The sequence below is a fragment of the Caballeronia sp. J97 genome (assembly GCF_905220305.1).
Lineage (GTDB): Bacteria > Pseudomonadota > Gammaproteobacteria > Burkholderiales > Burkholderiaceae > Caballeronia.
Genome location: NZ_CAJMZL010000032.1, coordinates 1 through 88495, shown reverse-complemented (window position 1 = coordinate 88495; position 88495 = coordinate 1). Strand labels below are relative to the sequence as shown.

The 88495-nt window shown below is 66.5% G+C and carries 67 protein-coding genes; 38 read left to right on the top strand and 29 right to left on the bottom strand.

Annotated features, from left to right (window positions below; all coding sequences use genetic code 11):
• Positions 1 to 40 precede the first annotated feature (40 nt).
• From U4Y90_RS29835 to U4Y90_RS29810, 6 genes are read right to left on the bottom strand one after another with little or no spacing between them, the layout of a single operon-like run.
• Positions 41 to 1000 (bottom strand): ABC transporter permease, encoded by a 960-nt coding sequence (locus U4Y90_RS29835; RefSeq protein WP_321800027.1) that lies wholly within the window; start codon positions 998 to 1000, stop codon positions 41 to 43.
• 7 nt (positions 1001 to 1007) lie between these two features.
• Complete coding sequence (locus U4Y90_RS29830; RefSeq protein ID WP_321800026.1) at positions 1008 to 2507, bottom strand: sugar ABC transporter ATP-binding protein; 1500 nt, start codon at positions 2505 to 2507, stop codon at positions 1008 to 1010.
• 17 nt (positions 2508 to 2524) lie between these two features.
• Positions 2525 to 3544: an ABC transporter permease gene (locus U4Y90_RS29825; protein ID WP_321800024.1), complete on the bottom strand. Its 1020-nt coding sequence runs from the start codon at positions 3542 to 3544 to the stop codon at positions 2525 to 2527.
• Positions 3541 to 4620, bottom strand: a complete 1080-nt coding sequence (locus U4Y90_RS29820; RefSeq protein ID WP_321800023.1) for a sugar ABC transporter substrate-binding protein — start codon at positions 4618 to 4620, stop codon at positions 3541 to 3543. The genes U4Y90_RS29825 and U4Y90_RS29820 overlap by 4 nt, the downstream gene beginning before the upstream one ends.
• 41 nt (positions 4621 to 4661) lie before the next feature.
• Complete coding sequence (locus tag U4Y90_RS29815; protein WP_321800021.1) at positions 4662 to 6332, bottom strand: GMC family oxidoreductase; 1671 nt, start codon at positions 6330 to 6332, stop codon at positions 4662 to 4664.
• Between the two features lie 27 nt (positions 6333 to 6359).
• Positions 6360 to 7868 (bottom strand): aldehyde dehydrogenase family protein, encoded by a 1509-nt coding sequence (locus U4Y90_RS29810; RefSeq protein WP_321800020.1) that lies wholly within the window; start codon positions 7866 to 7868, stop codon positions 6360 to 6362.
• Between the two features lie 53 nt (positions 7869 to 7921).
• Here U4Y90_RS29810 and U4Y90_RS29805 point away from each other — a divergent pair, with 53 nt between their 5' ends.
• Positions 7922 to 8710: a TetR/AcrR family transcriptional regulator gene (locus U4Y90_RS29805; protein ID WP_321800019.1), complete on the top strand. Its 789-nt coding sequence runs from the start codon at positions 7922 to 7924 to the stop codon at positions 8708 to 8710.
• Positions 8711 to 8736: 26 nt separating this feature from the next.
• On the opposite strand, the gene U4Y90_RS29800 is transcribed toward U4Y90_RS29805, so the two are convergent.
• Complete coding sequence (locus tag U4Y90_RS29800; RefSeq protein WP_321800036.1) at positions 8737 to 10266, bottom strand: acyl CoA:acetate/3-ketoacid CoA transferase; 1530 nt, start codon at positions 10264 to 10266, stop codon at positions 8737 to 8739.
• Positions 10267 to 10479: 213 nt separating this feature from the next.
• Between U4Y90_RS29800 and U4Y90_RS29795 the strand changes: the two genes are divergently transcribed.
• Genes U4Y90_RS29795 through U4Y90_RS29775 form a run of 5 tightly spaced genes read left to right on the top strand, consistent with a single transcriptional unit; the run spans position 10480 to position 14789 of the window.
• Entirely contained in the window at positions 10480 to 11625 is a 1146-nt protein-coding gene (locus U4Y90_RS29795) for an acyl-CoA dehydrogenase family protein (RefSeq protein ID WP_321800018.1), read from the top strand.
• Complete coding sequence (locus U4Y90_RS29790) at positions 11622 to 12401, top strand: 3-ketoacyl-ACP reductase (RefSeq protein ID WP_321800017.1); 780 nt, start codon at positions 11622 to 11624, stop codon at positions 12399 to 12401. The genes U4Y90_RS29795 and U4Y90_RS29790 overlap by 4 nt, the downstream gene beginning before the upstream one ends.
• Before the next feature lie 6 nt (positions 12402 to 12407).
• Positions 12408 to 13577: a dihydrodipicolinate synthase family protein gene (locus tag U4Y90_RS29785; RefSeq protein ID WP_321800016.1), complete on the top strand. Its 1170-nt coding sequence runs from the start codon at positions 12408 to 12410 to the stop codon at positions 13575 to 13577.
• 13 nt (positions 13578 to 13590) lie between these two features.
• Complete coding sequence (locus U4Y90_RS29780; RefSeq protein WP_321800015.1) at positions 13591 to 14565, top strand: Gfo/Idh/MocA family oxidoreductase; 975 nt, start codon at positions 13591 to 13593, stop codon at positions 14563 to 14565.
• Positions 14565 to 14789: a hypothetical protein gene (locus U4Y90_RS29775; RefSeq protein WP_321800013.1), complete on the top strand. Its 225-nt coding sequence runs from the start codon at positions 14565 to 14567 to the stop codon at positions 14787 to 14789. Before U4Y90_RS29780 ends, U4Y90_RS29775 begins: the two co-directional genes overlap by 1 nt.
• Before the next feature lie 26 nt (positions 14790 to 14815).
• Here U4Y90_RS29775 and U4Y90_RS29770 read toward each other — a convergent pair whose 3' ends face one another.
• From U4Y90_RS29770 to hisD, 4 genes are all read right to left on the bottom strand, one after another.
• Positions 14816 to 15826: an alcohol dehydrogenase catalytic domain-containing protein gene (locus tag U4Y90_RS29770; protein ID WP_321800012.1), complete on the bottom strand. Its 1011-nt coding sequence runs from the start codon at positions 15824 to 15826 to the stop codon at positions 14816 to 14818.
• A gap of 18 nt (positions 15827 to 15844) precedes the next feature.
• The gene (locus U4Y90_RS29765) at positions 15845 to 17164 is read right to left on the bottom strand and encodes an MFS transporter (protein ID WP_321800034.1); all 1320 of its coding nucleotides are present in this window, start codon (positions 17162 to 17164) and stop codon (positions 15845 to 15847) included.
• Positions 17165 to 17269: 105 nt separating this feature from the next.
• A complete protein-coding gene (locus tag U4Y90_RS29760; protein ID WP_321800010.1) occupies positions 17270 to 18037 on the bottom strand; it encodes an SDR family NAD(P)-dependent oxidoreductase in 768 nt (255 codons plus the stop codon).
• A gap of 29 nt (positions 18038 to 18066) precedes the next feature.
• Positions 18067 to 19380, bottom strand: a complete 1314-nt coding sequence (gene hisD / locus U4Y90_RS29755; RefSeq protein WP_321800008.1) for a histidinol dehydrogenase — start codon at positions 19378 to 19380, stop codon at positions 18067 to 18069.
• A 241-nt stretch (positions 19381 to 19621) separates the two neighbouring features.
• On the opposite strand from hisD, the gene U4Y90_RS29750 reads away from it, so the two are divergent.
• A complete protein-coding gene (locus U4Y90_RS29750; protein WP_321800007.1) occupies positions 19622 to 20677 on the top strand; it encodes a LacI family DNA-binding transcriptional regulator in 1056 nt (351 codons plus the stop codon).
• Positions 20678 to 20685: 8 nt separating this feature from the next.
• On the opposite strand, the gene U4Y90_RS29745 is transcribed toward U4Y90_RS29750, so the two are convergent.
• The 5 genes from U4Y90_RS29745 to U4Y90_RS29725 all read right to left on the bottom strand — a co-directional run bounded on the left by U4Y90_RS29745 (position 20686) and on the right by U4Y90_RS29725 (position 26063).
• Positions 20686 to 21957 (bottom strand): cation:dicarboxylate symporter family transporter, encoded by a 1272-nt coding sequence (locus U4Y90_RS29745; protein ID WP_321800006.1) that lies wholly within the window; start codon positions 21955 to 21957, stop codon positions 20686 to 20688.
• A gap of 114 nt (positions 21958 to 22071) precedes the next feature.
• Positions 22072 to 23106 carry an Ldh family oxidoreductase gene (locus U4Y90_RS29740; protein WP_321800004.1) on the bottom strand — a complete coding sequence of 345 codons (1035 nt, stop codon included), beginning with the start codon at positions 23104 to 23106 and terminating at the stop codon, positions 22072 to 22074.
• Entirely contained in the window at positions 23103 to 24410 is a 1308-nt protein-coding gene (dctA, locus tag U4Y90_RS29735; RefSeq protein ID WP_415749427.1) for a C4-dicarboxylate transporter DctA, read from the bottom strand. The genes U4Y90_RS29740 and dctA overlap by 4 nt, the downstream gene beginning before the upstream one ends.
• A gap of 155 nt (positions 24411 to 24565) precedes the next feature.
• Positions 24566 to 25741, bottom strand: a complete 1176-nt coding sequence (locus U4Y90_RS29730; RefSeq protein ID WP_321800003.1) for a UxaA family hydrolase — start codon at positions 25739 to 25741, stop codon at positions 24566 to 24568.
• Between the two features lie 52 nt (positions 25742 to 25793).
• Positions 25794 to 26063, bottom strand: coding sequence for a UxaA family hydrolase (locus U4Y90_RS29725; protein WP_050451961.1), 270 nt, complete (start codon positions 26061 to 26063; stop codon positions 25794 to 25796).
• 249 nt (positions 26064 to 26312) lie between these two features.
• Here U4Y90_RS29725 and U4Y90_RS29720 point away from each other — a divergent pair, with 249 nt between their 5' ends.
• Together U4Y90_RS29720 and U4Y90_RS29715 are read left to right on the top strand one after the other, a co-directional pair.
• Entirely contained in the window at positions 26313 to 27068 is a 756-nt protein-coding gene (locus tag U4Y90_RS29720) for a GntR family transcriptional regulator (RefSeq protein WP_321800001.1), read from the top strand.
• Positions 27069 to 27106: 38 nt separating this feature from the next.
• The gene (locus U4Y90_RS29715) at positions 27107 to 27811 is read left to right on the top strand and encodes a hypothetical protein (RefSeq protein WP_321800000.1); all 705 of its coding nucleotides are present in this window, start codon (positions 27107 to 27109) and stop codon (positions 27809 to 27811) included.
• Positions 27812 to 27845: 34 nt separating this feature from the next.
• On the opposite strand, the gene U4Y90_RS29710 is transcribed toward U4Y90_RS29715, so the two are convergent.
• On the bottom strand, positions 27846 to 30200 hold the full coding sequence (locus U4Y90_RS29710; RefSeq protein ID WP_321799998.1) for a type VI secretion system Vgr family protein: 2355 nt from the start codon (positions 30198 to 30200) through the stop codon (positions 27846 to 27848).
• 34 nt (positions 30201 to 30234) lie between these two features.
• Complete coding sequence (locus U4Y90_RS29705) at positions 30235 to 30717, bottom strand: type VI secretion system tube protein Hcp (RefSeq protein WP_321799997.1); 483 nt, start codon at positions 30715 to 30717, stop codon at positions 30235 to 30237.
• 157 nt (positions 30718 to 30874) lie between these two features.
• Here U4Y90_RS29705 and U4Y90_RS29700 point away from each other — a divergent pair, with 157 nt between their 5' ends.
• The 7 genes from U4Y90_RS29700 (at position 30875) to U4Y90_RS29670 (ending at position 39858) form a co-directional block, all read left to right on the top strand.
• A complete protein-coding gene (locus tag U4Y90_RS29700; protein WP_321799996.1) occupies positions 30875 to 31474 on the top strand; it encodes a type VI secretion system tube protein Hcp in 600 nt (199 codons plus the stop codon).
• 16 nt (positions 31475 to 31490) lie between these two features.
• Complete coding sequence (gene tssE / locus U4Y90_RS29695) at positions 31491 to 31997, top strand: type VI secretion system baseplate subunit TssE (RefSeq protein ID WP_321799994.1); 507 nt, start codon at positions 31491 to 31493, stop codon at positions 31995 to 31997.
• Between the two features lie 17 nt (positions 31998 to 32014).
• Positions 32015 to 33901: a type VI secretion system baseplate subunit TssF gene (gene tssF, locus U4Y90_RS29690; protein WP_321799993.1), complete on the top strand. Its 1887-nt coding sequence runs from the start codon at positions 32015 to 32017 to the stop codon at positions 33899 to 33901.
• Positions 33877 to 34980, top strand: a complete 1104-nt coding sequence (gene tssG / locus U4Y90_RS29685) for a type VI secretion system baseplate subunit TssG (RefSeq protein WP_321799992.1) — start codon at positions 33877 to 33879, stop codon at positions 34978 to 34980. The genes tssF and tssG overlap by 25 nt, the downstream gene beginning before the upstream one ends.
• A gap of 86 nt (positions 34981 to 35066) precedes the next feature.
• Complete coding sequence (gene tssH / locus U4Y90_RS29680) at positions 35067 to 37691, top strand: type VI secretion system ATPase TssH (RefSeq protein WP_321799991.1); 2625 nt, start codon at positions 35067 to 35069, stop codon at positions 37689 to 37691.
• Between the two features lie 3 nt (positions 37692 to 37694).
• A complete protein-coding gene (tagH, locus tag U4Y90_RS29675) occupies positions 37695 to 39059 on the top strand; it encodes a type VI secretion system-associated FHA domain protein TagH (protein ID WP_321799990.1) in 1365 nt (454 codons plus the stop codon).
• 13 nt (positions 39060 to 39072) lie between these two features.
• Entirely contained in the window at positions 39073 to 39858 is a 786-nt protein-coding gene (locus U4Y90_RS29670) for a PP2C family protein-serine/threonine phosphatase (RefSeq protein WP_321799988.1), read from the top strand.
• 27 nt (positions 39859 to 39885) lie between these two features.
• Here U4Y90_RS29670 and tssC read toward each other — a convergent pair whose 3' ends face one another.
• The 6 genes from tssC to U4Y90_RS29640 form a co-directional block, all read right to left on the bottom strand.
• Positions 39886 to 41397: a type VI secretion system contractile sheath large subunit gene (tssC, locus tag U4Y90_RS29665; RefSeq protein ID WP_321799986.1), complete on the bottom strand. Its 1512-nt coding sequence runs from the start codon at positions 41395 to 41397 to the stop codon at positions 39886 to 39888.
• 20 nt (positions 41398 to 41417) lie between these two features.
• Entirely contained in the window at positions 41418 to 41945 is a 528-nt protein-coding gene (tssB, locus tag U4Y90_RS29660) for a type VI secretion system contractile sheath small subunit (RefSeq protein WP_321799985.1), read from the bottom strand.
• Positions 41946 to 42054: 109 nt separating this feature from the next.
• On the bottom strand, positions 42055 to 43080 hold the full coding sequence (gene tssA, locus U4Y90_RS29655; RefSeq protein WP_321799984.1) for a type VI secretion system protein TssA: 1026 nt from the start codon (positions 43078 to 43080) through the stop codon (positions 42055 to 42057).
• Positions 43081 to 43091: 11 nt separating this feature from the next.
• Complete coding sequence (locus U4Y90_RS29650) at positions 43092 to 49313, bottom strand: filamentous hemagglutinin N-terminal domain-containing protein (RefSeq protein ID WP_321799982.1); 6222 nt, start codon at positions 49311 to 49313, stop codon at positions 43092 to 43094.
• Between the two features lie 32 nt (positions 49314 to 49345).
• A complete protein-coding gene (locus U4Y90_RS29645; protein ID WP_321799981.1) occupies positions 49346 to 51097 on the bottom strand; it encodes a ShlB/FhaC/HecB family hemolysin secretion/activation protein in 1752 nt (583 codons plus the stop codon).
• A gap of 58 nt (positions 51098 to 51155) precedes the next feature.
• Positions 51156 to 53414, bottom strand: a complete 2259-nt coding sequence (locus U4Y90_RS29640; RefSeq protein ID WP_321799979.1) for a CHAT domain-containing tetratricopeptide repeat protein — start codon at positions 53412 to 53414, stop codon at positions 51156 to 51158.
• 149 nt (positions 53415 to 53563) lie between these two features.
• Between U4Y90_RS29640 and tssJ the strand changes: the two genes are divergently transcribed.
• The 8 genes from tssJ (at position 53564) to U4Y90_RS29600 (ending at position 65748) form a co-directional block, all read left to right on the top strand.
• A complete protein-coding gene (gene tssJ, locus U4Y90_RS29635) occupies positions 53564 to 54088 on the top strand; it encodes a type VI secretion system lipoprotein TssJ (RefSeq protein WP_321799977.1) in 525 nt (174 codons plus the stop codon).
• 128 nt (positions 54089 to 54216) lie between these two features.
• Positions 54217 to 55557, top strand: a complete 1341-nt coding sequence (gene tssK / locus U4Y90_RS29630; protein ID WP_321799976.1) for a type VI secretion system baseplate subunit TssK — start codon at positions 54217 to 54219, stop codon at positions 55555 to 55557.
• Positions 55558 to 55578: 21 nt separating this feature from the next.
• Positions 55579 to 56904: a DotU family type VI secretion system protein gene (locus U4Y90_RS29625; RefSeq protein ID WP_321799974.1), complete on the top strand. Its 1326-nt coding sequence runs from the start codon at positions 55579 to 55581 to the stop codon at positions 56902 to 56904.
• 1 nt (position 56905) lies between these two features.
• Positions 56906 to 60535, top strand: coding sequence for a type VI secretion system membrane subunit TssM (tssM, locus tag U4Y90_RS29620; protein WP_321799973.1), 3630 nt, complete (start codon positions 56906 to 56908; stop codon positions 60533 to 60535).
• Positions 60532 to 61296, top strand: a complete 765-nt coding sequence (gene tagF, locus U4Y90_RS29615) for a type VI secretion system-associated protein TagF (protein WP_321799972.1) — start codon at positions 60532 to 60534, stop codon at positions 61294 to 61296. Before tssM ends, tagF begins: the two co-directional genes overlap by 4 nt.
• Positions 61293 to 63152, top strand: coding sequence for a serine/threonine-protein kinase (locus U4Y90_RS29610; RefSeq protein WP_321799971.1), 1860 nt, complete (start codon positions 61293 to 61295; stop codon positions 63150 to 63152). The genes tagF and U4Y90_RS29610 overlap by 4 nt, the downstream gene beginning before the upstream one ends.
• Before the next feature lie 54 nt (positions 63153 to 63206).
• Positions 63207 to 65018, top strand: a complete 1812-nt coding sequence (locus U4Y90_RS29605; protein ID WP_321799969.1) for a murein transglycosylase A — start codon at positions 63207 to 63209, stop codon at positions 65016 to 65018.
• Between the two features lie 25 nt (positions 65019 to 65043).
• On the top strand, positions 65044 to 65748 hold the full coding sequence (locus U4Y90_RS29600; protein ID WP_321799968.1) for a response regulator transcription factor: 705 nt from the start codon (positions 65044 to 65046) through the stop codon (positions 65746 to 65748).
• A 15-nt stretch (positions 65749 to 65763) separates the two neighbouring features.
• Here U4Y90_RS29600 and U4Y90_RS29595 read toward each other — a convergent pair whose 3' ends face one another.
• Positions 65764 to 67539, bottom strand: coding sequence for a hybrid sensor histidine kinase/response regulator (locus U4Y90_RS29595; RefSeq protein WP_321799966.1), 1776 nt, complete (start codon positions 67537 to 67539; stop codon positions 65764 to 65766).
• A gap of 232 nt (positions 67540 to 67771) precedes the next feature.
• Here U4Y90_RS29595 and U4Y90_RS29590 point away from each other — a divergent pair, with 232 nt between their 5' ends.
• On the top strand, positions 67772 to 68536 hold the full coding sequence (locus U4Y90_RS29590) for a hypothetical protein (RefSeq protein WP_321799964.1): 765 nt from the start codon (positions 67772 to 67774) through the stop codon (positions 68534 to 68536).
• Between the two features lie 37 nt (positions 68537 to 68573).
• On the opposite strand, the gene gcvA is transcribed toward U4Y90_RS29590, so the two are convergent.
• Positions 68574 to 69461 carry a transcriptional regulator GcvA gene (gene gcvA, locus U4Y90_RS29585; protein ID WP_321799962.1) on the bottom strand — a complete coding sequence of 296 codons (888 nt, stop codon included), beginning with the start codon at positions 69459 to 69461 and terminating at the stop codon, positions 68574 to 68576.
• 215 nt (positions 69462 to 69676) lie between these two features.
• Here gcvA and U4Y90_RS29580 point away from each other — a divergent pair, with 215 nt between their 5' ends.
• The 7 genes from U4Y90_RS29580 (at position 69677) to U4Y90_RS29550 (ending at position 78219) form a co-directional block, all read left to right on the top strand.
• A complete protein-coding gene (locus tag U4Y90_RS29580; RefSeq protein ID WP_321800029.1) occupies positions 69677 to 70447 on the top strand; it encodes a transketolase in 771 nt (256 codons plus the stop codon).
• Positions 70444 to 71442 carry a transketolase family protein gene (locus tag U4Y90_RS29575; protein ID WP_321799961.1) on the top strand — a complete coding sequence of 333 codons (999 nt, stop codon included), beginning with the start codon at positions 70444 to 70446 and terminating at the stop codon, positions 71440 to 71442. Before U4Y90_RS29580 ends, U4Y90_RS29575 begins: the two co-directional genes overlap by 4 nt.
• 36 nt (positions 71443 to 71478) lie before the next feature.
• Positions 71479 to 72243, top strand: coding sequence for an SDR family NAD(P)-dependent oxidoreductase (locus tag U4Y90_RS29570; RefSeq protein ID WP_321799959.1), 765 nt, complete (start codon positions 71479 to 71481; stop codon positions 72241 to 72243).
• A gap of 61 nt (positions 72244 to 72304) precedes the next feature.
• Positions 72305 to 73345, top strand: coding sequence for a TRAP transporter substrate-binding protein (locus tag U4Y90_RS29565; RefSeq protein WP_321799958.1), 1041 nt, complete (start codon positions 72305 to 72307; stop codon positions 73343 to 73345).
• 5 nt (positions 73346 to 73350) lie between these two features.
• Positions 73351 to 75210 carry a TRAP transporter large permease subunit gene (locus U4Y90_RS29560; protein WP_415749428.1) on the top strand — a complete coding sequence of 620 codons (1860 nt, stop codon included), beginning with the start codon at positions 73351 to 73353 and terminating at the stop codon, positions 75208 to 75210.
• A 60-nt stretch (positions 75211 to 75270) separates the two neighbouring features.
• On the top strand, positions 75271 to 77241 hold the full coding sequence (gene tkt, locus U4Y90_RS29555; protein ID WP_321799957.1) for a transketolase: 1971 nt from the start codon (positions 75271 to 75273) through the stop codon (positions 77239 to 77241).
• Positions 77242 to 77262: 21 nt separating this feature from the next.
• Positions 77263 to 78219 (top strand): D-2-hydroxyacid dehydrogenase, encoded by a 957-nt coding sequence (locus tag U4Y90_RS29550; RefSeq protein ID WP_321799956.1) that lies wholly within the window; start codon positions 77263 to 77265, stop codon positions 78217 to 78219.
• A 38-nt stretch (positions 78220 to 78257) separates the two neighbouring features.
• Here the strand turns inward: U4Y90_RS29550 and U4Y90_RS29545 are convergent, their stop codons facing one another.
• A complete protein-coding gene (locus tag U4Y90_RS29545) occupies positions 78258 to 79295 on the bottom strand; it encodes a LacI family DNA-binding transcriptional regulator (RefSeq protein WP_321799955.1) in 1038 nt (345 codons plus the stop codon).
• A gap of 267 nt (positions 79296 to 79562) precedes the next feature.
• Here U4Y90_RS29545 and U4Y90_RS29540 point away from each other — a divergent pair, with 267 nt between their 5' ends.
• The 4 genes from U4Y90_RS29540 (at position 79563) to U4Y90_RS29525 (ending at position 84245) form a co-directional block, all read left to right on the top strand.
• Positions 79563 to 80939 (top strand): uracil-xanthine permease family protein, encoded by a 1377-nt coding sequence (locus U4Y90_RS29540; RefSeq protein ID WP_321799953.1) that lies wholly within the window; start codon positions 79563 to 79565, stop codon positions 80937 to 80939.
• Positions 80940 to 80948: 9 nt separating this feature from the next.
• Entirely contained in the window at positions 80949 to 82367 is a 1419-nt protein-coding gene (locus tag U4Y90_RS29535; RefSeq protein ID WP_321799951.1) for an amidohydrolase family protein, read from the top strand.
• Positions 82368 to 82374: 7 nt separating this feature from the next.
• Positions 82375 to 83094: a sulfite exporter TauE/SafE family protein gene (locus tag U4Y90_RS29530; RefSeq protein ID WP_321799949.1), complete on the top strand. Its 720-nt coding sequence runs from the start codon at positions 82375 to 82377 to the stop codon at positions 83092 to 83094.
• A 62-nt stretch (positions 83095 to 83156) separates the two neighbouring features.
• A complete protein-coding gene (locus U4Y90_RS29525; protein WP_321799947.1) occupies positions 83157 to 84245 on the top strand; it encodes a porin in 1089 nt (362 codons plus the stop codon).
• 10 nt (positions 84246 to 84255) lie between these two features.
• On the opposite strand, the gene U4Y90_RS29520 is transcribed toward U4Y90_RS29525, so the two are convergent.
• Both U4Y90_RS29520 and U4Y90_RS29515 read right to left on the bottom strand, forming a co-directional pair.
• Complete coding sequence (locus U4Y90_RS29520; RefSeq protein ID WP_321799945.1) at positions 84256 to 84600, bottom strand: cupin domain-containing protein; 345 nt, start codon at positions 84598 to 84600, stop codon at positions 84256 to 84258.
• Between the two features lie 77 nt (positions 84601 to 84677).
• The gene (locus U4Y90_RS29515) at positions 84678 to 85412 is read right to left on the bottom strand and encodes a GntR family transcriptional regulator (RefSeq protein WP_321799943.1); all 735 of its coding nucleotides are present in this window, start codon (positions 85410 to 85412) and stop codon (positions 84678 to 84680) included.
• A 151-nt stretch (positions 85413 to 85563) separates the two neighbouring features.
• Here U4Y90_RS29515 and U4Y90_RS29510 point away from each other — a divergent pair, with 151 nt between their 5' ends.
• Together U4Y90_RS29510 and U4Y90_RS29505 are read left to right on the top strand one after the other, a co-directional pair.
• Positions 85564 to 86934, top strand: a complete 1371-nt coding sequence (locus tag U4Y90_RS29510) for an adenylosuccinate lyase family protein (protein WP_321799941.1) — start codon at positions 85564 to 85566, stop codon at positions 86932 to 86934.
• Between the two features lie 27 nt (positions 86935 to 86961).
• The gene (locus U4Y90_RS29505) at positions 86962 to 88377 is read left to right on the top strand and encodes a cation:dicarboxylate symporter family transporter (protein WP_321799939.1); all 1416 of its coding nucleotides are present in this window, start codon (positions 86962 to 86964) and stop codon (positions 88375 to 88377) included.
• The last annotated feature ends 118 nt before the right edge of the window (positions 88378 to 88495 follow it).

Genomic DNA, 88495 nt, shown 5'->3' with positions numbered 1-88495 from the left:
AACAAGAACCTTCATGCCCACCTACTCCTTCGATAAACACTCATTTGATGATCAGCACTTTCGACCTGTCGAACGCCACCGTCACCGCAACGATCAGAATCAGCCCGAACACGATCTGTTGCGCGAACACGCTGATGCCGACGAACGTCATCCCCACACGCGCCACCGACACGAGCAGCGCTCCGACGAGCGTGCGCGCAATGCCGCCCGAGCCGCCCGTCAACGCGGTGCCGCCGACGATCACCGCGGCGATGGCGGGCAGCAGAAACTGATCCGCCAGTGTCGGCGAACCGCTGCCCAGCCGCCCTGCCATCACGACGCCCGCCAGTCCCGCGAAACACGACGATGTGGCGAACACGAGGCACTTCGTCACCGGCACGCGCAATCCCGAAGCGATCGCGGCCGGCTCGCCCGCGCCGATCGCATCGACACGCCGTCCGAAAACCGTCGCGCGATGCAGGAACACGCACAGCGCGAAGACCGCCGCGCCGAGCAGAATCTCGTGCGGAACGCCGAAGGACGCGCCGGTCGTCCAGCCGAGCGATGCATTGCGCATCTCGTCGCTGATGCCGATGGAGCGCGTACCCGACAAGGTCAGCGCGCAAGCCGACGCCATGCCGCCGACCGCGAGCGTCGCGATGAACGACGGAATGCGCAGCACCGTCTGCAACACGCCGCTCAGCAAGCCGATGCCGAACGATGCCGCGAGCGCGACCACCGCGGCCATCGGGCCGAGCCGCGGCAGCAGCATCGCGACGATGACGCTCGCGAGCGACGCCACCGCCTGCAACGACAGATCGATACTGCCGAGCAGCACGACGAAGGTCGTTCCGGCGGCCATGATGAAAAGCGTCGAGCTATCCGCGAGCAAGCCGAACTGCGTGGACAGCGTGAAGAAGCTCGGCTGCGCCAGTTCGATTGCAAGGTATAGCGCGATGAGCGCGGCGAAAGGCGCTTGATCGCCGAGCCGGGCCTTGATTGATGCATTGATGTTCGGCATGTTGACCTCAAACCATATGTTCGACGACATCGACCTGCGAAGGCTTGCTGCCGACTTCGCACGGCAGGATGACTTCGGCGCGGCCGTCGCGCATGACCATCACGCGATGACTCAGCCCGAGAATCTCTTCGAGCGTGTCGCCGGTGAGCACGACCGCGACGCCATCGGCCGTAAGTTCGCGAATGAGCTGATAGACCTCCTCCTTCGCGCCGACATCGAGACCGCGCGTCGGATGATCGAGCACGAGAATCGTGCTGCCCGCGAAGCGCCACTTCGCGAGCACGACCTTCTGCTGATTGCCGCCCGACAGATTCCGGCACGATGCATCGGGACCCGGCGCCTTGATATGCAGACGTCGAATCCACTCGTCGGCGAGCGCGCGTTCCTCCGACTTGCGCACCACGCCCGCGTGACTCACCGCAGAGAGACGCGGCAGCGTGAGGTTCTGCGCGACGCTCATTTGCGTGACGAGCCCTTCGATCTTGCGCTCGCGCGGCACATAGCCGATGCCCAGCGCGACCGCGTGATTCGCCTGTGGCTTCAGCCGCGTGTCGCCGACGAACACCTCGCCCGAATCGAGCTTCTCCAGTCCCGCGATCACGCGACACAACTCCTCGCGTCCCGAGCCGACGACGCCCGCCACGCCGAACACTTCGCCGCGATGCACGTCGAACGAAACGTCCTTCAGCGCGGACCCGAGCGACGCATGACTGACCCTCAACGCGGCATCGGCCGTATAGGGCTTCTGCAGATGCTCGCGGTAGTACTCGCCGTTCATCGACCGTCCGACCATCAGCTCGTGCAGCTTGCTCACCGATGCCGATTCGCTCGCCATCTCGGAGACGACCTTGCCGTCCTTCATCACGTAGACGCGATCGCTCAACGAGAGCAGTTCATCGAGCCGATGCGAAACGAACACGAAGGAAGCGCGCGCCTTCAACTCGCGCACGAGGCGAAACAGAATGTCGATCTCCGCGGCTTCGAGCACGGATGTCGGCTCGTCGAGCAGCACGACCGGCATGCCGTTCGCGCGGCTGGCGAGCGACAGCGCACGCGCCAGCTCGACCATCTGCCGCTGGCCGAACGAAAGCGCTTCGCACGGCATCAGCGGATCGACGTCGAGATGCACGCTCGCAAGCTCCCGCTCCGCAGCGTGTTTGAGTCTGGTCCAGTTGAGGCGGCCGAACGAGACGAAGTCCTCCTCGCGGCCCAGAAACAGGTTCTCGGCCACCGTGAGATTCGGCAGGATCGACTGCTCCTGATACACCATCGCGATGCCTTTCGCGGTGGCGTCGCGCGGGTTGCGAATCGCCATCGGCTTGCCGTCGAGCGCGATCTCGCCCGAATCCTGGCGGTACGCGCCGGTCAGCAGTTTCATCAGCGTCGATTTGCCCGCGCCGTTCTCGCCGATCAGCCCGACGATTTCATTCGGCCTGATCTCGATGCTCACGTCATCCAGCGCGAGCACGCCGGGAAAACGCTTGGTGACGTTCTTGAGTGTCAGCATGTCGTGTCTCCCGTCGATTACTTCACGATGCGCCGGCGCGAGCGGTTCAGCGCGAGCGTCACCGCCGCGATGATCAGCACGCCCTGAATGCCCTGCTGCACATACGGCGGCACACCGAGCAGCACCATGCCGTTGCCGAGCACGACGACAATCAGCGTGCCGATCAGCGTATTGAGCGGACTGCCGTTGCCGCCCGCGAGCGATGTTCCGCCCACGACGATCGCCGTGATCGCAATGAACAACTGGCCGCTCGCGATCATCGCGTGCCCCTGGCCGTACTGCGCGACCGCGAGAACGCCCGCGAGGCCGTAGAACGCGCCGGCCAGCGCGAAGATCGCAATGCGCACCTGACGCACCTTCACGCCGGAGAGCCGCGCGAGGTCCTCGCCGCCGCCGATGGCGAGCGTATGCCGTCCGATCAACGTATGCCGATGCACGCCCCACGCGATTGCAAGCGCGCAGAGCGCGATCCACACCGAAAGCGGCAATCCGGCATAGCGCGCGATCGAGATCGAGCGCAGCGCCGTGTCGCTCACGCGGATCGTATTGCCGGACAGCCACGCCGTGCCGATGCCCGACGCCACGAAGCCGACCGCGAGCGTCGTGATGAACGACGGAATGCGCAGGAACACGTGCAACACGCCGTTGGCGAGACCCAGCGCGACACCCGCCGCGATCGCCACGGCCAGCACCCACAAGCCGAAGTGGTTGTCGTTGTACGAGTTCTCGACCAGCATCGAAATGGCGATGGCCGCCACGGCCACGATGCCTTCCGCCGACAGATCGATGCTGCCGAGCTGGATCACGAAGGTGCCGCCGAGCGCGATGGTGAGCGGGATCGCCGCCGAAATCGCGATACGCGACAGGTTCATCGGATCGAAGAAATCGTGGTTGAGCGCGCCGATGCACAGGCCCAGCGCGACCAGCACGAGAAGCGGGGAAAAGCGCCGCAACGCCGTTCGCGCGGCGGCGCCCCTGAATCCGGAAAGGCCCGGAGCAATGGCCTGACGGGCAGGCGCCACGGAGAGCTTGTTCATCGATACACCACCGGGCCCGACACGCGGGCATAGACGTTGTTCCAGTCAGCCGCGGGTTTGGACGCGCGCGCCATGACCTCCTGCACGTTCGCCTTGGTGACGAAGGTCGCCTTGCAGAACGACTCGCGCTTGTCCTTGGGCAAGCCGGCGACATCGAGCTTCTTCTCTTTCGCCTGCAAACCCATCGACAAGCCGATGCCGCCGAGCCAATAGGGATCCCAGTCCACCGACGCGATCAGTTCGCCGACCTTGATCGCCGCGAGTCCCGGCTGCGTGCCGTCCATGCCGGTGACGGGAATCTGACCGGCCAGTCCCTCCGCGCGCAATGCTTCGAGCGCGCCGAGCGCCATGTCGTCGTTGGCGGCCCATACGCCCTTGATCTTCGAATTGAAGCGCGTCATCCATGCCTGCATGATCGGAAACGCCTTTTGCGAATTCCAGTCCGCCACCTGAAAGTCGAGCAGCTGGATGCCGGGATACTTCTTCAGCGCGGCGTCGAGTCCGGCCTTGCGCTCGATCGCCGGCACGTTGCTGAAGATGCCGCCGAGCGCGACGACGCCGCCCTTGCCGCCCATCGACTCGAAGAGCTTCGTCGCGCATTGCTCGCCATACGCGACGCCGTCGTATGAGAGATGCGCCACGTAATTCGGATTCGCGTCCCAAGGATGCAGGTCCTTCGGCTTGTTCCAGATTGTCGTGACGAAGGCGCCCGCCTTCGAGCAGGCTTCGACGATCACGCGGGCATCGGCGGAATCGTTCGGATCGACATTGAGCACGAGGTTGCCATTGGTCTTTTGCAGCAGCGCGCGTATGTCGGCGATACCTTTCTCCGAGCTGCCCTCGGTCGTGAGCGGCACATACGGCAGGCCGACGCTCTTCGCGAAGTTCTCGGCGCCCTTGTTGAACGCGCTGTAGTACGGATTGGTGAGCGAGCGGAACGAACAGGCGAGCGTGGTCTGCCCCGCGCCGAACGAAAGGCCCGAGAGGCCGCCGCCGGCCACGGCGAATGCCGCGCCGGCGCCGAGCTTCATGAAATCGCGGCGCGAGAAGGTCGAGTGTGAATCGTGTCGTGACATGATGTCTCCTCCGGGAGGACAATAAATATCTGGATATTTACTTACTGATCGCACTGCAATGGCTGGCCGGCGATCACCGGCATGTCGCGCTTCTTTTCGGTCGCCGCCTCCACCTGCGGCGCATGTCCGCGAATCAGGTCGGCGGCCTTCTCCGCGATCATCAGCGTCGGCGCGTTGGTGTTGGAACTGACGATGCGCGGCATGACCGACGAATCGGCGACACGCAGCCCTTCGATGCCGCGCACGCGCAACTGCGGATCGACGACCGACATCTCGTCGACGCCCATCTTGCATGTGCCGACCGGGTGATATCCGGTGCGGCCGTACTGCTGCGCATACGTTTCGTAATCGGATTGAGTGCGCACGCTGTCGCCGGGAAAATGCTCGCGGCGGATGTACTTGCGCAGCGCGTTCTGGTTCATGATCTCGCGGCTCTGCCGGATGCCTTCGACCGCTACCTTGAGATCGTAAGGATCGCGAATATAAGCCGGGTCGATGATCGGCGCGTCGGCGGGATCGGCGCTGTGCAGCGTCACGCTGCCACGGCTTCTCGGGCGCAGGAAATAGGAATTCAGCGTGCATCCCGAACCCGACGGCACCGGCGGCACACCCGCTTCCACGCCCGCGCCCGGCAGGAAATGGAATTGCAGATCGGGCGTCGCGACCGTGCGGTCCGAATACCAGAACGCCCCGCCCTCCGCGATGTTCGACGTGACCGGCCCCTTGTTGAACAACTTGTATTCGAGTCCGGCGAGCAACATCATGTGTTTCTTCGCGTACTTGTCGAGACTGTACGGACCGTTCAGCTCGTAGACGATATCGATATCGAAATGGTCCTGCAGGTTCTCGCCCACGCCCGCGAGCGCATGCAGCGGCTTCACGCCCGCGCGCTCCAGTCCGGCCGGATTGCCGATGCCCGAGAGCATCAGCAGCTTGGGCGAGCCGATCGCCCCGGCGGTGACGATCACTTCGCGTTCCGCCCGCGCGATGATCGCATCGCCGCGCGCGCCCCGATCCGCGTACTCGACGCCCACCGCACGCCCGCGCTCGATCACGATGCGCGCAACGACGCAGTTCGTCTTGATCGTGAGGTTCTTTCTCGCGCGCGCGTCGCGCAGATAGCCGACAGCGGCGCTGCACCGCCTGCCATTGCGTTGCGTCACCTGATAGACGCCGACGCCTTCCTGGCGTTCGCCGTTGAAGTCGCTGTTATACGGCATGCCGGCTTCCTGTCCGGCGCGCACGAACGCCTTCGTCAACTCGTTCACGCTGATCAGGTCCGACACGCCGAGCGGCCCGCCCGTGCCGTGATACTCGTTGGACAGACGCTCGTTGTCCTCCATGCGGCGGAAGTACGGCAGCACGCCGTCGCGATAGCTCCAGCCGGCGCAGCCATCGTTCGCCCAGCCGTCGTAGTCGGCGGCCTGGCCGCGCGTGAAGACCATCGCGTTGATGGAGCCGCCGCCGCCGAGCACGCGGCCTTGCGCGAACGGAATCTGCCGGCCTTGCGTTTCGGTCGCCGCGGCCGTGCGATAACCCCACGTCAGCGGGCCGCCCGTCATCTTGAAGAAGCCGACCGGCATGTGGATGTACGGGTCCGTATCGGGCGGGCCGGCTTCGAGCAGCAGCACCCGGTTGCCCGCGTCTTCGCTCAGGCGCGCGGCCAGCGCGCAACCCGCCGCGCCGCCGCCCACGATCACATAGTCATACATGGTTGTCTCCGATGCTTTTTCGCTGCTTCAGCCGATCCAGCGCGGCCGGTTGCCCAGTTGCACGTGGGCCGATTTCAGTTCCGTGTATTCGTCGACGCCATGGCGCCCCGTCTCGCGCCCGATGCCCGACTGCTTGAATCCGCCGATGGGCAGTTCCGGCCCGCCGGTGATCGTGCAGTTGATCCACACGCGCCCTGCCTGCACTGCGCGCATGCTCTTCATCGCGCCTTGCAGATCGCGCGTCCAGATGCTCGCGGCAAGCCCGTACGGCACGCCGTTGGCGAGTTCGATGGCTTCATCGAAGGTGTCGAACGCGCTGACCGCCAGCACCGGCCCGAAGATTTCCTCCTGCGCGAGCGTGCTGCCCGGATCGACGCCGCGAAACACCGTCGGCTCGATGAAAAAGCGCTCGCCCTCATCGATCGCGCGGCCGCCGCGCACGAGTTGCACGCCGTCGCGCCTGCCTGCTTCGATGAAGCCGCGAATCTTCTCGAACTGCCGTGCCTCGACGATCGCGCCGACATGATTCGACGCATCCAGCGGATCGCCGACGCGCACCTTTTCGAGCACCGCGCACACGCGCTCGACCAGCTCGCCTTCGATCGACCGATGCACGATCAGCCTGCTTCCCGACACGCAGCACTGCCCCGCATTGAAGCTGATGCCGAACGCGATGGCATCGGCGGCGTCGTCGAGGTCCGCATCGGCGAACACGATCTGCGGATTCTTGCCGCCCAGCTCCAGCCCGACCTTCTTCATGTTTCCACCCGCCGCGGTCATCACGGCGCGGCCCACCGGCGTCGAACCGGTGAACGAAATCATGTCGACGTCCATGTGCTCGGCAAGCGCCTGCCCCACGACCGAACCGAGCCCCGTCACCACGTTGACGACGCCATCGGGCAGGCCCGCCTCGGTGAGCAGCGCGGCCAGCTTGAGCGTCGTAGTCGAGGTCAGTTCGGCAGGCTTCACGACGACCGTGCAACCCGCCGCCAGCGCGAACGGCAGGCGCTCCGAGAGAATGAAGAACGGAAAATTCCAAGGCGTGACGATGCCCACCACGCCGACCGGCTGCCGCATCACGAGGCCGAGCATGTCGGGGCCGAGCGTGTCGTGGGTATCGCCGTGCACGACGCGCGCGAGACCCGCCGCGTATTCCCAGATGCCCGCCGCCGCGTTGATCTCGCCGCGCGACTGCGCGATCGGCTTGCCGCTTTCCAGCGTCTCGAACCACGCGAGCGTTTCGCAGTTCGCGCGGATGAGCCGCGCCGCTTCGAGCAGGACCGTCGCGCGCTCTTCGCCCGAGATGCGCGACCAGCGTCCGTCATCGAAGGCGCGGCGCGCGGCCGCGACAGCCATGTCGAGGTCCTTGCGGGTGCCGCGCGCCGTCGCCGTCACCGGCACGCCATGACCCGGGCTCTTGCGTTCGATGAACTCATGCTCCGCGCTCGCGTGATGCCTGCCGTCGACATACATCGCGGTGCGTATCGCCTCGCGTGGAAGATTCAGGGCTGCTTTCGATTCACTCGTCGTCACCATGTCTGCCTCTTTCGAAAACCATGTTGCCGAAGCGCCGTGCGATTCGGCCGTGTATGTACTACCCGGTTACTCTCTTTAGACGACCGTTTTGGTTTATAGTCGTCGCCAGAACGCCGGCATCGGCCGGCTCCCGGACTCTTGCGGATGAGAACCCCATGACCATTGCGACTACTCCAGAAAAAGCGGCCGCCAAATCCGCGAAAACCACCGCTACGCGCCAGCCCAGACAGCGCGACCCCGAAGTGACGCGCGCCCGAATCCTCGATGCCGCGAAGAAGGAGTTCGCGAAGCTCGGTCTCGATGGCGCCCGCGTCGAAGCCATTGCTGCGCGCGCGAAGTCCAACAAGCGGATGATCTATCACTACTTCGGCAGCAAGGAAAACCTGTTCCTCGAAGTGCTGGAGGAGGTCTATGCCGACATCCGTTCCGCCGAACAAAAACTCGATCTCGATCATCTGTCACCCGAGGACGCCATCGCCGCCCTCGTCACGCATACCTGGAACCACTACCTTCGCCATCCGGAATTCCTGAACCTCGTGAGCAACGAAAATCTTCACAAGGCTCGTCACGTGAAGAAGTCCGCGCGTTTCATGGAACTCCATCAGGGCTTCACGTCGATGCTGCAACGCATCCTCGATCGCGGCGTCGCGTCCGGCGCATTCCGCAGCGGCATCGATCCGCGACAACTGCACATCACGATGGCCGGCATCAGCTACTACTATCTGACCAATCGTTTCACGAGCGGGCTGATCTTCGACTTCGACTTCATGGACAAGGCAGCGCTCGATTCCCGCCTCGCCTTCAATATCGACACCGTGCTGCGGACGATCCGCAAGTCCTGAACGGACCCGCGTGGCGAGCGCGCGGCTTACGCGCTTTCGCCTTGCGCCGCCATCGCGCCGTTCGCCGGCGTGAGCAGCCGTTCGTCGACGAGCGGGCGAAACGCCATGCGCGCGAGCACATCGCGCTCGATATCGATGCCCGGCGCAACCTCAATCAGACGCACGCCTTCTTCCTCCAGACGGAACACCGCGCGCTCCGTCACATACAGCACGTCCTGACCCGTGATGCGCGCGCGCTCCGCGCTGAACGTGATGTGCTGCACGCGCTCGACCAGCTTCGGCACGCTGCCCGGCGAACGGATGCACACGCGCCCTTCGTGCTCTTCCACCACCAGCCCCTTTGCCTCGAAGCTGCCGCAAAACACGATCTTCTTCGCGCCCTGCGTGATGTCGATGAATCCGCCCGGACCCACGACCGACGCGCCCAGCTTCGACACGTTGATGTTGCCCGCGCGATCCATCTCGCCCATGCCGAGGAACGTCACGTCGACGCCGCCGCCGCTGTAGAAATCGAACTGATCGACGCTCGACAGAATCGCGTCTGCGTTGCGCGCGGTGCCGAACATCGCGCCGTCAAGCATCGCGCCGTTGTGAATGCCCTGCTCGACCGATCCCCAGAAGCTGCCCATGCGCCCCTGATCCGCGAGCAACGCGGGAATGCCGCCCGGAATGCCGAAGCCGAAATTCGCGGACTGTCCGGCTTCGAGCTCCCGCGCCGCGCGCGTGGCGATGATGCGGCGGATGCCGGTCGGCAGTTCATAGAAGCCGTCGCCGACCGGCGTTTGCACTTCGCCGCTGATGGCGGGGTCGTAGTCCGCGACCGCGCACTGGACCTGCGGCGCATGTTCGACGATCGCATCGACGAGAATGCCGGGAATGCGCACGAGCCGCGCCGGCACATAGTCGCCCTGTGCGCGCGCCTTCACCTGAACAATCACGCGGCCGCCGCTGTTGTGCGCGGCGAGCGCCGCCGCGTAGACATCGAGATCGGCCGGCTCGCGGCGCAACGTCACGTTGCCGGCCGCATCCGACGTGGAGCCGCGAACGATCGCGAAGTCCACCTTGAAGGGCTTGTAGCGAAGGTACTCGCGGCCGTCCAGCTCGACGAGCTCCACGAGATCCTCGGTCGCGCGGGCATTGATCTTGCCGCCGTCGACGCGCGGGTCCACGAAGGTCCGCAATCCCACATGCGTGATGAGCCCGGGCCGCCCCGCGCCGATCTCGCGCAACAACGTGGAAATCGCGCCGGCCGGAAAGCTGTAGGCCTCGATCGACTCGTTCTGCGCCAGCCGTTGCATTGCGGGAGACCAGCTCCAGTGCCCGCCGATCACACGTCTGACCATTCCCTCGTGAGCGAGACGGCCTAATCCGCTGCCTTTGCCGTCGCCTATGCCGAGCGCATGAACGATCGTCAGATCGCGCGGATGCCCGGTCGCAAGGAAACGCTCCTCGAGCTTCGCGAGCACCGCGTCGGCTTCCAGCAGACCGCCGCCGGAACCCGCCAGCGCTATCGTCGCGCCATCGAAAATTTGCTCGACCGCGTCCGCGGCCCGCATCCACTTGCTCAAGTCATCCTCCTTTCTGATCCGCCGCGAAACACGTTGACAGCGGCGATCCGTTGGTCTTAAATAACCCACCAGATGGTTACTTGTTGCGAATACTGGCACACGAAACCACGTAATTCAAGGGCTTTTTGCGAGGCGCTCGGGTTTACCTGAACGGGCGACCGAACGCATATTCCGGGCCCTTCCCTATCGATCGGAGACGACATGAAACTCTCGGAAACACACCAGCAGTTTCGCGACACGACACGGCGCTTCGCGCAGGAAGTCATCCGTCCGCTCGCGGAAGAACTCGACCGCGAAGAGCGCTTTCCAGCGGAGATTTATCGGCAGATGGGCGAGCTCGGACTCTTCGGCATCACCGTGCCGGAAGCGTTCGGCGGCGCCGGTCTCGATGCCGCCGCCTACGCGCTCGTCATGGAAGAGTTGTCGCGCGGCTATGCGTCGGTGGCGGATCAGTGCGGCCTGCTCGAACTCGTCGGCACGTTGCTGAGCGTGCACGGCACCGACGCACAGCGCGCGCAGTACATGGAGCCGTTGTTGCGCGCCGCGCTGCGTCCCGCGTACTGCATCACCGAGTCCGATGCGGGCACCGATGTCTCCGGCATCCGCACGACGGCCACGCGCACCGCCGACGGCTGGGAGCTGAACGGCGCGAAGCTGTGGATTCACAACGCGCCCGTCGCCGATGTCGCGTTCGTGCTCGCGCGCACCAATCCCGCCGCGGGCAAGCGCGGCATGAGCATCTTCATCGTCGACTGCCATCTCGAAGGCGTGTCGAAGGGGCCGAAGGAACACAAGATGGGCCAGCGCGCATCGCAGGTGGGCGAGCTGCATTTCGATCGCGTGAAGCTGCGTCACGATGCGCTGCTCGGCGAGGAAGGGCGCGGCTTTCACATCATGATGAGCGTGCTCGACAAGGGCCGCGTCGGCATTGCGGCGCTGGCGGTCGGCATTGCGCAGGCGGGGCTCGAAGCCGCGCTGGAGTATGCGCAGACGCGCAAGCAGTTCGGCAGTCATCTCGCCGAATTTCAGGGCGTGCAATGGATGCTCGCCGACATGGCGAAAGACATTCAGGCCGCGCGCCTGCTCGTGCATGACGCGGCCGAGCGTCTCGATGCGGGCGATCGCGCGAGCATCGCCTGTTCGATGGCGAAGTGCTTCGCCGGCGACACCGCCGTGAAGCACAGCGCGAACGCCGTGCAGATCTTCGGCGGCAGCGGCTACATTCGCGGCTATGAAGTCGAGCGGCTGTATCGCGACGCGAAGATCACGCAAATCTACGAAGGCACCAACCAGATTCAGCGCACGATCATTGCGCGCGATCTCGTCGTGAACGGAGCCTCGCTGTGAGCGCGCGGCCCATTGCACTCGTCACGGGCAGCCGGCGCGGGATCGGGCGCGCGATCGCCGTCGAGCTCGGGCGCGCGGGCTTCAATATCGCCCTCACCGATATCGCCGCATCCGATGAGCTCGATCAGGCGGCGCGCGAAGTCGAAGCAACCGGCGCGCGCGCCATCGCCGTGGTCAACGATCTCGCCGATCTGAGCAGCCATCGCCCGATGCTGCTCGATATCGAAGCGCGGCTCGGCAGCACGATCGATTGCCTCGTGAACAACGCGGGCGTGTCCGTCATGTCGCGCGGCGATCTGCTCGACGTCACGCCCGAGAGCTTCGACCGCTGCGTGACGGTGAATACGCGCGGCACGTTCTTTCTCATGCAGACGTTCGCGAAGCACATGCTAGAGCGCACGCGCGGCAGCATCGCGGCGCATCCGAGCGTCATCACGATCACGTCGTCGAATGCCGTCGCGGCTTCGCCGTTGCGCGGCGAATACTGCGTGTCGAAGGCGGGGCTTTCGATGGCCAACACCTTGTTCGCGTTGCGGCTCGCGCCGCACGGCATCGGCGTGTACGAGGTTCAGCCGGGGCTCATCGCGACCGAGATGACCGCGCCGTCGAGAGAACGTTACGACGCGCAAATGGAACAAGGTCTCACTGCCATCAAGCGCTGGGGCACGCCGCAGGAAGTGGCCATCGCCGTGCGCACGCTCGCGACCGGCGGTCTGCCCTACAGCGTGGGCCAGGCCATCCGCGTCGATGGCGGTCTGCTCGTCACCAAATACTGATCCGACATGAAATCGACCATCAAGCTTCCGACCGCCTCCGGCACGCTGGAAACGTATCGCGTGCAAGGCGCGCCGCTCGACGTGCGCACGCCTGCCGCGCCCTTCAACCGCATCGCCTATTCGGCCGCGCACGTCGTCGCCGATCCGTTGCGCGCGGGCGAACTGAACGGCGCGCCCGCCATCGACTGGGAACGCACGCTCGAGTATCGGCGCTATCTGTTGCAGCAAGGACTCGGCATTGCCGAAGCGATGGATACCGCGCAACGCGGCATGGGCCTGCCCTGGCCGAGCGCGCTCGAATTGATCGCGCGCACGATCGAGGGCACGCGCGACATTCCCGGCGCGCGCATTGCGTCCGGTTGCGGAACGGATCATGTCGCGCCACGCGATATCTCGACGTGCGATGAAGTCATCCGCGCCTACGCGCAGCAACTCGAAGCCGTGCAACGCGTGGGCGGACGCGTGATCCTGATGGCGAGCCGCGCGCTCGCGAAAGTCGCGCGCACGCCGGATGATTACCGGCGCGTGTATCGCGAGGTGCTGGCGATGTGCGATCAGCCGGTGATCCTGCACTGGCTCGGCGAGATGTTCGATCCCGAACTCGAAGGCTATTGGGGCGCGGGCGAATATCAAGGCGCGGCGCGCGTGTGCCTCGACGTCATCGGCGAGAGCGTGGACAAGGTGAACGGCATCAAGATCTCGCTGCTCGACGACGCGAAGGAAATCGCCTTTCGCCGAAGCCTGCCATCGTCCGTGAAGATGTACACGGGCGACGATTTCAACTATCCCGACCTGATTGCAGGAGACGAGCACGGCTTTTCGCACGCGCTGCTCGGCATTTTCGATGCCATCGCGCCGGCGGCGTCGCAGGCGCTCGCCGCACTCGCAAACGACGATCTCGACACGTTTCATGCACTGCTGTCGCCGACCGTCCCGCTGTCGCGACACATCTTTCGCGCACCGACGCAGTACTACAAGACGGGCGTGGTCTTTCTCGCGTATCTGAACGGCTTTCAGGATCACTTCTTCATGCCGGGCGGCCACCACGGCATGCGCCCGCCTGCGTATCTCGCGGATGTGTTCCGGCTCGCTGACCAGGCGCGTCTGCTGCGCGATCCGGCGCTCGCCGTCGAGCGCATGCGCAAGGTCCTCGCGCCGCTCGGCATCGATGCCTGATCGGAGACTCGACATGCGTGAAACGATCAGATGGGGCGTGCTCGGCGCGGCGAATATCGCTGACAAATTCGTCGTGCCCGCGATTCAACGCTCGCGCAACGGACGCGTGACGCATATCGCCGCACGCGATGGCGCACGCGCGAAAGCGTTCGCCGCAAAGCACGACATCCCCGCGACGTGCGCGGACTACGATGCGCTGCTGCAAAACGATGACGTGGATGCCGTGTACATTCCGCTGCCCACCGCGAGCCACTTCGACTGGTGCAGGAAGGCGCTCGAAGCGGGCAAGCACGTCTTGTGCGAGAAGCCCATTGCGATGACCGCCGCGCAAGTGCGCGAACTCATCGCGCTGCGCGATGCAACGGGCCTGCTGTGCGTCGAGGCGTTCATGGTCGCGCATCATCCGCAATGGCGACATGTTCGCGAGCGCATCGCCGAAGGCGTCATCGGCGAACTCGAACACGTCGAAGGATGCTTCACCTATTTCAACGACGACCCCGGCGCGCTGAAAAACAATCTCGAACTCGGCGGCGGCGGCGTGCGCGACATCGGCGTGTATCCGGTCGTCACGACGCGCATCGCCACCGGCGCGGAGCCGGTCGACGTGCGCGCCGAGGTGACGATCGATCCTCGCTACGGCACGGACAAGCTCGCCGTCTGCGATGTGCGGTTCGCCGATTTCTCGCTGCACTTCTACTGCGGCACGCAGCGCGCGCGCCGGCAATCGATGGTCTTTCATGGAACGCGTGGCTGGATCGCCGTCGATGCGCCGTTCAATCCCGGCGTGTATGACCACGCGCGTGTGCGCACGAGAACGGACAGCGCGGGCGAAGTCGAATCGGTCACGTTCGACGACGCCGATCAATATCGGTCGATGGTGGAGAATTTCTGCTCGAAGCTATTGGGCGCGCAGTCGGAGATCGTGTTTCCGCTCGAAAGCTCGCTCGCCAATCAGATCGTCATCGACCAGATCCTTTCCTTCGCCTGATGGATATCCGGACACTCCGCGCAACGCGCGCGCACGCGGCGGCGCGCGCCAACGCCGAAGACGCTTCGCTCTGGCGATGGTTCTCGGCGCTGCTCGATGCGCGCGACATTCGCTGGTGCCTGTCGGATCAGGGATGGCTCGTCAGCGTGCGGCATCGGCACGTGGCGACCGCTGACAGCTTCGATGAAGCCATCAGGGCAGCGAAGGCGCGAAGCGACGCCTGACCTCGCGCGTCGCAGTGCGAGGCCGCTCAGGCCGGCTCGGGTATGAGCAGGATCTTGCTCGACTTCGCCAGTCCGGCATGCAGATCCGCGAAGGCTTGCGCGCCGTCGGCGAGCGGCCGATGTTCGAGCCAGGTCAACGCGCCGAACGCGCCCTCGTGCAACGCGCCGACCGTTGCCCTGAGGTCGGCCATCGTGTACGTGTAGGTGCCCAGCAACGTGATCTCGGCGAGCGTCAGCTTTCGCATGTCGATCTCGCTCGCCCAGTCCTGCAGCCCGATGTGCATCATGACGCCGCCCGGCTTCACCGCCGCGAGCGCGCTGTTGCGCGTCGCTTTTGCGCCGACGGCGTCGATCACGCAATCGAAGCGATTCGCCTCGGCGTCGTGCTCCAACGGGTTGTACGTCTTGCACTTCGCTTCGCTTTCCGCCGATGCCCGTCGGGCAGCGTTGGTTTCGGCGACGGTCACGTCACGGCATCCGTACGACCGGAGCAGCAGCGCACTAAACAGCCCGATGGCCCCGCCGCCGACGATCAGCGTCCGGCACTCCGGAAGCGGCCTGCTCAACGCGCGCATGATCAGGTTCACGGCGTGCAGCGCGGTGGCCGCCGGCTCGGTGGCCGCGGCGACATGCGCGGGCATGCTCGCGGGAATGGCGACGAGGCTCGCCGCTGGTATCGACATGTATTCGGCGAAAGCGCCCGGACGCGTCATGCCCACCATCGTGCGATTCGCGCACAGGTTGTCGCGGCCCTGCACGCAGTACTCGCAAGTGCCGCACGTGATAAGCGGATTGCCCGTCACGCGCGTGCCTTGCTTCCACTTCGCGTCGCGGCTTTGAACGACGGTGCCGGCGAATTCGTGACCCAGAACCAGACCCGGCTTGCGGCGCGGATCGTGGCCGTGATAGGCGTGCATGTCGGACCCGCAAATGCCGACGGCATCGATCTTCAACACGACTTCGCCTTCCTCTGCGACGGGCGTCGGCCGTTCGAGCAACTGCATCTCGTTGGGCTGCGTATAGACGAGCGCTTTCATCTAAGGTCTCCGGATGGGTTATCGGGCTGCATTCAGTTCGCGAGCGCGAATGCGCTCACACCGCGGCGACTTGCGATGACGCGCGAGCCAGGCACAGCACAGCGCACTCACCACTCCGGCGGCCAATACATAGGCGCACAGATACCAGGGCTTGCCGAACTGCAGGCCGGTGAGATAAGTCGCCGCCACGGGCGTCAGACCGCCCGCGAACACGCCCGCGAACTGATAGACGAAGGAGATGCCGCTGTATCGCACATCGGGCTCGAAGGCCTCGGAGAAAAGCGACGACATGGTGCCGAACACCGCCGCATGAAATATCCCGAACGGGATGACGATGGCGATCCAGACCGGCAATGCAGAACCGTTCGAGCCGTGCATCAGCATGAAGGCGGGATAGGCGGAAAGCCCCGCGAGCAATGCGCCCATGCCATAGACGACAGGCTGCCCGACCTTGTCCGACACCCGTCCCCAGAACGGAATGAAGAAGGTCATCACGGCGGCGCCGAACACGACCCCGAGCAGCGCGGTCGTACGCGGGAAATGCAGCGTCTCGGTGAGATAGTGAATCGAGAAGACGCCGAACACGTTGAAGAACACGCCGTCGATGACGCGCGCGCCCATGCAGGCCATCACCGTGCGCGGATACTTGCGGAACACGTCGATGATGGGCAGCGCATCGTGCTTCGTTTTCTTCGCCTTGCTGAAGTCATCGGTTTCGGCGACGTGCTTGCGCATGTAGAACGTGACGACCACCAGCACGCCGCTCGCGATGAACGCCGAACGCCAGCCCCACGACAGAAACTGCGCGTCGTCGAGCGTGAAGGACAGCACGGCGACCACGCCCGATGCGAGCACGAGTCCGAGCGACATGCCGATCTGAGGAAGGCTCGCATAGAAGCCGCGCTTCGCCACGGGCGCGGATTCATACGTCATCAGCACCGCGCCGCCCCACTCTCCGCCGAGCCCGATGCCCTGCACGATGCGGCAGGCCAGCAGAAGCAGCGGCGCCGCGATGCCGATCGACGAATAGGAGGGAACGAGGCCGATCATGACGGTCGCGCCGCCCATCAGAAGCAGCGTCAGCATGAGCATCTTCTTTCGGCCGAGCCGGTCGCCGAAGTGGCCGAAGATCACGCCGCCCACGGGTCTCGCCACGAAGCCGAGCGCGAAGGTCGAATACGCGAGCATCGTCGAGACGACGGCATCCGCCTGCGGGAAGTACAGCCGATTCAACACGACACCCGCGACGACACCGTAAAGAAAGAAGTCATACCATTCGATCACGGCGCCGAGCACGCTGGAGAGCGTCACGGCTCGCAAGTTCTCCGAGCCCGACATGGCACGGTCATGCATCGCTTCATGCTCCGCGGGCAGCGCTCCGGGAAGGCCGCGCGCCTGACTACGACTGTCCTGTATCAACATGCTTGTCTCCACCATTGTCGATCAACGCGCGGTATAGCCGCCGTCGACCATGATTGTTTGACCGCTGATATAGCCGGATGCATCGCTTGCAAGAAACACGGCGAGGCCGTCGAGGTCCTCCAGTCTGCCGTTGCGGCCGACGCAGGTCTGCTCGGCATGTCTGCCGGCGAGCGCTTCATCGGCGAAGACCGACGCGGTGAGCGCGGTAGGGAAAAATCCCGGGCCGATGGCATTGCACGTAATGCCGTGGCGGCCCCACTCCTGCGCGATCGCGCGCGTGAGCTGAACCACGCCGCCCTTTCCCGCCCCATAGGGCGCGCTGTTCGCAAACGCGCGATAGGATTGAAGCGATGCGATGTTGACGATGCGCCCCCAGCCGCGCGCCTTCATCGCCGGCGCGAGCTTCTGGGTGAGAAAGAATGGCGCGCCCAGATGAAGCGTCAACTGCGTTTGCCAGCTCTCGGGCGTGACGTCGGCGAAAGACTGGCGCAAGTTCACGCCGGCGGCATTCACCAGCACATCGACCCGTCCGTTTTGCGCGAGCGCGTCCTCCGCGCATTGCATCGCGGCCTCGGGCGTGCCCAGGTCGGCGACGATCAAGCTCGCTGCAATGCCTTGCGCCGCGAGCGTGGCGGCAGCGTCGCGCAATGCGCCTTCGCGCCGGGCAGCCAGCACCACGCGCGCGCCGGCGCGTCCCAGCGCGCTCGCGATCGCGAGGCCGATGCCGGCGTTGCCGCCGGTCACGAGCGCGACACGCCCTTCCAGACTGAACATCCTTGCGAGTTCCATCGTTCGCTCCGTCGTGTGTGCGCTTGAAGTCAGACCTGTACAGCGTCGCCCTTTTCGAACTGCTCGTCCGGAAAGTATTTCTTCAGGCGATCGTCGGCCGTTCGCGCGTGCGCTTCCATGCCTTCTAGCCGCGAGATGCGCGCCGTCACTTCGCCGATACGGCGCGCTGCATCGCGTGTCATGCGTTGCCATGTCAGCGTCTTGACGAACTTGTGTACGGACAGGCCGCCCGAGTAGCGCGCCGCTCCCTTGGTCGGCAACACGTGATTGGGGCCGCTCGTCTTGTCGCCGAACGCCACGGTCGTTTCTTCGCCAAGGAAGAGCGATCCGTAGCATGTCAGGTTTTCGAGCCACCATTCGAGATCGGCCGCATGCACTTCGAGATGCTCCGACGCATAGCGGTCCGACACGTCGACCACTTCTTCGCGCGTATCGCAGACGATCACTTCGCCGTAATCGCGCCACGCGGCGGCGGCGGCGTCGCGCGCGGTCGGCGGCAGGTCGTCGATCAGGCGCGGCACGAGCGCCATCACTTCGGCGGCGAGCGCCTTCGATGTGGTGAAGAGCCACGCCGGCGATTCATGGCCGTGCTCGGCCTGACCCACGAGATCGCTTGCGACGATGGCAGGATCGGCGGTGTCGTCGGCGATGACCGCGACTTCCGACGGACCCGCGAACACGTCGATGCCGACCTTGCCGAACAGCGTGCGCTTCGCCTCCGCGACGAACTTGTTGCCCGGCCCGACGACGACATCGGCGGGCTTGCCCGTGAACAGGCCGAATGCCATCGATGCGATCGCCTGCACGCCGCCCAGCGTCATCACGACATCGGCGCCGGCGGCCTTGAAGCCGTACAGCACATACGGATGGATGCCGCCGCCGCGAAACGGGCTCGAGCACGCGATCACGGTCTTGACGCCCGCGGCTTTCGCGGTCGCGACGCCCATGTAAGCCGAAGCGATATGCGCATATCGGCCCGCCGGCGCGTAGCAGCCGACCACGTTGACCGGAATGACGCGCTGCCCCGCCGTCACGCCCGGGTGCAGCTCCACGGAGAAATCTTCGATCGAGCGGCGCTGCGCGACGGCGAAGTCGTGAACCTGCTTCACGGCGAAGTCGATGTCATCGCGAATATGTTGCGGCACTTCGCGCGCACGGCGCTCGATTTCCTCGCGCGCAACGATGATGTCGCCGTCCCAGTGATCCAGCTTCTTCGCGTACGCCCGCACCGCCGTTTCTCCGTTCGCTTCGATTTCGGCGAGCATTTCCGTGACGACGCGCTGCGCGGTCGCCGTTTCGGTTTCCGGGGTTTTGGCGGCTTTCTTCAGATAAAACATCGACATGATTGTTCTCCTGGGATTGACGGTCGTCTGTCTGGGGTCGGAATGCAAGCGCTTGCATTTCGATGTAAAAAATAAGCCGGTACGGTTCCGGCATCATGTGACAAATTCCGCTCCGAAATGCAAGCGCTTGCATTTATAATAGAGAAACTGGGTTGGCAATGAATCGGTATTGACACCTAGAGGCTTTCTCGACGCGCCGGTGTGATGCTGGCGCATGACCCGCAGATGCACGGCATCCCGAATGAATGACGCAACCGACGTAACCCACATCGACCGGCCGCGACTGTCCGACGTCGCCGCGCTCGCGGGCGTTTCGACCGCAACCGTCTCGCGAGCGCTGTCGAATCCGGAAAAGGTCAAAGGCAAGACGCGTGACCGGATCTTGCAGGCGATCGCGCAGCTCGGCTATGTGCCGGACGGCGCGGCGCGCGCGCTCGCCTCCGGTCGCGCCCGCATGATCGGCGCCATCGTGCCGACGCTCGACAACGCCATCTTCGCGCGTGCGGTCCAGGGACTGCAGAGCACGCTGTCCGGCGCGGGCTATCAGTTGCTGATCGCCGCGCACGAATATAGCCTCGCGTCCGAGACGGAAGCGACGCGCGCGCTGCTCGAACGCGCCGTGGACGCGCTCGTGCTCGTCGGGGCCGAACACGCGCACGAAACATGGGAGATGATCCGCGCGAGCCGGATTCCCGTGCTCATCACCTGGACCAACGCCGCTGCCGCGAGCGAGATCCTGACGACGACGGCGCCGCTCATCGGCTTCGACAATCGCCTGATCGGCAAGCTCGCGGCGGAGCATCTGCTCTCGCTGGGCCATCGGACCTTCGGCATGATTTCCGGGGTGACGCGTCACAACGACCGCGCGCGTCACCGGCTGAACGGTTTTCGCACCGCGCTCGCGGAGGCCGGCGTGCGTCTGCCCGACGCGAACGTGATCGAACAGCCGTTCGGCTTCGACGGCGGGCGCGCCGGACTCAAGCATCTGATGCAACTGCGTCCCCGGCCCACCGCGGTGTTTTGCGGCAACGACGTGCTCGCGCTCGGGGCGCTGTTCGAAGCGCAGTCGCTCGGCATCGACATTCCGGGCGCGCTTTCCATCGTCGGTTGCGACAACCTGCCTATCTCGTCGCAGATCGCACCCGGGCTGTCCACCGTGTTGCTGCCCACCTATGAGCTGGGACAGCGCGCCGCGCTCACGCTGCTCGACTGGCTGACGACGGAGCGTCCTCCCGCCGACGTCTGCCTGCCGATCGAACTCGTCGTGCGCGGCACTAGCGGCCCCGCGCCGGATTAGGCGTCCGTTCATCGCGTCACGGCTTTCGGCGGCATGCCGAGCGTTTCGCGCATGCAGACGTCGTCGCGCTGACGTTCCCAATGCGCGACGGCCACCGTCGCGACCGCGTTGCCGATCATGTTCGTCGTCGCGCGAATTTCCGCGATGAAGCGATCGACGCCCAGCACGATCGCCGCGCCCTCGATCGGAATATGCTTGAACGCGGCGAGCGTCGCGAGCAGGCAGATGAAGCTCGCGCCGGCCACGCCCGCCATGCCGCGCGATGTCAGCATCGAGATGCCGACGAGCACGGCTTGCTCCGCCACCGACAGTTGAATGCCGAACGCCTGTGCGATGAACACCGCGCATATCACCTGCGCGACGCACGTTCCCGCGAGATTGAACGTATAGCCCATCGGCATCACGATGCCGACAACGCCGCTCGGACAGCCGAGCGCTTCGAGCTTCCGCACGAGCTGCGGAAACGCGGCTTCCGACGAAACCGTCGCGATCACCAGCAGGATCTCGCCGCGAATGTACTTGAGCAGACGCCACAGGCTCACGTCGCACATGAGACAGATGCCGCCGAGTATCAGCACGATATACGCGAGCGTGGCCGCATACACCGTGACGAGCAGCATCAGCAGCGAGTTCATCGTGCCGAAGCCGAACTTGCCCACCGCGTACGCCATCGCGCCGAATGCGCCGATGGGCGCGAGCCGCATCACGATGCGCACGACGCCGAAGAGCGCGCTGCCCACGCCTTCGAAGAACTTGTAGGCGGTCTCGCCCGTCTTGCCCGCATGCGACAGGCCGATCGCGAAGAGCGTCGAGAACAGCACGACCTGAAGCATGTCCGCGTTCGCGAAGGCCGACACCGCGCTATCCGGAATGATGCCGAGCAGAAAGCCCATGATGCCGCCCGATGCATGCATCGAGCGCTCATAGCCGCTCAGCACGCTCGCGTCGATGGAACTGGGCGTCAGGTTCATACCCGCGCCCGGCTGAATGGTGTTGACCGCCCACAGTCCGAACAGCAGCGCGATGGTCGTCGTCAACTCGAACAGGATGATCGACTTCCCGCCGATGCGCCCGAGCGCACCCGCCCCGCCCATCTCCTTCGCGCCGAGCACGATCGTCACGAAGATCAGCGGGGCGGTCACCATCTTCACCAGCTTGATGAACGCCGTGCTCAGTGGCGCGACGCTTTGCCCGGCCTGCGGAAAGTAATGGCCGAGCAACGCGCCGGCTACGATTGCGATGAGAACCTGCACGTAAATCTGACGAAAGATCTTTCGCATGCTTGTCTCCGGGCGTCATGAAGGCGCCTGCTTTTATATCGCTGGGGAAGAAGCTGAATGTATTCGGGTGTTTCCTGTTCGTGCCGTGGTAATGGATGCGCGCGCCGATTCGAGTCAGAGCGCGTCGGCGCTGTCGTTCGCGAGCGTGCGCAGTTGCTCGAATAGCTTGCGATTGACCGCGATGCCGTTGCTAGCGCTCGCCGCCGCGATCTCGTGCCGGCGATAACCGGGCAGGCGGACGTCGTCATCCGCGAGCATCAGTTCGATGAGGGTTTCGATGCGCTCCTGATAAACGCGCGATCCCGCGAGCGCATCCGGATCGAGCAGCCAGAACAAATGTCCGACGCGCGAGCGCGGTCCCTCTTCGGTCAGAAACGAACCCGCTTCCGAACCGAATTGCGCGCCCGAGAGCGCCGCCGCGAGCAGTTCGACCATCAACGCGAGCACCGCGCCCTTCGCGCCGCCGAACGGCAGCATCATGCCGCCGAGCGCGGCGCGGGCATCGGTGGTCGGCGCGCCGTCGATGGTCGTCGCCCAGCCTTCGGGAATCGGCTTGCCGTCGCGCGCCGCGACCATGATCTTGCCGCGCGCCACCTGCGACAAGGACAGGTCGATCATCAACGGCTCGGCCTTCGCGCGCGGAAACACGGCGGCGATCGGATTGGTGCCGAGCAAGGGATGCTTGCCGCCCCACACCGGCATGGACCCCGGCGCGTTGCTGAACGCGAGACCGACCAGCCCCGCGCGGCCGACCGCTTCGAGGTGATACGCGCCCGCACCGAAGTGATGACTGCGTGTCACGCTCGCCGCCGCCGTGCCGAACGTGCGCGCGCGTTCGATGCCGGTCGAGATCGCGAGCGCGCATGCGCCGAACGCGAGGCCATCGGCGGCATCGACGAGAAACGCCGCGCCCTTGTCGCGCACGATGGCGGGCACTGCCGCCGCGTCGATGCGGCCGTTGCGCAACTGCGCGAGATACATCGGCAGGCGCGCGACGCCGTGCGACGAAAGTCCCCGTGCATCCGCGTAGACCAGCGCTTTCGCGGTGGCGTCGGCGGCGGACTCGGTCGCTCCCGCTTCGAGCAGCGCGCGGCGCGCCAGTGAATGCAGCGTGGCCGGAGAGAGCGTGATTTCGTCGGATGCGGTCATTTCTGCATATCCTGAGCGGGTTCGATCAACATGCGCGTCTCCTCTTCGAGGGCCGCGCGCGGGTCCGCGAGTATGACACGCGCCGTTTCCACATCGAACACGCCTTCCCAGCGCGCGACCACCAGCGTCGCCACCGCGTTGCCGATCATGTTGACGAGCGCGCGGATCTCGTTGAGCACGCGGTCGATGCCGATGATCAGCGTGATGCCCGCCACCGGAATGATGTCGTGCGACGACAGCGTGGCGGTGAGCGCGACCAGCGCCGCGCCCGCGACGCCCGCGCCGCCCTTCGACGTGAGCAGCAGGATCGCGAGCAGGCCGAGTTGCTGCATCAGCGACAGATGCGTGTTGGTCGCCTGCGCGATGAAGAGCGAGGTCATCGTCAGATAGATGGCCGCGCCGTCGAGATTGAAGGAATAGCCGGTCGGCAGCACGAGGCCGACGACCGACTTCGGGCAACCGAGCCGTTCGAGCTTTTCCATCAGGCGCGGCAGCACGGACTCCGTCGTCGACGTGCCGAGCACGATCAGCAATTCCTCGCGCAGATAGCGCAGCAGCGACCACAGGCTCACGCCCGCCCATCGGCATGCGGTGCCGAGCACGAGCACGACGAACAGAATGCTCGTCACGTAGAAGCACAGAATCAGCAGGCCGAGCTGCTGTAACGTGCCGATGCCGTACTTGCCGACCGTGAACGCGATCGCCCCGAACGCGCCGAGCGGCGCGAGACGCATGATCATCTCGACGATGCGCATCAGCGCGTCGCCCAGTTGCTCGATGCCAAGCGCGAGGAACTTGCTGCGCTCGGACATCAGCGACAACGCGACGCCAAACAGCACGGAGAACAGCAGCACCTGAAGCAGATCGCCGCGCGCGAACGCGCCCACGACGGAATTCGGCACGAGCTCTTCGAGCAGGCTCTTGTGTTCCGCGCTATGCACCTCGGTGACGAAATGCGAGACCGCGCCGGGATCGAGCGTCTTAGGATCGATGTCGAGGCCCGCGCCCGGATGCACGACATTCGCGACGACCATGCCGATGACGAGCGCGATCGTCGTCACGATCTCGAAGTACAGGATCGTCTTGAAGCCGACGCGTCCGACCTGCTTGAGGCTCTCCATGCGCGCGATGCCGACGGAAACCGTGCAGAAGATCAGGAGCGTGATGAGCATCTTGATCAGACGGATGAAGGTATCGCCGAGAGGCTTGAATTGCACGCCGAGTTTCGGCGCGAAGTAGCCGACGACAATGCCGGCCGCCAGGCCGATCAGGACCTGGACGTAGAGATGCTTGAGCACGCGCAAGATGGTGTCTCCTCCACTCGCTGCTGCAAGATGACGACGGGCGCGCGAGCCCGGTTCGCGCCGTTTCTGCGACGGCTGTCGAACCGGCGCGCGCACCGGACGGGGACTGCTGCTTGTCTGCTTCTACGTGACGATGAGATCGAGGCTTCGCGTGCCTATGCGCTTTCGAACAGGCGCGTGAGAACGAACTCGCGATGGCCCAGCGTTTCGGCGGCGGTCCAGCGACCGTTGGCCGTCGCGAGCATGCATTCGAGCAGCTTGTCGCCGGTCTGATCGAGGTTCTGCTCGCGTTGCAGGATTCCCGAGACGTCCACGTCGATATGCTCGCCCATCGTGCGCACGGTGCGCGGATTCGCGCAGATCTTGATGACGGGCACGATTGCATTGCCGATCACGTTGCCCTGCCCCGTCGGGAAGAAATGCACCGCGAAGCCCGATGCCGCGCACAGCGTCACCATCTCGGCCGCGGCCGACGACGAGTCCATGAACCACAGGCCCGAATGCGTGGGCTCTTCCGCCTTGTCGAGCACGCCATCGACCATGCACTTCTTGCCGATCTTCTGGATGTTGCCGAGCGCCTTTTCCTCGATGGTCGTGAGGCCGCCCGCGATATTGCCTTTGGTCGGCTGCGATTCGGAGAGATCGTCCGTCTTCCAGCGATTGATCATGTCCTGATAACGGTCGAACATGAACTGGAAGCGCTCGCGCACGCTGTCGTTCGCGCAGCGGGCCGCGACGATCTGTTCGCCGCCCGTGAGCTCCGACGTTTCGCCGAACACGAGCGTATTGCCGAGACCGTAGAGCTTGTCGAACGCATTGCCGACGGTCGGATTCGCGCCGCAGCCCGACGTCGTGTCCGATTCGCCGCACTTGGTGGAGACCCACAGTTCGCTGATCGGGCATTCCTCGCGCTCGAGCGCCGTTGCGTATTGAACCATCTCCTTCGCGGCCTTCGATGCGCGCATGATGGTGTCGTGATCGCCGTGCAGTTCGATGCCGAAGCCCATGACCGGCTTGCCCGACTTCGCGATGCCGTCCACCACGCGCTTGGTCCAGCCTTCCTCGATGCCGATCACCACGACCGCCGCGACGTTCGGATTGGAGCCCGCGCCGATCAGCGTGCGGAAGTGCAGGTCGAGGTCCGCGCCGAACTGCAGGCGGCCATAGGGATGCGGAATCGCCATCGTGCCTTTGATCGCGCTCTCGACGGCCATCGCGGCGGCGTTGGACAGATCGTCCACGGGAAGAATGATGACGTGGTTGCGCACGCCGACGCGGCCGTTTTCACGGCGATAACCGCGGAAAGTGGTGTCCAGTTGAATCACGCTCATGATGTCTCTCTCGATGTGGGGTGAAGGGGGGGCCGAATTCGCGTGCGACGCTTTACCAGCGCTTCGTCTTGATGTTGTGCACGTGCGCGTGCTCGCCCGCCGTGATGGGCGCGACCACCTTGCCGATATCCACGCCGTACTTGAACACCGTGTCGCCCACCTTCATGTCCTTGAGCGCGACCTTGTGACCGATCGGAATGTCCTGCTTCGCGGGCACCGTGACGATTTCGTCCTCGTCCATGATCCACGCGTTCAGTTGCGAACCCGCCTTGATGCCCTCGACGACCGCGACGCCCACCGTGTCCTTGGCTTCGTGCAGCACGATATGGATCGTCCTGCGCTCACCCGCTTCCGCCTTCGTTGCACCGCTCGTTCCCGCTGCTGCGTGACTCATGTGCTCCTCCTGTTGGTGATGTGCCGAAGGGCCCGTCGAACCGACCCGGCGCCGTTCGTTGAGATGCATAGTAGGCGCCGATATCATCCATGTCAACTAGGTCATCTATATGTGTTACATCTTTTCGGCGCGCGGGTACAATGAGCCCACATTGAGAATGAAGTCGAGGGAGGCGCGATGAGCACAGTCATGGCCATGCCGATCGGTCCGGGCGGCACGCGGTACAAGGAAGTGAAGGAGGCGATGCTGGCCGCGCTGACCGCGCAGGAATGGAAAGGGGGCGAGGTGATTCCGTCGGAGAAGAAGCTCGCGGAGCGCTTCGGCGTGTCGATCGGCACCCTGCGCAAGGCGATCGACGAGCTATGCGCGGAGAACATCCTCATTCGGCATCAGGGCCTCGGCACGTTCGTCGCGCAGCATCGGCGCGACCGGCATTTCTTCCGCTTCTTTCGCGTGGCGCGTCGCGACGGCGATCGCACCTATCCGGTCGTCACGCTCGTCAATTTTAAACGCGCGAAGTCGACGCCGGCGGTCGCGGCGCGGCTCGGCATCGACGAGGGCACGCGGCTGTTCGTCTTCACCAACGCGCTCGCGCTGCACGACAAGGTCGTGCTGGTCGACACGATCATGCTTCCGGAAACGAAATTCCCCGGCCTCACCGAAAGCATGCTGAAGAGCCGTCCGAACACGCTCTACAACTTCTACCAGGACGCCTTCGGCATCAACGTGACGGGCACCGATGAACGCTTGCGCGTCGGGCGGACGAGCGAACTCGAAAGCACGCTGCTCGAACTCGACGTGGGTGCGCCCGTGCTGGAAGTGGAACGGGTTGCGTATTCGATCAATCAGAAGCCGGTCGAATATCGGATCACGCACATCAACACGGACGAGTACGAATACCTGGCCGGTACGTCGAAGAGCGGTGAGATTTGACGGATGCGTCGACAGCGCAGGAGCATCGGATTGGAGACATGCTGACTTCCGTCTTCGCGAGCGGCGACGCCATGCGCAGTCGAAGCGTGAGCGACATCGTCCTCTCGGACGTGCTCGACGTGCCCGCGCCCTCCGCGCGCGTGCTCGCGGACTGGCAACGGGAGACGTCGACGAGGCTCCTTCTCGAACCGGGAGATGTCGAAGCGATGCCTTTGGCGCGAACGCAGATGCGCTGGCCGGACTACAAGCGCTGCGTGCAGGCGATGTCCGACTGGACGCGTGCGCGTGGGCTGTCCGACGTGCTCGCTTCGAGTGACGTGGCGCTCATGGCCTGCCGCGGAGCGCGGTATCACCACGACGGCGCGCACTATGGCGGCGCCGCCTTCTGCAATCTCTTCCTCAGCGAGGACAGAGGTCTGGACCTGCATTTTCCTTCTACGGGCCGTCGCATTCCCCTTGTCCGCGGAACGGCCGTGATCTTCGATACGGGCCAGCCTCATGGCGTCATCCGGCGAAGCGGCGACCGCTTCAGCGTGGCTGACTTCCCGCCGGATCAGGATCTCATCCAGATATTCCTGACATGGGAGCTTCCGATCGAAGACGCCCACGTCGGACGAGCGCTCGAAGTGGTCTTCGACATCGACGGTTCCACGCCGCTGCAACCCGATGAAGAGCAAGTGCTGTTGAACGGCGCACCGGCTCGCGTGTGCCCGGAATCGGGGCGCTGGTACGAAGGCGACTAAAGTTCACGAGCGGCGCCGGCGTCGTCATCTGCCTTCAGTTCTGCAAGATCTTCGATCCCTTCATCACGATATCGCTGTCGGCCTTCGCGTTGATCTTGCCGCTGCCGGTGATCGTGATGTCCTTGCCCTTGATCTGGATCGTCCCGTCCTTCTTCATCGTGATGCTCGCGTCGCCCGTGACGAGCGAGATCGAATCGGCCGCGCTGACCTTCAGGTTTTTTCCGACCGTCAACGTATCGTCTTCCGTGATCGATGTCGTGCGCGCCTTCTTCACCGTGCTCGACTGCGCGCCGTCGATGGTCTCGCCCATATCCTTGCCGACCGTCACGGTCTGACCGCCGGTAACGCCGAGCGTCTGATCGCCGCCGACCGTGGTCTTCTGATTGCCGGTGACGTCGACGGTCTGATCGGCGCCCACGCTCACCTTCTGATACGCGACGATCTTCACCAGCTGATACGCGCCGATCGCGATTTCCTGCGCGAGTCCCACCGTGATCGTCTCGTTCAGGCCGACGATATGCGTCCGCTGCAACAGCACGCTAGCGGTTTCCATCATCTTGACGAGGATCGTGCGCGTCTTGTCGATCGTGATGTTCTCGTGGCCGCCGACCGTTTCCGTCCGGTTCGCGACGATCGCGATCGTCTCGTTGTTGCCCACCTTCTCGTTGCGATCGACCACCACTTCGATTTTCTCGTTGTTGCCGACCGTTTCCGTGCGGTTGTGCTTGACGACGGTCGTCTCATCGTGATCGATATTCTTTTTGCGATCGTGCCCGACCCAGTGCGTCTCGTCGTTCTCCACTTCGATGCTCTGATCCTTCTCCGCGTGAAGCACAACCTGCTCCGCGCCCTTCTTGTCCTCGAAGCGCAGCTCGTTGCAGTTCGCGGCGCTGCCGCCCTTGCTCGAACGGCTCTTGATGCCAGACTGCGTCATGTTCGCCGGCAAGTCGTAAGGCGGCATCTGCTCGGCGTTGTACACGCGGCCCGTGATGATCGGCCGGTCGGGATCACCCTCCAGAAAATCGACGATCACTTCCTGACCCATGCGCGGAATCGCGACCGCGCCGAAGCCTTTGCCCGCCCACGGCTGCGACACGCGAATCCAGCACGAACTGTTCTCGTCGCGCTTGCCTTGCCGGTCCCAGAAGAACTGCACCTTCACGCGGCCGTACTGATCCGTGTAGATCTCGTCGCCGCCCGGACCCACGACGACGGCCGTCTGCGGTCCCTGCACGAACGGCTTGCGCGCGCTGCGTGCGGGCGCGTAGGCCTGCTTCGCGTCGATCGCGGAAAACCAGCATTCGCAGCGATTCGCCTGCGCGCCGTCGAAGGCTTCGTAATCGGCAAGGTCGATTTCATAGCGCGTGCGCGTGACGAGATACTGCGCGTTCTGATCCGCGCGCGGATGCCGCGTCAGCTTGAGCAGCGCGCCCGCGCGCACGCTGCGGCTGTTGGTGCGCGCTTCGACCTGATGCCAGTTGATGTCGGGATCGTCGGGCACGCTGGCTTCCACGCGCCACTCTTCGGCACGCGCTTTCGCGCGGCTCTCGCCGTGATCCGCCTCGACGTAGCCGCCGGGATAATCGAAACATTCGAGCCCGGAAAACGCATCGAAGCCCTGCATGTGCTTCACGGCCTGCTTTTGCAGCGGCCGCGACGGATGCTTGAAGTCGTAATCGGTGAGCAGCCAGTTGCGGGTTTCGATCGCGTGATGCGTGCGCCATTCGCTGATGTATTCGACGTCGGGCGCGGCGGCCATCACCGCGCCGTACGGCAGCGACTCGCAGCCCGCGACGCTCTCGTGCGCGGCGAGCGTGTCGGTCAGAATCAGCGATTCCTTGCCGTCCTTGTCCAGAAACCAGTAGTAGATGCCTTCGTCTTCGAGCAGCCGGCTGACGAAGTTGAAATCCGATTCGCGATACTGCACGCAATATTCACGCGGCGGATGCGCGCGCGTGCTCGCCTTCCATTTGATCTCGCCGAATTCGAGACCTTTGTAAACGGGATCGGCGAAGACGGCTTTCACGATCTCTTCGACCGTCTTGTTCTGAAAAATGCGGCAGTTGCTGCGCCGCGCGAGCAGCCACAGCCACGGCCGCACCGCCGCTTCGTAGACATGCAGCCGGCCGCGCATGCCGGTTTGCCGAAAGCCCACCACATAGCCGCCGAACACGCGCGGCTTCGCTTTCGGCACGCTGAGCGACACTTTTACGTGCTTGCCCAGGATGCGGCCGAAATCGAGGTCCGCGCGCTTCGATACGAGCGTCAGCTCGATGCGCGGCATGCGTCCGAGCTCCGCGCTCGCGCGCACGCCCAGGATGCGCAGGTCGTCGCCGAGCGGCGTATCGACGCTGACGAGCGGGCTTTGCGCTGCGGCATCGTTGGCCATCGGCGCACCGGCTTATCGGTTGGTCGATTCGGAGTCAGCGGACTTCGGTGCTGCGCACGTCCCAGCCGAACTTCACGGCGCCGCCGAGCGCGCCCTTGTCGTCCTGCGGCTTGTACTCGAACTCGATGTCCGCATAGCTCAGATCGACGGTCTGCTCCGGATGACCGTTCGGCACGCACTTCAGCGCGACCTGCGTGACAGTGACCTGCTTCATCGTGACGGTGAGGAATTCCTTCTGCCCTTCGCCCGCCTTGCTGACGGTGAGCTTCGCGCTCGCCATGTGCTTGCCGCTCGCGCAGTTCTTCTTGAGCGTGGGCGCGGACTTGTCGTACTGATGCACGAACTGGAAGACGCCCGGGCACGCCTTGCCGATGCCGCTGCCGCTGCCCGTCATCGGATTGCTCGCGTTGGTCACGCCCCAGGTGAAGCTGAGCACCTCGATCTGTCCTTCCGCCCCTTTGTGCTTCGACTCGCCGTCGATTCCATCGATCTTCAGATAGCAGTCGGTCGTAGCCATGTGATCCTCCGTCGTGATCGGCATTGGTTGCATTCGGCGCGCACGCCCCGCGCATGCAATCCACTGGTTAAACGAATCGCGCCCGCGGTTTTTGAACTTCAAAATCGCACGGCGCGCGCCGTCTTATTTCCGATACGCCGAAGAACGGATCATCACGATGCCAACCCACGACCCGCGCGAGCCGCACCCGGAAAGCATGCTCACGATCGACGCGCTGCGCCAGTTCGATCTGCTCGCGCTCACGGAATCCGACGACATGTTCCTGCACGTCGTGCCGAAGCGCAGCAACACGCCGGTCAAGGGCGAAGCGAAAAAGCGCGGCGACTGGGACACGCCGATGCAGATTCACGGCTGGCGCTGGGCGCAAGGCTACGACGCCGCGCCGCTCGCCGCCGCGCTCAACGCCAACGACATGCGCGTGACGGCGCTCGGCGTCATCAAATCGGTGGATTCCGCGTCGCCCGTGCTCGCGCGGCTGTGCGCGCAGGCGGAACTGCTCGCGCTCGCGCATATCCGCTGCTTCAAGTCGGCGGGCACGGACCACGGCGTGCAGATCGAATATCTGTCGATGAAGCTGGAGCAGGCGTATATCCGCAACTATCACATCTACACGAGCGCGCGCCTCGCGCGGCCGTGCGAGGTGTTCGAGCTGTCGGCGCAGCAAATCACGATGATCTGCGCGCCGCAAACCGAAACCGGCAGCCGCGGCGCGGACGTGACCTTCGCGCTCGACGTTTCCGCGCGCCGCGTGACCTAGACGGAGCGACGAGCCGATGAACGAGCCCAGCGCCGCCGACCGCCTTCAGCCCACGCTGCTCGACCGCCTGATCGACGACGATCCCGCCGCGCGCACCGATCCCGCGGGCGAGCGCTTCATGACGCATCGGAGTTTGCGCGCGGCCGTGCTGCGCGATGTGTCATGGCTCTTCAACACGACCAATCTGGGCGCCGCGATTCCCGAGGACCACTTCGCGCACGCGTTCGCGTCGGTGCTCAATTACGGGCTGCCGTGCCTGTCGGGACGCTTTGCATCGACGATCGATACGGTACTGCTCGAACAGGCAATCCGCCAGGCGATCGAGCGCTTCGAGCCGCGCATCGATCCGTCGACGCTGGAAATCGAGCCCGTGCTCGACCGCTCCGTGCTCGACATGCACAACCAGATCGCGCTCGTGATTCGCGGCCTCCTGTGGGCACAGCCGGTGCCGCTCGAATTCGCGCTGCGCACGGAGATCGATCTGGAGGAAGGCGGCATCACGGTGATGGAACTGCCGCGCTGACGGCCACGACAACGCCCATGGACCCGCGCCTTCTGCGTCACTACAACACCGAGCTCGCGCATCTGCGGGAGATGGGCGCGGAATTCGCGCAGCAGTTCCCGAAGATCGCCGCGCGGCTCGGCATGAACGGCATCGATGTCGCCGATCCGTATGTCGAGCGGCTGCTCGAAGGCACGGCGTTTCTCGCCGCGCGCGTGCAGCTGAAAATCGAAGAGGAGTTTCCGCGCTTCACGCAGCAGCTCACGCACGTCGTGTTGCCGCAGGCCGCGTGTCCGACGCCGTCGATGCTGATCGCCCGCCTCGCCCCCGATCTCGCGAGCCCGAATCTCGCCGAAGGCTTCACGGTGCCGCGCGGCACCGCGCTGATCGGCCGGCAAGCGGCGAGCGCGCACACGACGCCGTGCGAATTCCGCACCGCCGCCGATCTCACGCTCTGGCCGATCGAGCTCGCCGACGCGCGCTATTACGCGCAGATGCAGGATCTGCCGCTGGCCGCGCTGCCCGCGACGCAGGCGCTCGCGCAACGCGTGAAGGGTGCGCTGCGCGTCCGGCTTACGACGCCCGAGGGTTTGTCGTTCGACGCATTGCGTCTCGACGCGCTCGATCTGCATTTCGCGGGCGCCGACGAAACCGCCTATCGGCTGTACGAACTCGTGATGGCGGGCACGCTCGCTGTCGTCGTCTCGACGCCGGAGCGCCCGAGCCGCGCGCTCGCCGCGTTGCCCGGCGACGCCGTCGCGCCCGTCGGCTTCGGCGATCGCGAAGCGCTCCTGCCCGTCACGCCGAACGCGTTTCAGGGTTACCGGCTGCTGCACGAGTATTTCGCCTTGCCGGAGCGCTTTCGCTTCGCGCGCGTGGCCGGGCTTGCCGATGCGCTGCCGTCGTTCGCGTCGCGCGAAATCGAGCTGACGTTTCTGCTCGCTTCGGGCGATGCGGCGCTCGAACGCATCGTCACGAAGGACAATGTGCTGCTCGACTGCGTGCCCGCGATCAACCTCTTTCCGAAGCGGGCCGACCGCGCGCTCGTGACGGAAGCCGGCGCGCGCTTTCATGTGGTGCCGGACCGCACGCATCCGCTCGACTTCGAAGTGCATTCCGTGACCGCCGTGTCGGGCTACGGCGCGAGCGACGACACCGAGCAGATTTTCCATCCGTTCTACGCGGATTTTCTGTCGGACCGTCCCGGTGACGCGGCGTATTTCACGACCGAGCGCGAACCGCGCATCGTGCCCGCCGGACGGCGCAAGAGCGGCGCGCGCACCGAGTACGTCGGCAGCGAGACGTATGTATCGATCGTCGATCCGAACGCGGCGCCGTATCGCGGCTCGCTGCGGCAGCTCACGTTCGCGACGCTCTGCACGAATCGCGATCTGCCGCTGATGATGCCGCCGAGCGTCGCGGGCAACGATTTCTCGCTCGATATCGCCGCGCCCGTGTGCGGCGTTCGCTGCGTGAGCGGCCCGTCGCGGCCCGCGCCCGCGAACCTCGACGCAGCGCGGAGCTGGCGGCTGATCGATCAGCTTTCGCTGCACTATCTGTCGATGTGCAACGGTCCGCGCGAGGCCGCCGCCGCGTTGCGCGCGCTCCTGATGCTGCACGTTCCGGACGCCGATCAGGCGGGCAAGGCGCAGGTCGCGGGCGTCGTGTCGGTGGATGCGCAGGGCGTGGTGCGCCGCCTGCCGATGCCCGGCCCGATCGCGTTCGGGCGCGGCCTCATGATCGACGTGCTGGTCGACGATCTGGCCTTTCAGGGCGGAAGCGCCTGGCTGTTCGGCAGCGTGCTCGACCGCTTCTTCGCGCGCTACGTGTCGATCAACGCGTTCGTGCAAACCGCGTTGCGCACGAGCGCGCGCGGCGAAATTCTGCGGCTGTCACCGCGATGCGGCACGAGAGCGATCTTCTGAGCGCGGCGGCGCCACAGCCGCTCCCCGACGCGCCGACGGAACCGCCGCGCGCGCTGCTCGATCTGTTCGACGCCGTCGCTGCCGAGCCGCATCGGCATGATTTTTATCGCGTGATGCGGCACGTCGAGGCGCTGACGTCGCATCTGCCGCGCCTCGGTTGCGGCGCGCGCCCCGTCGACGAGCCCGTGCGGCTCGCGCAGGACGTCTCGCTCGCTTTCGCGCCCGCGCCGCTCGCCGCGCTCGAACGCGACGCCGATCTCCGCGCGCCGCGGCTCGTGCAGCGCTTCTTCGGCTATTTCGGCCCGAACGGCCCGCTGCCGCTGCATCTGACGGATTTCGCCCGCGAGCGCGCGCTGCATCACGGCGATACGGCATTCGCGCGCCTGCTCGATGCGCTGCTGCATCGGTTCCTGCTGCTGTTCTATCGCGCGTGGGCGCAAGGGCGGCCGGTCACCGGGCTGGATCGTCCGGGAAACGATCGCTTCGCGTTTTACGCGGGCGCGCTGATCGGCATCGCGGACGAAGCGAGCCGGCAGCGCGACGCGGTGTCCGATCACGCGAAGCTGCATTTCGCCGGCCTTCTGAACATGCAGACGCGCCCCGCCGATGCGCTCGAAGCGATCGCGGGCGCGCTCTTGCGCGTGCCGGTGCGCGTCGAGCCGTATCGCGGGCACTGGATGACGCTGCAACGCGACGAACGCACGGCGCTGCGGCATCGCTCGATGCGCTGGCCGGGCGACGCCGCGGGCTTCGCGCCGCTCGGGCACGGCGCCGTGCTCGGCCGCGCCGTGTGGGACCGGCAGCATGCGTTCCGGCTCGCGATCGGGCCGCTGTCGCTTGCGCAATTCGAATCGCTGCTGCCGGGCGGCGACGCGCTGCCGACGCTCGTCGCCGTGGTTCGGCAGCATCTGAACGGCGAGTTCGCGTGGGACGCGCAACTCGTCCTGGCCGCCGACGACGTGCCGACCGCGCAGATCGGCCGCTACGGACGCCTCGGGCTTTCGGCGTGGCTCGGCCTCGCCGCGCGCCGCGCCGATTGCGCCGATCTCGCGCTCGACGCCGACGCGCATCTCGCGTGACGGGCGCATCGAAAGCACCTTGCAAAATGCCCGCCGTTGCGCCGTCTTATCGGATGGAGGCAGGTGCGTCGGCAAAGGAGATCGCGATGGCGGAAATCAGTCGTGTCGCGCTGTTCGGCAAGCTGGACAGGCTCGGCTACAAGACCGTCGAAAGCGCGACGGTCTACTGCAAGATGCGCGGCAATCCGTACGTCGAGCTCGCGCACTGGATCATGCAGATTCTGGAGACGCCGAACTCGGACTGGCAGCGCATCGTCGCGCATTACGGCGTCGACGCCGCCGCGCTCGCGCGCGAGCTGACCGCGTCGCTCGATCGCCTGCCGCGCGGCGCGACATCGATCTCCGACATCTCCGAGCACATCAGCGACGCCATCGAGCGCGGCTGGGTCTACGGCACGCTGCTGTTCGGCGCGACGAAGGTGCGCACCGGGCATCTGCTCGTCGGCATGCTGAAGACGCAGCGGCTGCGCCACGTGCTGACCGGCATATCGAAGCAGTTCGAGCGCATCAAGCCGGAAGATCTCTCCGACAACTTCGCGCGCATCGTCGCGGGCTCGGTCGAGGAAGCGGAGGCCGAGACGCCGCACAGCGCGATCGATGCCAAAGCCGCGCCCGCGATGGGCAGTCAGGACGCGCTGCGCCAATACGCGACCGATCTCACCGACAAGGCGCGCCGCGGCGAGCTCGATCCCGTCACCGGCCGCGACGATGAAATCCGCCAGCTCGTCGACATTCTGATGCGGCGTCGGCAAAACAATCCGCTGCTCACGGGCGAGGCGGGCGTCGGCAAGACAGCGGTCGTCGAAGGCTTCGCGCAGCGTCTCGTGCGCGGCGACGTGCCGCCGCCGTTGCGCGAAGTCGCGCTGCTGTCGCTCGATCTCGGGCTGTTGCAGGCGGGCGCGAGCATGAAAGGCGAGTTCGAGCAGCGGCTGCGACAGGTCGTCGACGAAGTGCAGGCGAGCCCGAAGCCGGTGATTCTGTTCATCGACGAAGTGCATACGCTCGTCGGCGCGGGCGGCGCGGCGGGCACCGGCGACGCGGCCAATCTGCTCAAACCCGCGCTCGCGCGCGGCGACTTGCGCACGATCGGCGCGACGACGTGGGCCGAGTACAAGCGGCATATCGAGAAAGACCCGGCGCTCACGCGGCGCTTTCAGGTCGTGCAGGTGGCCGAGCCTGCCGAGGACAAGGCCGTGCGCATGCTGCGCGGCGTCGCGGCGGTGCTCGAAGGACATCATCGCGTGCAGTTGCTCGACGAGGCGATCGACGCGGCCGTGCGGCTGTCGCATCGCTATATTCCGGCGCGCCAATTGCCGGACAAGGCCGTGTCGCTGCTCGACACCGCGTGCGCGCGCGTCGCCGTCAGCCAGCACGCGACACCCGCGCAGGTCGACGACTGCCGCCGCCGCATCGAAGCGCTCGAGGTCGAGGCGCAGATCGTCGCGCGGGAAGCGAATGCGGGCTTCGATGTCGGCACCCGCGCCGACGATGTCGCCGCGCGCCTCGCGCGCGAACGCGATGCGCTCGGCGGCCTCGAAGCGCGCTGGAACGAAGAGAAAGGCGTCGTCGACGAGTTGCTGGCGTTGCGTGCATTGCTGCGCGAAGCCGCCGATGCATCGTCGCGCGATGAACAGCTTGCGCGCCTCGCGGAACTCAAGGGGCGTCTTCTCGACATGCAAGGCGACGCGCCGCTGATCCTGCCGAGCGTCGATGCGGGCGTGATCGCGGGCGTCGTCGCGGACTGGACCGGCATTCCGGTCGGCCGGATGCTGAAGAACGAGCTCGACGCCGTGCTCCATCTCGCCGATGCGCTCGATCGCCGCGTGATCGGCCAGCGCCATGCGCTCGAGATGATCGCGAAGCGCATCCAGACATCGCGCGCGCGGCTCGACAATCCCGACAAGCCGATCGGCGTGTTTCTGCTCGCGGGCACATCGGGCGTCGGCAAGACGGAAACCGCGCTCGCGCTCGCCGAAACGCTCTACGGCGGCGAGCAGAACGTCATCACCATCAACATGAGCGAGTTTCAGGAAGCGCACACCGTCTCGACGCTCAAGGGCGCGCCGCCCGGCTACGTCGGTTACGGCGAGGGCGGCATCCTCACCGAAGCCGTGCGCCGCCGCCCGTACAGCGTCGTGCTGCTCGATGAAGTCGAGAAGGCGCATCCGGACGTGCACGAAATCTTCTTTCAGGTCTTCGACAAGGGCTGGATGGAAGACGGCGAAGGGCGCTACATCGACTTCAAGAACACGATCATCCTGCTGACCTCGAATGTCGGCTCGGAGATCATCATGTCGATGTGCCGCGATGCCGCGAACGCGCCCCCTCCGGAAGAACTCGCGCGCGCGTTGCGCCGGCCGCTGCTCGACGTATTCCCCGCCGCGCTGCTCGGGCGGCTGGTCACGGTGCCCTACTACCCGCTCTCCGACGCGATGATGGCCGATATCGTGCGCCTGCAGCTCGAGCGCATCCGGCGGCGCGTCGCGGACAACCACGGCATTCCCTTCGAGTACGACGACGACGCCGTGCGGCTCATCGTCTCGCGCTGCACGGAAAGCGAATCGGGCGGACGCGTGATCGACGCGCTGCTCACGAACACCGTCCTGCCGCGCATCTCGACGGAATATCTGACGCGCCTCACCGAAGGCGGCGCGCTCGCGCGCATCCGGCTTTCGGCGAGCGCGGGCGATTTCGTCTACGCGTTCGACTAAACCATGCTCACGCTCACGGTGACGCTTCACAACGGACAACCGCCGCGCGTGCCGCTCTCGGCGGCTTTCGATGCCGATGGCGGCACGATCGGCCGCGCCGTCACGAACCGGCTGGTGCTCGACGACGCCGAGCGCACCGTGTCGCGGCTGCACGTGCAGATCGTGTGGCGCGACGGGCACTATCTGCTGATCGATCGCGGCAGCAATCCGGCGCTCGTCAACGGCGGGCCGCTCGATCCGGGTCAGGAGGTGACGCTCGCGCACGGCGACGAAGTGCAGATCGGCGGCTATCAGTTGCGCGCCGATATCGACACGGAAGACGATACGGTGAGCGCGGACGCGCCATCCGACGACGATCCGTTCGCCGGCTTGTTCGACGCACCGCCGGCTGCGGCCGCCCCGTCGAAGACGCCCGATCGTTTCGACGACGACATGCTCGCCGCGCCGAAGCCTGCGCCCGGGCGCGCGGAAGACTTCGACTTCGGTTTCGACGATCCGGCGTCGAAACGCTCGATCGACGAGTTGTTCGATCTCGCGCCGGGCGCGTCGCCGCAAGGCGGTTCGCTGACCGATCCGCTCGTTGCCCCGCTCACACAGCCGAACACCGCCCACGACGCCGATCCGTTCGCGAGCCTCACCGGCGCGGCGCGGTCCGTCGAGCCGCCCGCGACGCGCCCCGACGCCGGATCGGAACTGCACAGCGCATTTACGCCGCCGAGGCCGCAAACGGCGCCATCGCCGGCTCCGTCGCCGGCAAGACCGGCCGATGACCGCGCGCTCGCCGATGCGTTCCTGCGCGGCCTGAACACGCACGGCGTGCGCATCGAGGCGCTCACGCCCGCGCTGATGCAGCTCATCGGCGAGTTGCTGCGCGAAGCGGCGCGCGGCACGCTCGAACTGCTCGCGGCGCGCGCCGCGCTCAAGCGCGAAATGCGCACCGGCTCGACGATGATCGAGGCATCGGACAACAATCCGCTCAAGTTCTCGCCGAACGTGGAAGCGGCGCTCATGCATCTGCTCAATCCGCAGATGCGCGGCTTCATGGCGCCCGCCGCCGCGTTCGACGACGCCTACGCCGATCTGCGCGCGCATCAGGTCGGCATGGTCGCCGGCATGCGCGCCGCGCTCGACGGCGTGTTCGAGCGCTTCGAGCCGCAGCGCATCGAGGCGCGCCTGTCCGGACGCTCGATGCTCGACGGTTTTCTGCCGGGCCTCTCCCGCCGCGCGCGCTGCTGGGATTTGTTCATCGAGATGTACGGGCAGCTTTCGAGCGAAGCGACCGAGGATTTCCATACGCTGTTCGGCCGCGCATTCGTCGCCGCCTACGAAGCGCAGATCGACGAACTAAAACACCACGGCCGCCAGTAACGAGAGACACGACATGCAACTGCAAACCGCGAGCGTGAGCGAAGTGGGCGGCCGGTCGCGCAACGAGGACGCGTACGGGCAATGGCGGCACGCCGCGCTGTTCGCGAGCGTCGTCGCCGATGGCGCGGGCGGTCACGGCGGCGGCGATGCCGCGTCGCGCATCGCCGTCGATACCGTGCTCGCGGAGTTGACGCGCGTGACGTCGGCGGGCGTCGCGCTGACCGGGCCGAACCTGCTGCGCGTACTCTTGCGCGCCAACGACGCCATCATCGATGCGCAGGAGCACGATCGCGATCTCGCGCAGATGCGCTCGACGGCGGTGCTGCTCGGCATCGACGAGACGGCGGGCATCGCGGCGTGGGCGCATTGCGGCGACACGCGGCTCTATTGTTTCCGGCGCGGCGCGACGATCGTGCAGACGCAGGATCACAGCCTCGTGCAGAGCATGATCGATGCGAACCTGCTCGACTCCCGCGACGCGCGCAATCATCCGCGCCGCAACGTGCTGTTCTCGGCGCTCGGCACGGCGGACGATCTGGCGATCGCGGCATCGGACGAGCCGTTTCTTATCGCGGACGGCGACGCCTTCCTGCTGTGCACCGATGGCTTCTGGGAATACCTCGACGAGTCCGTGATGATCGACGCGATCGGACGCGCGCGAACGCCCGGCGAATGGCTCGATGTGATGGTGTCGCATCTGCGCGAGGCCGCGCGGCCGAATCACGACAACTTCACCGCCAGCGCGATCTGGGTGGGCGATGCTTCGCAGACGACGGTGATGATGATGCCCGGCACGTGAGGTGTCCCGGGCATCGTCGATGAAAGATCAGGCCGCCTGCTTCGCCGACGGCAGCCGCGACACGAGCCGCAACGACACCGTCAGCCCTTCGAGCTGATAGTGCGGGCGCAGAAAGAATTGCGACGTGTAATAGCCCGGCGCGCCCGGCACTTCCTGCACTTTGACTTCGGCGGCGGCGAGCGGCTTTTGCGCCTTGGTGTGCTCGGACGAGTTGGCCGGATCGCCGTCCACGTACTGCGTGATCCATTTGTTCAGCCAGATCTCCATGTCGGAGCGTTCCTTGAACGTGCCGATCTTGTCACGCACGATGCACTTCAGATAATGCGCGAAGCGGTTGCACGCGAACAGATACGGCAGGCGCGCGGCGAGCGCGGCGTTGGCGGTGGCGTCGGGGTCTTCGTACTCGAACGGCTTTTGCAGCGACTGCGCGCCGATGAACGCCGCGAAATCCGAGTTCTTGCGATGAATCAGCGGCATGAAGCCATTCTTCGCAAGCTCCGCTTCGCGCCGGTCCGAGATGGCGATTTCCGTCGGGCATTTCATGTCGACGCCGCCGTCGTCGGTCGGAAAGCTGTGCACCGGCAGCCCCTCGACCGCGCCGCCCGATTCCACGCCGCGAATCCGCGAGCACCAGCTATACAGCTTGAACGAGCGATTGATGTTCACGGCCATCGCGTACGCGGAGTTGGCCCACGTGTACTTGGTGTGATCGGCGGAACCGGTGTCTTCCTCGAAGTCGAATTCATCGACGGGCTCGGTCTTCGCGCCGTACGGCACGCGCGCCAGGAAGCGCGGCATCGCGAGTCCGACATAGCGCGAATCTTCCGACGCGCGCAGCGAACGCCAGCTCGCGTATTCCGGCGTGCCGAAGATTTTCGTGAGATCGCGCGGATTGGCGAGTTCCTGCCACGAGTCCATCTGCAGGAGGCTCGGATCGGCGGCGGCGATGAACGGCGCGTGCGCCGCCGCGGATATCTTCGACATCTCGCCGAGCAGTTCGACATCGGGCGGCGTCTGGTTGAAGTAGTAGTCGCCGACGAACGCGCCGAACGGCTCGCCGCCCAGTTGCCCGTACTCGTGCTCGTAGATCTGCTTGAAGAGCGGGCTCTGGTCCCACGCGACGCCCTTGAATCGCTTCAGCGTCTTGCCGAGATCCTTCTTCGAGATGTTCATCACGCGGATCTTGAGCATCTCGTCGGTTTCGGTGTTGTTGATGAGATAGTGCAGCCCGCGCCACGAACCTTCGAGCTTCTGGAAGTCGGAATGATGCATGACCTCGTTGACCTGATCGGTGAGCTTCGCGTCGATCTCGGCGATCATCGCCTGAATGGAGCGGATCGCGTCGCCGGAAATGATCTTGGTCTGCGCGAGCGCCTGCTGCGCGAGCGTCTGCACGGCTGTTTGCACGGCGCTTCGGGCTTCGTCGCTTTTCGGGCGGAACTCGCGGTTCAGGAGCGATGCGAGCTCGTCGCCTTCGAGCATCGCGCCCTGCAATGCGGACTGCGAGTCGGGCGACGCGGATTGCGGAATGTCGGACATGGTCGTTTCCTTTTCGGCACTCATTCGGCGGCGCCAGCGGGCGCGGCGGCGTCGGCGGCGGGCGGCGTGACCGTGGCGAGCGTCTTGAGCAGCGCGGGGTCGTCGAGCACGCGCGCGATGAGTTCTTCCGCGCCGTTCTTGCCGTCCATGAAGATGACGAGATTCGCGAGCTGCGTGCGCGCCTCGAGCAGCTTCGAGAGCGCATCGACCTTGCGCGCGACGGCCGCGGGCGAGAAATCGTCCATCGTCTCGAACGTGATGTCGACGCTCAGATTGCCTTCGCCCGTCAGCTTGTTGGGCACCTGAAACGCGACGCGCGGATGCATCGCCTTCATGCGGCTGTCGAAGTTGTCGATGTCGATTTCCTGAAACTTGCGCTGATCGACGGGCGGCAGCGCCTCGGCCGGCTTGCCGGACAGATCGGCCATCACGCCCATCACGAACGGAAGCTGGATCTTCTTCTCGCTGCCGTAGGTTTCGACGTCGTATTCGATCTGCACGCGCGGTGCGCGATTGCGGCCGATGAATTTCTGACTGCTGGTTGCCATGAGGCCTCCTTCGCGTGAGCATGAGCCACGCTATGAAGACGATTCAGACGGGCGCGGATTTAAAGCGTGACGAACTCGAAAGATGATCGGCGCAACCGCATCGAAGCAATCACTCCGGCCGCGTGCCCGCGATCAGATGGATCTGCGCGAGGCTGTCGGGCGCGAGATCCTGCATCACCGCGAGAAAGTCCTTGCCCATCAGCCCGCGCGCGCGCCGGATCAGCAGCGGCGCGGGATTGGTCGGCTCCGTGCGCTCGAGAAACGCGCACACGGCATCGAGCGCGGCGAGCGCATCGTCGCGCGATGCGATTTCGCCCGGCCGCGTCGCCGCGCGAGACAGCGCCGGCGCTTGCGCCGGTTTCATGGCTTCGGCCGCTCCTTCTTCGCTCGCCGACGCTGGCGCGATGGCGCGAAACTGCGCTGCGACGTAGCGCGCCGTGGTCGTCAGCGCGCTCATCGACGGCGCGCGCTCGGCACCGAGCTTGTCCGACATGCAGGCCGCGAGCGCGTCGACGGCTTGCCGCAAGTCGATGCCATCGGCGAGCAGCCCGGGATCCTGCGCGACGGCATCGGCGAGCATGCCTTCGACGCGCGGCAACGTCGCCGCCGCCGCGCCTTCCTGCGCCGCGAACCGGCCTTGCGCGACGAGCATGTCGCGCACCGTCAGCCGCTCGCCGTGCACGCGGCACACTTCGCATTCGCGCAGGTCGTGCAGCAGCGTTTCGGCTTCCGCGAACGGCGTGTACGCATCGGCGAGCGGCGCGAGCGCGTTGATGCGCAGCGCGGCGTCGTTGTCGTCGTCGGGATCGAGCGGCGGAAAAAGCCCATCCCAATAGCGCTCGATGAGACCGTGCAAGAGCCGCACGCCCGCGAGAAATCCCGCGAGGCCGTACACATGCGCCGCCGCGCGCGTCCACGCGATCGCGACGCGCACATCCTTCGAGCGCGCGAGCAGCGCCTGTCCGCGCTCCAGCAACTCGTTCCACGGCGGCGGCTCGGCGGGCGCGTCGAACTGGCGCTGCGGGTTGCCGCGCGCGAGCGCTTCGAATTCGAGATATGCGTCGTCGTATTCCAGATCGATGCCCGCTGGTGGCATCGATTCGGCGGGCGCGAGAAGCGGTTCGACGTCGATCATCGCGGCTCCAGTCAGAATTCGCCGCAGCCGTGCTGCCCGTTCACGACGAGGCAGTTGTTCAGATTCGGCCGCGAGCGCACGCGCTTCCATTCCGCCGCGAGCGTGTCCGCCTCGCTTTCGGCCTGCTGCAGCGCGAGGACCGGCTCGTTCGTGCCGACGCAAATGTTGATCGCGCCCAGATTGCTCTCGTAGACGAACGTCTCTTCCTGCGCGGTGAAGAGCGGCTGCAGGCCGCTGCGATTGAACACGGCGCCCTGAAGCTGCAACGGCGTGACGGTCAGCGTGCCCGGCACGACGACGACGTTGTAGCCGACCGGCGACGAGAACGCGCCGTCGATCGAATACGCGCCCGCAAGCGACGTCGGTGTCGCGGACGAACCGGGCGGACGCCTGACGACGATGGCCGAGCCCGGCTGGTCGCCGCCGAGCAGCCCGCTGATATCGAAGCCGAACGGGCCGTTCGGCGAACCTTCGCCGCGCGTCTGACTGCCGATGGTGATGGTCGCCGTCGGCCGGTCCGCGTAGACGAAGTGATTGCCGTTCGCCGGCACGACGTCCCGCGAGAGCTGCCCGTTCCAGCTACAGATGCCGCCATAGAGGCAGCCGTAGAAGTTCGGCAGCGCCCCGCCCGGATCGATGCCGTTGCGGTTCTCGCCGTTGCGCGTCGATGCCCACACGCGCCACGCGTTGCCCGCCGCGAGCGTGCCACCGGACGTGTTGTCGAAGACGGCCTTCTGCATCACGAGGTCGATGCTGCCGCCCGCGCTCAGGTTCGCCGGCGCGGCCGGCGTGCCGAGCGCGATCGCGCCGTTTTCGGAAATCGCGGTCAGGTCGCCGGTCACGTTCGGCTGCGTCCCGCCGATGGTCGTGAGCGCGCCCGTCGCACCGTCGATGCCGCCGGCGCTCGCCGTGCCGATCGTGAAGCTGCCCGTCGTCGAAAACGTCACGTTGTGCGCGCCCGACAGCGCGAGCGTCTTGACATCGTTGCCCGCGTCGGCGAGATCGAAGTCGCCGCCGCCCGCGAGCAAAAGCGTCTGCGCCTGAATGCCGCCCGGATCGGTCACGTGTCCGGACGAAGCGAGCGCGAGTGTCTTGCCGGGCAGCGCGAGTCCTGAAGTCAGATCGATGCCCGCGCTGCCCGCGCCGGTGTTCTGGAGCGTGAGGCTCGTCGCGACGGCGGGCCGTTGTGCGCAGCTCGTGCCGCCCGTGCATGGACCGTCGACGGTGATGCGCCCGGTATGCGTCGACGAACCGAGCGCAAGCGTCTGAATGCCGGTCGAAAAGGTTCGATACGTGGCGGCATCGATGGACAGGCCGCGCGTCGCGGCTGTGCCGAACAGTGTGATCGGAACGGCGTTGGCTTGCGCGACGCCGAATGTCACCGGATCGACGGTCGCCGGCGACACCAACACCGAGCCGCCAGGCGTCGAAATCGATCCCGGCCCGCTGCGTCCGACGAGACTCGTGGCCGTTCCGTCGTTCGACGCGCGCAGCGTGATCGTGCCTTGCGGGCCGGTCGTGATCGAAAACGGTCCGGTGACACGCCCCGCATTGACCGGCAGCGGCACCGCGCCATACGCGATGCCCGCGTCGGCCGTGGTAGTCGAACCCGCGATCGATACCGCGCCGCCTGGCGCGCTTGCGTCGATCGAGCCGTTCAGCAGCGCCACGCCGAAAGCAGGCGAGGTCGGCACTGCGCCCGCGCCCACGTTCGCGCCGCGAATGTCGATGGCGCCGCCCGCGCTCGTGATCGTCGATCCATCGAGTATCGCGACGCCTGCCGAGCCCGGCCCGCTGCCCGCGCCGTACACGTCGATGCCGCCCGCGCCGCTCGCGAGCCGCGACGCGTTGCGCAGCACGACGCCATCGCCGGGATTGACTGTCGGGCTCAGGCTTCGCCCCATCAGTTCGATGCGCCCGCTGCCGCTCGCAATCGACGCGCCGTCCAGTTCGACGCCGAACGGTGCGATCGAGAGCGGTCCGGCTCCGTCCCCGTTGCCGGGAATCGGCGGCTGCGCGACGCCGTGGATCGTCACGACGCCGCCCGTGGCGGCGGGCCCACCGGCCGGCGCGCCGATGCGCGTGTCGATGTCGGCGAGGCGCAGCGTCACCGACGCGCCGTCGAAGCCCGTCGCGCCGCCGCCCTGCGTGCCGAGCGTCACGTTGCCGCCGTTGGTCCGGATCGCGATACGCGACCCGCCCGCACCGCCCACGATCACTTGCCTCACCGCGTCCGCGACGATATCCAGCGGCGCCGATCCCGATGCGATGCCGTAGCCGATCGACACCGTATCGGCGGCGCGCATCGTGAGCGTGGTCCCGCGCGTGGCGGCGCTTTGCATCGGCATGGCGGTCGTGATCGTGCCGGCGCCCGCGTTTCCGTTCGCGCGTGCCGTCAGCGTGAGATCGCCCGCCAGCGTCGACGCTCCGCCTTGTGTCGAGACCGGCGCGAGCGCGCTGCCGCGCGCGTCGAATACGTTGCCGGCGAGCGGCGCGACGACGAGCTGCCCGAGACCTGTCACGGATGTGTCGCCCGTGCCGGCGAACGAGACCTGCCCGAGCGCGTTCGCCGCGCTCGTCAGCGCGAAGCGGCCCGGTCCGGCGAGCAGCAACTGGTTTGTCTGGATGCCGGCCGCGCCTTCGCTGGACGCGCCGGCGGAATCGAGCGTCAGCCGGTTCATGCCCGACGCGCCCGACAACGCGATGCCCTGGCTGCCTGCGCCTGCGTTCGCAATCGACAGTTCGCCGCTGATGCCGGGCAGCACGCTCGCGCATCCCGCACGGGCGCACACGGTGCCGAGCGCGATGCGCCCAGTGTGGCTCGCCGAGCCGATGTACGTATTGGCGACGCCCGCAGCGAAGCGCCCGCCGAAAGCGGCATCGAGCGTATATCCCGGCCCCGACACGCCGGGAACGCCGATGTTGATCGGCGCGGCGTCGTCGGCGGCGATGGTGAACGACGCCCCCGGCGTCACCACGCCCGGCGCGAGCACGAGCGTGCCGGCGGGGACGCCCAGCGCCGAATCGCCGCCGACCTGAATCGACGACGTGGTCGGACTGATGTTCGATGCGCGCAAGCTGAGCGTGCGCGTCGCGGTCACGCTCGAATTCTCGATATCGAGCCCGTGCGCCGCCGACGTGCCGGACACCGAGCCGGCGAGCGTCACGTCCGACCCGTTGACGAGTGCATTGGCGATGCTGACGCCCGCCGCGCCCGTTCCGCCGGGCACGGGCGCGCCGTTGGTCACGCCGAGAATGGTCAGCGGCGGCGTGAACGTGGGGCCGACGTCCGCGTTGAAGAACACCGTCCGCGTGGTTCCGGCGGGACCGTCGTTGCCGATCGCCACGCCCGAATAGCCATTGCCGCTGCCTTCGATCCGGATGCCCGGCGTGCCGGAACTCAGCCTCAACGTGCCTTCCGCCGCCGACAGAATCGTCACGCCCGCGCCGAGCGGCCCTTGCAGCGCGGCGACGCCGCGTATCGTGATGGCTCCGGACGCGTCGATCGGCGTCTGGCTGATCGCGACGCCGTCGGCGCGCGCGCCCCCGCCCGAAGCGAGCGACGTGCCGTCGATGGTCACGCCGCCCTCGTCCGACGAGAAGCTGCCGAATCGCGTCTGCACGCCGCCCGCGCCGCCGCTGCCGCGAACGGTCACCGAGCCGGTGTTCGATTCGGCGTCCGTGTTCACCAGCGCAACGCCCACGCCCGCCGCCGACGTCCCGGTGATCGTCAGGTCGCCGAGCGAGGACAGGCTCATCGTGTCCATCGACACGCCGCCCGCCGTGCCGGTGCCGCTGATCGCGAGCGGCCCGGACGACACGTTCACGATGTTCGATTCCCCGCCTGCGGTCATGCTGACGCCCACGCCCGCCGACGCGGTGCCACTGACCGATACGCCGCTGAAGGCCGTGACATCGGTCGCGTTCAGGACCACGCCGCCGCTCGTGCCGCGGCCGGTGAGCGTGACCGCGCCGTTGGTCGATTCGAGCGCGGCGCCGGCGGCCGCGCCGATATCGACGCCCCGCCCCGCCGACGCCGTCCCGTCGATCAGGATGTTTCCCGCCGTCGAGACAGTCACTGCGCCGAGCGACACGCCGCCCGTCGCGCCGGTGCCCGTCAGCGTGACTGCTCCCGTGGTCGCCGCGATCTCGGAGCCGCTGCCGATCGCGACACCGACGCCGGCGCGGCCCGCGGTCGGGTTCGTCGCCGGTCCGTTGCCTTCGAGGGTGATTGCGCCGCTCTGGGCGACGGCATCCGGCACGACCGTCTGCAACGCGCCGCTTAGCGGCACAACCACCGTGCGCGGGCTCGAATCCAGCAGCGCCGCGCGAATTCCGATGACGGGCGGCGGGGGCGTAAAGGCCATTGCGCGCGAATCGATGATTGCGTTGCCGAGCACGACGGCCGGCGCGATGCCGTTCGCCTGCTGCGGCACGCCGATCGTAATGAATCCGCCGTTGCTGAAAATGTTCATCGGCAAAGCCGACGTGCCGACGAGGGAAATGATCGCGGTGCCGTCCGTCGATCCGGCCGTATTTGCGTTGAGCACGACATTGAGCGGACCTGTCGGCGCGTCCGCACTCGTGTTCGAGAACGCGACGATCTCCGCATTGGTGGTGGCGCCCGGGGCGCGCTGCGCGGTGATCGAACCTGCGGCGTTCAGCGTGAGCGTCGCCCCGTTGACGCCGGATGTCTTCGCGATCGGCCCTTCAATCGTGATATTGCCCGTCTGCGTGCCCGAGGTGCCCGTGCTGACGGTCACGTTGACGCCGCCGTTCAACTGGTTGTTGATCGCCTGCGACCAGATGCGCGTATCGGGGGCGGCCGCGGTGAAGTCGACGGTGGGATTTCCGTCGGCCCTGTCGTTGGTGATGATCACGTTGAACGGGTCCAGCAGCCACGTTCCGCCCGCGCCGTGGGGCGCGCTCGGGTCGATGTTGTCGCCCGGCACGTCGAGATGAAGCGCCGATGTCTCGATCAGCCCGCCATTGCCGCCGTTCGCGCCGCCTCGCGCCGTCACTTTCCCGTAGACGCGCGCTGACTGCGTGCCGAAGAACACGACGTTGCCGCCATCGCCGCTCACGAGCGCATCGGCTCGCGCCTGGGCGTCCGGTCCCATCCAGACGGCATCCGCATCGACGATGTCGCTCTCCTTGCCCGCCGCGCCGCCGCCCACGCGCACGCGTCCGCCGCCCTGCGCGCCGCTCGCGTCGATCCGCGCGCCGTCGTTCACCGCGACGTGATAGCCCGTCGCGTCGATCTGCCCGCCCTTGCCCGCATCGGGCGCCGTGGCGTCGAGCGTGCCGCCGATCTCGGTGACGCCCGTCGCGCCGCCATCGAGCACGATGCGCCCGTTGCGCGTCTCCACGCTGCGCGCGCGCACCGTGCCGGTCTGGTTGAGCACGCTCGCCGTGGCCGCATCGGCGGCGCGCACCGACATCACGATCTGGCCGCCGTCCGCTTCGAGCGTGCCCGCGTTGCTGATGAGCGCGTTCGCGACCTTGTCGTTGACCTTGAGCATCGTGAGGCCGTCGCCGGCGAAATCGAGCGTGATGTCGCTGCCCGCGCCGATCGCGATCTTGCCGAGCGTCGCGCTCACATAGCCGCTGTTGTCGACCTGCGCGCCCAGCAGCGCGACCGCGCCGCCCGGCGACGCCGCGATGTTCGCGCCCGATTCGATCGACACTTTCGCGCCCGGCGCCGCGCCCTGATTGAAGTGATACTTCCCGGCGAGGAATTCGGCGTTGGTGATCCCCAGCGTCGACGCGACGAGCGAACCCACGTTCACCGACGCGCCGCGCGCGAACAGCACGCCCGCCGGATTCACGAGAAACACCTGGCCGTTCGCGTTGAGCTGCCCGGCGATGCGGCTCGCCTCGCTGCCGACCACGCGATTGAGCAGCACCGCCTGCGCCGAAGGCTGCGAAATATCGACGCGCTCGCCGTTCAGAATCGAGAAGCCGTTCCAGTTGACGATGCCCTTTTGCGAGCCCTGGTTGATCGTCATCGAATTCGTGTTCGGGCGGCTGATCGTGACGCTGCCGCTCTGAACCTGTTCGCCGACCGGCAGCGCGAACGCGCCCGGCGCGGCGACAACGACGAAGAGCGGCAAGAGCGCGCTCGCCTTGAAATCGGCGCCCGCCTGACGCGCGGCGCGTCTGACGAAGCGGCGGATCGCGCGATCCCATTCCCGGCGATGCTTGCGGGTCCGAAGGCAGGTGATGTCGCTCATGGCGAGCTCCTTTGAGTGCAGATCCGCTTGCGCTAGAACGATTTGGATACCTGAACGTAGACGCGCGGCACCTTGTCGTCGCCGGTCGTGTCGGGGCGGGTCGTGCGCCACGCGACGCTCGCATCGACGGTGATGCCGTACGGTCCCGTCCAGAACGCGCCGATGCCCGCGCCGCTGCGCGTGACGGTGTTCGCGCCTTGCCCCGGAATCGAGCGCGCGTTGTAGCGTCCGACGCCGATATCGAAGAACGCCGACAGCGTGAGCGACGGAATCACCGCGTAACGGAGCTGGGCGGTCGCGATCAGCCCTTCGTCGACGACCGATTCGGACGGCGAATACGCACGCACCGCGCGCGGACCGCCGAGCGTGATGCGCGACGAGCTGTCGAGGTTCTCGTTCGCCCATTGCCCCGACACGCCCACGAAAAAGCTGGTGTTGCGCGTGATCGCGTTCAGGCGGTTCGCCTGCATCGTCAGGCGCACGCTGTTGCCTTGCGTGTGGCGCCCGAACGGCCCCTGATCGATCGCTTCGGCGAGCGCCGAGTCGATATTCAGATGCGCGAACGCCAGTTGCACGTCGGCGCTGTTGAAGCCGCCGCCGAGAAAGCTGTCGCGGCTCTCGTACGACAGCCCGACGCTCGCCACATACAGCTTCTGCGGATTGTCGAAGCTCACGGCGTCGATCTTGTCGGTGAGCGAGCGATACTCCAGCGCGCCGCGCAGCAGCAGATTCTGGCTGCGCGAGCGGATCAGCGGATGCGACACCGAAGCGGTGACGACGTCCGCCTCGCCGTGCGCGTCGAGCGACGAAAACTGCTCGCCGAGGTAGTAATACAGATGCGAATACGCGATGCCGACGCGCGTGCCGCTCGCGTCCACCGGCGCGTCGTAGCCGATGCGCCCGTACACCGTGTCGGCGCGCTCGGCGGCGAGCAGGTTCACGTCGAGGTTGTCGCCGATGCCGAACGGCGACGCGAGCCGTCCCACCGCGCCGAGACGCCAGCGTCCGGCGGGCGCGGAGCCGTAGTCGTCGGCGGAGACGGCGAAGTTCCAGCGGCGCACCGGCTCGACGGTCACGCTCAGGTCGACGGTGCCGGGCGTGCTGCCCGTTTCCAGCGCCGAGCTCACGCGGATGCCCGGCAGATCCGACAGCAGCAGCATCGTGCGTTCGAGCTCGCTCTGCCTGAGCGGCTTGCCGGGCTCGATCGCGGCGAGCCGCGCGCGCACCATCGATTCCTTGATGGGCGCGCCGGGCGCCATCGTCAGGCGCACGTGCCCGATCTTGCCTTCGAGCACGGTGAACGTGACATCGCCGTTGGTGACGTCCTGCGGCGGAATCACGACCTGCGCGAGCGGATAGCCGCGCTCGCGATACATCTGCGCGATGCGCGCGCTCATCGCGTTCAGATCGTTGATCGACACTTCCTGGCCGATCTTGTCGGAGACGAGCGGCAGCAGCATGTCGGCCGGCAGCGTTTCGTTGCCCGCGAAGCGGATGCTTCGCAAAACGAACTTCTTGCCTTCGGGCACCTCCGCCGGCGGGGCCGGCGGCGCGGGCAGCGCGTTCGCACCGCCGGGCGGCGGCGCGGCGGTCGACGGACGCGGCTGCTCGTTGAGCAGCGTTCCGGCGCTCGGCACCTGCGCCGTGCCCGGCATCGGCACTTGCTGCGCCCACGCGTTGAGCGCGCCCGCGCACGCGATGCTCACGCCCGCCGCGCCCGCCAGCCGGCGCGGCCGCACTTTCCAGCGTGAGGAAAAGGATCGGGCTTCGATGGCTTCGTTCACAGCGGCATCCTCATCGGGCGAACCCGGTTGCATCGGCTCTGACGCAAGGCGTGGCGCTTCAGCGCGCGACCGAGAGCCGCCAGTTGCCCATCAGATCGAACGGCGCCCAGTAGAACGGATGGGCGAACCGGCTGTTGGCGAGCACGGCGAGCTGCGCGTCGCGCATTGCGTCGATGGCCTCCTCGCCCTTCGTGAGCGAGCCGTAGAACGTGCGCATCGTGAGCGCGGTCGATTCATCGGCGACGGGCCACATCGACACGAGCAGCGCAGACGCGCCCGCATAGAAGAACGCGCGCGTGAAGCCCATGATTTCGTCTCCGCGCTCGATGCGCCCGAGCGCCGTCTCGCACGCCGACAAGGTGACGAGCGCGACCGAATCGAACTTGAGGTTGTAGATGTCCTGCGCGAGCATCGGGTCGGGACCGTCGGCGGGCTGCTTCGCGGGCGCGAGCAGCACGCGCGAATGCAGCGGGTCGATGGTGTCGGCCTGCGCGTGCGTCGCCACATGCACGATGCGGCCCGCCGGCGCGTTGTCGCTGAAGGTCTTGCGCGTGACATCGCCTTGCACGAAGGTTTCGCGCTCGGCGAACAGCGGCCCGATCGCGCGGACTTCGGCTTCGGCGCCGGGCAGATCGAATTCCGGTGCGATGCGCGGATTGCCGAACGCGACGAGATTGCTCGCGATGCGCTGCTGCCGCCGCACGAGCTGCACCGCGACGCTCGCCGACGGCGCGAGCGCGAGCGCATGCCGTTGAATCAGAAATCCCTGCGCATTCCTGAGCGCCTGAAACGGCATGTAGTGCAGCGAACCGTTCGGCACGACGACGAGCCGTTCGTTCGGGCGCAGTCCGAGCGGCGCGATGAGCAGCGCGTCGAGCTTCGCGCCGTAAGTGAGCGCCTGCGGACGGCCGCGGATGATCGCCGTGCGGAAATCGCTGACGGCGAGCGTCATGTCGTGGCGCGGGAGCGGCAATGTGAAGCCCTGAATGCCGTCGCGGCGCACGACCCACGCGATCATCCTGTCGGGCAGTCCGTGATATTCGACGATCGCCTCGCCGGGATTCAACGCGGCGCGCACTTCGTCGAGCGAGAGCGCGCGGCCGTTCAACTGCGTTTCGTCGACGCTCGTCGCGAGCCGGTTGCGCACGACATCGAGCAGCGCGCGGCTGCGGCTTTTTTCGGAGAGCGTCCAGGCGAGCGGATAGTCGCCGTCCTCAACGACGAGCGCGATCGTTTCCTCGAAGACCGTCTGCGTGTCGGAGAAGAGACCGGTCTTGAACTCGTCGCTGCGAAAGCGCGCGCGAATGTTTTCGGAATCGTCGAGCGCGACGAGCCACGCTTCGCGCGCACGGCGGCGATCGCCGAGCGCGAGGTACGCGCGGCCCATGCCTTCGTGCGCCCACAGGTTGTCGTAGCTGGCGTCGGTGCCGCCTTTGGTCGCGCTCGCGGTGAACGCTTCGAGCGCCTCACGCGGCTTGTTTTCGGCGAGCAGCAGATTGCCTTCGATGCGCTTGTACAACGGCGCGAGCAAGGTTTCCTGCACGTTGCTCGTCTGCTCGAAGGTGGCGCGCGCGCCCGCGGCGTCGCCGGTCGCGATCTGCGCGTTGGTGATCGAGAGCAGCACCATCGGCTTATAGCGCTCCGAGGCCGTGGCGAGCGCCGCGCGATATTCCGTGAGCGCGCCGGCCGGATCGCCGCGCCGCGCCGCGATGTCGCCGAGCACCTTGTGCGCGGGCGCGAGCACCTGTTGAGGATTGTTCGCGCCCGCGGCGATGGCTTCCTTCGCATAGCGCTCGGCGTCGTCGAGATCGCCGGCGTAGCTGTAGGCGATCGCCAGGTCGCGGCGCGACAACGCGGCGAGATTCGCGTTGTCCGTCTGCCGCGCGACGACGAGCGCCCGCGAGGCCGCCTCGATGCTCTGGCGGAAATCGCCCCGCTCGGCCGCCGCCACCGACATGCTGCAATACGCGTAGCCGTCGAGCTTGACCTGATCGCGCGCGAGCAGAAGCCGTCCTTCCTGCGACAAGGTCGCGATGGTCTCGGCATCGCGCACGCGGGCTTCGGCCTGGCGCGCGGCGGGCGTGGGGGCTTCGTCGGGAGCGGGTGGCGGAGTCTGCGCCTTCTGCGCGTTCGGCGCAGTTCTCACAGCGGGCGCGCCTTGCGCCGTCTGCCCGCGCGCGCCCGGCGCGGCCACCGCCAGCGCACCGAGCGCCGCGAGCAGCGCGAGCGCGATGCAAAGCCGCCTTGCCGCGGCGCCGTCTGGCGCGCGAGCACCGGCCGTGACACGGGCCGGCGCGTTTCGCTCGATCGGTTTCACGAATGCGCTCCTCGAAGACCGTCGCCTCGCACCGGCGCAACCGGAAAGCGTCCGGCGCGGTGCCCTCACTAGACGAAACACCTCGACGGTTTTGAAAAGCGCGGCGGCTTCGTTCGTCTGTTGCTGTGTCCGAAATCACCCGCGAATCGATGATGGACACCTCACGTCCACGCTCGCTCTCTCTGCGCCTGTGCGCGCCGCTGCTCTGCGCGCTCGCTATCGGCGCGTGCAAGTCGCCGCCGCCGCCCGCGCCGACCATCGTGCGCATCAGCGTGAATGCGCTCGCCGGCGTCAATCCCGATCACGCGGGGCGGCCGTCGCCGGTCGTCGTGCGCGTGTACGAGCTGAAGACGACCGCGGCCTTCGACAGCGCCGACTTCTTCACGCTCTACGGCAAGGAGCAGGCGACGCTCGGCGGCGATCTCAACGCGAAGAGCGAATACATGCTGAAGCCCGGCGACAGCCGCAGCGTCGAGCAGACGGTGCAGCCGGGCACGAAGTTCGTCGCGGTGGTGGCGGCGTACCGCGATATCGAACGCTCACGCTGGCGCGCGAGCGCGCCGGTGCCGCCGAATCAGACGACGCTGATGAACGTGCGCATCGATGCCGCCGATGTATCGATCGCCGCGCAGGCCGCGCCGCCGTCGTCGGGAAAGAAGCAGGCCGCGAAGTGAACGCGCACGCCGGTTTGCAAATCGGCCGCGCTGGATCGTTCTAAAAAGCGAAAGCGCCCGGATCCGCCGGGCGCGGCGCGATGCATCCGCTACAGCGGCCGCGCGAGCCCACGCGGACACGAGGCACCATGACCTGGCACCAACGCATGATCTGGTCCGAGGGGCTGTTCCTCGAACCCCAGCATTTTCAGCAGCACGACCGCTTCATCGAGCATCTCGTGCGCTCGCACGCGCGCGCGACCGAAGCATGGTCGTGGGGCTGGGCTGCCGTGATGCTCGACGAGATCGCGCTCGGGCTCGGCAAGATCGCGCTCGCTTCCGCGTTCGGCGTGCTGCCGGACGGCACCGCGTTCTCCTTTCCCGACGACGCCCCCGCGCCGCCGCCGCTCGACATCCCCGCCGGCGCGCGCGATGAAATCGTGCTGCTGACGCTGCCGCTCGCGCGCGCGGGCGCCAAGGAGTTCGATGCCGATGCAGGCGCCGACGGCCGCATCGACGGCCTGCGCTTTCGCACGACCGACACCTCCGTCGCCGATGTGACGACGAGCACGGACCGCGTCGCCCAGATTCGCGTCGGCGCGCCGAATCTGCGGCTCATGCTCGCGCGCGACGCCACCGACGCCTTCGCGACCATCGGCGTGGCGCGCGTGCTGGAGCGGCGCGCGGACAATCGCGTGCTGCTCGATCCGGGCTACATTCCGCCGATGCTCCACGCGCACGCCGACCCGCGCCTTTTCGGCTACGCGCAGGAGCTCGCCGGACTCGTGCATCAGCATGCGGACCGGCTCGCGAGCCGGCTCGCGAATCCGGGGCGCGGCGGCGTCGCCGAAATCGCCGATTTTCTGCTGCTTCAGACGCTCAACCGTTTCGAGCCGCAGTACGCCCATCTGCTGCAGGTGCCGCTGCTGCATCCCGAACGCCTGTATCAGACGACGCTCGCGCTCGCCGGCGATCTCGCCGCGTTCGACGAGCGCCGGCGCGTGCTCGCCTACCCGCCCTATCGCCACGACGATCTCGCCACGTCGTTCGAGCCGCTCATGCGCGACGTCCGGCAACTGATGGGCATCGTGCGCGAGCCCGATGCCGTCGCCATCGAATTGCAGAGCCGCAAGCCCGGCGTGCGCGTCGCGCTCATCAACGATCTGGAGCTCGTGAGGAGCGCGGGCTTCGTGCTCGCCGCGAACGCGCAGATGCCCGGCGAGGCGCTGCGCACGCGCTTTCCGACCCAGGTGAAAGTCGCGCCCGCCGAGAAGCTGCGCGATCTCGTCAATCTCGCGCTGCCGGGCATCGGGCTGCGGGCGCTGCCGGTCGCGCCGCGCCAGATTCCGTTTCACGCGGGCTTTTCGTACTTCGAACTGGATCGCGGTGGCGAGCTGTGGAAGGAACTGGAGCAGACCGGCAATCTGGCGATGTATATCGCCGGCGACTTTCCCGCGCTCGAACTCGAATTCTGGGCGATCCGTCATTGAAGAGCGAGGCCATCGATAAACATGACGCACGACGACGATCCCTTCGCGGGCTTCGAATCCGACCAGACGATGATCAAGCCCAATCCCGGCGCGCGGCGTCGCGGCGCGGGCAGCGGCAACACGGAAGGCACGTTTGCCGCCGCCGCGACGGGTTCGGCGGCCGGCTCGGATCAGCGCGCGTTCGATGCGGCCTTCGCGGGCGGCGGCGCCGTCAATCCGCTTGTCGCGGCCTGCGCGCCGCTGTTGCAGCTCGCGCCGCGCATCCGCGCGATGAGCGCCTGCGCCGATCCCGCCGCGTTGCGCGATTCGCTCGCGGCGGGCGTGCGCCGTTTCGAGGACGAGGCGCGCGCGAAGGGCATCGCGGCGGAACAGGTGACGGCGGCGCGCTACATCGTCTGCACGATGCTCGACGAAGCCGCGTCCGGCACGCCGTGGGGCGCGGGCGTCTGGGCCCGGCAAAGCCTGCTCGTCACGTTTCACAACGAGGCGTGGGGCGGCGAAAAAGTCTTCCAGTTGCTCGCGCGGCTCGCGCAGAAGCCCGCGCAGCATCTGCATCTGCTGGAACTCGCGAACATGGTGCTCGCGCTCGGCTTCGAGGGACGCTACCGCGTCGCGGCGCAAGGCAAGCAGACGCTCGATGCGATCCGCGCGCGGCTCTATCAACTGATCCGCAAGGAGCGCGGCGAGCCCGAGCGTGCGCTGTCGCCGCACTGGCAAGGCGTGCCGACGGCGCGGCGCCGCACGACCGACGTGCTGCCGGTGTGGGTCGTCGGCGCATTCGCGCTGTCGCTGCTCGCCGCCGCGTGGCTCGCGATGAGCTTCCAGCTCGGCCGCCTCTCCGATCCGGCGTTCGACACGCTCGCGTCGATCCGCGCGGGCGCGCAACGGCCGCTCGTCGTCACGCAGACGGCGCGGCCGCGTCTCGCCGAATTCCTCGCGCAGGAGATTCGCGACGGCCTCGTCGCCGTCGATGACCGCGTCGACCGCTCCGTCGTCACGCTGCACGGCGACAACGTCTTTCGCCCGGGCAGCGCCGAAGTCGCCCCGCAGACGCGGCCGCTGATCGAGCGCATCGCGGCGGCGCTGAAGGCCGTGCCGGGCAAGGTGCTCGTGACGGGCCACACCGACGACCGGCCGATCCGCTCGGCGCGTTTTCCGTCGAACTGGGAGCTTTCGCAGGAACGCGCGGCGAACGTGCGCGATCTGCTCGCCGCGACCGTCGGGCCGGAGCGCCTGAAGGCCGAAGGCAAAGGCGACGCCGATCCCGTCGCGCCGAACGATTCGCCCGCGGGCCGCGCGCGCAACCGGCGCGTCGAGGTGACGCTGTTCGCCAAGCCCGGGTCCTGACATGAAAAAGCTCTTCTCGATCCTGTTCCATCCGGTGCTGCTGCTGATCGTCGGCCTGTTGCTGATTTCGGGCGCGATCTGGATCGCCGGGCCGCTCGTGTCGTTCGCGCACACGTATCCGCTCGAATCGACGACGGCGCGCTTCATCGCGATCGGCTGCGTCGCGCTGCTGCTCGTGCTGCGGCGCATCTGGGCGGCGTGGCGCGCGCGGCGCACGCAGGCGGCGTTGTCGGCGGGACTGTGCGCGGCGGTCGAATCGCCGCGTCGCGAGGGCGCGCCGCAAAACGCGGGCGAAGCGGAAGTCGCGACGCTCGGCAAGCGTTTCGACGAAGCGCTCGCCGTGCTCCGCGACGCGCGCATCACCGCGTCGGGCAGAAAGCCCGGCTGGCGCGACTGGGTCACGCTGTCGGGACGGCAATATCTGTATCAGTTGCCGTGGTACATGTTCATCGGCGCGCCGGGCGCGGGCAAGACCACCGCGCTCGTGCATTCGGGCTTGCGCTTTCCGCTCGCCGAGCGCTTCGGCACCGACCGGATTCGCGGCGTCGGCGGCACGCGCAATTGCGACTGGTGGTTCACCGACGACGCCGTGCTCATCGACACGGCCGGCCGCTACACGACGCACGAAAGCGATCGCGACACCGATCAGACCGCCTGGCAAGGCTTCCTCGCGCTCCTGAAGAAGACCCGGCCGCGCCAGCCGATCAACGGCGTGCTGCTGACGCTCGCCGTCCCCGATCTGCTCGCCGCGACGCCCGCGAGCACGGACGAGACGGCATCGACCTTGCGCGCCCGCATGCGCGAGCTGACGAAGGCGTTCGGCACGCGCTTTCCGGTCTATGTGCTCGTCACCAAGACGGATCTGCTCTCGGGCTTCACGGAGTTCTTCGCGGACATGCCGAAGGAAGAGCGCGCGCAGATTTTCGGTTTCACGTTTCCGTTCGATCCGGCCCGCCCGCTCACCGATGCGGAGTTCCGCGCGCGCATCGACGACGAGCTCGATGCGCTCGAAGCGCGGCTGGTCGCGCGTCTGCCGGATCGCCTGAACGCCGAAAGCGGGCTGGCGCAGCGCGCCGCGCTCATGGGCTTTCCGCAGCAGTTCGCGGCGCTCAAGCCCTTGCTCGCCGAAGCGTTGCGCGCCACGTTCGTACACTCGAAGCACGAGGACATGCCGCTTCTGCGCGGCGTCTACTTCACGAGCGGCACGCAGGAAGGCACGCCGATCGATCGCGTGCTGGGTTCGCTCGCGCGCGCGTTCGGCATCGAGCGCGGCGTGCAGCCGCCGCGTCCTTCGAGCGGGCGCAGCTTTTTTCTGGAGCGGCTCCTGACGCAGGTCGTGTTCGCGGAGCAGGGTCTCGCCGGATCGAATCTGCAATGGGCGAGGCGGCGCCATCTGTGGCGGCTCGGCGCGTACGCGGTGATCGCCGCCGTGACGGCCGGCGTGCTCGCGCTCTGGGGCACGAGCTATCTGCGCAACCGGACATATGTGGCGAACGTCGAACAGACCGCGCGCGCGGCGAAGGAAGCCGTCGCGGGAACGTCGGCGGCGGGCACGCAGCTCGTCGCGTTGTTGCCGCTCCTGTCGGCGGTGCGCCATCTCGCATCGACGCCGCAGGTCGATGCCGCGCATCCCCCCATCGCGATGCAATGGGGCCTGTGGCAAGGCGCGAAGCTCGACGCCGGCGCGACCGGCGCTTACGAGCGCCTCCTGACCGATCTGTTCCTGCCCAAGCTCGCGGCGCGCATCGAGGAACAGGCGCGCAGCGCGACGCCCGCGAATCCCGGCTACGCGTATGAGGCGCTCAAGGCGTATCTGATGCTGAACCAGCCCGATCATCAGGACGCCGATGCGCTCAAGGCCTGGATTCTCACCGACTGGGACCAGTCGCTGCCGCGCGAAGTCGGCAACGAGGAACGCGCCGCGCTCGCCGGACATCTCGATGCGCTGTTCGCGCGCGGCGTCGTGCATCCGAACCTGCCGTTCGACGAGCGCCTGGTCGCGCATCTGCGCGGCATGCTCGTCGCCAGCACGCTCGCGCAGCGCGTGTACGGGCGCGTGAAGCAGCAAGGCGTCGGCGCGGACTATCCGGAGTTCACGGTCGCGCGCGCGGGCGGGCCGAACGCGTCGCTCGTCTTCACGCGTTCGAGCGGCGCGCCGCTCACGCGCGGCGTGCCGGGGCTCTATTCGTTCGACGGCTATCACAAGGCGTTTCTGAAAGCCGTCGATGAAACCGCCGCGCAACTCGCCGCCGAAGAGCCGTGGGTGCTCGGCATCCGCGATCAGAGCGGCCTGCCGCGCGGCGATCCCGCGTCGATGCAGCGCCTCACCGAAGACGTGCGGCTGCTCTATTTGCAGGACTACGCGCGCATCTGGACCGAGTTCCTGAACGATATCCGCATCGTGCACGCGGACTCGCTGTCGCAATCGGCGCAGATCGCGCGCATCCTGTCCGCGCCCGATTCGCCGCTCGCCGCGCTCTCGAAGGCGGCGTCGCGCGAAACGACGCTCGGCGCGAAGCCCGAAGGCGAAACGACCGTCGTCGATCGCGCCAACGACAAGATCGGCGCGGCGCGCGAAAAGCTGCTGAAGGTGATTCGCGGTCCCGATCCGACGCAGATCGCCACCGTCGCGCCGGGCGCGCAGCTCGAAAGCATCGTCGATGACCGTTTCACCGGCCTGCGCGCGCTCGTCACGAGTCCGGGAGCCGGGCAGCCTGCGCCGATCACGCAGACGCTCGCCGTCATCAACGACGTCTACACGTATCTGAGCGCCACCGACGAAGCGTTGCAGCAGAAAGCCGCGCCGCCGCCGTCGGACGCGCCCGCGAAGCTGCGCGCGCTCGCGCCGCGCATGCCCGAGCCGATCCGCACCGCGCTGCTCGATCTCGGCAGCCAGGGCGCGGGTCAGGCGCAGCAGGCGCGGCGCGTGAATCTGTCGGCGGATCTGAAGGAATCGATTTCGTCGTTCTGCGATCGCGCGGTGAGCGGGCGTTATCCGTTCAACCCGAATTCCGGGCGCGACGTGCTGCCCGAAGACTTCGGCACGCTGTTCGCGCCGGGCGGCAAGTTCGACGATTTCTTCCAGAAGAACCTCGCGCCCGACGTCGATGTGTCCGCGAAACCGTGGGCGTTCAAGAAGTCGGATTCGTCGGCGTCGCAGATCAGCCCGGCGGGGCTCGCGCAGTTCGAGCGCGCCGCGACGATCCGCGGCGTGTTCTTTCGCGGCGGCGGCAAGACGCCCGCGCTCACGTTGCAGTTCAAGCCGCTCGACATGGACCCGACGATCCTGTCCTTCACGCTCGATGTCGACGGGCAGGTGCTCACCTACGCGCACGGTCCGCAGATCGCCACCGCGATCCAGTGGCCCGGGACGCGCGGCTCGCAACGCGTGAGCCTGCAACTGACGCCGCCGCCCACGAGCGGCGCGCGCAATCTGGTGTTCGAGGGACCGTGGGCGCTCTTTCGCATGTTCGACCGGCTCGACGTGGAGCCGACCGAGCAGCCGGAGCGCTTCATCGTCACGTTCGATGTCGAAGGGCGCAAGACGCGCTTCGAAGTGACGGCGAACAGCGTCGAGAATCCGTTCCGGCTCGCCGATCTGCGCGCGTTCTCCTGTCCGGAGCGGCTATGAACGATGCGCAAGGCGGTGCACTGGCGGACGACGGCGCGACGATCGCGGGCTGGTACGGCAAGCTGCCCTCGCTCGGCGATTTCGCGGCGCGCCGGCTGTCGGACGCGTTCGTTGCGCCGTGGGACGCGTGGCTCGCGCAGCGGGTCGCCGAAACGCAGCTCGCGCTCGGCGACGAATGGCTCGCGCTTTATCTCACCTGCCCGGTGTGGCGCTTTTTCGCGATGCCGGGGGCCATCGCGCCGACGCTCGGGGCATGCTGGACGGGCGTCGTGATGGCTTCGGTGGATCGCGTCGGGCGACATTTTCCGTTGACGATCGCCGGTTCGATGCCGGTGGCGCCATCGACGGGCGGCGAAGTCGCCGCGCTCTGGCAATGGCTTTCGGCGATCGAAGGCGTGGCGCTCGCCGCGCTCGATTTCGATCACAGCATCGAACGGCTCGACGCGCAGCTCGCGACGCTGCCCGTGCCGCAGCCGGTCACGCAGCCCGCGCATGCCGGCACGCGCGCCGCTGTGCTGCAGGAGCCGTGGATCGTGCAATCGGCCGCGACGCTGCCTGACGCGCTCGCGCGCACATTCGCGCCGGTCTGGCAGACGGAGATCTACGGCATGAGCATGTGGACATCGGCGCAGAACGCGCCCGTGCCCGACGATTCCGACGAGGAGCCAGATCCGGCGCCGCGCCCGTTCACGATCTGGCCCGTGTACGGCCTGCCCGACACGGCGCTCTTCACCACCCTGCTGCGGGACTGCGGATCATGAATGCGACGGGCAGGCGACCGGGCGAGGACGAAGGCACGACCGGCAGCGGCGGCAAGACCGAAACCAATCCGGGCGATGCCGCCGACGACAAGACCGTGATCGTCAGCGGCGCGCGCGTGCCTGCGTCGGCCGTGCCGGGGACACCAGGCGGGCCGCAAGCGAGCGCGCCCGACGCGCCGCCGATGCACAGCGTCCTGCCGCCCGGCACCCGCCTCGGCGAGTTCGAGATCGTGCGGCTCATCGGCGAAGGCGGCTTCGGCATTGTCTATCTGGCGTTCGATACGTCGCTCGACCGCTACGTCGCGGTGAAGGAATACATGCCGGCGGCGCTCGCGTCGCGCGTCGGCATGACGCAGGTGCAGGTCAAGTCCGGGCGCTACGAGCCGATGTTCCGCGCGGGCCTCAAAAGCTTCATCAACGACGAGGCGCGGCTGCTCGCGCGCTTCGATCATCAGTCGCTCGTGAAGGTGTACCGCTTCTGGGAAGCCAACGGCACCGCCTACATGGCGATGCCCTACTACAAGGGCGTGACGCTCAAGGACACGCTCAAGGCGATGAAAAAGCCGCCCGACGAAGCCTGGCTGCGCGCGCTGCTCACGCCCCTCATCGACGCGCTCGCGGTGCTGCACGCGTCCGACTGTTTTCATCGCGATATCGCGCCGGACAACATCATCCTGCTGGAAGGAAGTCATCGGCCGGTGCTGCTCGACTTCGGCGCGGCGCGGCGCGTGATCGGCGACATGACGCAGGCGCTCACCGTGATCCTCAAGCCGGGCTATGCGCCGATCGAGCAATACGCCGACGTGCCGTCGATGCGCCAGGGGCCGTGGACGGATCACTACGCGCTCGCCGCGCTCGTCTATTTCGCGGTCACCGGGAAGACGCCGCCGCCGTCGGTCGGGCGCGCGGTGAAAGACAGCTATCAGCCGCTCGCGAAGCTCGCGGCGGGACGCTATTCGGATCGCTTCCTGAAGGCGATCGATCATGCGCTCGCCGTGTCGCCCGCGCATCGGCCGCAGACGGACCGGCAGTTCGCCGCGGAGCTCGGCATCCCGCTCGAGGACGCCCCGGAATCGCGCGTCAGGGCGCGCACGGTCATGCCGGCGGCGGCGCGGCGGCGCATAGCCTGGGCGCTCGGGGCGACGGGCGTGCTCGCGGCGGCCGCCACGCTCGGCTGGTTCGTGCCGAGATACACGTCGCATGCGCCTTCGGGCGATCGCGCCGCGAGCGCGCCGGTCGTGGCGTCCGCGCCGGTCGTCGTGGCGTCGGCGGTCGTGCCTCAGCCGGCCGCATCGACCGTCGCCGCGCCCGCGCCGCCCGCGCTGCCGCCGTTTTCGCCCGACAGCGAATTCGCGCGCATCGTTTCGCTCGCCGATCCGTCGTTCGAAGTCAAGGTCGATGTGCCGGTCGCGCGCGCCGTCGTGGACAAGGACTTGCTGCGCTTCGCGCTCACCAGCAATCGCGACGGCTACGTGTATGTGTTCGTCGTCGATCCGGCGAATCAGTACTTGCAACTGTTCCCCAACGCGCTCGACCCGGACAACCGCATCGGCAAGAAAAAGCGTCTCGTGCTGCCGCGTCCGAGCTGGCCGATGCAGGCGGGCGAGCCGGTGGGCGAGAACCACTTCATCGCGATCGTATCGGCAGCGCCGCGCGACTTCTCCGCGCTCGATTTCGCCCACGACGCCGTGTTCGCCAGTCTCCCGCCCGAAGCGCAGCACGCGGCGGCCGCGCAGCGCACGCTGACGGCGTCGCCGTTCGCGGGCGTGCCGTCGTGCGGCGCGAGGGCGCCTTCGTGTCCCGTCGCATACGGCGCGGCGGCGTTCAAAATCGACGTCGTCCGTTCGTCTAGATAGCGAAATGAAACCCGAAGTCCGCGCTGCCGGCTTCGGTGGCGAGACGAGGGCACCATGGCGACACCAACGAGGACTCCCGGCGACGAATACGCGATGACGCGTTCGAGCGCCGCGCTCACGCTGAGCGCCCTCTGTGCATCCGTGGCGCTGGCGGTCGCCGCGCTCGCCGGATGCGCCGGCGCGCCGCCCTCGCCCGTCGCGCGAGAAGACGCATCCGCTTCGACGCGATCGGCATCGAACGACGACACCGCCCGCATGGTCAGCGCGAGCGGGCCCGAGCCGGGCATCTCGAATCCATTGCCGGCGAGCCCGTCGGCTGCGATGGCCGGCAGCGCGACGGCGTTCGCGACCAGAAACGCGCTCTATACGCCCGTGCCCTTTTCCAGTCTGCCGGGCTGGGGCGCGGACAACGTCGCCGAATCCTGGGACGCGTTCCGGCGCAGTTGCGGCGTGCTGGGGGGCAAGCCTGGCTGGGCCGCACCGTGCGCCGCCTCGCGCAATATCGACGCGACCAGCAGCGCCGCCATCCGCCGTTTCTTTGAGGACAACTTCACGGTCTATCAGATACGCAACGTCGACAAATCGGCGCGCGGCGTGCTGACCGGCTATTACGAGCCGATTCTGAAGGGCAGCCGCGAGCGGCGTCCGCCGTTCGTCTATCCCGTCTACGGCGCGCCGACCGACATGCTGTTCCTCGACGCGCGGCGTCTGCCGCCCGGCGCGCGCGGCACGCCCGTCGCGGCGCGCATCGAAGGCCGCAACGTGGTGCCGCTTTCGACTGTTTCGATGAGCGGCAAGACCTACACGCTGCGCATCGGCGATTCGCTGCCGGACATCCGCGACAAGAAGCTGCGATTGCGCCGCGAAGGCGCGGAAATCGTGCCCTACTACTCGCGCGCGGAGATCGAGCGCGGGATGAGCAAGGCGCCCGTGCTCGCCTATGTGGAAGATCCCGCGATGCTCTATGCTATGCAGTTACAGGGCGCCGGAAAGGTCGTGTTACCGGACGGCAAGACCGTCATCCGGCTCGCCTATGCGGAGCAGAACGGTTTCGCGTTCAACCCGCCCGTCGCCAGCGCCGCAACGAAGGGTCGCAAGATTCTGGTGCGGGGCGTCGAGATCGACCTGGAAGAAGGCAACGTGAGCACTCAGAACGCCCAGAACAATGCCAACGCCGCTTCCGACGATGCGCCCCAGTCCGCACTGTTGCGCGGCGCGCAGGATCCGGCTTCCGACGTCATGAACGGCGACGCTCGAAGCACGCCCGACTCGCCGCTGCTGCGCGGCTTCAATCTCGCGAAGGGCGCCGCCCCGCATCCCGCGCGCGTGAGCGCGCCATCGACGGCGCCCGGAAGCGCCCCGCTGCCCAAAACCGCCGCATCGGCGCCGGCGCCATCGCTCGCGGCCGCCGCGCCGATCGGCTATGGCTTCGCGGCATCGGACCCGAGCTACGTGTTCTTCCGCACGATTCCCGATTCGCCCGCGGGGCCCATCGGCGCGCTCGGCGTGCCGCTGTCCGCCGGACGCTCGGCGGCCATCGATCCGCGCACCACGCCGCTCGGCGCGCCGGTTTTCATCAACGCGAGCGAGGGCGCGGGCGCGTCCGTCACGCGGCTCCTGATGGCGCAGGACGCCGGCGGCGCGATACGCGGCGCGGTGCGCGCCGATTACTTCTTCGGCACCGGACCGCAAGCGCAGCAACAGGCGAGCCGGATGAAGCAGCCCGCGCAGATGTGGGTGCTGCTGCCCAAAGGACTCCGGATTTCCGCGAAAGAGAGCGGCGTGCGCGTGCGCGGCGGCCCGATGATGCCGAGCGCCGATTGCGTCGTGAGCGATCCGGATCTATGCGTCGACGACACACAATGAGATCGCGCGCGCAGCGGGAGAGAACATGAGGTTCCTCGTCGCCGATGACCACGAACTGATCCGCCAGGCCGTCAAGTCACTGCTGCGCGGGATCGATCCCGACGCGCAGTTCGACGAAGCCGACAACTGGGAAACGCTCGCCGCCGCCGCGCGCCCGGAAGCGAATCACGATCTCGCGATCGTCGATCTGCACATGTCCGGCATGGCGAGCGCGTCGTCGTTGACGGCGCTGTTGAAGGCGAATCCGGCGCTGCCGCTTGTGGTGCTGTCGGCGGAAGAATCCGTCGACGAGATGCGCGCCGTGCTCGCCGCCGGCGCGCTCGGTTTCGTGCCCAAGCGCGAGCCCGCCAACGTGATGGTCAAGGCGATCGAGCTCGTGCTGTCCGGCGGCGCCTACGTGCCGATCGAAGCGCTGAGTCTCATTGATCCGACGCCCGCGCGGCTCGCGCGCCAGAGCGCCGCCGAGCGCCCGCGCCCGGTCACGAACAGGCCGGCGGCGCTCGCGCCGCATCATCTCCATCTGATGGAAAACCTGTCGCCGCGGCAGCGCGAAATCATGCGGCTCGTGCATCGCGGCTGTACCAACAAGATGATCGCGCGCGAGCTGCAAGTGGCCGAAGGCACGGTGAAGGTGCATCTTTCCGTGATCTTCCGGGCGCTCGGCGTGCACAACCGCTCGTCGGCGATCGCGCTCATCAACGGCTGGCTGCAAAGCGGACGCACGCTCTGAGCGACGCCCCGACCCTCATGCCGCCTCGTCCTGTCCGTGCGGCTGCAGCAGCATGTCGAGCGTGCGGCGCAGGCGCGTCGGCGTCACGGGCTTGTGGAGGATCGGCAAGCCTCCGGCCGCGAGCGCCGCGAGTCCGGGCGACGCCATGTCGCCGGTGATCACGATGTTCGCCGGCTCCCCATGCCCGCGCCGCCGCAACGCTTCGCGCACCGCCTGAATCACGTCGGCGCCGGTCTCGTGGCGATCGATCTGGTAATCGCACAGGAGCGCGTCGGGCACGAAGCCGTCGGAAATCGCCCGCACGGCAGCCAGTTCGTCGCGGCAGCCGCGCACGATGCAGCCCCAGCGCGCAAGCAGCGCACCGAGCGCATCGAGATTCGCGGGATCGTCGTCGACGCACAGCACGCGGCGTCCTTCGATGCATCCGCCCGCCGATAGCGGCGCGCACAGGCCCGCGGTGACGAGACTCGCATCGCCAAACCGGACCGGCACGCGCATGGTCGTGCCGCGGCCCGGCTCGGAACGGAGAATCGGTTCCTCGCCGAGCAGGCGCGTGAGCCGCCGCACCGTCGCGAGTCCGAGTCCGTGACCCTGACGCGCGGCATGCTGCGGCAGCGCCGCCTGATAGAAGTCCTCGAAGACGAGCGCGTGTTCGTGAGGCTCGATGCCGATGCCCGAATCGCGCACCTCGACATGACAGCGCTCGGGGTCGCAGCCGTGCCGCACGCCGATCCAGATCGAGCCTCGTTCGGTGTAGCGCACGGCGTTCGACACCAGATTGCCGATCACGCGTTCGAGCAGCACCGGGTCCGTGAATGCGACGCATTGTGTCGGCGCGATACGCAGCGCCAGCCCTTTCGCGGCGGCGGCGGGCCGGAACTGCCGGTCGATGCGCGCGAGCAGTTCGGACAGCCGGAAATGCTGCGGAATGACCTGCGTGACGCCGCTTTCGATGCGCGCGAGATCGAGCACCTGATTGAAGAGCTGATTCAACGCTTCGACATTGGCGATGATGTGCTGCGCGGCTTCATCGCGTTCCTGCGCGCTTGCGCCGTTGTCGCTCAACGCCTGCGCGAGCAGTCCTATCGCGTGCAGCGGTTGACGCAGATCATGACTCGCCGCGGCGAAGAAGCGTGTCTTCGCGAGACTCGCTTCCTCGATCACGCTTTTCTGGACTGCGATGGTTTGCGCCTGCCGCTCCTGATGCACGCGCGCCTCGACGATGCCGCGAAAGAGCCGCCGATACTGCGACCCGAACACGTGAACGGCGCAGACGAACACCGCGAGCACGACGCCCAGCTCGAAGCGGCCGTCGGCGGGCCACAACAGGCTCATCGCCGTGGCGGGCAGAAGCAGCGTGAGCACCGCGCCCGACAGGTTGAGCAGATTCAGCCCGTTCGACACGTAAGCGAGCGCGGCCAATGTCACGAGCAGCACCGCCTGCGCGGCGACGAACGCGTCGAATTCGCTTCGGAACGCCAGCCAGATGGCGATGCCCGGCCCCGCGTGCAGCAGCACGTTTCTCAGCGCATGCAGACGGATCCAGCAGCGGGCGTCCAGCCGAAGCGGATCGTGCCGCCGCCACGCCCACAGGCAGATCGCGAAACAGTTCGCAATCCCATAGAAGACCAGGCACCAGAACAAGGGCTGACCCGGAGTCGCATCGGGCAGGCAGGATGCGCTCAGAAGCGCAATGGCACACGCGTGCGCGATGAAGGATACGGGGTCCGCCGCGTAGAGCGCTATCGCGAGATCCTCGTCGATCTCGCCATGCTCACGATCGCCATGCATCTGTCATCCCCTTATTGCGTTAATTGCTTCGGGTGACGTCAGGCATCGGGCGGATGTGGTGATCTTGCGACGGCGTGCGCGCCGCGATTCCACTGGTCGCCTGCTTGACCGGTTTACCCAAAAGTTTAGTCAACGGATATGACTAATTCCATATTGGTCCTTCCAGGGGAGAAAACCATACTCATGACGTTGCCACCTATTCGAGGGGATTGACAACGTGGAGACCTTAACGATGAATCCCGTCTGCGAGACGGGCGCGCCTTCGATGCTCACCGAGCTTTGGCGCAGGCGCACGCAACTGACGCAGGACGAAATGGCGTCCATCTACAAGCTCGTGAAAGGCGCGTTGCGCAGCTATCACCCGCCCGAGCTGCAATCGCTCAGGGAAGACAAGGAGGAACTCGTCGCGCAGTTCATCTATTCGAAGGTGCTGCGGCTCGAACCGGGACATGGCGAATCGCATGCGAGCGAGCAGAGCGCGCCATCGAGCGGCTACGCCGTATGCACGTATTTCAGGCGCTTTCTGATCGATTGCCTGCGCAGTGCGAGCTATCAGCGCGATGTGTCGATGGAGCTCGACGGCATCGTCCAGCAAGTCGACGAGCACGCGCATGCGATCGACGATCCGGTTGAATCCGTGCTGATGCAATACGGCCTCGACGAAGCGCGGGTGCGGGCGCTCGCGCGCGCTTTCATCGACGATCTCGACGAGTACGAGCAACTCGTGCTCGCGGGCACGCTCGGCTGGTGCTCGGGCGGCAAGGGCGGTCTCTTCGGGCTCGCGACGCGGCATCACATCCCTTCGTACCACTATCGGGCTGTGAGGCTGGGCGTCACGTTGAAGAAGTCGGCGCAGAGCGCGGATTTCGCCGCGACGAAGATCGGCCGATGGATCGGCGGCGTGCTCGGCATCACGATCAGCGCGGAGAATCAGGCCGCCATTCTGCTCGTGCTGAATCTGCTCGCGGTGGAGTCGAGTCAGACGGTGGCGGCATGAACGACGCGCAGGTCTCGATCGACTTGCCGAAGCGCGATCAATCCAGTTCCTCGAAGAGCCAGTCTTGAAAGCTCTTCACCTTCGGCAAGTCCACCGATGACTTGAGCAGGTTCAGCGTATAGCCGTTCACGCTCAGGCCATCGAAGCCGAACGGCGCGACGAGCTTTCCCGTATCGAGCTCGCGCTTCACGAGCAGCAGGCTTTCGAGACACACGCCGACGCCGTCGGCGGCCGCGCTGATCGCCATGAACGAGCGATCGAAGCGCGGCCCGCGCGAAATATCGAGCGGCGTCTTGCGATGCATGCGCATCCAGTCGCGCCATCCGACGAGACAGTTCTCGCTGTGAATCAACGTGTGATGCCGCAGGTCCGCGACCGTGCGAATCGGATGCTCGCCTTCCATCAGCTTCGGCGAGCAGAGCGGCACGATCGTCTCGGACGGCAGATCGAGCACCAGCGTGCCCGCCGGTTGCAACCTGCGCGCGCCATAGCGCAGGTCGATATCGACCGCTTCCCTTGTCAGGTCCACCGGGTCGTTCGATGCATGCAGCCGCAGATCGATATCCGGATGCCGGGCCGAAAAGCGCGCGAGGCGGGGCATCAGCCATTGCGTCGCGAAGCTCGGCGTCGAGTGCACGGTGAGGATGTCGCTCTTCGCCACACGGCCGATGTCGCGCGTCGCCTTTTCGATGCGCGCGAACGCCGCCCCGATTTCCTCCGCATAGGTGCGGCCGCTGTCCGTGAGCAGCACGGCGCGATGCACGCGATGAAAGAGCCGCACGCTCAGTTGCTCTTCGAGCAGCTTGATCTGATGGCTGATCGCTGAAGGCGTCACGAACAGTTCCTCTGCTGCGAGCGCGAAAGATTCCAGCCTGGCCGCCGCCTCGAACGCCTGTATCGACTTGAGCGTCACGCGATTGTGCATTGCAGTGATCACCTGAATTCAATTCAACGATCAGCCACTTTAATTCGTTTGAGCGCAGCTCTACAAGCGAATACGCTTGTTTCATGCACCGAGCGCCCGATCAAAGGGAAAACCCTGAAGCGCTCGCGGACTTCAAAACAAAGGAGACACGCGTGAACAAGAGCATCGCGCAACTCGCGCAGCACGCTCATCGCATTCGCCGCAACGCGCTGCTCATGGGCGAAGTGCAGGGCCAGGGTTATATCGGTCAGGCGCTCGACATCGCCGATGTGCTGGCGGTCGCCTATTTCGGCGCGATGAACCTGCGCCCCGGCGATCCCGAATGGGAGGACCGCGACCGCTTCCTCCTCTCCAACGGTCACTACGCGATCGCGCTCTATGCAGCGCTGTTCGAAGCGGGCGTGCTGCCGCAAGACGAACTCGAAACCTATGGCAGCGACGACAGCCGTCTGCCGATGTCCGGCATGGCGAGCTATACGCCGGGCATGGAAATGTCGGGCGGCTCGCTGGGGCAAGGTCTCACGATCGCGGTCGGCCGTTGCCTCGGCCTCAAGCGCAAAGGCTCGCGGTCCTTCGTCTACACGCTGTTTTCCGATGGCGAGCTCGACGAAGGCGCGATCTGGGAAGGGCTCATGTCGGCGGCGCACTGGAAGCTCGACAACCTCATCGCGATCGTCGACGTGAACAATCAGCAAGCCGACGGCCCGTCGACGCAGATCATGGCCTTCGAGCCGCTCGTGCCGAAACTCGAGGCATTCGGCTGGCATGTGCAGCGCATCGACGGCAATGACATCGCCGCCGTGAAGGAAGCGTTCGACATCGCCCGGAATCTGAAGGAAGAGAAGCCGCGCATCATCGTGTGCGATACGAAGATGGGCTGCGGCGTGCCGTTCCTCGAAGAGCGCGAGAAGAACCACTTCATCCGGGTGGATGCGCATGAATGGAAGCTCGCGCTCGACGCGCTGGATGCAGGGAGACAGGCATGAACACCGTCGCAAGGAAGCCGCGTCTGAAGACCTCGGCGATGATCGCGTCGATTGCGGGCGAAGGACAGGTCACCCGCTCCGCGCCCTTCGGCCACGCACTCGCCGAACTCGCCCGCACGAACGCGAACGTCGTCGGCATGACGGCCGACCTCGGCAAGTACACGGACCTGCATATCTTCGCGAAGGAATTCCCCGAACGCTATTACCAGATGGGCATGGCCGAGCAACTGCTGATGGGCGCGGCCGCCGGCCTCGCGCACGAAGGCGCGCAACCGTTCGTCACGACCTATGCGGTGTTCGCGACGCGCCGCGCCTACGACTTCATCCATCAGACCATCGCCGAAGACAATCTCGACGTGAAGATCGTCGCCGCGCTGCCGGGTCTCACGACGGGCTACGGCCCGAGCCATCAGGCCGCCGAAGACCTCGCGCTGATGCGCGCGATGCCGAACATGACCGTCATCGATCCGTGCGATGCGCTCGATATCGAGCAGATGGTGCCCGCCATCGCTGCGCACAAAGGCCCGGTCTATGCGCGTCTGCTGCGCGGCAACGTGCCCGCCGTGCTCGACGAATACGGCTATCAGTTCGAACTGGGCAAGGCGAAGCTCGTGCGCGACGGCGCCGATGTGCTGCTCGTCTCCACCGGCATCATGACGATGCGTTCGCTCGAAGCCGCGAAGGCCCTGCAGGCGGACAACGTCGATGTCGCGGTGCTGCACGTGCCGACCATCAAGCCGCTCGACACCGCGACCATCCTGCGCGAAGCGAAGCGCACGGGCCGCATGGTCGTCGTCGCGGAGAACCATACGGTGATCGGCGGCCTCGGCGAAGCGGTCGCGCGCACGCTGCTCGGCGCAGGCGTCACGCCCGCCTTCCGTCAGATCGCCCTGCCCGACGCCTTTCTCGACGCGGGCGCATTACCCACGCTGCACGATCGCTACGGCATTTCCACCGAAGCGATGTGCAACACCATCAAAGGCTGGCTCGGCTAAGCCTTCATCGACACTCACCATCTGGAGAATCACATCATGTCAGAGTCGCGTCTTCTCGAAGGCAAGGTCGCCGTCATTTCCGGAGCGGCGTCGCCGCGCGGGATCGGCATGGCGACGGCGCGCATGTTCGCGAAGCACGGCGCGAAGGTCGCCATTCTCGATCTCGACGAAGCCGCTGCGTGCGAAGCGGCGAGCAGCATCGGCCCGGAGCATCGCGGCTATGTGTGCAACGTGACCGACCGCGCCGCCTGCGATAGAGCGGTCCAGCAAGTGGTCGCCGACTTCGGCGCGATCGACGTGCTCATCAACAACGCGGGCATCACGCAGGCCGTGAAGCTGCTCGATATCGACGAGGCAAGCTGGGACCGCGTTCTCGATGTCAACCTGCGCGGCGTGCTGTATCTGTCGCAAGCCGTGGTGCCGCAGATGAAGCGGCAAGGCGGCGGCTCGATCGGCTGCATGTCTTCGGTATCGGCGCAGCGCGGCGGCGGCATTCTCGGCGGCCCGCACTACTCGGCGGCAAAGGCGGGCGTGCTCGGTCTCGCCAAGGCGATGGCGCGCGAGCTCGGCAACGACGGCATCCGCGTGAACTGCGTGACGCCGGGCCTGATTCAGACCGACATCAACGCGGGCAAGATCAGCGACGACAAGCGCACCGAGATTCTCGCCGGCATTCCGCTGAACCGTCTGGGCGTACCCGATGACGTCGCGGGCGCGTTCCTGTTTCTCTCGTCGCCGATCTCTTCGTACATCACCGGCGCGGTCATCGACGTGAACGGAGGCATGCTGATCCACGGTTGAAGCGCAAGCGCATTCGAATAACAAGATCTATCGACCATCATCAGGTTTGGAGGAGCACACCATGACCCATCGCACGAAACAAGGCGGCATCGACCGCCGGACGTTCCTGAAGACGGGCGCGACGCTCGCCGCGGCCGCCCCGCTCTGGGGGCTCACGACACGGCACGCGAGCGCCGCCGACTTCTCGTACAAGCTCGCGACCGGACAGGACCCGACGCATCCGGTGAACGTCCGCGCGCAGCAGGCCTGCGACAAGATTCGCGAGGCGACCGGCGGCAAGCTCGACATCAAGGTGTTTCCCGCGAATCAGCTCGGCTCCGACACCGACCTGCTTTCGCAGGTGCGCAGCGGCGGCGTGGAGTTCTTCAATCAGGCATCGTCGATTCTCGCGACCCTGACGCCCGCCGCGGGCATCGTCAACACGGGCTTCGCGTTTCCCGACTACGACACCGTCTGGAAAGCGATGGACGGCGATCTCGGCGCCTATATCCGCGCCCAGGTCGAGAAGTCCGGCATCATCGCCGTGTCGAAGCCGTGGGACAATGGCTTCCGTCAGATCAGCTCGTCGACGCGCGTCGTGAAGACGCCTGCCGATCTGAAGGGCTTCAAGATTCGCGTGCCGCAGGCGCCGATGCTCACGTCGCTGTTCAAGTCGCTCGATGCCGGCCCCGCGCCGATCAACTTCAACGAGCTCTACTCCGCGCTGCAAACGGGCGTGGTCGAGGGCCAGGAGAATCCGCTGCCGATCATCGCGACAGCGAAGCTCTACGAAGTGCAGAAGTCGATCAGCCTCACTTCGCACGTCTGGGATGCGTACTGGATTCTCGGCAATCGCCGCGCATGGCAGGCGCTGCCGGCGGACATGCGCGCGATCGTCACGCGCGAGTTCGAAGCGGCCGCGATGCTGCAACGCGCGGATATCGCGAAACTCAATTCGAGCCTGCGCACCGACCTGAAGGCGAAGGGCATCACGATGGTCGACGTGGATCGGGAAGCCTTCCGCGCGGCGCTGAAGAAAACGAGCTTCTACGCCGACTGGAAGGCGAAGTACGGTGAGCAAGCCTGGGGCACGCTCGAAAAGTACACCGGAAAACTGGTATGAAAGCCATGCAGACGATCATGCTTCCGCATCCGGCGCCGCGGCGTGTCGCCGAATTACTCGATACCTGGCTCGGCCACCTCGTGGAGATTCCCGCCGCGCTGCTGGTCGTCGCCGAGATCGTCGTGCTGCTCACGGGCGTGACGAGCCGCTATCTGCTGCACAATCCGCTCGTGTGGAGCGACGAGCTCGCGTCGATGCTGTTCCTGTGGCTCGCGATGCTCGGCGCGGTAGTGGCCTTGCGGCGCGGCGAGCACATGCGCATGACGGCGCTGGTCGGCATGGCGTCGCCCGGCATGCGCGCGTTTCTCGATGTCGTCGCGATCGCCGCGCCGCTCGCGTTCCTCGCGATGGTCATCGGCCCGGCGTTCGATTTCGCGCAGGACGAGTCGTTCATCACCACGCCCGCGCTCGAGATTTCCAACTCGTGGCGCGCGGCGGCGTTGCCGATCGGCTCGGGCCTGATGCTGCTCGTCGCGTGCCTGCGCCTGGTTCGCGTCGCCGACTGGAAGCACACGCTCGGCGCGCTCGTGCTCGTCGCGGCGATCGCGGGGGCCTTCTACGCGGCGAGTCCGCTCTTGAAGGGGCTCGGCAACTTCAACCTGCTGATCTTCTTCGTCGGCCTGGTCGCGGTCTGCGTGCTCGCGGGCGTGCCGATCGCGTTCTCGTTCGGCCTCGCGACCTTCGGCTATCTCGCGCTGACGACGAGCACGCCGCTCGTCGTCGTGGTCGGACGCATGGACGAAGGCATGTCGCATCTGATTCTGCTGTCCGTGCCGCTCTTCGTGTTCCTCGGGCAACTGATCGAGATGACCGGCATGGCCGCCGCGATGATCGCGTTTCTCGCAAGCCTGCTCGGTCACGTGCGCGGCGGCTTGTCGTACGTGCTCGTCGGCGCGATGTATCTGGTCTCGGGCATCTCGGGTTCCAAAGCCGCGGACATGGCGGCCGTCGCACCGGTGCTGTTCCCCGAGATGAAGGCGCGCGGCGCGAAACCCGGCGATCTCGTCGCGCTGCTCGCCGCGACCGGCGCGCAGACCGAGACCATTCCGCCGAGCCTCGTGCTCATCACGCTCGGCTCGGTGACGGGCGTGTCGATCTCCGCGCTGTTCACGGGCGGCATGCTGCCGGGCATCGTGCTCGCCGTGACCTTGTGCGCGGTCGTCTGGTGGCGCTATCGCGTAGACGATCTTTCCGGCGTGAAGCGCGCGAGCCGCGGCGAGATCCTGCGCAAGTTCGCCATTGCGTTGCCCGCGCTCGCCCTGCCCTTCGTGATTCGCGCGGCCGTGGTCGAAGGCATCGCCACTGCAACGGAAGTGTCGACCATCGGCATCGCGTATGCGGTGCTCGCGGGCCTGCTCATCTATCGCCGCTTCGAATGGGCGCGGCTCAAACCGATGCTGATCGACACCGCCGCCCTTTCCGGCGCAATCCTGCTCATCATCGGCGCGGCGACGAGCATGGCCTGGGCGCTCACGCAGTCCGGCTTCTCCGGTCAGCTCGCCCGCACGATGGCCGCGCTGCCCGGCGGCGGGTGGATGTTCATGGCGGCGTCGATCCTCGTGTTCATCGTGCTCGGCAGCGTGCTCGAAGGCATTCCCGCGATCGTGCTGTTCGGCCCGCTGATGTTTCCGATCGCGCGGCAGATGGGCATCCACGACGTGCACTACGCGATGGTCGTGATCCTGTCGATGGGCGTCGGCCTGTTCGCGCCGCCGTTCGGCGTCGGCTACTACTCGGCGTGCGCGGTGAGCCGCATCCATCCCGACGAAGGCATGAAGCCGATCATCGGCTATATCGCGGCGCTGATCGTCGGGCTGATCCTGGTCGCCGCCGTGCCCTGGTTCTCGACCGGCTTCCTGCACTAACCCCAACTCGTCCCGCACGTTCATTCAGGCCGCTCCCGCAAGGAGCGGCAAGGAGAAGTCATGCCTTCCATCGACACGCACAAGCTGTCGAACGCTATCCGCTTTCTCGCCATCGACGCCATCGTGCGCGCGGGCGAAGGCCATCAGGGCGTGCCGCTCGGCATGGCCGAAATCGCCACGGCGCTGTTCACGCGGCACATGAAGTTCAATCCCGCCGATCCGCAATGGCCCGACCGCGACCGCTTCGTTCTCTCGAACGGCCACGGCTCGATGCTGCTCTATGCGGTGCTTCATCTGACGGGCTACGCGAACTTCGGCATCGACCAGATCAGGACCTTCCGCGAAATGGGCTCGCATTGCGAAGGCCATCCCGAGTTCGATACCGCCTCCGGCATCGAGGTGACGACCGGACCGCTCGGACAAGGCGTCGCGAATGCGTTCGGCATGGCGGTCGCGGAAGCGTATCTGAATGCGAAGTTCGGCGGCGATATCGTCGATCACCACACGTATGCGTTCGTCGGCGACGGCTGCCTGCAGGAAGGCGTCGCGCAGGAAATGATTTCGCTCGCGGGCCATCTGAAGCTCGGCAAGCTGATCCTGTGCTGGGACGACAACCGCATCACGGATGACGGCAGCACGTCGCTTTCGATCAGCGAGGACGTGAGCGAGCGATTCCGCGTCGCGGGCTGGCACGTGATCGAAGTCGACGGGCACGATCTCGAAGCGGTGTCGAACGCGCTCGCCGAAGCGAAAGCCGATCCGCGTCCGTCGATGCTCGCGTGCCGCACGACGATCGCACGCGGCATCGCGCGTCTGCAAGGTCAGCGCGGCGGGCACAGCGGGCGTCTCTTCGAGAAGGACGCCGACGCCGCGCGCAACGAACTGAACTGGCCGCACGCGCCGTTCGAGGTTCCCGGCGACGTGCTGCATGCGTGGCGCGATGCCGGCCGCCGCAGCGATAGCGAGCATCGTGCGTGGCGCGAGCGCGTCGCGGCATTGCCGCAGGAAGCGCGCGCCGAGTTCGAGCGCGTCATCGCGGGCGAATTGCCTGTCGGCTGGAAAGACACGCTCGAGTCGTACAAGCGCGACGCGCAGGACTCGCCCGGCGGCATCATGATCTCCGCCGAGATCAACGATCTGCTCGCGAACGTGCTGCCCGAGCGCGTGGTCGGCTGCGCGGACCTCGAAGCGCCGACGAGCCACAAGCGCAGCCTGCGCGCGTTCACTGCCGAAGATCGCGGCGGCGCATACGTGCATTGCGGCGTGCGCGAACACGTGATGGGCGCGATGGCCAACGGCATGGCCGCGCACGGCGGCACCGTCCCGCTCGCCGTCACCTATCTCGCCTTCTCCGACTACGAGCGCCCGGCGATGCGCATGGCCGCGCTGATGGGCCTGCCGGTGAAGTTCGTCTTCAGCCACGACTCGATCGGCGTCGGCAAGAACGGGCCGACGCATCAGCCGGTGGAAATCCTCGCGTCGCTGCGCGCGATGCCGAACATGCGCGTGTTCCGTCCCGCCGATGCGGTCGAAGCCGCCGAATGCTGGATGCTCGCGTACGAGCACAAGAGCGGCCCGAGCACGATGGTGTTCGCGCGCCAGGCGCTGCCGCTCGTGCGTCGCGCGCACGACGAGGCCAACCGTTCGGCGCGCGGCGGCTACGTGCTCGCCGAGGCCAAAGGCGGACCGCGTCGCGTCACGCTCATCGCGACGGGCTCCGAGGTCGCGATCGCGCTCGCCGCGCGCGAGCGGTTGCAGGCGGCCGGTATCGCGACAGCGGTCGTGTCGATGCCTTGCTGCGAACTCTTCGACGAGCAGGACGCGGACTATCGCGTGAGCGTGCTCGGCGCGCAAACCGTGCGCGTCGCGGTGGAAGCCGCCGTGCGCTTCGGATGGGACCGCTATCTCGGCGATCGCGGCGGCTTCGTCGGCATGAAGGGCTTCGGCGCGTCGGGGCCGGCGGAAACGCTCTACGAGCACTTCGGCATTACGCCCGCGCATGTCGTCGCAGAAGCGCAGCGGCATCTTTGAACCTTCAACTTCGGAATATCCATGCACAAGATCGTCTTTCTCGATCGCGAAACGCTCGCGCCGCAGATCACGCTGAAGCGGCCCGCGTTCGAACACGAACTCGTCGAATACGGCCGTACCGCGCCCGAGCAGGTCGCCGCGCGTTTGCAGGGCGCGAGCATCGTCATCACGAACAAGGTCGCGATTACCGCCGATGTCATCGCGCAAGTGCCGACGCTCGAACTGGTCGCGGTCGCCGCCACCGGCACGGATGTCATCGACAAGACCGCTTGCGCGAAGCGTGGGATCGTCGTGTCGAATATCCGCGGCTATGCGGTGAACACGGTGCCGGAGCACGCGTTCGCGTTGATGCTCGCGCTGCGGCGCAATCTGATCGCGTATCGCGACGACGTGCTGAACGGCGAATGGCAGAAGTCCGGCCAGTTCTGCTTCTTCAATCACGCGATCCGCGATCTGGGCGGCGCGACGCTCGGCATCATCGGTGAAGGCGTGCTCGGGCAGCGCGTCGCCGAGATCGCCAAGGCGTTCGGCATGAAGCCGGTTTTCGCGGCGCACAAGGGGCGCGCGGACATGGGGCCGCTCTACACGCCGTGGGACGAGATGCTCGCGACGAGCGACGTCATCACGATCCACAGCCCGCTCACGCCGCAGACGCGGGGCATGTTGTCGACGTCGGAATTCCGCGCGATGAAGAAAAAGCCGCTCATCATCAACACCGCGCGCGGCGGACTGGTGGACGAGGATGCGCTCATCGAAGCGCTCGACGAAGGCTGGATCAGCGGCGCGGGCTTCGACGTGCTCGCGACGGAGCCGCCCGCGCCCGACAACCCGCTGATGCGCGTCGCGGGACGGCCGAACGTGATCGTGACGCCGCATGTGGCGTGGGCGTCGGACGAGGCGCAGCAGTCGCTCGCGGATCAGCTCATGGACAACATCGCGAGCTTCGTGGCGGGCACGCCGGTCAACGTGGTCTCGTGACACGCGTCGCCGCCCGTGCGCACGCGCTTCAGCGCGGATTAGTTCTTCGCCGTCGCTTCCGATGATTCGCGCACGACCAGCGAGGGCAGCGCCGGCGCGACCGTGCGCGCGCCGCCCTTGCCCGCGAGATGCGCGAAAAGGAGTTCGACCGCCTGCGAGGCCATGTCGTCCAGATGAAGATCGACGGCGGTGAGCGGCGGGCGGCAGGCGCGCGCACGCGTGCCGTCGTAGCGCGTGACGACCTTAATGTCCTCCGGCACGCGTTTCGCGCTTTGCGCAATCGCCTGCACCGCGCCGACCGCGAATGCATCGACGAGCGCGCACAGACCGTCGACGTCGGGCTGTTGCGCGAGCAACGCGGCGCACGCGTCGCGCCCGGCGTCCTCGCCCCCCGATTCGTCCGCGACCGCGATCACCGGCGTCATGCCGTGAGCCGCGCAGAACCGCGCATAGGCATCGCGGGCCTCGATATACGAATTGCGCTGCTGCGCGCCGATCAGCAACGCGATCTTCGCGCAGCCCTGCTCGCGCAGATGGCTCAGCAGCAGTTCCGTGGTCGCCGAAGAATGGATGTCGACGTAAGGCGCGACATCGTTGCCCGGCTGGCGCCCGAGGCACACCACCGGCAAGCCGCGCTCCTGCAGATGCGCGACGTTGGCGTCGTCGGCGGTGGGTTCGATGACGATCGCGCCGTCGATATCGAGCTGCTCCAGCGGCAGGCGGCCCGCCATCACCGGCGGCACCAGCACGAGCGCGAGCCCTCGCGTGAGCGCAGCGGCGGCGGCCACCGCGGCGACTTCCATCAGAAAGCCGAGCCGCGACGCGCCGCCCGCGATTTCGAAGGGCATCGACGAAATCAGCGCGATGGTATGCGCCTCGCCGGTGCGCAAGCGCTGCGCGCGCACGCTCGGACGATAGCCGAGCGCACGCGCCGCTTCTTTCACGCGCTCGCGCGTCTGCGGATCGACGTAACCCTTGTCGTTCAGCGCATGCGAGACGGTCGTGGTCGAGACGCCGGCGACGCGCGCCACGTCGGAGATGGTCGGCCGCGGCTTGCCCGGCGCGATGCTTTGCATGGTCCTGCGTTCCTCGCTCATGGTGCGATGCCGGATTCTCTCACGGCTCGTTGCGGTGCTTTCTCACGACGAATCCCCGTCTATCGCGTCCGCGATGACGATAAATTTTTCGGCTTGACAGCAGCGAAATGACGCACCATTCTACGATAGCAAATCGATTTGGGGCGCCCGCCCATTTTTATTGCCCCGATCCCAAATCGATTTGGGAAACCAAAACCACCGCGCCGAACGACCGGCCGCCGGCGCGGCATACAGGAGACAACCGTCATGGTCCACCATCCGCCGATTCACGCTGTCGACGAGCGCCTGCCGCTCGCCAAGCTTTTCTTGTTCGGTTTGCAGCATGTGCTCGTCGTGGCGGCATCGCCGATCACGGCCGTGTTTCTCGTCGCGAAGGCGCTGGGGCTGTCGTCCGCCCTCACCGTCGATCTGATCAGCGCGACGTTCCTCGTGTGCGGGCTGGGCACGCTGCTGCAGTCGTTCGGGCCGCTGAAATTCGGCGCGCGCCTGCCCTTCATCATGGTGCCGGGCGGCGCGCCGGTCGTGCTGTTCGTGCTGATCGCGCAGCAGACCGATCTCGCCACCGCCGCCGGCGCGACGATCCTCACCGGCCTCTGCTACTTCCTGCTGCTGCCGGTGTTCGCGCGCTGCCTGCGCTTTTTTCCGCGCATCGTGATCGGCACGATGCTGATCCTCGTCGCCATCAATCTGATCCGGATCTACGGCGTGGTGATCGTCGGCAAGCCGGGCACGGCGGAATTCGCGAACCCGCTCGGCATCGGGCTCGCGCTCGCGACGGTCGTCTTCACCGTGCTGTTCGCGAAGCTCTTCAAGGGCATGCTCGGCCAGCTGGCCGTGCTGCTCGGCCTGCTCGCGGGCGCGGCGCTCGCCTGGACGCTCGGCGCGATGAGCTTCGCCGACGTCTGGTCCGGCGCGCTCGTCACGCTGCCGACGCCGCTGCCGTTCGGCATGCCGCACTTCGATATCGTCGCCGCGCTGCCGCTCCTCATCTTCAGCGTGATCTCGATGGCGGAAGCGACCGGCCAGACGGTCGCGATCGCCGAAGTGGTGGGCAAGGAGATCGATCCGCAAATCGACGTGCCGAAGACGATTCGCGGCGATGCGGCGATGTCCGTGCTCGGCGGTCTCTTCGGCACGTCGCTCATCATCACGAGCAGCGAGAACATCGGCATCGTGCAGGCGACGGGCGTGCGCTCGCGCTTCGTCACGGCGGCGGCGGGCGGGCTGCTCGTCGTCATCGCGCTGCTCGCGCCGCTCGGCAGGCTCGCCAACGCGATTCCCGCGCCGGTCGTCGGCGGCACCGCGCTGATCGTGTTCTCGATCATCGGCGTGATGGGCATCAACCTGCTGCGCCAGGTGGACTTGCGCGCGCACGCCAACATGTACACCCTCGCCGCCGCGCTGACGATGGGCGTGCTGCCGATCGTCGTGCCCGGCGTCTACAGCCGCTTTCCGGCGGCGCTCCAGATCGTGCTCGGCAACGGGCTCGCGATGGGCGCGCTGACCGCCGTCATCGTCAACGTGCTGTTCGCGCATCTGAAGCTGCACTGGCGCGAACGCCCCGCCGCCGATCCCGCCGCGCCGCTCGAAGCCGCCATCCACGACAACCGCTCCTGTCACTAAGAAAACCTCATGAACACTCATTCGCTCACGCCCGCCGCGCTGCAAGCCGACCGACTGCTGCTCCTGCCCGGCCAGGTGCTGCTCGCGGACGGGCCGCGGCCCGATCACGCCGTCGTCATCGAGAACGGCAAATTCGCCGCCGTCGGCCCCGCCGATGACATCGTCGCGCGATATCCGCATCTCACGCCGCTCGCGCTGCCCGACAAGCTCGTGATGCCGGGCTTCGTCGATGCGCATCATCATCTGACGCAATCGCTCGGCAAGGCGCTGGCATTCGGCGAGCCGTCGGAGATTTATCGGCGGATCTGGGTACCGCTCGAAAACTGTCTCGACGAGAATCTCGTGTATCTGTCGGCGAAGCTCGCCGCGCTCGAAGCGCTGCGCGGCGGCTTCACCACCGTGTGCGACGCCGGCACGCGCGCGAGCGGCGATGCCTCGACGATCGCCGCGGCAACGCAGGAAGTGGGCGTGCGCTGCGTGCTCGGCCTCATCTGCAACGATCTCGCCGACGATATCGACGCCCGCGCGCGCGCCGCGATCGTCGTGCGCGCGCAGCAGCATCTGGCGCGCTGGGACGGGCACGCGCTCGTGCATCCGTCACTGGCGATCTCGGTGCCGGAAGCCGGCTCCGACGGCATGCTGCAAACCGCCGCCGCGCTGTGCGCGGACGCGAACGCCGTGTTTCAGACGCACGCCAACGAGCATCTCGCGTCGGTGGAGCGCTCGATCGTGCGTCGCAAGATGCGGCCGATCGAGCATCTGCATTACGCGGGCGCGCTCGGGCCGCAGACGCTGATCGCGCACGCCACGCTCGTCACGCCGTCCGAACTGAATCTGCTCGCGCGAACCGGCGCGGCCGTCAGCTACAACCCGGTCGCGAGTTCGTGGAAGGGCAACGCGGTCGCGCCCGCATTGCAGATGGCCGCGCTCGGCATCCGCTTCGGGCTCGGCACGGACGGCACGCGCAGCGACGCGTTCCGTCTCGTCGATGCCGCCGAAACGGCGCAGCGATTCGCCTTCGGTCTCGCGACCGGGGATTCGTCGTGCGGCGCGGGCGCGCTGTGGCTCGATCGCGCGTTGCGCGGCGGCGCGGATGCGTTGCGTCTGACCGCGCGCATCGGCGAGATCGCGCCGGGCAAGGCCGCGGACTTTCTGCTCGTCGATCTCGACGTGCCGGAGATGCGGCCATCGTGGGATCTCACATGGGAGCTCGTGCGGCTCGCACAGCGCAGTCAGATCGACGCGGTGTTCGTCGCCGGCAAGCTGCGTCTGTGGCAAGGCTGGCCGACCGACTGGGACGCCCGCGCGTTCCTGAGAGAAATCGATGACATCGCGCGCGAAGTCGTCGCGCAGGCGCCGATTCAACGCGTGCACGTGGCGCCGGCGCTGTCGCCGCTGACCAGCACGCCCCTTCCGACCATGGAGTGAATTGCCCGTGAGCCTCACCATTCTTGCAGTGCTCGCCGCCACCGTCGCGATTGCCGCGTTCATTCAGGGCGCGGTCGGCGTGGGCTTCGCGCTGATCTGCGCGCCCGTGATCGGGCTGATCGAACCGGGCCTGCTGCCCGTGTCGCTGCTCATCCTGATGCTGCCGCTGAACGTCTATCTCGCGTGGCGCGAACGTCCCGCGCTCGATTCGAAAGGCACGCTGTGGATCACCGTCGGCAGAACGGCGGGCGCGGTGGCGGGCGTGTGGATCATTTCGCGCATCTCGGCGCACGATCTGAACCTGTTCATCGGCGCATCGACGATCGCCGCCGCCCTCGCGACCCTGTGCGCGCCGAGCTTCCTGCCCGGCCGCAACGCGTTGATGGCGGCGGGCGCGGTGACCGGCATCACCGAAACGGCGACGGGCATCGGCGGCCCCGCGCTCGCGATGGTGTTCCAGCACTATCGCGCGCCGGCGCTGCGCTCGACCATTGCGTTGTGCTTCGCGATCGGCGAGGCGCTTTCGCTCGTGATGCTCTCCGCGACCGGACAGATCACCGGCGCGAAGTTCATGTCGGCGCTGCTGCTCGTGCCGCCGGTCATTATCGGCGCGTGGATCAGCCAGCACGTGCATCAGCGTCTGAACGCGCGCCTGCTGCGCGTTTCCGTGATGGCGTTCGCCATCGTGTCGGGCGCGGCCATTCTCTGTCAGACGCTGATGTCCTGACGTTCCTGATGTCATCGCCGGCCGGGACCGGCGTTTCCTCTTCAATCGTTAGCGAGACCCTTATGAACAAGAGTCTGGTCGTGCTCGCCCTTTCGATGCTGAGCGTCGCGGCGAATGTGCACGCGCAAAGCAGCGTGACCTTGTACGGCAGCCTGGATGCGGGCGTCGGTTATGTGAGCAATTTGCGGGGCGCGCGCGCGTTCATCGCGCAGCAAGGCACGCTGCAGGCGGATCGCTGGGGCCTCACCGGCACCGAGGATCTCGGCGGCGGACTCAAGACGGTGTTCAAGCTGGAGTCCGGCTTTTCGACCATCAGCGGCGCGATGTCGAGCGCCGGCACGCTGTTCAACCGGCAGGCGTATGTCGGCCTGAGCGAGAGCCGCGTCGGCACGATCACGCTCGGGCGTCAGACAGACTTTCACTTCGAGATGCTCGGGCCGCTTTCCACCGCGCAGACGCTCGGCGATTTCTCGGCGTTCCATCCCGGCAACGTCGATGGACTGGGCAATACGGTGCCCGTCCAATTGTCGAACACGGTCAAGTTTCGCAGCCGCACGATCGCGGGCGTCACCTTCGGCGCGATGTACGGATTCACGAATCAGTCGAGCAGCACCACGGGGCGCAGCATCAGCTTCGGCGCGACGTACGGGTACGGACCGCTCAATCTCGCGGCGGCCTATTCGGAGTATCGCGATCGCGCGTTCAATCTGGCGAGCGGGCTCGGACTGACGAGCTTCGAAGGCATCGCCTTGCCGGCCAATGCATCTTTCGTTGCGGACAACGTAAGGAACGCGGGGATCGGCGGAAGCTTTCAGATCGGACGCGTGCAATTGCATGCGCTGCTGACGCAGGTACGCATCGAGGCGCACGGTCGTTCGGAGAACTATCGCGCCATCGATGGCGGCGCGAATTTTCAGGTGACGCCCGCCTACATGATCGGCGCGGGCGCGTGGACCACGACGCTCGCCGGGCAGCGCTGGACGCAGGTGACGATCGCCAACGTCTATTCGCTTTCCAAGCTCACCCAGATTTACGCCGACGTGATGGTCGAGCAGGCTTCGTCGGGCGCGGTCGCGAGCACACTGGGCATCGGGCCTTCGTCGTCGAACCGGCAGACGGTGGTGCTGACGGGCATTCATCACCTGTTCTGAGGCCGAGCGATCATCCTCGTTCGGGCGCGTCGCAGCGGACCGTCGTCGTATTGGCTTTTTCCACCGTCAGATTGATCGAGCGTCCGCCGCCGGTGCGCGTGCGGTGGCGCACGCCCGCGGGGACGGTCAGCAACTGGCCCGCGCGCAACTCGATTGGCCCATCGTCGAAATCGATGATCAGGACGCCGTCGATTCCGATGAACGTTTCATCGGAATCGGGGTGAACGTGCCAGAAGTACGAGCCGTCCATCACGCTGACGTGGACGTCGTGATCGTTGACCTTCGCGAGGACCTCGTTCCGGTAGCCGTCGGTCACGGCAGTTGCCATGGCGAGGAAGTCAGTTCGTTCGATCATGTGCCCGCTCCCGTCGATCTGCTGGTGAAATTTCCGCCCCGTTCAGGACGCGTCCTCGGCCATTGCCCCCGCCGATTTCAGCTATTCGAGCGCTTGAGCCGCATCGCGACTGAAAATCGTTCGGCGGGGTGAATGCTGACCGATACCTCGAAACTCCTGCCCGCCGAGTCCAGGTAGCGCCGAACGATTTCGAGCGCGGCCGTTCCCGGCTCTACGCGCAGCCGCTTCGCCATCTCTTCCGAGACCAGCACCGCCTGGATTCCCTGCTGGATCTCGGCAATGCTGTGGCCGTAGCGCTCCTCGATCAAAACGCTGATCAAGCGGTCGGGCTGCTCGCGCGCAATATCAGCCACATCGGCGTAATCGGGGGCGATGTACACGTCCGTCCATCCGACCGGCGCACGGGCCTTTCCTCCATCGATGCGCAAACTCGAAATGCGCAAGAACCGCGCCCCTTCGACACATTGCAGCGTCCTCGCCAGATCGTGACCGGCGGCGATCACCTCGGTCGATTGCACGATCCGCAAATGCTCGGAGCCGAACTGGGTCAGATCGTCCACCGAGGCCAGCGTCGGTCGAAACTCATTCCTCGGGCGCGCCGATTCCACGCGCGTCCCCGCATTCTTGCGACGTGAAACCAGACCGAGCTGCTGGAGTTCATGCAGCGCCGCACGCACGGTATGGCGGCTCGTCTGGTAGTGATCCCGCAGCTCCAGCTCGGTCGGAAGGACGCTGCCGACGGGATAGCGCCCCGACGCGATCGCTTCGGTGAGCTCGCGCGCGATGTCCGCGAAATGGGTTCGGTTGGTCATCTTGTCTCAAAAAATTGGTTAGCGCTGTCCGCTAGGGTAAATCATAGCTTGCCCCTTCATGTCCGGACATATTATTCTGAATATGTCCGGACTTATTCGACGCTCTGTCCGCTCCGTTCATCCCGTTCAGTTCGAAATTCTCGAGGTCGCAATGACGCATGTCACCGTTCCGATGGCCAGCACCGTGGTCGATTCCATCCTGTTTCGCGACGCCTTCGGCACCGCGAAGATGCGCGCGCTGTTCTCCGATCACGCGCTGATCCAGCGCTATATCGATGTCGAGGTTGCGCTGGCGAAAGCCGAAGCGCGCACCGGCGTGATTCCGGCCGATGCGGCCGAAGCGATCGCGCGTGAGTCGACCATCGAGCGCATCGATTTCGATCACATGCGGGAAGAGACCGATATCGTCGGCTATCCGATCCTGCCGCTCGTTCACCAACTGGTCGAGATGTGCGGTGAAGCGGGTCGCTATGTCCATTGGGGCGCGACGACGCAGGACATCATGGATACGGCGGTCGCGCTGCAAGTGCGCGACGCACTCGATTCGATCGATGGCGACATCCGGGACCTTCGCACGATACTCGCGGATCTGGCGAAGAAGCATCGCGACACGCCGATGGCCGGCCGCACGCACCTGCAGCAGGCGCTGCCGGTGACCTTCGGCTACAAGGTGGCGATCTGGCTCGCGATGTTCGATCGTCATCAGGCGCGGCTTGCGCAGTTGCGCGAGCGCGTGGCCGTCGTCGAATTTGCGGGCGCGGCGGGCACGCTGGCATCGCTCGGGGACAAAGGCTTCGAAGTGCAGAAGGCGCTTGCAGCAGAACTGAAGCTAGGCGTGCCCGCAACGACATGGCACGTCGCGCGCGATGGCTTCGCCGAAGCCGTGAACCTGCTCGCGCTGGTCACCGGCTCGCTCGGCAAGATCGCGCTCGACATCATGATCATGGCGTCCACCGAGTTCGCGGAAGTCTACGAACCGTTCGTCAAGGGACGCGGCGCAAGCAGCACCATGCCGCAGAAGCGCAATCCTATATCGAGCGAACTCATGCTCGCGGCGGCGAAGGCCGTGCGCCAGCACGCGGGCCTGATGGTCGACGCGATGATCCAGGACTTCGAGCGCGCCACCGGGCCGTGGCATGCCGAGTGGATCGCGATTCCCGAAAGCTTCATTCTCACCGCGGGCGCGCTGCATCAGGCGAAGTTCGCCCTCGGCGGCCTCATCGTCGACGAAGCGCGCATGAAGCACAACCTCGGCATCAGCCGTGGCTTGATCGTCGCGGAAGCCGTGATGATGGGCATGGCGCCCTACACCGGACGTCAGCAGGCGCATGACATCGTGTACGACGCATGCCGCACGGTGAACGAGCATGGCGGCACGCTCGCGCAAGCGCTCGCAGCCTTGCCTGAAGTCACGAAGCACTTCGACCGTGCAGCCATCGAGCGCATGACCGATCCCGCGAACTATCTCGGTCTCGCGCCGCAGATGGTGGACCGGGCCATCGCGCTGTCGAGCGAAGTCTGAACATAAAGAATCATGGAGGAGCATGCGATGCATAACGAACACGCATCACACGACGGCGCCACCCTCGCCGCGACGAAGAAGCTGCCGTGGTACCGCAAGCTCGGCATGCAGGTGCTGCTGGCGCTCGTCATCGGCATTGCGGTCGGCCTGCTATTTCCGAAGTTCGGCGCGCAACTCAAGTTGCTCGGCGATATCTTCCTCGCACTCATCAAGGCCGGTGTCGCGCCGCTGGTGTTTCTCACGATCGTGCATGGCATTGCGTCGGCGGGTGACGTGAAGAGCGCGGGACGTGTGGGCTGGCGCTCGATCGTCTACTTCGAAGTCGTCTCGACGATCGCGCTCGCATTCGGACTGCTCGCCGGCAATCTGCTGCAGACGGGCAAGGCGATGACCTCCGTCGCCGTCGGCGCCGTGCCCTCGGTCGCGGCCAAAGCTGCGCCACAGGGCTTCAGCGAGTTCGTCATGCATATCGTGCCGGACAACTTCATCGGCGCGTTCGCGAAGGGCGAGCTGTTGCAAGTCGTCGTGCTCGCGGTGATGGTCGGCATCGGCATTCTCGCGATTCCGGAGCGCCGCCGCGTGCGCATAAACGAAGGGCTGGATCTCATCTCCGAAGTGCTCTTCTCGTTCATCAATCTCGTGATGAAGCTCGCGCCGCTCGGCACGCTCGGTGCGATCGCGTTCTCGGTGGGCAGCAACGGCACGGCGGTGCTGATCGCGCTCGCGCAACTCGTGCTGAGCTTCTATGCCGTGGTGGTGCTGTTCATCGTCGTGGTGATGGGCGTCATTGCCAAGCTCGCGGGTTTCAGTCTGTGGCGCTTTCTGCGCTATATCAAGGACGAGATCTTCATCGTGCTCGGCACGGCTTCATCCGAAAGCGCCCTGCCGCGTCTGCTGATCAAGCTCGAGCGGCTCGGCTGCGCGAAGCAAACTGTCGGGCTCGTGTTGCCGACGGGCTACGCGTTCAATCTCGACGGTACGTCGATCTTCATGTCGATGGGCGTGATGTTCATCGCTCATGCTTACGGCGTGCCCATCACACTGGATCATCAGATCGGCATTCTGTTGCTGATGCTGCTGACGTCGAAGGGCGCGGCCACGGTGTCGGGCGGCTCGTTCGTCGTATTCGCGGCAACGGTCACGTCGACCGGCATCCTTCCGGTCGAAGGCCTGGCGCTGATCTTCGGCGTGTACCGCTTCATGTCGATGGCCATCGCCACCTGCAATACCATCGGCAACAGCCTCGCGACGGTCGTGATCGCCAGGTGGTCGCGGACCTTCGATGCGACCGTTGCGGAGCGGCATCTGTACCCTGAGCGCTTTCCTGAAACCGCCCGGGCCGACGAGTACCTTGCCGACGGCAATCTCCTGCCTGAAGACATGAGCGACGCGAATCCGCATTCACATGGCATCCCGCTCAAGGGGGCGCAGAACACGCCTTGATTCGAACGGGATGGCGCGACGATGCACAGTGGCGTCGCGCCGTGCCTGGCTCGGCGCTTCGTCTGGCTGAGGTGCGCGTCGCCTTTCAGGAAACTTCAACGAGTCTTCACGGTCTGGA

Coding starts and splice junctions, on each gene's coding strand:
- U4Y90_RS29805 (WP_321800019.1), top strand. CDS start 7,922: ATGTACTACCCGGTTACTCTCTTTAGACGACCGTTTTGGTTTATAGTC.
- tssM (WP_321799973.1), top strand. CDS start 56,906: ATGAAAAAGCTCTTCTCGATCCTGTTCCATCCGGTGCTGCTGCTGATC.
- U4Y90_RS29605 (WP_321799969.1), top strand. CDS start 63,207: ATGGCGACACCAACGAGGACTCCCGGCGACGAATACGCGATGACGCGT.
- U4Y90_RS29760 (WP_321800010.1), bottom strand. CDS start 18,037: ATGGAACTCGCAAGGATGTTCAGTCTGGAAGGGCGTGTCGCGCTCGTG.
- U4Y90_RS29715 (WP_321800000.1), top strand. CDS start 27,107: ATGCTGACTTCCGTCTTCGCGAGCGGCGACGCCATGCGCAGTCGAAGC.
- tssF (WP_321799993.1), top strand. CDS start 32,015: ATGGACCCGCGCCTTCTGCGTCACTACAACACCGAGCTCGCGCATCTG.
- gcvA (WP_321799962.1), bottom strand. CDS start 69,461: ATGCACAATCGCGTGACGCTCAAGTCGATACAGGCGTTCGAGGCGGCG.
- tkt (WP_321799957.1), top strand. CDS start 75,271: ATGCCTTCCATCGACACGCACAAGCTGTCGAACGCTATCCGCTTTCTC.
- U4Y90_RS29505 (WP_321799939.1), top strand. CDS start 86,962: ATGCATAACGAACACGCATCACACGACGGCGCCACCCTCGCCGCGACG.
- U4Y90_RS29745 (WP_321800006.1), bottom strand. CDS start 21,957: ATGCGAAAGATCTTTCGTCAGATTTACGTGCAGGTTCTCATCGCAATC.
- U4Y90_RS29800 (WP_321800036.1), bottom strand. CDS start 10,266: ATGCGGGCCGCGGACGCGGTCGAGCAAATTTTCGATGGCGCGACGATA.
- U4Y90_RS29580 (WP_321800029.1), top strand. CDS start 69,677: ATGGGCGAAGTGCAGGGCCAGGGTTATATCGGTCAGGCGCTCGACATC.
- U4Y90_RS29765 (WP_321800034.1), bottom strand. CDS start 17,164: ATGTCGGGCTCGGAGAACTTGCGAGCCGTGACGCTCTCCAGCGTGCTC.
- tssA (WP_321799984.1), bottom strand. CDS start 43,080: ATGATCGACGTCGAACCGCTTCTCGCGCCCGCCGAATCGATGCCACCA.
- U4Y90_RS29825 (WP_321800024.1), bottom strand. CDS start 3,544: ATGAACAAGCTCTCCGTGGCGCCTGCCCGTCAGGCCATTGCTCCGGGC.
- U4Y90_RS29730 (WP_321800003.1), bottom strand. CDS start 25,741: ATGAGCGTGATTCAACTGGACACCACTTTCCGCGGTTATCGCCGTGAA.
- tssC (WP_321799986.1), bottom strand. CDS start 41,397: ATGTCCGACATTCCGCAATCCGCGTCGCCCGACTCGCAGTCCGCATTG.
- U4Y90_RS29670 (WP_321799988.1), top strand. CDS start 39,073: ATGCAACTGCAAACCGCGAGCGTGAGCGAAGTGGGCGGCCGGTCGCGC.
- U4Y90_RS29515 (WP_321799943.1), bottom strand. CDS start 85,412: ATGACCAACCGAACCCATTTCGCGGACATCGCGCGCGAGCTCACCGAA.
- U4Y90_RS29710 (WP_321799998.1), bottom strand. CDS start 30,200: ATGGCCAACGATGCCGCAGCGCAAAGCCCGCTCGTCAGCGTCGATACG.
- U4Y90_RS29625 (WP_321799974.1), top strand. CDS start 55,579: ATGACGCACGACGACGATCCCTTCGCGGGCTTCGAATCCGACCAGACG.
- U4Y90_RS29540 (WP_321799953.1), top strand. CDS start 79,563: ATGGTCCACCATCCGCCGATTCACGCTGTCGACGAGCGCCTGCCGCTC.
- U4Y90_RS29595 (WP_321799966.1), bottom strand. CDS start 67,539: ATGCATGGCGATCGTGAGCATGGCGAGATCGACGAGGATCTCGCGATA.
- U4Y90_RS29700 (WP_321799996.1), top strand. CDS start 30,875: ATGCCAACCCACGACCCGCGCGAGCCGCACCCGGAAAGCATGCTCACG.
- U4Y90_RS29820 (WP_321800023.1), bottom strand. CDS start 4,620: ATGTCACGACACGATTCACACTCGACCTTCTCGCGCCGCGATTTCATG.
- U4Y90_RS29575 (WP_321799961.1), top strand. CDS start 70,444: ATGAACACCGTCGCAAGGAAGCCGCGTCTGAAGACCTCGGCGATGATC.
- tagF (WP_321799972.1), top strand. CDS start 60,532: ATGAACGATGCGCAAGGCGGTGCACTGGCGGACGACGGCGCGACGATC.
- tssG (WP_321799992.1), top strand. CDS start 33,877: ATGCGGCACGAGAGCGATCTTCTGAGCGCGGCGGCGCCACAGCCGCTC.
- U4Y90_RS29600 (WP_321799968.1), top strand. CDS start 65,044: ATGAGGTTCCTCGTCGCCGATGACCACGAACTGATCCGCCAGGCCGTC.
- U4Y90_RS29750 (WP_321800007.1), top strand. CDS start 19,622: ATGAATGACGCAACCGACGTAACCCACATCGACCGGCCGCGACTGTCC.
- U4Y90_RS29545 (WP_321799955.1), bottom strand. CDS start 79,295: ATGCAAAGCATCGCGCCGGGCAAGCCGCGGCCGACCATCTCCGACGTG.
- hisD (WP_321800008.1), bottom strand. CDS start 19,380: ATGTCGATGTTTTATCTGAAGAAAGCCGCCAAAACCCCGGAAACCGAA.
- tssK (WP_321799976.1), top strand. CDS start 54,217: ATGACCTGGCACCAACGCATGATCTGGTCCGAGGGGCTGTTCCTCGAA.
- U4Y90_RS29560 (WP_415749428.1), top strand. CDS start 73,351: ATGCAGACGATCATGCTTCCGCATCCGGCGCCGCGGCGTGTCGCCGAA.
- tssJ (WP_321799977.1), top strand. CDS start 53,564: ATGATGGACACCTCACGTCCACGCTCGCTCTCTCTGCGCCTGTGCGCG.
- U4Y90_RS29610 (WP_321799971.1), top strand. CDS start 61,293: ATGAATGCGACGGGCAGGCGACCGGGCGAGGACGAAGGCACGACCGGC.
- tssB (WP_321799985.1), bottom strand. CDS start 41,945: ATGGCAACCAGCAGTCAGAAATTCATCGGCCGCAATCGCGCACCGCGC.
- U4Y90_RS29705 (WP_321799997.1), bottom strand. CDS start 30,717: ATGGCTACGACCGACTGCTATCTGAAGATCGATGGAATCGACGGCGAG.
- U4Y90_RS29795 (WP_321800018.1), top strand. CDS start 10,480: ATGAAACTCTCGGAAACACACCAGCAGTTTCGCGACACGACACGGCGC.
- U4Y90_RS29650 (WP_321799982.1), bottom strand. CDS start 49,313: ATGAGCGACATCACCTGCCTTCGGACCCGCAAGCATCGCCGGGAATGG.
- U4Y90_RS29720 (WP_321800001.1), top strand. CDS start 26,313: ATGAGCACAGTCATGGCCATGCCGATCGGTCCGGGCGGCACGCGGTAC.
- U4Y90_RS29835 (WP_321800027.1), bottom strand. CDS start 1,000: ATGCCGAACATCAATGCATCAATCAAGGCCCGGCTCGGCGATCAAGCG.
- tssE (WP_321799994.1), top strand. CDS start 31,491: ATGAACGAGCCCAGCGCCGCCGACCGCCTTCAGCCCACGCTGCTCGAC.
- U4Y90_RS29780 (WP_321800015.1), top strand. CDS start 13,591: ATGCGTGAAACGATCAGATGGGGCGTGCTCGGCGCGGCGAATATCGCT.
- U4Y90_RS29590 (WP_321799964.1), top strand. CDS start 67,772: ATGAATCCCGTCTGCGAGACGGGCGCGCCTTCGATGCTCACCGAGCTT.
- U4Y90_RS29830 (WP_321800026.1), bottom strand. CDS start 2,507: ATGCTGACACTCAAGAACGTCACCAAGCGTTTTCCCGGCGTGCTCGCG.
- U4Y90_RS29550 (WP_321799956.1), top strand. CDS start 77,263: ATGCACAAGATCGTCTTTCTCGATCGCGAAACGCTCGCGCCGCAGATC.
- U4Y90_RS29570 (WP_321799959.1), top strand. CDS start 71,479: ATGTCAGAGTCGCGTCTTCTCGAAGGCAAGGTCGCCGTCATTTCCGGA.
- tssH (WP_321799991.1), top strand. CDS start 35,067: ATGGCGGAAATCAGTCGTGTCGCGCTGTTCGGCAAGCTGGACAGGCTC.
- U4Y90_RS29810 (WP_321800020.1), bottom strand. CDS start 7,868: ATGGTGACGACGAGTGAATCGAAAGCAGCCCTGAATCTTCCACGCGAG.
- U4Y90_RS29815 (WP_321800021.1), bottom strand. CDS start 6,332: ATGTATGACTATGTGATCGTGGGCGGCGGCGCGGCGGGTTGCGCGCTG.
- U4Y90_RS29740 (WP_321800004.1), bottom strand. CDS start 23,106: ATGACCGCATCCGACGAAATCACGCTCTCTCCGGCCACGCTGCATTCA.
- U4Y90_RS29785 (WP_321800016.1), top strand. CDS start 12,408: ATGAAATCGACCATCAAGCTTCCGACCGCCTCCGGCACGCTGGAAACG.
- U4Y90_RS29525 (WP_321799947.1), top strand. CDS start 83,157: ATGAACAAGAGTCTGGTCGTGCTCGCCCTTTCGATGCTGAGCGTCGCG.
- tagH (WP_321799990.1), top strand. CDS start 37,695: ATGCTCACGCTCACGGTGACGCTTCACAACGGACAACCGCCGCGCGTG.
- U4Y90_RS29770 (WP_321800012.1), bottom strand. CDS start 15,826: ATGAAAGCGCTCGTCTATACGCAGCCCAACGAGATGCAGTTGCTCGAA.
- U4Y90_RS29775 (WP_321800013.1), top strand. CDS start 14,565: ATGGATATCCGGACACTCCGCGCAACGCGCGCGCACGCGGCGGCGCGC.
- U4Y90_RS29565 (WP_321799958.1), top strand. CDS start 72,305: ATGACCCATCGCACGAAACAAGGCGGCATCGACCGCCGGACGTTCCTG.
- U4Y90_RS29535 (WP_321799951.1), top strand. CDS start 80,949: ATGAACACTCATTCGCTCACGCCCGCCGCGCTGCAAGCCGACCGACTG.
- U4Y90_RS29520 (WP_321799945.1), bottom strand. CDS start 84,600: ATGATCGAACGAACTGACTTCCTCGCCATGGCAACTGCCGTGACCGAC.
- U4Y90_RS29510 (WP_321799941.1), top strand. CDS start 85,564: ATGACGCATGTCACCGTTCCGATGGCCAGCACCGTGGTCGATTCCATC.